Raw genomic sequence first — 113010 nt, forward strand, 5'->3', positions numbered from 1 at the left:
CATCGTTTCAGGGAGGCGGGGAGGCGCGCAGGTCAGACCCCCGAAACACCCTTCAACACAGCACCCCGAAAGGGGTGCCGTCACCTCCCCAACCGAGCACCGGAAGGGATTCCGCATGTACCCCGACCACCCGCACGGCGTGCCCGTACAGCGGGCCGTGGAAGTCCACCAGCCCACCCCCATCACCCCCACCGCCGTGACGCCGGCGCCGCTCGTCCCCGTTCAGCCCGGCACCGTTCCGGCCGTGGCGAGCGTGGTCCTGCCCGACGGCCGCGTGGTCACCGGCTACGCCATCGAACCGGCCCGCCCGGAGCCGGTTGCGGTGAAGCCGACCGTCTCCCGCGCGGCGGTGAACGTCGCCCTCGGGGGCGTCGGGTTCCTCGCCGTGTGCGGCGGCCTGCTGTTGCTCACGTCGTTCATCGCGGCCCTGACCGCGTTCGTCACTCAGCTCATCACCCTGGCCGCTGTCGTCTTCGGCGGATGGATCGCCGTGCAGGTGTTCAGCGCGAGCGGCCACCAGGGCGGGGCCACGGTCAACATCCGCAAGGCCGTGATCAAGCGGAACAAGTTCTACGGCTGACAAGGAGACCGACACCCGTGATCCGACTCCGCATCAAGGTCACTCACTGCCCCCGCCGGGCTCTGTCCCTGTCCGACACCCCTCGCCCCGACTGTCGCGACTGCCGGGGAGAGGGCGGCATCGCGCACGACTACGGCGACCACACCGGCGAGTACGCCGGTACCTACTGGGAGCCCTGCCCGTGCTGGACGCAGTGGGCCGTGATCCTGCTGCCCCTCCCGCGCCTGCCGCGTTGGATGCGCCGGCGTCGCCGTGACAGCGCCCCGTGGGCGCCCGGCGGCTACAGCGACGAACCGCCCTTCTAGCTACGCCAAGGGCGGCCCCCCGATTCCGCCAAGAACACAGGGCCGCCCTTGTCCACCTGCCAACCACTTGACCTGTGGAGGTCTCCCAGCATGACGCAACCCGCCACCTTCCGGCGAGTGCCCGGCCGTCAGCCGACTCTGCTGGATCTGTTCTGCTGCCAGGGCGGCGGCGGTAAGGGCTACGAGGACGCCGGGTTCGACGTGACCGGCGTCGATAAGGACCCTCAGCCGCGCTACCCGTTCCGGTTCGTGCAGGCGGACGCGATCGCGTTCGTTCGCGAGCACGGCGCGGAGTTCGACTTCATCCACGCCTCGCCGCCGTGCCAGCACGACAGCGAGTGCCAGCGCATCCAGTCCAACGACCACCCCGACCTGATCGCCCCCACCCGCGCGGCGCTGGAAGCGACCGGTCGCCCGTGGGTGATGGAGAACGTGCGGGGCGCGGTGCCCAAGCTGCGCGCACCGGTGATGCTGTGCGGGCAGATGTTCGGCCTGGCCAACTACCGGCACCGGTTCTTCGAGACCGGCGGCGGCTTCACCCTCGCCCAGCCCGACCACCCCTCGCACCTCGTACCGCAGGCCAAGATGGGCCGCCCCGTCCCGCCCGGCCACTACGGGCAGTTCGTCGGCAACTTCTCCGGCGTCGACCTGGCCCGCCGCGTACTCGGGGTGCCGTGGATGAACCGCGACGGCATCCGCGAGTGCATCCCGCCCGCCTACACCCACCACATCGGCACGGCCGCCCTAAGCCTGCTCGCCACGGACCGTCTGGGGGTGGCCGCGTGAACGCGCGTGTGCTGCCCATGCGGCGGCCGAACGGCCTGCGGGTGCTGGACGTGTGCAGCGGAGCCGGCGGGCTCTCGATGGGCTACTACCTGGCCGGGTTCGACGTCGTGGGCGTCGACATCCGCCCGCAGCCCAACTACCCCTTCCCCTTCGTCCAGGCCGACGGCATCGACTACACCGCCGAACACGGCCACACCTTCGACCTGATCCACGGGTCCTGGCCGTGCGAGCGCTACGCCACCGTCACCAGGTGGCGCGGCAACCCCGAGACCCACCCTGACCTGATCGGGCCCGGCCGTCAGGTCATGGAGGCGACGGGACGGCCGTGGGTCATGGAGAACGTCCCCGAGACCGCCGCGGCTGGTGTTCTGCGCCCGGACTACCTCTTGTGCGGGACCCAGTTCGGCCTCAACGTCCGCCGCCACCGCGTCTTCGAGACGTCGTGGGGCGGGGGCGGGGACCTGGTCGCGCCCTGCTGGCACCGCAAGGGACTGCTGGCTTTCGAGCACAAGGGCGAGCGCGCCTACGCCGACGCCATGGGCTGCACCTGGATGACCAACCTCGAAGCCCGCAAGGCCGTGCCCCCGGCCTACGCCCAGTGGATCGCTGCTCAGTTCCTCGCCCTGGAAGGGAGGGCCGCCGCATGAGCGCGACGCTCTACCCCCTGCACACCGCGCTGAGCCTCGCGGCGTCTGGCGTACCCGTGCTGCCCCTGCGCCGGGGCAAGGTGCCGTTCGGCAACTGCACGGCCTGTGCGGGCATCGCGTGCGGTGGCCGACCGAACATGAAAACTCCGGGCCCGTGCCGCTGCCGGAGGGTCTGCCATGCGTGGGCCGCAGCCACCACCGACCCGGCGGTCATCGTCTCGCCCGCGTGGGCGGCGGCGTGGCGGCGGGCCGTCTGCGTCGCTTACCACCCCGGCGCCGCCGGGCTGACCGTGGTCGACCTGGACGACGCGCAAGCCATCGCATGGGCCCGCACCGCCCTGCCCGCTACGCGAACTGTGCCGACGACGCGCGGTGAGCACTGGATCTACCGGGGCGCCATGGCCTCGCCCAACGCGGTCCGCCCCGGGGTCGACATCAAGTCGACCATGTCCTACGCCCGCTACCTCGGTCCCGGCACCGGCACCATGACCGCCCTGCCGGACGCCGTCCGCGCGCTGGCCGTCAAGGAATTCTCCCCGGCCCGCCCGGCACCATATGCGGTCGCCGTGCCCGCAAGGGCCGTGGGCGGGGACTGCCGCCACCGCACGCCCGCCTACCTGGAACGTGGCATCGCCATGGCGGAGCAGCGCATCACCGAAGCCCGCAGCACGGTCCACACCACGGTGTACCGAACGTTCCTTGCCGTGCTGTCCACGCATGGCCGGTGCGGCTGCCTCACTGACGTCCACGTCACGCGGCTGTTCACCGCCGCGCAGACCAAGGGCGAAACCCTGCGGCACTGCACCGACTCGTGGAACAACGCCCGCACCATGTTGGGACTGTGACCATGTCCGACGACGAAAAGAACCCGGCTCGCCAGGTCATCACCGACTACGCGCAATCCCACTTCCGGTACTTCCGCACTGCCGACGGCACCGTGTACGCGCAGCGCAACGGCCACCCCGTGGCCCGCCCGATCCGCTCCCAGGGCACGACGGGCAGCCACCGGCAGGAACTCATGGTCGGACTGTTCAAGGACGGCATCGGCGTGTTCAACGGCACCGCGCTCAAGGAGGCGTTGGACTTGATCGAAGCACTCGCGCTGACCGAGGACGTGCAGTCCGTCCACATCCGTGTCGCCCCCGGATTCGACGGGGCCACGTGGTTGGACCTGGGCCGCAGCGACGGACAGTCCGTGCGTATCCACCCCACCGGATGGGACGTGCTCACCCCGGACCCGCGTGAGGTGTGCTGGCGCCGCACTCAGCTCACTGGCGAACTCCCTCTGCCCGCGAAGGACACCGACGGCAAGGGCATCGATCTGCTGATGCGGCTGTGCAACTTCGCCACCGCGGAGACCGAGTGCCTGGCCATCGCCTGGCTCATCGGCTGCTTCGGGCCGACGGTGCCCGTCCCGGCCCCGTTCCTCACGGGTCCGCAGGGGGCGGGCAAGTCCACCGGTGGGCGGATGCTTGTGCGGATCATCGAGGGCATGACCGGAGACCTGCGCCGGGCGCCCAAGGATGAGGAGAACCTGATCACGGCCGTGGCGGCCGGGTGGGTCACCGCCCTGGACAACCTCTCCCACATGACCCCGGAGCTGTCCGACGCGATGTGCTGCATCGTGACCGGCGCCGAGAACGTCAAGCGCGCCCTGTTCACCGACGGCGACGTCTTCCGTGTCGGCTACCGCCGCCCCCTGCTCCTGACCGGCATCGACGTCGGCGTCATCCGGCCCGACCTCGCCGAACGGCTGTTGCCCCTGCGGCTGGAACTCCCCCGCGTCCGGCGTACCGAGGCGGAACTGTGGTCTGACTTCGCAGAGGTGCTGCCCGTCATCCTCGGCTCGCTCCTGGACCTCACGGTGCAGGTGCGCACGGCTGAGGCGGACATCCCGACGGACCTGCGTATGGCCGACTTCGCGCACCTGTGTGCCCAACTCGACGCGGCCACCGGTCTGGGGGCGCTGGCTGCTTACCGGGCCAGCCTGGACGACCTCAACGACGACGTCATTGAAGGCGACTTGCTGGCGCAGACCGTGCTCAAGCACGCCGCCGGCATCGACCCGGGCACCGATCAGCGGATGACGTCGGCCGAGTGGCTGCACTGCCTCACGGGCCTCTACGGGGGCGAGGACTTCCGTCCCCTGCCTAAAGGGTGGCCTACCACCGGCAAGGTGCTCTCAGACCGTCTCAAGCGGCTGCAACCCACCCTCGCCGCCCGGGGCGTGCTCATCGACTGGGGGCGTACCAAGACGTCCCGTTACATCGAGGTCGCGCGGCCGACCGCCGCACCGCCGCCGGAGCAGGAAGCGGCTTTCTGACCGCGCGGCACCACGGCCGCGCGAACAAGCAAGAGGAGCACCCGGCGCCGCGTGCTCTTCTTGCTGTTCGGCGGCGGCGCCGCCCTGCGATGGTCGCGCCGCGAAGCGGCCCGTTCTTCACTCGCTGAGCCGCACACCACAACAGACACCACCCCCCTCTTGTCCGAAGTAGGAAGACGCTGCGTCACCTGCGTCACCCACACCCCGAAAACGGCCTGTGACCTGCCGAAACAGCGGTGACGCAGACAGCCGATCTCTGCGTCATCCTGCGTCACCTGCGTCACCTGATGACGAAGGTCTACGTCACCGGTGACACACCCCCAGATTCCTGCGTCACCCCGAAACCGCAGGTCAGAGAGGCGAATGACGCAGATGACGCGGGTGACGCAGAAATCCGCACCTCGGACACACACGGCCCTGCCCTCCCCTCTTGGAGTCCCGATGGCAACGCCGACAGGCACCGACCCCCGCACCACTCTCCGAGGCGGCCTCCCGGACCGGTACCTCACTCCCGACGACATCGCCGAGATGTTCGAGGTGCCCCTGGAAACCGTCTACCAGTGGCGCAAGAAGCGCACCGGCCCGTCCGGCTTCCGCATCGGCAAGCACCTTCGCTACGACCCCGCCGACGTACGGGCCTACGTAGACCAGCGCAAGCACGCCGAGACTGCCGCCGCCTAACCAAACACCCACCACACAGCAGGGAGAGTCGCATAAGCGGCTCTCCCTGCTGCATGTCGAGAGGATCACTGCCTGATGGCAGGCCACATCCAAGACCGGTGGTACAAGACCGAACCCGGCGCCGCCGGCAAGCCCCGTCGCGTACGCACGGACCGCTACGGCACCGGGATGCGCTACCGCGCCCGTTACATCGGCCCGGACGGAACCGAGAAGAGCAAGTCATTCCCCGACGGACAGAAGCGACTGGCCGATCAGTGGCTCGCCCACATCGAGGCGGACATGTCTCGGGGGCAGTACGTGGACCCGGCCGCGAGCCGAGTGACGTTCCGGCAGTACGCCGAGAAGTGGCTGAACACGCAGACCACCGACATGACCACGCGAGAGTCAGTGGAGTCCGCGATTCGCGGCCACGCAATCCCCTACCTGGGACCGCGACCGCTCGGCTCCTTCAAGCCGGAACACATCCGGGATTGGCTCAGCGAACTGGAACGGGTTGTCCCTGCGTCGTCGTACCGGCGCGTGATCTACAACAACGTATCGACGGTCCTCAATGCTGCAGTTGACGACGGTCACCTGCCGAAGAACCCGTGTCACGCGCAATCAGTGCGTCCGCCTGCTGCGGGGACTGGTCGCATTGTGCCGTGGAGCGCAGAGCGCGTCTTCGCCGTTCGGGCAGCACTGCCGAAGCGCTTCCGCGCGACAGTCGACCTCGGAGGGGGATGCGGGCTCCGGCAAGGGGAGATCTTCGGGCTTCCCGTCGACGAGATCGCCTTCGACTCCGGATGGCTGCACATCGTGAACCAGGTGAAAGTGACGAAGGAGGGTCTCGTGTTCGCCCCGCCGAAGCGGGGCAAGGTCCGCGACGTCCCCTTGCCGGACCGCGTGGCACACGTCCTCAAGCAGCACATGGAGGCCTTCCCTCCGATAGAGATCACCCTGCCTTGGCTCCGGGTGGACGGTCCGCAAGTCACGAAGCGGCTGCTGTTCACCCGTCTCGATGGCGCGGGTGCGGTTCGGCGTACCGACTTCAACGACCGGGCGTGGAAGCCCGCTCTCGTCGCGGCCGGAGTGATCCCCCAACCGAAGCCGGGCGAGCGTCACCAGGCGGCCCGTGAACACGGCATGCACGCACTCAGGCACTTTTACGCCTCGGTCCTGCTGGACGCCGGCGAGAACATCAAGGCCCTGAGCCACTACCTCGGGCACAACGATCCGGGGTTCACGCTCCGGGTCTACACGCACTTGATGCCCAGCAGTGAGGAGCGCACTCGCAACGCAGTCGACGCCATGTACGAGATCCGTCAACGAGTGGCGCAACGCTAAAAGCCAGCACACTAAGCCTTGCCCCCCATAGGAATGGCCACCGTGAGGGTGACCATTCCCATGGGGGCCCTCTCCAGAGTGTCGCCGCCAAGCTCGGCATGCAGGTCTTCGACCCACGTGAGACCCTGATTGTGAGCGAGGAACAACCCGTAAGGGGCGGGCATCATGGTTGAACTCCCCAATGCGGAAACCGCAGCTTTCGGTGAACTCTTCGAAGCGCTTTCCGAACTGCGGAGGGAGACTGCTCAGTCAATAGCAGACGGCGACTACTCGACCGTCCGCATTACTGCGGACGCAGTAATGCCGTGGATCAAACACTTCCCAGAGCAGGTACCCTTCGAATCCCTGCACCAGATCAATGCAATTCCCACTCTGGGGGCAATAGCTGGGACTCTCACCGATTTTGGAATTGCGCACCTGGCCCTAGGGGATGCAGCCAGTTCAAAGGATTATCTGGAGCTAGCCGAACAGTTCGTAGGCATGACCACGACAACGTTCGGCTACAAGCCAGTGGAAGCCTCGTACTCATGCCCACACGGAAACGAGAGCCTCGACGGCGAAGAGTGCCTCCGAATTCCGCCGTGCCCAAAACCATGATAGACGTCAACATCTCCGGAACTATTTACACCCTCCCCCTCTATCTCCTGATAGCCATTATAGGGAGGGCGGTTTGGATCCTGCATTACCTCAAGCTGTGCACCTTCAACGACCTTGGGGCCCCCCTCAGCCAGCCATCCGCAAACCGACCAAAGCCCTGGGGGCGCCTCAAGAGAGGGCTTACCCAGAGCTCTGCACTGGTATCAGCGACAACCCCAGCAGGAAACATCAGTCAAGCCCATCTCAAGTGGGTCGCCAAAACTCAACGCCAATTCGACGTCTCGGTCCTAGGAGGGGCCATCGCCCTGGCCGCCTGGACGCAACTTTTCACAAGTTCGGACAGCGAGCCAGCGTCTAGCCTTTCTCGGCAGACTATGACTCTGCTCTTCGTGGGGGCCACCCTATTGATTGCAGGTCCCTTCGTCGCAGAGAAGGAAGGGAGGCACTTCACCTATCTCGTCCGCGAGTCTGCCGTTCGCATCGGGTTCACTGCGATCCTCTTGGCTCTTTGCTCTCTGACCATTGACGTGGCGGCACCCCCATGGCCTACCACCGCCCATATAGCTGCGGTCTTGGTGGTGCTTTGCGATCTAACACCTGTGGTCTCAGGTTGCAGAGCTCACACTCTCGCGGCGCGTAGACAGAGCCAGGCGCGTCCGCCATAGGGAGGTGCGGTCCAGTGCTAGGCAAGCCGCATCCAGCACCGGACGGCCCAGAGACGGCCCCGGGGACACTAAGACAGCATGGGGCCGACGATACGCAATCGTCGGCCCCACACATTAATGCGGCAAGAAACCTGCTCTGACCTGCCCTTACAGCGCAGGCAGGTTCTTCCGCAGCTCGAACGCCGTGACCTCGCTGCGGTACTCCTCCCATTCCTGCCGCTTGTTGCGCAGGAAGAAGTCGAAGACGTGCTCGCCGAGGGTCTCGGCGACCAGGTCGCTGCGTTCCATCAGGGTCAGGGCCTCGCCGAGGTTCTGCGGGAGCGGCTCGATGCCCATCGCGCGGCGCTCGGCGTCGGAGAGGGCCCAGACGTCGTCCTCGGCGCCGGGCGGGAGCTCGTAGCCCTCCTCGATGCCCTTGAGGCCGGCGGCCAGGAGGAGCGCGTAGGCCAGGTAGGGGTTCGCGCCCGAGTCCAGGGAGCGGACCTCCACCCTGGCCGAGCCGGTCTTGCCGGGCTTGTACATCGGGACGCGGACCAGCGCCGAGCGGTTGTTGTGGCCCCAGCAGATGTACGACGGGGCCTCTCCGCCCGCGCCCGCCGTGCGCTCCGCGCCGCCCCAGATGCGCTTGTAGGAGTTGACCCACTGGTTGGTGACCGCGGAGATCTCCGCCGCGTGCCGCAGCAGGCCCGCGATGAAGGAGCGGCCCACCTTGGAGAGCTGGTACTCCGAGCCCGACTCGTAGAAGGCGTTGCGGTCGCCCTCGAAGAGGGAGAGGTGCGTGTGCATGCCGCTGCCCGGGTGCTCGGAGAAGGGCTTCGGCATGAAGGTCGCCTGCACGCCCTGCTCCAGCGCCACCTGCTTCATCACGAGGCGGAACGTCATGATGTTGTCGGCCGTGGAGAGCGCGTCGGCGTACCGCAGGTCGATCTCCTGCTGGCCCGGGGCGCCCTCGTGGTGGGAGAACTCGACCGAGATGCCCATCGACTCCAGCATGGTGATCGCCTGGCGGCGGAAGTCCATGCCGACGTTGGTCGGGGTGTGGTCGAAGTAGCCGGAGTTGTCGGCCGGAGTGGGGCGGGAGCCGTCCAGCGGGCGGTCCTTGAGCAGGAAGAACTCGATCTCCGGGTGGGTGTAGAACGTGAAGCCCAGGTCGGAGGTGCGGGCCAGGGCGCGCTTGAGGACGTAGCGCGGGTCGGCGAAGGACGGGGAGCCGTCCGGCATGAGGATGTCGCAGAACATGCGGGCCGTGCCCGGGGCCTCCGCACGCCAGGGCAGGATCTGGAAGGTCGACGGGTCGGGCTTGGCGATCATGTCGGACTCGTAGACCCGGGCGAAGCCCTCGATCGCGGAGCCGTCGAAGCCGATGCCCTCGTCGAAGGCCTGTTCCAGCTCGGCCGGGGCCACGGCGACGGACTTGAGGAAGCCCAGCACGTCCGTGAACCACAGGCGTACGAACCGGATGTCGCGCTCCTCCAAGGTCCGGAGTACGAACTCCTGCTGCTTGTCCATCTTCCGCTTCCCCATCCTTGCTGGTCAGGCCGCCTTCTCTTCCGTACCACGGGAGGCGGTCGGGCACCTGAGCATCCCACCACACCACCATTTCGTACGCGTTGCGCACCATGATCGCCCGGCCGGCCCGGGGCCGAACGCCTCACATACGGCAGGTGAACTGCTCTTCCGCCCATAGTGCCTGCTCGCGGTGACATCCGTAACGGCCGGTCCGCCCGGCTGCTCCACCCGCTTAATTTGCATCTCAGATGCAACTTTAAATATCGTGCGCACAGCCGAGCACCCGAGGAGCCCCGATGCTGTCCGAGCAGTCAGCCGCCACCGTCCGCGCCACACTCCCCGCCGTCGGCGGGGCCCTGGGGGAGATCACCGAGCGCTTCTACGCCGGCCTGTTCGCGGCCCGCCCCGAGTTGCTGCGGGACCTGTTCAACCGGGGCAACCAGGCCGCCGGCACCCAGCGGCAGGCGCTCGCCGGTTCCGTCGCCGCCTTCGCGACGCACCTGCTGGACCGTCCGGAGCAGCGGCCGGACGCGATGCTGCACCGCATCGCCCACAAACACGCCTCGCTCGGCGTCACGCCCGAGCAGTACGGCCTCGTCCACGAGCACCTGTTCGCCGCCATCGCCGAGGTGCTCGGCGACGCCGTGACGCCCGAGGTCGCCGCCGCCTGGGACGAGGTCTACTGGCTGATGGCGAACGCGCTGATCGCCGTCGAGAAGCGGCTGCTGGAGGAGAGCGGCGGGCCCGGCTGGCGGACCTGGGAGGTCGTCGAGCGCGTCACCGAGACCGCGGACGTCGTCACCTTCCGGCTACGGCCCGCCGACGGCTCCGAAGTGCGGGACTTCCTCGCGGGCCAGTACGCCTCCGTCCGCGTCGCCCTCCCGGACGGCGCCCGGCAGATACGCCAGTACAGCCTCTCCGGTGCGCCGGGACCGCTGCTGCGACAGATCAGCGTGAAGCGTGTGCAGGGCGACGGCGCCCCCGACGGCGAGGTCTCGAACCACCTCCACGCGCACGTGAGGGAGGGTGACGTCCTCGAACTGTCGGAGCCCTACGGCGACCTGGTCCTGGACGCCGGCCCCGGCACACCGCTGCTGCTGGCCTCGGCGGGAATCGGCGTCACCCCGATGACCGCGATGCTGGCGCACCTCGCCGGCTCGGGGCACCGCGCCCCGGTCACCGTCGTACACGGCGACCGCTCACCCGCCACCCACGCCCTGCGCACCGACCACGAGGCCTACGCGGCCAAGCTTCCGGAGTCGGCCGTCCACCTCTGGTATGAGCAGGACGCCCCGGCGGGCACCCACTCCGGTCTTGTCGACCTCGCCGGCGTCCCGGTCGCGCCGGGCACGCGCGCGTACCTGTGCGGGCCGCTGCCGTTCATGCGGGCGGTGAGGGCTCAGCTGATCGCGAAGGGCGTGGCCCCGGCCGACATCCACTACGAGGTGTTCGGTCCGGACCTGTGGCTGGCGGGACAGGCCTGAGGTCCTGGGCGGACTAGAGGCTTCCCCGCGAGATTCCCAGCAGCAGCGCCCCGGTCGGCTCCGCCACGATGTCCCGGACCGTCACCGGGTCCAGTGAGGCGAAGAACGCCTCCTGGGCCCGGCGCAGGGCGCCGCGCAGCCGGCAGGCGGAGTTCAGGGGGCAGGGGGTGCTGCCCTCGCAGTCGACCACGTCGCCGTCGCCCTCGAAGGCGCGCACCACGGCGCCCACCGACGCCGTACGGCCCCGCTCCGTCAGGGTGAGTCCGCCACCGCGGCCGCGGCGGGCCTCGAGCAGCCCCATGTGCTGGAGCTCGGCGACGACCTTGGCCAGGTGCGTGTACGGCACGTCCATGCCGTCCGCGACCTCCCGGGTCGTCGGACTCGACTCGCCCGCGACGGCGAGCCGCATGAGGACCCGCAGGGCGAGATCGGTGGAGCGCAGCAGCCGCATACCCGCAGCGTAGGTAATGGGAATCTGCGGTTCAAATTATCCGGGCCCCGAATCTCCGAAGCTGTCGGACCGAAGCTTCCGAAGCTGTCGGACACCTGTCGGTGCCATATCGATTCAGCCCATTCCCTCCGCCGCCCTACGAGGCGCCCCGTTCCCCCCATTACGATCAGCTCAGCCGACCGTCCCACCTTTCCCACGAAGGACACCTCATGGGCTCCGCCAACAAGAGCAGCACGGCACGCAAGGCGCGGATAGAGGAGATGCGGCGCGCCGAGCAGTCCCGTGAGCGCCGCAACCGGATCCTCGTCATCGCGGCCAGCGTGGTGGTCGTGTGCGGTCTCGTCGGCGGCGGTGTCGTGCTCGTGCGGTCCCAGTCCGGCGACGGCGGCAGTGACACCGCCGCCGCGAAGGACACCTCGGGCAAGGGGAAGTTCGTCACCGGCGAGGACGGTGTGAAGACCTGGGAAGGGAAGCTGGCCCGCAACCACGTCACCAAGGCCGTGAAGTACGCCTCCGAGCCGCCGGTCGGCGGTGACCACAACCAGGCCTGGATGAACTGCAACGGGGACGTCTACACCAAGCAGCTCGACAACACCAACGCCGTGCACTCGCTGGAGCACGGCGCGGTGTGGGTGACGTACAACGCCGACGCGAAGAAGGCCGACATCGACGCGCTCGCGGCGAAGGTGAAGAAGACGCCGTACACGCTGATGAGCCCGATGGACGACCAGCAGGACCCGATCATGCTCTCGGCGTGGGGCCACCAGCGCACGGTGACGGGCGCGAGCGACCCGAACGTGGACAAGTTCTTCGAGAAGTTCGTGCAGGGCGAGCAGACGCCCGAGCCGGGGGCCGCCTGCACGAACGGGCTGTCGCAGTGAGGCACGCCGGTCTGGTCGCCGGGGCCGCGGTGACGGCGCTCGTCGCGGCCGGCGGGATCACCTACGCCGTCGCCGGGGACGACGGCAGCAGCCGGACCCCCTCCGCCGAGTCCGCGGACGCCGGGTTCGCGCGGGACATGGCGGTGCATCACCAGCAGGCCGTGGAGATGTCGTACATCGTGCGCGACCGCACCGAGGACGAGGACGTGCGGCGCCTCGCGTACGACATCGCGCAGACCCAGGCCAACCAGCGCGGCATGATGATCGGCTGGCTCGATCTGTGGGGGCTGCCCAAGGTGTCCTCCGAGCCGATGGCCTGGATGGACATGGGTGACATGGCCTCCGGCAAGGACGGCGCGCTGATGCCGGGCATGGCCACCAACACCGAGCTGAAGAAGCTCGGCACGCTGAACGGCAAGCAGGCGGAGATCTTCTACCTCCAGCTGATGACGGACCATCACAAGGGCGGCGTCCACATGGCGGAGGGCTGTGTGGAGCGGTGCACGGTCGGCGTGGAGAAGCGCCTCGCTCAGGGCATGGTGGAGGCGCAGCAGTCGGAGATCGGCCTGATGGCGGACCTGCTGAAGGAGCGGGGCGCCGCGCCGCGCTCGTAGCGTACGAACCCCCTGGGGCGTAAGCCTCAAATCGCCCTGTCTTGCGGCGCCTTGGGCACTTCTTGGCCTGTGTAGAACGCTTCTTGGGTTTCGCATTCCCCTGACATGAACGGTTCGTCGCGAGAGTGGCGACCGTCGAGTGATCACTCGCGACGAACCGCACAGGGGGTTCCATGAGATCCAACCGCGCCAAGGCGCGCACTGGGGTGAGCATCGCGGCGACACTGCCGATGCTCGCCGGTGCGCTGGCGCTCGGCATACCCGCGGCGCACGCCGCCGACCACCCGCTCCGCGACCTGCTGGCCGGGACCCGGCCCGCGTGGGCCACGGCCAAGGCCGACAGGGGCGCCACCTCCGACGGCGCCCGGATGTCGGCCCGGGTGTATCTCCGAGGCCGCGACGCCACCGGTCTCGCCGCCTACGCGAAGGCCGTGTCCGACCCGGCGTCGGCCTCGTACGGCAAGTACCTGACCGCCGAGAAGGCGCGGGCCCGCTTCGGCGCGACCAAGGCCCAGGTGGCGGCGGTGACGTCCTGGCTGAAGGCCGCCGGTCTGACGGTCACCGGTGTGACGCAGCACTACGTCTCCGTCACCGGCGACGTGGCCGCCGCCGAGAAGGCGTTCGGCGCCCAACTGCACGACTTCGCCAAGGGCGCGAAGACCTACCGCGCCCCGGCGAGCACCGCCTCCGTCCCGGCGAGCCTGGCCGAGGCCGTGCTGACCGTCACCGGCCTGGACAACGCGCCGCACATGGTCACGCACGACGACCGGCTGCCGCCGCCGGACACCGTGTTCCGCAACGCCGGGCCGTTCTCCTCGTACTACGGCTCGAAGACCGCGAGCACGCTCCCGGACGCGTACGGCACGAAGATCCCGTACGCCGTCAAGGGCTACACCGGCAAGCAGCTGCGGGCCGCCTACGGCGCGGGCAAGCGCACCGGCAAGGGCGTCCGGGTCGCCATCACGGACGCGTACGCCTCCCCGACCATCGCCTACGACGCCGCCACCTACGCCAAGCGCAACGGCGACGCGGCGTGGAAGACCGGGCAACTGCACCAGGTGCTGCCCGCGACGTACACCAACACCAAGGACTGCTCGGCCTCCGGCTGGTACGGCGAGGAGACCCTGGACGTCGAGGCCGTGCACGCGGTCGCGCCGGCCTCGGACGTCACCTACGTGGGCGCCGCGTCCTGCACCGACGCCGATCTGCTCGACGCGCTCGGCAAGGTCGTCGACAACCACCTGGCCGACATCGTGTCCAACTCCTGGGGCGAGGTGGAGGCCGCGCAGACACCTGACCTCGCGGCGGCCTACGACCAGGTCTTCCAGCTCGGCGCGGTCGAGGGCATCGGCTTCTACTTCTCCTCAGGCGACGACGGCGACGAGGTCGCGAGCTCCGGGACGAAGCAGGTCGACTCCCCGGCCAACTCGGCGTGGGTCACCGCCGTCGGCGGCACGTCGCTGGCCGTCGGCAAGGGCGACAAGTACCTCTGGGAGACCGGCTGGGGCACAGAGAAGGCCGGCTTGTCGGCCGACGGCAAGAGCTGGACGGACTTCCCCGGCGCCTTCACCTCCGGCGCGGGCGGCGGCACCAGCAGGACGGTGGCGGAGCCGGGTTACCAGCAGGGTGTCGTACCGGACGCGCTGGCCAAGGCCAACAGCGCGGACGGCAACCGGGTCGTCCCCGACATCGCGGCGATCGCCGACCCGAACACCGGCTTCCTGGTCGGCCAGACGCAGACCCAGCCGGACGGGAAGACGCAGGCGTACGGCGAGTACCGCATCGGCGGCACCTCGCTCGCCGCGCCGACCGTCGCCGCCGTCCAGGCCCTGGCCCAGGAGGCCCGGGGCGGCAAGCCGATCGGCTTCGCCAACCCGGCGATCTACGCCAAGGCCGGCTCGAAGGTCTACCACGACGTCACCGACGACCCGACGGGCTCCGGCCTCGCCGTGGCCCGCGTGGACTTCGTGAACGGCTACGACGCCACCGGCGGTCTGGCCACGTCCGTGCGCAGCCTGGGCAAGGACAGCTCGCTCGCGGCCGTGAAGGGCTACGACGACGTCACCGGCGTGGGCACGCCCGCGAGCGGCTACGTCGAGTCGTACCGGCGCCGCTGAGCTCCGGGAGCGGACGGGGTGGTGTGGGGTGACTCACACCACCCCATTGTGTCGCACTGACGATTACACTGGACGGCGTGCCTCAACTACGTCTCGCCCTGAACCAGATCGATTCGAGCGTCGGCGACCTCGCCGGGAACGCCGAGTCGATCGTCCGCTGGACCCGGCACTCCGCCGAGCAGGGAGCGCATCTCGTGGCGTTCCCCGAGATGGTGCTGACCGGGTATCCCGTCGAGGACCTGGCCCTCAGGTCGTCCTTCGTGGAGTCCTCCAGGGCGGCGCTGCGGAGTCTCGCCGCCCGTCTGGCCGACGAGGGCTTCGGCGAGCTGCCGGTGATCGTCGGCTATCTCGACCGCAGCGCCACCGCCCAGCCGAAGTACGGCCAGCCGGCCGGCGCGCCGCAGAACGCGGGGGCGGTGCTGTACGGCGGCGAGGTGGTCCTGAACTACGCCAAGCACCACCTGCCGAACTACGGCGTCTTCGACGAGTTCCGCTACTTCGTGCCCGGCGACAGCATGCCGGTCCTGCGCGTCCACGGCGTGGATGTCGCCCTGGCCATCTGCGAGGACCTCTGGCAGGACGGCGGCCGGGTCCCGGCGGCGCGCTCGGCGCGGGCGGGCCTGCTGGTCTCGATCAACGCCTCCCCCTACGAGCGCGACAAGGACGACACGCGCCTGGACCTGGTCCGCAAGCGGGCCCAGGAGGCCGGCTGCACGACCGCGTACCTGGCCATGATCGGCGGCCAGGACGAGCTGGTGTTCGACGGTGACTCGATCGTCGTGGACAAGGACGGCGAGGTCGTGGCGCGGGCGCCGCAGTTCGCCGAGGGCTGTGTGGTCCTGGACCTGGACCTGCCGGAGGCGCTGGCGGAAGCGCCCACAGGTGTCGTGGACGACGGCTTGCGCATCGACCGCGTGATCGTCTCCGAGAAGCCGCTCGCCCCCTACGAGCGGGAGCTCCCCGGTGGCTACGCGGACCGCCTGGACGACGACGAGGAGGTCTACTCGGCGCTGGTCGTGGGCCTGCGGGCGTACGTCGCGAAGAACGGCTTCAAGTCGGTCCTGATCGGCATGTCGGGCGGCATCGACTCGGCGCTGGTCGCGGCGATCGCGTGCGACGCGGTGGGCGCGCAGAACGTGTACGGCGTGTCGATGCCGTCGAAGTACTCCTCGGACCACTCCAAGGACGACGCGGCGGAGATGGCCCACCGCACGGGCCTGAACTACCGGACCGTGGCCATCGAGCCGATGTTCGACGCGTACATGGACTCGCTGGGCCTGACCGGCCTGGCGGAGGAGAACCTCCAGTCGCGCCTGCGCGGCACGCTCCTCATGGCGATCTCCAACCAGGAGGGCCACATCGTCCTGGCCCCCGGCAACAAGTCGGAACTGGCGGTCGGCTACTCGACGCTCTACGGCGACTCCGTCGGCGCGTACGGCCCCATCAAGGACGTGTACAAGACGTCGGTCTTCCGCCTTGCCGAGTGGCGCAACAGGGCCGCCCGGGAACGCGGCCAGACCCCGCCGATCCCCGAGAACTCCATCACCAAGCCCCCGAGCGCGGAACTCCGCCCGGGCCAGGTCGACACGGATTCGCTCCCCGACTACCCGGTGCTGGACGCGATCCTCGACCTGTACGTCGACCACGACAAGGGCGCCGACGAGATCGTGGCGGCCGGCTACGACCGGGAGCTGGTCACGAAGACGCTGCGTATGGTCGACACGGCGGAGTACAAGCGGCGCCAGTACCCGCCGGGCACGAAGATCTCGGCGAAGGGCTTCGGGAAGGACCGCCGGCTGCCGATCACGAACGGGTGGCGGGAGTCGGTCTGAGGGGCGCGGCCTCCAGGGCCTGCCGTCCGGATCGCGCCGCAGACGCGGGGCTGACAAGGTGCCGCCGCTTCCCTGCGACCTGATCCAGACGACAGGCCCTAGCAGCCCGCCTCGGCGCCGCTGTTCACGAACGAGTCGGCGCTGATCGAGTAGCCTGCCCCGGCCGTGAGGTCGGGGCGGCTTCCGTGGCCGTCCTCCGCGAGGCCCTCGGCGGTGAGGAAGGCGATCCGCAGGGACATCCCCTCCTTTGCGAAGCACAGGTCATCGGGCGAGGCCGCACGGGCCGGCGGGGCCCATCCGTCTCGTTCCGCCGCCGTCCGGTAGTGTGCGGCGACTTCGGCCCGTGTGCCGGGGAAGGCGTAGGTCCGGTTGGCGTACACCGAGACATCGCCGCTGTCCGCCCAGCAGCCGGCGTCGACCTTCTCGAAGCCCCGCGCGACGGTGGCCCCGGCGGGCCGGGAGTCGAGGATGCCGAGCGCGGCCATCTCCTTGACCCGGTCGTCGGTCCCTCCGCAGTCCCTGGCGAGTTCCTGTAGCGCGCAGCCGGTGAGCGTGCCGGCGGCGAGCACGATCGACAGGAGCAGGGGTACGGGGCGGGTGGTGCCTGTCCGTAAAGGCATGCGGGCTCCGGGAACAGGGTCAGGGCCAGGGCGGGGTCGTCATCCTCGCATCGCTCCTGGAGTGAGCGTGACACTTTGACGATCCTGCTAGGGCCCCACAGGCCCCACAGCGTCGACAGCCCCCCGTCTCCGCGCCCGATAAGCCGCGGCCTTGACCCGGTTCCCGCACTCCTCCATCCCGCACCAGGCCCGCCGCGCACCCCGTGACCGGTCCAGGTAGACGCGAGTGCAGCCGGGGCGGCCGCACTCCTTGAGGCAGGCGTGGGGGTCGGCCAGCAAGGTGATACCGCTCCGGGCCAGTTGGGACAGTGCCGCGGGGAGGTCCCCCGATGTGCGCAGGCCCGTGTCGCCGAGCTCGATCGCGCACGGCGGCCCGGCAGCCGTGCCGTTGACGAGGTCGAGACTGCCCGGGTCGAAGGGGCGGTCGAGTACGCGGTCGAGGGCCAGTCGGTAGAGCGCCTCTCGCAAGGACAGCGCCGACGCGAAGTTCCGTCTGTCGACGCTCACCCGGTCGGGAAGCCCGTCACACGCGGCCACCCACCGTTCGAGATCCGCGGGCGCGGCCAGGAGGTCGACGGGTTCGTCCCGGCGGCTCAGCACGGTGCCGGTCAGGTCGAGGGCCGGGTCGCCGCTCACGAAGGTGAAATCCACGTCACCATCTTGACCGGTGACGAGACATCCGGGCAACATCGTCACCAGTTGAAGAGGTGACGACAGTCGTGAGCGCAGGAGGTCGTATGAGGGGGATCCGCGATATCGAGGTCGTCGTCTTCGATGTCCTCGGAACGCTCGTCGATGAATCCAGCGGGCTCAGGGCAGCGATGCGCGAAGCGGCCCCCGCAGCCGACGAGGCGGCCGTCGACGCATGGGTCAGCCTGTGGCAGCGGCACTGCGAGCGTGAGCAGCGGCGCATCGAGCAGGGGCACCGCCCGTACGCCAACGCCGAGATCATCGACGCGGAGGCCGCCCGGCTCGTCGCCGAGCGGGCCGGGATCACCGATCCGGCTGCCGTCGCCCGGCTGGCCACGGCGGGGCAGCGCCTGCCCCCGTGGGACGACTCCGTCGCCGGGCTGGAGCGGCTCGCGCGGCGGTTCCCCGTGGTCGGGCTCTCCAACGCCGGCCGCACCGCTCTGCCGCGACTCAACGCGCATGCGGGGCTGCGCTGGCATCAGGCCCTGTCCGCCGAGGCAGTCCACGCCTACAAACCCGCACCGGAGGTCTACCGGCTCGCCCTCGACACCGCCGGATGCCCACCGGAGTGCGTCCTCATGGTGGCCACGCACGCCTGGGACCTGCGCGGAGCTCGGGCGGCGGGCATGCGGACCGCCTACGTCCGCCGGCCGGCCGGGGATCCGCCGACGCGCTCCGACGACTTCGACGGACGGTTCGACGGACTCGATCAACTGGCCGGCGCGCTGACACCGAGCCGATGAAACAGAGCGGCAGCCCGTGGGACCAACCCCACGGACTGCCGCCCGAGTCACCTCACCGGCGCGTACCAACGGTCAGTGACGCACCGTCTCCGCTTCCTGCGGGACGTGGCTCGCCACGATCCGCTCGCGTCCGGCGGCCGGGGCCCGGCGCCGGTCCACCGTGTACGCCACCGCCGCCACGGCCAGGCCGAGGACGGCCAGGGCCGCGCCCGCCAGGGCCGGGGAGGTGACCCCGAAGCCCGCGGCCAGGGCGAGGCCGCCGATCCAGGCGCCGCCCGCGTTGGCCAGGTTGAAGGCGGCCTGGTTGGCGGAGGAGGCCAGGGAGGGGGCCGAGGAGGCCTTCTCCATGACCATCAACTGGAGCGGGGAGCCGGTGGCGAAGGCCGCCATGCCGAGCAGGATCACGGCCACGGCGGCCGTGACCTCCGTGCGCATCAGCAGCGGGAACAGCGCCAGCACCACCACTAGGGACCCCAGGCCGCCGAAGAGCGTGCCCCGCAGGGAGTGGTCGGCCAGCCGGCCGCCGAGCAGGTTGCCCGCGGTCGCGCCGACGCCGAACAGCGCCAGCAGCAGGGTCACGCTGGCCCCGGCGTAGCCGGCGACGTCCGTGAGCATCGGCGTGATGTAGCTGTACGCCGAGAAGAGGGCGCCGAAGCCGGCGACCGTGGTGCCGAGCGACAGCCAGACCGGGAGGGAGCGCAGGGCGGCGAGTTCGCCGCGCAGGCCCTGTGCGGTGGTGTGCTCGTGGTCGTGCGGGATCAGGAACGCGAGCGCGGCGATCGCCGCCAGGCCGATGGCGCTGACGCCGAGGAAGGTCGCCCTCCAGCCGAGGTTCTGGCCCATGAGGGTCGCGACCGGCACGCCCAGGACGTTGGCGACCGTCAGGCCGAGGAACATCAGGGAGACGGAGCGCGCCTTGCGCTCCGGGGCGACCATGTTCGTCGCGACGACGGCGCCCACACCGAAGAAGGCGCCGTGCGGCAGGCCGCTCAGGAAGCGGGCCGCCAGCAGCCAGCCGTTGTCGGGCGCCAGGGCCGACAGGGCGTTGCCCGCGACGAACAGTCCCATCAGGCTGATCAGGACCGTGCGGCGGGACATCCGGGCCGTGACCGCGGCCAGCAGCGGGGCGCCGATGACGACGCCCAGCGCGTACGCCGACACCAGATGGCCGGCGCTGGGTATCGAGATGTGCAGGTCGTCCGCGACATCGGGCAGCAGCCCCATCATCACGAACTCGGTGGTACCGATGCCGAAGGCGCCCACGGCGAGGGCGAGCAGGGCCAGGGGCATGAGGAAGCCTTTCGAGTCTTGCTGGGGGATCCGTACTTTCGTATGTTCAAGTACGGAACAAAGTCTCTCAGGCCTGCTATTCCGCCTACGGCCCTACTCAGCCGTCTGTGGCGACCTTCACACGGGCGGCGATCGGCAGATGGTCACTGCCGGTCTCCGGCAGCGTCCAGGAGCTCTCCGGATCCAGGCCCCTGACCATGATCTGGTCGATGCGCGCCATCGGGAACGACGCCGGCCAGCTGAACCCGAAGCCGTTGCCGGCCGCGCCCTGCGTGGAGCGCATCTGGGAGGTGACGGCGTTGAGCGCGCGGTCGTTCATGGTGCCGTTCAGGTCGCCGAGCAGCACGACGTTCTTCAGCGGCTCGTGGGAGATGGCCTCGCCCAGGGCGTCCGCGCTCCGGTCGCGCTGCCGGGCCGTGAAGCCGGCCTCCATCTTGACGCGCACCGACGGCAGGTGCGCGACGTAGACCGCGACCTGCCCGGACGGGGCGGTCACGGTGGCGCGCATCGCCCGGGTCCAGCCCAGGTCGATGTCGACGGCCCGTACGCCGGTCAGCGGGTACTTGCTCCACACCCCGACCGTGCCCTCCACCGAGTGGTAGCGGTAGGTCGACGCCAGCGCCTTCTCGTACGTCGGGACGGCGGAGGCCGTCAGTTCCTCCAGGGCCAGTACGTCCGCGCCGGAGGCGGCCACGTCACGGGCGGTGCCGGCCGGGTCCGGGTTGTCGGCGTTGACGTTGTGCGTGGCCACGGTGAGGTCGCCGCCGGTGACGGTCTTGTCGCTGAGCTGGCCGCCGAAGAGGTTCAGCCAGACCAGCGACGGCAGCAGCAGCGCGATCAGCGCGGTCGCCGACTTGCGGATGACGGCGAGCAGGAGCAGCACCGGGACGAGGAGCCCCAGCCAGGGCAGAAACGTCTCGATGAGGCTGCCCAGGTTGCCGATGGTGTTGGGAATGTGCGAGTGCACCAGCATGACCACGGCCAGCAGCACCGCGCAGAGGGCCACGACCAGACCGCGCCGCCACATCCTCGGGTCGCCCCGCCGGCCGCCGGACATACGGTCGAACAGGCGGCGAAGCCGGTTTCCCCGGCGCTCGGGCCCCGAGCCGCCGTTGTCCGTCTCCGTCATGTACGCCTGCTGCGCCATACCGTCGCCTCACTGCCTGCCGTGCACACCATCGCCCCCGTGTCATTACGACCCTAGGGGATGATCCGTTCCGTTCCCGCCGTCCGTCGACGGCCGTACGGGGGCGAGGACGAGCGAGTCGGCGCGGCGAGTTCCGGTCACCCCCTGTGAAAGCGCGTGCTGTGACGAAACGCGCACACTAGGACGGCCGCGGAACCGAACTGACGGACGGTGAGCTGCCGGGACGCAGTCCTTCGAGCAGCGTGTCGACGACCTGTTCGGCGAGGCCCTCCGGCAGGTCGGCGTCCGGGTGCAGGACGGCGCGCAGCAGCAGGGGGCCGACGAACAGGTCGTTGAGCAGGTCGAGGTCGACGTCCGCGCGCAGTTCGCCGTTCTCCTGGCCGCGGCGCATGACCTCCATGCCACGCCGGCGGCGCGGCTCGATGACGGTGGCGTGGTACGCCGCCCAGATCTTCGGGCTGCTCTTCATCTGGGCGTGCACGCTGTGCAGGATCGCCGAGGAGCGGTTGGCCAGTCCGCGCAGCCGCACCTGTTCCAGCAGGACCACGAGGTCGTCGCGCATGGAGGTGCCGGGGAGCGGCGGGTCCGGGAGTTCGGCGGCGCGTACGACGTCGACGAAGAGCTCCTCCTTGCCGCTCCAGCGGCGGTAGATGGTGGCCTTGCCGACGCCGGCGGTGCGGGCGACGCGCTCGATGGACAGCTCCCCGAGGGGCACGCCCTCCTCCAGGAGCCTCATCACGCCCTCGATGATGGCGCGTTCGACGGCCTCGCTTCTGGGGCGGCCCCTCGGGGGGCCGTCGTTCGGGGGGTGCCGTTCGGCGAGGCTCACGTCGCTCCGTCCTTTGCCGGCTGGTGGGTTGCTGTCGTGGGTTGCTGTCGTGGGTTGCATTGTCGCGCAGGGTCACGACCGCGCGTCCGACAACTCCTTCTCCTCCTCCCCCTGCTCGGGGGCCGGGGGCTTCCCGGGCAGGAACAGCGCCACGACGACGGTGCCGATCAGGGCGACGCCCGCGCCCCACAGGGCGGTGATGTGCATCGCGTGCAGGAAGGCGTCGTAGGCGGGGGTGACGAGGGTCTTGCCCTCGGGGCCGAGCTTGGCCGCGACGCCGAGCGTGGCCTCGATGGACTCGCCGGCGGTGTGGCGTACGGCGGGCGGCAGGGCGCCGAGCCTGTCCTCGATGCCGGTGCGGTACGCCGTGGACAGCACCGAGCCGAGGACGGCGATGCCGAGGGCGCCGCCGACCTGCCGGAAGGTGTTGCTGAGCGCGGAGGCGGAGCCGGCCTTCTCGCGGGGCAGGGCCTGCATGATGACGACGCTGACCGGGGTCATGATGTGCGCCATGCCGGTGCCCATGAAGAAGAAGATGACCTCCAGGATCCAGATGGGCGTGTCCGCGTCCAGAGTGGCGAAGGCGGCCAGCATCGCGGCGATGAGCAGCATTCCAGCGGTCGTGGTGGCCTTGTTGCCGAAGCGGTCGACCAGCAGCCGGGCCCGTGGCGCGAAGATCATCTGGGCGGCGGCCAGCGGCAGCATCAGCAGGCCGGTCTGCAGCGGCGAGTAGCCGCGCACGCTCTGTGTGTAGAAGACGGAGAAGAAGGTCACGCCCATCAGGGCGAAGAACACCAGCGCGATGGCGGCGATGGCGGACGAGAAGACCTTGTTCTTGAAGTACGTGACGTCGATGGACGGATGGTCGCTGCGCTTCTCGAACACCACGAAGGCGACGAGGACGGCGAGACCGGCGCCGATCGTCGACAGCACGGTGACGTCGGTGAAGTCGGCGAGCTGGCCGCCCTTGATGATGCCGTAGACGAGCAGGACCAGGCCGACGACGGAGAGCACGACGCCGACGGGGTCGACGCGGCCCGGCTTCGGGTCGCGGGAGTCGGGCACCAGCCACAGCATCAGCACGAGGGCGAGCAGCACGATCGGCACGTTGATGAGGAAGACCGAGCCCCACCAGAAGTGGTCGAGGAGCACACCGCCGGTGATGGGCCCGATGGCGATGGCGAGGCCGACGCCGCCCGCCCAGATGCCGATGGCCTTCGGCTGCTCCTCGCGCTCGAAGACGTTCATGAGGACGGCGAGGGTGGCTGGCATGACGAACGCGGCACCCAGGCCCATCACGGCCCGGAAGGTGATCAGCTCCCCCGGCGAGCCGGAGAAGGCGGCGAGCGCGGAGCCGATGCCGAACACGGCGAGGCCGCCGAGCAGCACCTTCTTGCGGCCCAGCCGGTCGCCGAGCAGCCCGGCGGTGAACAGCAGGCCCGCGAAGACGAGGGTGTAGGCGTTGATCGCCCACTCCAGCTCGCTCTGTGTGGCACCCAGGCCGGTCGGGGCCGGGGTGGAGATCGTCTTGATGGCGACGTTCAGGATCGAGTTGTCGAGGACGACGATCAGCAGGCTGAGCATCAGCACACCGAGGATCGCCCAGCGGCGCCGGTGCACCGCTTCCGGTATCCGGGGGCCGGTGGGGGCGGCGCGGTCGGCAGGAGTAGTCATGCCGTCGAGCGTAGAACCATTTCGATACGAGACCGTCTCGTATTGGAATACCTTTACCGAGCTCTTACGCGCCCCGTGCTCGGGACGCCGGGTCGGAACTCACAGGGGCTCCCCTAGCCCTGGTCGGCACGAGGTGCCACCATGGACGTGGTCCGGGGACGCCGTCAGGGCGCCTCGAGATGACGTGTGAGGAGCCGTGCAATGACGCAGCTTTCGGCTGCCCAGAGCGCAAAGACGCTGTACGGGGGCAAGGGCACCCGCCGTATCACCGTGCGCGACATCGCCGCCGCCAAGGAGCGGGGCGAGAAGTGGCCCATGCTCACCGCCTACGACGCGATGACCGCGTCCGTGTTCGACGAGGCCGGCATCCCGGTCATGCTCGTCGGCGACTCGGCGGGCAACTGCCACCTCGGGTACGAGTCGACCGTGCCCGTCACCCTCGACGAGATGACCATGCTGTCGGCGGCGGTCGTACGGGGCACCTCGCGCGCCCTGATCGTCGGCGACCTGCCCTTCGGCTCCTACCAGGAGGGTCCGGTGCAGGCGCTGCGCTCGGCGACCCGGCTGGTGAAGGAGGCGGGCGTGCAGGCCGTGAAGCTGGAAGGGGGCGAGCGGTCGCACGAGCAGATCCGGCTGCTCGTCGAGTCCGGCATCCCGGTCATGGCGCACATCGGCCTGACCCCGCAGTCCGTCAACGCGATGGGCTACCGCGTGCAGGGCCGGGGCGAGGAGGCGGCCCAGCAGCTGCTGCGGGACGCCAAGGCCGTGCAGGACGCGGGCGCGTTCGCGGTGGTGCTTGAGCTGGTCCCGGCGGAGCTGGCGGCCGAGGTGACGCGGGTGCTGCAGATTCCGACGGTGGGGATCGGGGCCGGCCCCGAGACCGACGCGCAGGTGCTGGTGTGGACCGACATGCTGGGTCTGACCGGCGGGCGCGTCCCCAAGTTCGTGAAGCAGTACGCCGACCTGCGTGAGGTCATGAGCGGTGCGGCCAAGGCGTTCGCCGAGGACGTCGTCGGCGGAACGTTCCCGCAGGAGGAGCACTCCGTCCACTAGAGCCACAGCGGTACCACCGACGGCCCGCCGGCCTTCCCCCAGTCGGCGGGCCGTTCCCGTGTCGGGGCCCCGACACCGGTCTGTCGGTCGCTTGTCGGTGGTTTGTCGGTGGGCCCTGAGACCGTCTGTCCCATGACGCGAATCGACACACACGCCGGCGGCGCCGCGGTCACCGTGCGGGGGCTGGTGAAGCACTACGGCGAGACCAAGGCACTGGACGGGGTCGACCTGGACGTGCGGGAGGGCACCGTGATGGGGGTGCTCGGCCCGAACGGGGCCGGGAAGACGACCCTGGTGCGGATCCTGTCCACACTGCTCGCCCCCGACACGGGCCGGGCGACCGTCGTGGGCTACGACGTCGTACGGCAGCCCCGGCAGCTGCGCCGGGTGATCGGACTCACCGGGCAGTACGCCTCCGTGGACGAGAAGCTCTCGGGCTGGGAGAACCTGTACATGATCGGGCGGCTACTCGATCTGCCCCGCAAGAACGCCCGGGGCCGGGCCGACGAACTGCTGGAGCGCTTCTCGCTCACCGAGGCCGCCAAACGGCCCGCCGCCACGTACTCCGGAGGCATGCGGCGGCGGCTGGACCTGGCCGCGTCGATGATCGGCCGGCCGGCCGTGCTCTTCCTGGACGAGCCGACCACCGGGCTCGACCCGCGCACCCGCAACGAGGTGTGGGACGAGGTCAAGCGCATGGTCGGTGACGGCGTCACCGTGCTGCTCACCACCCAGTACATGGAGGAGGCCGAGCAGCTCGCCACCGAGCTGACGGTCGTCGACCGCGGACAGGTCATCGCGGGCGGTGCCATCGAGGAGCTGAAGGCGAAGGTCGGCGGCCGTGCGCTGCGGATACGCCCGGCCGATCCGACGCAGCTGCGGCCTCTCGCCGCCGCGCTGGACGAGCTGGGGATCACCGGGCTCGCCACCACGACCGTGGACACCGACCGGGGCGACGTCCTCGTGCCGATCCTCAGCGACGAGCAGCTGACCGCCGTGGTCGGCGCCGTCACCTCGCGCGGCATCACCCTCTCCTCCATCACCACCGAACTGCCCAGCCTGGACGAGGTGTTCCTGTCCCTCACCGGCCACCGCGCCAGCGCCCCGCAGGACACCGTGCCCGCCGACGACCGTCAGGAGGTCGCCGTATGAGCGCCGCCACCGCAGCCATCCACGAAGGCGAGGCGGACGCCCGTATCTCGCCGCGCGCCCATCTGCGCCACACCGGGGCCCTGGTACGCCGCAATCTGCTGTGGATCCGCAAGGACCCGGAGTCGATGGCCGACGCGCTGCTGATGCCGGTCATCTTCACCCTGCTGTTCGTGTTCGTCTTCGGCGGCTCGATCGGGCAGGCGCTGGGCGGCGGGCAGGACCAGTACGTGCAGTACGTGATCCCCGGCATGATCGCGATGATGAGCATGACGCTGTCCCAGGGCGTCGGCACCGGCTTCAGCCAGGACTTCAACTCCGGTGTCATGGACCGCTTCCGGTCCCTTCCCATCGGCCGCGGCTCGGTGCTCTTCGCGAAGATCTCGGTGGAACTGCTGCGGATGCTGTTCGCGACCGCCGTGCTGATGATCGTCGCCGTCGCGGTCGGGTTCGAGATCGAGAACTGGCTCGGGCTGCTCGCGACCGTGGCCCTGTCGACGGCGTTCGCCTCGTCGATCATGTGGGTGTTCCTCACCCTGGGCGTGATCATGAAGAACGCGCAGTCCGTGCAGGCGATGGGCTTCCTGGTCCTGTTCCCGCTCCAGTTCGGCTCGTCGATCTTCGCGCCGACGACCTCGATGCCGGGCTGGCTGCAGGCCTTCACCGACTACAACCCGCTGTCCACGCTGGCGGACGCCGCGCGCGGTCTGATGGTCGGCGGCCCGGTCGCGCACGATCTGTGGGTGACGCTCGGCTGGTCGGTCGCGATCACGGCGGTGATGGCGCCCATCGCGATCCACAAGTTCCGCACCAAGAGCTGACCGGAGGGGTCGCCTTCACGCCTTTCGCGTCAGACCAGGGCGGTGGCCTCCTCGGGGGAGAGGCCGCCGCCTTCCGCGTACGCGCTCTCGTACGCCCGGTCGCCGAGCACCGCCCGGGCCCGCCGTTCCGCCCGCTCGCGGATCTCGCGCTCCTGCCGCGCCGCGACATGGCCGGGCGGCAGGAGGCCGTCGGCGGCGCCCAGGCAGCGGGCCGCGTCGCGGGCGCGGTGCCCGCCGTCGAGAACGGCCAGGGCTCCGGCCCCGATGGTCAGGTACACCGCCCGCATATGGGGGGCGATGACCAGCGAGCGCGGGTCGGCGGCGCGCTCCAGCGCCTTGCGGATCAGGTCCAGGCACTCCACGTGACGCCCCTCCACGGCGTCCAGCCAGGCCTCGGCGCCGAGGATGAACGCGTCGAAGACGATGAAGTGGGCGATACGGAAGTCCTGCCGCAGCCGCCGCAGTTGCTCACGTGCCTCGGGGACACGGCTCGTCAGGCCCAGCCAGACGGCCAGGAAGAGGCGGGCGGCGGGCATGGCCTCGCTGATCGAGTCCCCGCGCTCGGCGATCACCTCGCGCAGCAGCCGCTCGCCGCGCTCGGCCTCGCCGGCCTCCAGCAGCGCGTTGCCGAGCCGGGCGGTCAGCACGGCCGTCTGACCGTGAGCGCCGAGGTGTTCCGCGTGCGCGATCGCCGCCTCGTAGTCGGCGGCGGCCAGGGCGTAGGCGCCCCTGCGTTCGTGGGTCTCGGCGCGTGCGGAGAGGGCCTCAGCGGTGCCCCAGGCGTCGCCGAGGCTCCGGTAGATCTCCAGCGACTCGTCGGCGTCCCGGGCGGCGTCGCCCGCCCAGTCGGTGCGGTTGGCGAGGAAGTTGGCCCGCATCTGGAGACCGGAGGCCAGCTCCCACTCGAAGCCGGGGGTCTCCCGGCAGGTGCGGATGGACGCCTCCATGACGACGCGCAACCGGTCCATGTCACCGGTCAGCATCACGGCGAAGAACCAGAGCAGGCCGGGGAGCCGGCAGGTCTGCGGGAGGCCGGGCTCGTAGGTCTCGGCGATGATCTGAAGCTTCTGCTGGGCCCGCGGGGTCTGCCAGGCGTCCAGCTCGGTGTCCATACAGGCGAGATGGGCCAGATGGATCCCGCGCCGGGCCTCCTGGAGGACCTCGCCGGTCATCGGGGGCGGCGCGTCGGTGCAGCGCTGCCAGACCGGGGCGGCGCGGCGGACGGGCTCGGTGAAGGGGTCGGGGCCGAGGGCCATGACCTCGGAGCACCAGGTGCGGGCCTCGATGCGCAGGTCGCGCATCTGCCAGTACCAGACCAGGGACAGCGCCAGGCAGAGCGCCTCCTGCTCGTCGCGCAGGGCGACGGCGTGGCGCAGTGCGGTGCGCAGGTTCTCGTACTCCCGCTCCAGCCGGTGGATGGCGGCGAGCTGGCCGGGTCCGTGCAGCAACGGGTCGGTGACGCGGGCGAGTTCGCGGAAGTACGTCAGATGGGCCCGTTCGGCCCCGGCGCGCTGTCCGGCCTCGTCCAGCCGCTCGGCGGCGTACTCGGCGACGGTCTCCAGCAGCCGGTAGCGCATCTCGCCGTCGGCCGACTCCTGGGGTGGGGCGGCCACGACCAGGGAGCGGTCGACGAGCGAGCCGAGCGCCTCCAGGGCGACCGGCCCGCACACCGCCTCGGCGGCCGGGAGGTCGCAGCCGCCCGCGAACACCGACAGCCGCCGCAGGACGTCCCGTTCGTCCTCGTCGAGCAGGTCCCAGGACCAGTCGACGACGGCCCTGAGGGTCTGCTGGCGGGGCAGGACAGTGCGGCTGCCGGAGGTGAGCAGGCGGAAGCGGTCGTCGAGCCGGTCGGCGATCTGGCGGGGCGTGAGCATCCGCAGCCGGGCGGCGGCGAGTTCGATGGCCAGGGGCAGGCCGTCGAGACGCCGGCAGATCTCGGCGCACGCCTCGGGGTCGTCCTGGACGCGGAAGCCGGGCCGGGCCACCGCGCCCCGGTCGGCGAGCAGCCGCAGCGCGACCGGCTCGGGCAGCGGCTCCACGGGCCGCAGCAACTCCCCCGGCACACCCAGGGGTTCACGGCTGGTGGCGAGAACGGTGAGTCCCGGGCAGCGCTCCAGCAGTTCCTCGGCGAGCCGGGCCGCGGCGTCGGCGACGTGCTCGCAGTTGTCGAGGATCAGCAGCATGCCGGGCCGGGAGCAGTGCTCGGCGAGCCGCTCGACGGGGTCGTCGAGCCGGTCGGCGACGGCGGCCCGGATGCCCTCGGCTCCGGCGCCGTACAGCACCGTCTCGCGGGCGCCGACGGCGGTGAGCACGGCTTCCGGTACGGCGGCCGGGTCGTCGACCGGGGCGAGTTCGGCCAGCCAGACGCCTCCGGACAGGGCGGGCCGTACGGTCTCGGCGGCCTCCTGCGACAGCCGTGTCTTGCCGGCCCCGCCGGGCCCGAGCAGGGTGACCAGCCGGGCCGTGGTGAGATCGCTGCGGATGGTCTCGATGTCGCTCTCGCGGCCGATGAAGGAGGTGAGCCGGGCCCGCAGGTTGCCGACGGGCCGGGGCTCGGGGGCGGACGCGGGGCTGTCCCCGAGGCTCAGCAACTCCGCGTGCAGGGACCGCAGTTCCGGCCCCGGGTCGGCGCCCAGCCGGTCGGCGAGCAGCCGCCGGACCTCCTCGTAGGCGTCCAGGGCCTCCGCCGTGCGGCCCGCGTCACGCAGGGCGCGCAGGCGCAGGGTCTGGAGGGGTTCGTCCAGGGGGTGGCCGTCGCACAGGGCGGTGAGCTCCGGCAGGGACTGCTCGGCCTGGCCGAGGGCGAGGGCGGCGGTGTGGCGGGCGCGCAGGACGTCCAGGCGGCGGGTGTCTCTGCGGGCCGCCTCGGCGGTGCGGTCGGGGAGGTCGGCGAGGGCCGGGCCGCGCCACAGGGCGAGGGCGTCGTCGAGGATCACGGCGGCCTTGGCGGGGTCGCCGTCGGCCAGGGCCCGCAGTCCCTCGCCGGCCAGCCGCTCGAACCGGTGCAGATCGATGTCGTCGGGCGCGGCGGCCAGCCGGTACCCGCCCTCGGCGGAGGCGACCGCGTCCGCCCCGAGCGCCCGCCGCAACCGCCCGACCAGCGCCTGCAGCGCCGCCGGCCCGTCGGCGGGCGGGACACCGTCCCACACCTCGTCGACGAGCAGCCCCACGGGCACGGTACGGCCGGCCCGCAGAGCGAGCACGGTCAGCAGCGCACGCAACCGCGCCCCGCCCACCGAAACGACCGTGCCGTCGGTGCGGAGCGCCTGTGTGGTGCCGAGGATGCGGTAGCGCACGGGGTCCATTGTCTCCGGTGGTACGACGAGGGGGCACGAGGTTTCCACGGCGCGGCGGGCGCGCGGGCCGGGGCAGGGGTGGCGGGGCCGGTCACGCAGCCGCGGGCGTGCGTGCCGCCCCAGCTGCGGGCATGCGTGCCGCTAGGGGCGGCACGGGTGGGCGCAGCGGAACCCGCTCCGCCGGGCTGCGAGCCCACCCGGCCTCAGCCCCGACGCCGCCCGGCGCCCTTCGTCCTCGGTGGGGCCGCGCCCGTGCTCAGCGACTCCAGGGCCACCACCACCCCCGACTCCCTCCACCGACGCCCCTGCTCCGCCACCCCGTCGGCGAACCACTTCGGGCACTGCTCGACCGTCCTCAGACTCCGCTCCCCCGGGACCGGCTCCCAGCAGCGCGAGCCGGGCGCGCTCTCGGCGTAGCCCTGGGACAGCACCTGCACGGCCCGCACTCGCCCGGCGACCTGGGGCCAGGACGCGCCGTGCCGCTCGACGGAGAGCAGCCCGACCCACCGGGCAGACCTCCGGCGCTGCCCACCCAGCGCCACCGTCAGGCCCGAATCCTCCCGCACCACCCGGACGCCGCCCACGTGCTCCACCGGCCCGGCGACCTCGGTGAGCTGGTCCTGCCAGCCACCGCCGTGTACGTCGGCCGGTTCCAGGAGCAGGGGCCAGCTCACCTCGTCCCCCACCGAGAACGGCGTGCCGCAGCACTCCATCTGCCAGTCCGCGTAGAACACGTGCCAGAGCCCCATGCCCCCACCCTCTCCGGAACCGGCCGCCCCGCGCGAGACGTTTTCCCCGTGCGCCCGGTACGGTCGGGCAGTCCCATCGCGTGTCCGAAGAGTGCAGGGAGCCCCATGACCACCGCCACCAGCCGCCACAGCGAGCGCCGGATCAGTCCCGTGTTCGTCGGGATCATGGCCGTGACGGCGGTCACGGGCTGGGCGACCTGGACCGGGTTCGCTGAGCAGCCCGGCGTCGCCGTGTTCCTCTTCGTGACGGCGGCCTGGATCGTCTCCCTGTGTCTGCACGAGTACGCGCACGCGCGTACCGCCCTGCACAGCGGCGACATCTCGGTCGGCGCGAAGGGCTACCTCACGCTGAACCCTCTGAAGTACACACACGCGCTGCTGAGCATCGTGCTCCCGGTGATCTTCGTGATCATGGGCGGGATCGGTCTGCCCGGCGGCGCGGTGTTCATCGAGCGGGGGCGGATCCAGGGGCGCTGGAAGCACAGCCTCATCTCGGCCGCGGGTCCGCTCACGAACGTGCTGTTCGCGATCGTGTGCACGGCCCCGTTCTGGCTGGGCGCCCTGGACGGGGTGCCGAGCGACTTCCGGTTCGCCCTGGCCTTCCTCGCCCTGCTCCAGGTGACGGCCGCGCTGCTGAACTTCCTGCCGGTGCCGGGCCTGGACGGCTACGGCGTGATCGAGCCGTGGCTGTCGTACAAGATCCGGCGCCAGGTGGAGCCGTTCGCGCCGTTCGGCCTGCTGTTCGTGTTCGCGCTGCTGTGGCTGCCGGCGGTGAACGGCGTGTTCTTCGACGTGATCGACACGATCCTGAAGTCCCTGGGGATCAGCGACTTCGAGACGTACTGCGGTCAGGAGCTGTACCGCTTCTGGCAGGGCTCGAACGAGTTCTGCCAGGCGGCCTCGTGACGGCAGCGGTCAGCGCGTGACCGACTTCTGGGCCCTGGCTCGCCGCAGGTAGTACCAGGCCATGTTGGACGACAGCCCGGCCAGCAGGACCCAGACGATCCCCAGCCAGCTGCCCTCCACGAAGGACACCACGGCCGCCGCCACGGCGAGGACGCAGACGATCAGGGCGTAAACGGCAAGGCGGGGCATTTCGGTCGACTCCTGTCGGGGGACACTGCTACGACGACCAGTGTCCCCCATGCACCTCACCGGCTCACACGTCGGTGACGCGCAGCCCCGCGTGTGCCTTGTAGCGGCGGTTCACGGAGATCAGGTTCGCCACCAGCGACTCCACCTGGTGGGCGTTGCGCAGCCGCCCCGCGAAGATGCCGCGCATCCCGGGGATACGGCCGGCCAGCGCCTGGACGATCTCGACGTCCGCCCGCACCTCGCCGAGCACCATCACGTCGGTGTCGATCTCGTCGATCTCCGGGTCCTGGAGCAGCACGGCCGACAGATGGTGGAAGGCGGCGGTGACCCGGGAGTCCGGCAGCAGGGCGGCGGCCTGCTCGGCGGCGCTGCCCTCCTCGGGCTTGAGGGCGTAGGCGCCCTTCTTGTCGAAGCCGAGCGGGTTGACGCAGTCGACGACGAGCTTGCCGGCCAGTTCCGCGCTCAGGGACTCGAGGGTCTTGCCATGGCCGTCCCACGGTACGGCGACGATCACGATGTCGCTGCGGCGCGCGGTCTCGGCGTTGTCGGCGCCCTCGACGCCGTGCCCGAGTTCCCCGGCCGCCGCCCGGGCGCGCTCGGCGGCCCGCGAGCCGATGATCACCTTCTGGCCGGCCCGGGCGAGCCGGTAGGCCAGGCCCTTGCCCTGCGGCCCGGTCCCGCCGAGCACCCCGACGACGAGTCCGGAGACGTCAGGCAGGTCCCAGGGGTCCTTGGCGGGGGCCTTCTGGGCGTTGTCGGTGGCAGCACTGTCGGTAGAGGTCATGGCCCCGACCTTACGTCCGCGCCCGCGCCCCGGGCGGTTCAGGTCAGCTCGGTCACGGGCACCCGCCGGAAGGTGATCGTCTCGTAGGCACTGAAGTCGCCGGTCTCGTACAACAACCCCACGGTGCCCGGGTCGACGCGGACCAGATCGGAGTACGCGGCGGGCAGGCCGTCCACCGTGAACGCCGGGCGCCAGGTGGTGCCGCCGTCGGCGGAGGCGCGGATCGTCATCAGGGCGCGGAAGCCCGGGTCGGCGGGACCGGAGTACAGGAGCACGTCGGGGTCGCGGAGTTGCAGGACGCTCGCCTCGCAGACCGGGGCGGCGAGACCGGCCTGCGGGCGGAAGGGCTTCACCAGGGTCTGCCCGCCGTCCGCGGAGTGGGCGTCGGCGCGGGTGCCGGGCGAGGTGGAGTCGTTGCGGGTGTTGAAGTAGACGCGGCCGTCGGGGAGTTCGGCCGCGGTGGTCTCGTTGGCGTTGATGTAGCCGTCGGTGTCGTCGTCGACGTACCCGATGCGCCAGGTCGTGCCGTGGTCGTCGCTGAGCAGGCAGTGGCCGCCGTTGTACCGGCCCTCGGTGCCGTTGTCCGTGCCGGTGGGCGGCAGGGAGTGGTTGGCGGGGACGACGATCCGGCCGGTGCTCAGCTGGATCGCGTGGCCGGGGGCGGTGGCGTACCAGCGCCACTGCGGCTTCTTGGTCTGCTGGGTGATCTCCTTCGGCGCCGACCAGGTGAGGCCCTCGTCGTCGCTGTGCCGCACCCAGACGCGGCGCCCGTCCGCCGCGCTGACCTTGCCGCGCCGGATGGCGTCCTCGGTGGCGAGGGCCGCGTTGCGCACGTGCACGAGCAGGACGCGGCCGGTGTCGAGGACGACGGGGGCCGGGTTGCCTGCGAGGGCGTCGCCGTTCTCCGCGGCGACCTGGAGCGGGCCCCAGGTGCGGCCGCCGTCCGTGGAGCGTTTGAGGACGACGTCGATGTGCCCGAAGTCGTCCCGGGAGCCGACCCGGCCCTCGCAGAAGGCGAGCAGGGTGCCGGTGACGGTGGCGACGACGGCGGGGATCCGGAAGCTGGCGTACCCCTCGCGGCCGGCGTGGAAGGGGACGCTGGTCTCGGTCATCGGCGGGCTCCTCCGGTCGTTCGACTGCGGCACGCGTGACCGGTCCATGTGCCCAAGCCGGGCGAATTCGTGGTGAATTCCACATCACGAGTGACCGGTCGGGGCAGGATGCGGTCGCATGGATGCCGTACGGGTCGCGCTGTTGCGGGAAGTGCTCGCCGGGACCGAGTGGCTGGGCGCCACGCGGCGGTTCGCCGGGGCGCTGCGGGGTTCGGTGGTGTCGCACGGGGGCGGGCTGCTGCTCGTCGGCACGCCGGAGTACGAGCCGTGGCATCTGGCCGCGCACCTGGTGGACGAGGCCGCGTGGTCGGGCACCCCGGAGCTGGCCCCGACGCTGGTACGGCACGACGCGCGCCCCTGCGACCCGGCGCATCTCGCGGTGGGTCTGGGACGGCTGGAGGCGGCCCGGCGGGGCGAGACGCTGCTGGTGGTGTCTCCCGAGGGCCCGGCCGCGCCACTCCTCGAACGGGTGTCAGACGCCCGGCGCGCCGGTGCGACGGTCCTGGCCCTCGGCCCCGGCGCGGGGGAGCTGCCGGCGATGGCCCATGAGACCCTGGCCGTCCCCGCCGGCTCGGAACTGGACCTGGACACGGTCCAGCACCTGGTCAGCGCGGCGGCCGGGGAGAACGCCCTTCCGACCCCGAGGGGCCGCCGCCGCTTCCGGGACAGGGTGTCGAGGCTGGCGGAGCATCTGACGGCCCCGCCGCCGGCGCGCTGGTGAGCCCGGGCCGGGGGGCGTCCCCGGCGCGACGCGGGCGATCAGCCGTGCCGTCGGCTCGGGCCGGCCGCGCCGTACGGCCGAATCCTGCTCACGGCCCGCGGCGAGCAGCCGGAGCCGGTCGGTGGAGGGTGCCCGGCCGGAGCGGCACGGGCGTGCGGGGACGGCACGAGCAGCCGCCCCCGGACGCCGGTGTGCGCGCTCAGGCGGTGTCGTCCCGGCCGCCCGCCGGGGCGTCGTGCCACTTGGGGTCGTTCTCCCACTGGAGGTTGCGCTCGCGTGCGGTCGCCATCGCGTGTTCGGCCTCCGTGCGGGAGGCGTACGGCCCGAAACGGTCCTTGTTGGGGCACTCCGGCCCTTCCTCGACCTTCTTGTGCTCCAGGCAGTAGTACCACTCACCCGGCTTGCCGACCGTGCGCTTCTTGAACAGGGCCATGACCAGCTCCTCTCGCCATCGACATGTTCCCCCGTGGGCGCTGGTTAGACTCGCTGGCATGTCTGGCCAGTCGCTGCTCGTCCCGGGGGAGCTGTCCCCCACCCGTCCCGTGCCCGGAAACATCCGCCGCCCCGAGTACGTCGGCAAGCCCGCGCCGACGCCGTACACCGGACCGGAGGTGCAGACCCCCGAGACGATCGAGGCGATGCGCGTCGCCGGCCGGATCGCCGCCCGGGCGATGGCGGAGGCCGCGAAGCTGATCGCCCCCGGGGTGACCACGGACGAGCTGGACAAGGTGGCGCACGCGTACATGTGCGACCACGGCGCCTACCCCTCGACGCTGGGCTACCGCGGTTTCCCGAAGTCGCTGTGCAGCTCGGTCAACGAGGTCATTTGCCACGGCATCCCGGACTCCACCGTCCTGCGCGACGGCGACATCATCAACCTCGACGTGACGGCGTACATCGGCGGCGTGCACGGCGACAACAACGCGACGTACCTGGTGGGCGAGGTCGACGAGGAGTCGCGGCTGCTGGTGGAGCGGACGCGGGAGTCCCTCGACCGCGCGATCAAGGCGGTCCGGCCCGGCCGGCAGATCAACATCATCGGCCGGGTCATCGAGTCGTACGCCAAGCGCTTCGGCTACGGCGTGGTCCGGGACTTCACCGGCCACGGCATCAACAGCTCGTTCCACTCGGGCCTGATCATCCCGCACTACGACAGCCCGCACGCGACGACGGTCATCCAGCCCGGGATGACGTTCACGATCGAGCCGATGCTGACGATCGGGACGCACGAGTACGACATGTGGGACGACGGCTGGACGGTCGTGACGAAGGACCGCAGGCGGACGGCCCAGTTCGAGCACACGCTGGTGGTGACGGACACGGGCGCGGAGATCCTCACGCTGCCGTAGCACCGCACGCACACCGCTGAACGGCCCGCTCTCCCCGGAGGGCGGGCCGTTCGCTTGCCCTCGGGAGGTTTTTACCGACACCGCGTCGGGAAGTTTACCGACAACAGGTCGGCAAGGCTATTGACTTAGGTTAGCCTAACCATAGAAAGTATCGCCCATGGAATCCTTCTCGACCCTCATTCGGACCGCTTCCCGAGAGCAGCACGAGGAGGTCAGGGGCTCGACCTTCATGAGCGACCTGCTGGGGCACAAACTGGGCGTCGACGCGTTCGCGCGCTACACGGAGCAGCTGTGGTTCGTGTACGGGGCGCTGGAGTCGGGGGCCGCGCGGCTGGCGGCGGACCCGGTGGCCGGCCCGTTCGTCCGCCCGGAGCTGTTCCGCATGGCCTCGCTGGAGCAGGACCTGGAGTATCTGCGCGGCCCCGGCTGGCGGTCGGGCATCAGCGCGCTGCCCGCCACCCTGGAGTACGCGGAGCGGATCACCGAGTGCGCCCGCGCCTGGCCGGCCGGCTATGTCGCCCACCACTACACCCGCTACCTCGGCGACCTCTCCGGCGGGCAGATCATCCGCGACACGGCCGAGAAGGCGTGGGGTTTCCCGAAGAAGGGCGACGGGGTCCGCTTCTACGTCTTCGAGCAGATCCCCAACCCGGCCGCCTTCAAGCGGAGTTACAGCGCGCTGCTGGACGCGGTGCCCGGTGACGAGCTGGAGCGGCAGCGGGCCGTGGCCGAGTGCAAGCGGGCGTACGCGCTGAACAACGCCGTGTTCCAGGCGCTGGGCGAGGAGTTCCCGCTGTCGGCGTAGACCGGTGCGGACGTGGGGCCGTGTCGGCGTGAGTCCGTGAGGCCTCCGCCCGGTTCAGCGTTCGAGGTGCACCCGGCCGCCGACCTCGGTCCAGCCGCCCGGCTGGGGCGCGGTCAGCAGCTGGGAGCCTGCGCCCTGGGTGATGTTGAGGGCCCGGCCCAGCCGGTCGGTGAGCAGCAGGGCGGCCGCCCCGGTGGCCTCGTCCTCGTCGATGCCGTCGCCGCGGCCGGGGAAGGCCCGGGCGCGGACCCGGCCGGCGGGCTCGTCCTCCCAGGCCCAGGCGTAGACCCACTCCCCCGGCGGCGGCACGGCCAGGTCGTCGACCTCGGCGGCACTGCCGTACTGCCGCAGGGTGCGCGGCGGCACCCACTCCGCCCGCGCCTCGATCCAGCAGAACTCCCCGTCCTGCCGGGCACCGACGACCCCGGCGGGGACGACCAGTTCGGGCACGTCGAGCAGCCACGCCGTCCCGACACAGGGATGCCCGGCGAAGGGCAGCCGCAGGGTGGGCGTGTAGATGTCGATCACGCCGCGCTCGGGATCGTCGACGAACACGGTCTCGCTGAAGCCGAGTTTCGCGGCGAACTCCTGCCGCTCGCTCTCCTCGGGCAGCACCGAACCCTCGCGGACGACCCCGAGTTCGTTGCCGTATCCACCGCGCGGCCCGCAGAAGACACGGAGTACGTCGTAGTCAGTCACACGGGCATTCTGCCTTGAACCCTTCACCAGCCACGACGACCGACAGAGAGCGAAGGAAGGCCGGATGACCGTCCTGGAGAGGCCCACCACGAGCGCGCCGCCCGAGACCCCGCCCCGAAGACGCCGTACGACGGCCTGGCTGCTGACCGCCGGACTGGTCGTGGCCCTTCTCGTCCTGGTCCCGGTCGCCGCCGGCACCGGCGCCTATCCCGTCCCGGTGGGTGACGTCCTGGCCTCCGTGCAGCACCGGCTGGGGCTGGGCGGCGGGGAGCTGGACCGGGTGGCCGAGTCGGTGCTGTGGAACGTACGGTTCCCGCGGATCGTGCTGGCCCTGCTGGTCGGCGCCTCGCTGGGCTGCGCGGGCGCGCTGATGCAGGGCGTGTTCGGCAACCCGCTCGCCGAGCCGGGTGTCATCGGCGTCTCCTCCGGCGCCGCGGTCGGCGCGGTCGGGGCGATCGCCCTCGGCGTGAACGTCCTCGGCACCTGGACGGTGTCCGTCTTCGCCTTCGTCTCCGGCCTGGTGACGGTGCTGCTCGTCTACGCGATGTCGCGTTCGGGCGGCCGTACGGAGGTGGTGACGCTGATCCTCACCGGCATCGCGGTGAACGCCTTCGCCGGGGCGCTGATCGGCCTGTTCCTGTTCTTCGCGGACACGGCCGCCGTCAACCAGATCGCCTTCTGGCAGCTCGGCTCGCTCTCCCAGGCGACCTGGCCGAAGGTGCTGGCGGTCCTGCCGTGCGCGGTACTCGGCCTGGCGGTCGCACCCCTGTACTCGCGCCGTCTGGACCTCCTGGCCCTCGGTGAGCGGCCCGCGCGGCATCTCGGCGTGGAGGTGGAGCGGCTGCGGATCGTGCTGGTCCTCGTCATCGCGCTGCTGACCGCGGCGGCGGTGAGCGTCTCCGGGATCATCGGGTTCGTGGGCCTGGTCGTCCCGCACCTCCTGCGCATGCTGGCCGGCCCCGGACACCGGTTCCTGATCCCGGGCAGCGCGCTGCTCGGCGCGCTCGTCCTGCTGGCGGCGGATCTGACGGCCCGTACGGTCGCCGCGCCCGCCGAACTCCCCCTCGGGGTGCTGACCGCTCTGCTCGGCAGCCCGTTCTTCTTCTGGCTGCTGCGCCGCACCCGGCGCCGACAAGGAGGCTGGGCGTGATCCGCCTGCGTACCCGACGTCCCACTCCCCCTGCCCGGCCCACGCCCGGCGACGTCCTGGCCGAGACCCGGAACCTGTATGTCCGGCTGGGCGCCCGCGAGGTGCTGAACGGCATCGACCTCACGGTCCGCGCCGGTGAGGTCCTCGCCCTGGTCGGCCCGAACGGGGCTGGCAAGTCGACGCTGTTGAGCGCCCTGGCCGCCGATGTCCCGGCCGCCCAGGGGCTCGTACGCGTCCACGGCCGCCCGGCGGCGGACTGGCCCGCACCCGACCTCGCCCTGCGCCGGGCGGTTCTGCCGCAGTCCGCGGCGCTCTCCTTCCCCTTCACGGTCGAGGAGGTCGTCCGTATGGGCCGGGCACCGCACGCCGCCTCCCCCACCACCACCCCGGCCGACGACGACCGGGCCGTCGCCGAGGCCATGGCCGCCACCGAGGTCACCGATTTCGCCGCACGCCCGTTCTCCGCGCTCAGCGGTGGCGAGCGGGCCCGGGTCGCGCTGGCCCGGGTCCTCGCCCAGCACGCCCCGCTCCTCCTGCTCGACGAGCCGACCGCGGCGCTCGATCTGCGGCACCAGGAACTGGTGCTGCGGCTGTGCCGGTCAAGGGCGCACGCCGGTGACGCGGTGGTCGTGGTGGTGCACGACCTGGGTCTCGCCGCGGCCTACGCGCACCGGGTCGCGCTGCTGTGCGCCGGTCGCGTCGCGGCGGACGGCCCGCCCGCCGAGGTCTTCTCCGAAGGACTGCTGACCGAGGTCTACGACCAGCCCGTGGAGGTCCTCCCGCACCCCCGGACGGGAGCGCTCCTGGTGACCCCCCGGCGGGAGCCTTGACTCTCCCTTGACTCCTTCATGAGGGCGATTTTGAGCCACTTAGGTAATCCTTATGTGGCCCTTAGGTGAGCCTCACCTTCCCTTCCCTGGAGCCCTCATGCGACCCGCCAGACCCGCTTCCCTCGTGATCGCCGTCGCGGCGGCCCTGACCGCCGTCTCCGGCTGCACCGAGAAGAGCAACGCCGAGGACGGCGACCGCGTCGTCCATGTCACGGCGACGGACGACAAGTGCGCGGTGTCGAAGAAGGAGTTCCCGGCCGGGCACGTCGAACTGGCCGTCGAGAACAAGGGTTCCAAGGTCACCGAGGTCTACGTCCTCTTCCCCGACGACCGCGTGGTCACCGAGCGGGAGAACATAGGACCGGGTACGAAGCAGCGCGTCACCGCCGAGGTGAAAGCCGGCGACTACCAGATCGCCTGCAAGCCCGGCATGAAGGGCAACGGCATCCGCCAGGCCGTCAAGGTCACCGGTGGCAAGGCCGTCAAGCGCGACCCGCGCCTGGACAAGGCCGTGGCGGCCTACCGCGCCTACGCGCAGCAGCAGGCGGACGAGACCCTGCCGAAGGCGAAGACGTTCGCCGACGCCGTCGAGGCCGGCGACCTCGAAGCCGCGAAGAAGGCGTACGCCCCCTCCCGCATCGGCTGGGAGCGCACCGAGCCGGTCGCCGAGTCCTTCGGCGACATCGACCCGAAGGTCGACGTCCGCGAGGACGGCCTGGAGGACGGTCAGGACCCGGCCACCGACTGGACCGGCTGGCACCGCCTGGAGAAGGCCCTCTGGCAGGACAAGAAGATCGGCGACCGCGAGAAGGAACTCGCCGGCACGCTCATCACGGACCTGAAGGACTGGCAGAAGCGGGTCGGCAAGGCCGAGATCACCCCCACCTCCATGGCCAACGGCGCCAAGGAACTCCTCGACGAGGTCGCCACCGGCAAGGTCACCGGCGAGGAGGAGCGCTACTCGCACACCGACCTGGTCGACTTCAAGGCCAACGTCGAGGGCGCGCAGCAGTCCTACGAACTGCTGAAGCCGGTCGCGAAGGAGAACGACGCGGCCCTCGTCACCGAACTGGACAAGCAGTTCACGGCGCTGAACACCCTGCTCGACAAGTACCGCCCGAACACCACCTCCTACGAGTTCACCTCGTACGACAAGGTCGGCAAGGCGGACCGCAAGGAGCTGTCGGACGCGGTGAACGCGCTGGCGGAGCCGCTGTCCAAGCTCGCCGCCGCCGTCGCGAAGTAGGGGGACCCGCCCATGACGGACAACGACACACGCTCCCCCTCCCGGCGTTCCCTGCTCGGCTGGGGCGGCGCGGGCCTGGCACTCGGCGCCGCCGCCGCGGGTGGCGCGGTGGCGATGGCCCGTACCGGCGAGGACCCCCCGCCGGACGCCGGAACCGCGGTCCCCTTCCACGGTGCGCACCAGGCCGGCATCGCCACCCCGGTACAGGACCGCCTGCACTTCGCCGCGTTCGACGTGACGACCGACGACCGCCCGCGGTTCGTCCAACTGCTCAAGGACTGGACGGAGGCTGCCCGGCGGATGACGGCCGGACACCCGGTGGGCGAGGGCGCCTACGGCGGCCTGCCCGAGGCGCCCCCGGACGACACGGGCGAGGCCCTGGGCCTCAAGCCCTCCCGCCTGACGCTCACGATCGGCTTCGGCCCGACCCTGTTCGAGAAGTTCGACCTCGCCGACCACCGCCCCGAAGCCCTGGTGGACCTGCCGAAGTTCGCCGGCGACAACCTGGACAAGACCCGCAGCGGCGGCGACCTGTGCGTCCAGGCGTGCGCAGACGACCCACAGGTCGCGGTCCACGCGATCCGCAACCTGGCCCGCATCGGAATGGGCAAGGTGGTCATCCGCTGGTCGCAGCTCGGCTTCGGCAAGACCTCGTCGACGACGCCCGAGGCGCAGACCCCGCGCAACCTGATGGGCTTCAAGGACGGCACCCGCAACATCGCGGGCACGGAGACGGCCCGCCTGCGCGAGCACGTCTGGGTGTCCGGGAAGGACGGCGGCCCGGCCTGGATGGCGGGCGGCTCCTACCTCGTCGCCCGGCGCATCCGTATGCACGTCGAGCCATGGGACCGCACCTCGCTCCAGGAGCAGGAGGACATCTTCGGCCGCGACAAGGGCGAGGGCGCCCCGGTCGGCAAGGCGAAGGAACGCGACGAGCCGTTCCTGAAGGCGATGAAGCCCGACGCGCACGTCCGGCTCGCGCACCCCGACTCCAACCAGGGGGCGACGATCCTGCGCCGCGGCTACTCCTTCACCGACGGCACGGACGGCCTGGGCCGCCTGGACGCGGGCCTGTTCTTCCTGGCCTACCAGCGGGACGTCCGCGAGGGCTTCATCCCGATCCAGCGCAATCTGGCGACAGACGCGCTCAACGAGTACATCCAGCACGTGGGTTCGGCGCTCTTCGCGATCCCGCCGGGCGTCCGGGACAAGGACGACTGGTGGGGCCGGACGCTGTTCCCCGAGGAGGCCTGAGCCCGTGTTCTCCAACTACCTGATCGGTCTGCGCGAGGGCCTGGAGGCGAGCCTGGTCGTCTGCATCCTCATCGCCTACCTGGTCAAGACGGACCGCAGGGACGCCCTGAAGCCGATCTGGACCGGCATCGGGGTCGCGGTCGCCCTGGCCCTCGGCTTCGGCTGCGCGCTCGAGTTCGGCTCCCAGGAACTGACGTTCCAGGCCCAGGAAGCACTCGGCGGCTCCCTCTCCGTCCTCGCGGTCTGCCTGGTGACGTGGATGGTGTTCTGGATGCGCCGCACCGCCCGCCATCTCAAGGCGGAGCTGCACGGCAGGCTGGACGCGGCGCTGGCGATGGGCACGGGGGCGCTGGTCGCCACGGCGTTCCTGGCCGTGGGCCGGGAGGGCCTGGAGACGGCCCTGTTCGTCTGGGCCTCGGTCCACGCGGCGAGCGACGGCACGCCGCGGCCACTGGTGGGTGTGGGTCTGGGACTTGCCACGGCGGTGCTCCTGGGCTGGCTGTTCTACCGGGGCGCGCTGCGGATCAATCTGGCGAAGTTCTTCACATGGACCGGCGGCATGCTCGTGGTCGTGGCCGCGGGTGTCCTGGCGTACGGCTTCCACGACCTCCAGGAGGCGGACTTCCTGCCGGGCCTCACGAACAAGGCCTTCGACATCTCCTCCACCATCCCGCCGGACAGCTGGTACGGCACTCTCCTCAAGGGCGTCTTCAACTTCCAGCCCGACCCGACGGTCCTCCAGGTGACGGTGTGGCTCCTGTACCTGGTCCCGACCCTGGCGCTGTTCCTGGCACCGACGGGCCTCGTCCGGCGCCGGACGGCAACCGCCCCGGCCCGGGACAGCTGACGCACACCCCACCCCGCCCCGGTCGCCGGAGGCACCCGGTAGGGTTCGCCTCCGGAAAGGGGAAGGTGAAGGCACCCGATGATCAGGGATCGCGACCCTCGAACACTCCGCACGCTTGGCCGGAGGACCCTCATATCGGCCTCGGTGACCGCTTTGTCGTTGACGGCCGGCGGATGCGTCGTCGTGCACGGCGAACGGGAGATCCTCCCGTCGACCACCCGCGCCGAAGCCGCCAAGGCCCTCCAGGAGTTCACGACCGCGTACAACGACGCCGACAAGGCCTACGACGCCTCCCTGGACGCCGAGCACACCACCGGCGCCCTCGCCGACATCGACTCGGCCCGTCTGGAGGCCGGCCAGAAGAACAGCCCGGGCGGCAACCCGAACCACACACCGCTGAAGCTGACGGACGCGAAGTTCACGATCCCGAAGAAGGCCGGCTGGCCCCGCTGGTTCGTCGCCGACGCCGCCGGCAACAAGGGCGGCACCGCCCGCTGGCTGCTCGTGTTCACCCGCAGCAGCCTCGACGACCCGTTCCAGGTCGCGTATCTGACCCTCGTCGCCCCCGGCAAGGTCCCGGAGTTCAAGAAGGACGCGGACGGCTGGGCCGAGTCGGTCCCCGTGAACTCGACGAGCCTGGCGGCCAAGCCCGGCGACCTGAGCCAGACCTACACGACGTATCTCAAGAACGGCGGAGCCGCCTTCACCGACGGCGCGCACACCAGCCAGTGGCGTGCCCTGCGCGAGAAGAACACCAAGAGGCCGGGCCTGGTCACCCAGTACATCGACGAGCCGCTGACGAACGGCGACTACGGGCCCCTGGCGCTGCGCACGACGGACGGCGGCGCGCTGGTGTTCTTCACCACGCGGCACTACGAGAAGCAGACGGCCTACGCGGGCACGACGTTCCCGACCCCGAACAAGGACGTGCTCGCGCTGACGAAGGGCGAGATCAAGCAGTCCCTCACGCTGGAGTTCGTCTCCAACGAGGTGGCGCTGGATCCGAAGGGCCAGGGCAAGGTGACGATCCTGGGCCGGATCCAGGGCATGACCTCGGCGGAGGGCTCGTAGCCGCAGGGCCTCGGCCGGCTCAGGGCCTCAGCGCCGCGAGGGCCATGCCGATCCCGCGGAGTCGGCGTCGACGTACCGGCCGCAGACCTCGGTGAGCACCTCCAGCAGGCTCAACGGGTCCGGCAGCTCGTGCTCGGGCCCGCGCACCCACCGCACCGCCTGGCCGTCACCGGGCAGCCGGGCCGGCGGCACGAGGACGTACGAGCCCCGGCAGTGCCAGCGCAGCCCAGGGTGCTCGTCCGCCGTCTCGGGGTGGCAGTCCAGCTCGCACGGCCACCACTCGTCCTCGTCCTCGGGCGTCCCGCGGGTGAGGGTGAAGAAGAGCATGCGGCCGTCGTCGCTCTCGGCGACCGGCCCGACCTCGACACCCTGCGCGAGCAGCCGCTCCAACGCGTCGCGACCGGCATCCAGGGGCACGTCGAGGACGTCGTGCACCATGCCGGTCGCGGTGATGAAGTTGGCCTCTGGCTGATGGCGGGCCCAGCGCTCGATCTGGGCGCGGTCGGTGGTGGACTGCGTCTGCCAGGCGAAGGACACGGGGTGCCGGGCCGGGGTGGGACAGCCGACGCGGTCGCAGGAGCAGCGGTAGCCGGCCGGGTGGGCGGCGGGCGCCAGGGGCAGTCCCGCGCCGGCGGCGGCGAGCAGCAGGGCCTCACGGCCGCCGTCACCGGCGGTCTCCTTCGGCCGGCGCCCGGCGCGCAGCCACTGGGTGAGTTTGCCCTGCAGACCGGTCCGGCCGCCGAACTCCGCGCTCATCTATCCCCTCGCCTCGCCGTCGTGCGGAACAGCATGCCCTATGGTCCCATCTTCCCGCGCACCGGGGGGCCAGTGCCCACATCCGGGGCAGGAGCTATGAGACGGGTACCGGTGGGGCGAGCGAGGCATATGCCGCACCGAGATCGGTGTCATTGCGCACTTTGAACCGATATGGCGACCTACCGTATCGCCATGGTCACAACGATCGCGCTGACGGGCCTGGCCACCGCGGCTTCCGTGGCCGCGCTGACCCTCGCGGGGCACGGCACCGCCCCGATGCCGCTGGAGTGGGGCACCGGCCCGCTGACGGTGGCGGCACTCCCCCGGATCACGTACGTCGCGCACCGCGGCGGCGCCCACGAGGTCCCCGAGAACAGCATGGCGGGGCTGATGACCGCCTACCGGCGCGGTACGGCGCAGGTGCTGGACTTCGACACCCGGCTGCTGCGCGACGGCACGCCGGTGGTGTTCCACGACGAGACCCTGAACCGCACCACCTACCTGGGCGGCGCGGTGCGCGGCCTGGACACCCGGGAGTGGCAGGGCGTACGGCTGCGCCCGAGGGACGTGCTGCCCGGGAGCTGGCGGTCGGAGCGGCCGCCGACGGTGGCGGAGGTCCTGGACCGTTTCGGCGGGCGGATCGTGCTGATGCTGGAGGCGAAGGATCCGCGGGGCCTGGACCGGCTGGCCGGCCTGATCCGGGCCCGCGGCCTGACCCGCTCGGTCTTCGTGAACTCCAACGACCCCGGGGTGGCCCGGCGCGCCCACCGCCTCGGCCTGCTCACACAGGTGTGGCGCTCGGCGCGGCAACTGCGCACGGACCGCCCGGAGCGCTGGCGGTCGTACGTCGATCTGCTGGACGTGGACCACCGGGCGCGCGACGCGGACCTGGTGCGGGCGGTGAACTCGGGGATCGCGCGGGTGTGGGCGCACACGGTGGTGACGGACGCGCAGCGGGACCGGGTGCTGGCGCTGGGGTGCACCGGGGTGATCACGGACGCGCCGGGGCGGCTGGCACGCATCGCCGAGCGGGAGGCCTGGCAGGTCCGGGAGGCCCGGGACGACGCCCAGCGGGACGCCCGGAGGGCCCTTCAGCGGGGCGCGAGGCCGTGAAGGGCGTAGTCGACGAGGGTGTCGGTGTACTCGTAGGAGATCGGGCCGGTGTACTGGAGCCAGCGCTGGGCGAGGGGGGAGACCCAGAGTTCGAGGGCGATGCGCGGGTCGACGTCCGGGCGGACCTGGCCGCCCTCCTGCGCGGAGCGCACCCGGTCGGCGTACATCTGGAGCGACGGTTCGAGGAGCTTGCCCACCATGACGCGACCCAATTGCTCATCGACCACTCCCTCGGCGGCCAGGGCGCGCGACGGGCCCTCGAAGCGGGGGTCCCGGAGCTGGTCGACGGTGAGGCGCAGGACGGCCTTGAGGTCGGCGGCGAGGTCGCCGGTGTCCGGGATGGCGAACTCGTACTCCGGGCCGGCGTCCCGGGCCGCCTGTTCGCTCAGGTCGAGGAAGGCCTCCAGCAGGACGTCGGCCTTGGAGGACCACCAGCGGTAGATCGTCTGCTTGCCGACACCGGCCCGGGCGGCGATGCCCTCGATGGTGGTCTTGGGGTAGCCGACCTCGGCGACCAGTGTGAGGGCGGCGTCGTAGATGGCGCGACGGGACTTCTCGCTGCGCCGGGTGGAGTCGGGGGCGGGCTGCGCGGGCTTCTTCGGGCTCATGGCTCGAATTTATCAGGTTGACAAGACGGTGCGTCTCGCCGGACAGTGTTGAGGTAAGCGCGAGACGAAACGTCTCGTCACATCATCGCACTCAGGGGAGGAGCCCCGACATGACCCGAGGCGGAGCCGGAAACATGCTGGGTGTCGGCGGATCGCGCAAGAACCTCGGCCGCAAGGCGCTGCGCGGCGGCGGCCGGGACGGCCGGATCGGCGGCGGTCTCGACCCGCAGACCCAGAAACGCGAGCTGCTGCGCAAGCTCCAGGAGAAGCGGCAGCAACAGCGGGAAGGCCAGGAGGGCGGTACGACCGACCGGTCGTCGTGAGCCTCCCCCGCCCGGGGGAGAGAGTCCCCTCGCGCGCGGGATCCTCCCGGGACGTCCGGCGGATGCACTGAAGCGGTCGTGAACACCGCGACCGAACCGCCACCGACGGACACCCGGGAGGAAACACGATGCGCGTGTGGACGAGACGACGGCTGCTCACCTCTGCGGCCTCGACGGTCAGCGCGGTCTCGGCCGCGGGCCTCGCCGTCACGGCGGCCGGACCGGCTCGGGCAGCGGACGGACGACCCCGACCCGGGGACGCCGACATCGCGGACACCCTGCGGGCGCTGCCCGGACTGCGGCTGATCGAGGAGCGGCAGGACGCCGAACCGGGGTACCGGCACTTCGTCCTGAGCCTGCGCCAGCCGGTGGACCACACCGACCCCGCGGCCGGCACCTTCGAGCAGCGCCTCACCCTGCTCCACACCGGCGCCGACCGGCCCACGGTGCTGTTCAGCACCGGCTACCACGCGGTCCTCACCCCCCGGCGGAGCGAACCGGCGGCGCTGCTGGGCGCCAACCAACTCCAGGTGGAGCACCGGTACTTCGGCGACTCACGCCCGGCGGATCCCGGCTACACCCACCTCACCGTCCGCCAGGCCGCCGACGACCATCACCGCGTCGTCCGTCTCCTCCGCCGGGTCTACCCCGGCGCATGGCTCTCCACCGGCAGCAGCAAGGGCGGCATGACGAGCGTCTACCACCGCCGCTTCCACCCCGGTGACGTGGACGGCACGGTGGTCTACTCGGCCCCGAACAACGTCGACGACCGCGAGGACTCCGCCTGTCTGCGCTTCCTCGAGACGGTGGGCTCCGCCTCCGGCCGCGAGGCCGTCAAGGCCGCCCAGCGCAGGATGCTGGAGCACCGGGGCGAGCTGGTCGCCCGCTACGAGGCCTGGGCCTCCAGCACCGGCGACACCTTCCGGATCATCGGCAGCGCCGACAAGGCGTTCGAAATCGCCGTGCTGCGGGTGCTGTTCATGTTCTGGCAGCGCGCGTCGCCGCCCGATGTCGCCACGATCCCCGGCCCGGAGGCGACGACCGACGAGCTGTACGCGTGGCTGGACAACTGGGCGGGGCTTTCCCTGTACGCCGACACCGCGGCCCGGCGGTACATCCCGTACTGGTACCAGATCGGCACGCAGTTGGGGTACGGCGACGTCCCCACCGCCCACGTGGCGGACCTGCTGCGTCACCCGGGCGGCATCGCGGCGCGCAACTTCGTCCCCCGGGACATCCCCATGGTCTTCGACACGGCCGCCATGCCGGACATCGACCGCTGGGTCCGCCGCCGCGGCAGCCGGCTGCTGTTCGTCAACGGCGCCCAGGACCCGGCCGTGGCCGAGCACTTCCGGCCCGGGGGTGCCGACTCGCGGCTCCTGTGGGTGCCGGGCGGCAATCACGGCGTCGACATCGCGAACCTGTCCCCCGCCGACCGGGCGTCGGCGGAGGAGGCGTTGTTCCGCTGGGTCGGTCAGGAGTACTTCACGCAGACGTTGGGCACGTAGCCCACGGTGCCGCGGTAGTTGACCTTGCGCCAGTAGTGGTAGCTCTTGATCCCGCAGGCGTTCTTGTACGAGCCGCCGTCGACGCCCTTGATGTCACAGCCCTTGGTGCCCTTGTACCAGAGGCGCAGGATGGTCGACTTGGTGGTGGCCGACTTGCGGACGTTGACGTTCGACAGCGCAGTCAGGCTCTTGCACTTCGCCGAGGCCGCGACGGTGGTCATGTCGTCGCTCTGTACGGTCGCCGTGCCGGAGGCGCTCGGCACGAGCCCGGCCAGGGCCAGGGCCGCGACCGCCACCGGGGCGATCAGAAGCTTCTTCAAAGGTTCCTCCCGTTGTGTGGTACGTCATGCTCACGCCCAGAGGCGCGAGTTGATCTTAGGCGTACCCGGAAGGAGGCCGGTGATCAGGGTGCGGGCGGCCAGGCGTCGCCCCAGTCCGCGTCGCGTGCGGCCTTGTACAGGTCGCCGTGGCGCTTGGTGACGGTGGTGCGGTTCAGGGACGGTTCGGTCTCGCAGAGGTCGAGGAGGACCTGGCCCTTGCGGATCTGGGGCTTGCGTACGACGCGTGCGGGGGCCGGTTCGACGGGGAAGCGGGCCGCGGCAACGTAGCTGAACTTCTCGTCCTCGTAGGGGAGGGAGCCGCCCTTGACCTGGCGGTGCAGGGAGGAACGGCTGACCCGCGCGGAGAAGTGGCACCAGTCCGTGCCTGGGGCGATGGGGCAGGCCGCGCTGTGCGGGCAGGGGGCGGCGATGCGGAAGCCGGCGGCGATCAGCCGGTCACGGGCCTCGATGACACGGGCGTAGCCGTCGGGGGTGCCGGGTTCGACGATCACGACGGCCTGTGCGGCGGCCGCGGCGGCGTCGACGAGGGCGGTGCGGTCGGGGGCGGTCAGCTCGTTGAGGACGTAGGAGACCGTGACGAGATCAGTGCTCTCCAGGGTGAGCGCCGCTCCGATCCGGGAGCGCTGCCACCGTACGTCGCGCAGGGCCGGGTTGGCCGCGGCGATCTCCCGGCCCAGGGCCAGCGCGGGCTCGGCCCAGTCGAGCACGGTGACGGGCCGCTCCCCGTCCCAGGTCGCGGTCACGGCCCAGGCCGCGGCGCCGGTACCTCCGCCGACGTCCAGATGGCCCTCGGGCGCCCACTCGGGCACGGCGTCCGCGAACGCGTCCAGCGCCGACCGCACCGCCTCGAAGGTCGCGGGCATCCGGTAGGCCGCGTAGGCGGCCACATCGGCCCGGTCCCGGAGGATGGGAGCGTCGGTGGGCGTGGCCCCGCGATAACTGGCGATCAGCCGCTCGACCGCACGGGAGGCCTGCCGGGGCGGCAGCCCGTCGAGCAGACCGGCGAGAGCGGTACGGAGGATTTCGGCGGCCGGGGCTGCGGGGGCGTTCACCCGGCGATTCTACGAGGGGCCCGAGCGGTGGGGAGAGAGCGGTGCTCTCAGATTCCCCGCACCGCTCGTGCCACCCGGGTCCCCGCCGCCGCCCTGGGTGCGCTGTCCGGACGGCGGCGGCGCGGATGGACCGCGTTCGTCAGGAGGATCAGGAACGTGTCCGTCGCCGGGTCGAGGACCAGGGACGTGCCGGTGAAGCCCGTGTGGCCCGCCGCGCCCCGGCCTGCCAGGTCGCCCATGAACCACGGCTGGTCCAGGGAGAAGCCGAGGCCGGGCGGGGTGAAGAGGAGCTCGACGAAGTCGGGGCCGAGGATCCGGGCGGGGCCGTGGGAGCCGCCGGCCAGCAGGGTGCGGCAGAACACCGCGAGGTCCCGGCCCGTGGAGAACAGGCCCGCGTGGCCCGCCACGCCGCCCAGCGCCCAGGCGTTCTCGTCGTGGACCTCGCCCCGCAGCATCCCCCGGTCCGCCTTGGCCCACGGCCGCCGCTGGTCCTCCGTCGCCGCCGCCCCGGGGCACGGCCCGAACTCCGTCGCCGTCATGCCCAGCGGCCGGGTGACGCCGTCGCGGACGAGGACGTCGAGGGTACGGCCGGTGACGCGTTCCAGGACGTACTGGAGGAGGAGCATGTTCAGGTCGGAGTAGCAGTACGTGCCGGGCACGCCGACCGGCTGCTCCGCCTGGAGCATCGCCAGCCGGTGCGCGGCGTCGGCGCAGTCGTACAGCGGGAGTTCGGGCCGCAGCCCGGACGTGTGGGTGAGCAGCTGCCGTACGGTGACGCCGCGCCGGGCCGCCCCCGTGAAGTCGGGCAGATACGCACCCACCTTCGCGTCGATGCCCAGCGTCCCGCGCTCGATCTGCTGGACGGCGGCCACGGACGTGAACAGTTTCGTGAGGGACGCCAGGTCGAAGGGTGTGCCGACGGTCATCGGGACCCGGTCCTCGGCGGGCAGCTCCACACCGGCGTCGGCGTCCTCGTCGTAGCCCGAGTAGCGCACTGCCCAGCCCGCCGCCTCCTCCACCGCGATCACTGGGCCGCGCCCGACGACCAGGACCGCGCCCGGTGCCCAGGGGCGCTGCCCGGTGGTGAGGACGTGGACCTCCCGGACGAGCCGGCGCAGTTCCGCGGGGTCGAGTCCGGCCCGTTCCGGCGTGCCGTCGCGCAGTCTCGGTGCGCTCAGCTGTCCGCTCCCTCCGCGCTCGCGGTCCTGCTCTCCGTCTCCGAGGTCTCGGAAGTCTTCGGGGTCTCCGAAGTCTTCGAGGTCCTCCAGGGTCGGCACATTCCCACGAAGCAGGCCACTGCCACCAGTGCGGCGGCCAGTTGGACGACGGCCATCGGGACGGCGGTGTCCTCGCCGGCGACGCCGACGAGCGGGGAGGCGATCGCGCCGATGAGGAACGACGAGGTGCCGAGCAGGGCGCTCGCGGAGCCCGCGTTGTGCTTGGTGCGCATCAGCGCGAGGGCCTGGGTGTTGGGCAGCGTGATGCCCATCGCGGACATCAGCACGAAGAGCGCGGCGGCGACGGGCGCGAGACCGACCTCGCCGAACACGCCCGTGGACATCAGCAGCAGCGCGGTCGCGGCGGTGATGACGATGGTCAGGCCGATCCCCAGCACCCGGTCCAGGCTGACCCGGCCGACCAGGATCTTGCCGTTGATCTGGCCGACGAGGACAAGACCGACGGAGTTGACGCCGAACAGCAGGCTGAACGTCTGCGGGGAGGCGCCGTAGATCTCCTGGATGACGAACGGGGACGCCGAGATGTAGGCGAAGAGCGAGGCGAAGGCGAAGCCGCCGGTGAGGGTGTAGCCGGCGAAGGACCGGTCGGCGAGCAGGCCCCGCATCGCGCGCAGGGCCTCGCCCACACCGCCGCTGTGACGCTCGGCGGGCGCCAGGGTCTCGGGCAGCTTCGTCCAGACCAGGACGCCGATCGCGATGCCGATGACGGTGAGGACGACGAAGACGCCCCGCCAGTCCGTGACGCGCAGGACCTGTCCGCCGATCAGCGGCGCCACGATCGGGGCGACTCCGGAGATCAGCATGAGGGTGGAGAAGAAGCGGGCCATGGCCATGCCGTCGTAGAGGTCGCGGACGACGGCCCGGGCGATGACGATCGCGGCGGCGCCCGCGAGGCCCTGGGCCAGCCGGAAGGCGACCAGGAGCTCGACGGTGGGGGCGAGCGCGCACAGGACGGTGGCGACGACGAAGACGGCGAGCCCGGCGAGCAGCGGGCGGCGGCGGCCCCAGCGGTCGCTCATCGGCCCGACGACGAGCTGGCCGAGCGCCATGCCGGCCAGGCAGGCGGTGAGCGTGAGCTGGACCGTCGCGGCGGGCGCGTGCAGGGAGCGGGTGACCTCCGGCAGCGACGGGAGGTACATGTCCATCGCCAGCGGCGGTACGGCCGTCAGGCTGCCGAGGAGGAAGGTGACCAGGAGCCCGGTGCGGCGGTGCGATGTGAGGTCGGGCGGCTCCGTCCCTGCTGCGGCCCCCTGTGCGGTGTTCGATATGGACGCCCCACCCTCGGGCATGAGTCCCTCCCTGTTCGATTCGATCGCCCCCTATGCTCTCAGCTCGTACGGACTGCTCGGGGTCACAAGGCGAAGGCGGCGCGGTATGACGGCGGACACGGTGCGGTGGGGCGTCCTGGCGACCGGTGGGATCGCGGCCGCTTTCACGGCGGATCTGATCGACCTGCCGGACGCGGAGGTCGTGGCGGTGGCGTCGCGGTCCGAGGAGTCGGCGAAGGCGTTCGCGGAGCGGTTCGGGATACCCCGGGCGTACGGCGACTGGAACGCGCTCGCGCGGGACGAGGACATCGATGTCGTCTACGTGGCCACGCCGCACACGGCGCACCGGGCCGCCGCCGGTCTGTGTCTGGCGGCCGGGCGGAACGTGCTGTGCGAGAAGCCGTTCACGCTGAACGTGCGCGAGGCGGCGGAACTCGTCGCGCTGGCGCGGGAGCACGGGCGCTTCCTGATGGAGGCGATGTGGATGTACTGCAATCCGCTGGTGCGGCGGCTGAAGTCACTGGTGGACGACGGTGCGATCGGCGAAGTGCGCAGTGTGCAGGCCGATTTCGGGCTGGCCGGTCCCTTTCCGCCCTCGCACCGGCTGCGGAACCCGGAGCTGGGCGGGGGCGCGCTGCTCGATCTCGGCGTGTACCCGGTGTCGTTCGCGCAGCTGCTGCTCGGGGAGCCGTCGGACATCGCCGCGCGGGCGGTGCTCTCGGAGGAGGGCGTCGATCTCCAGACGGGAGCCCTGCTGTCCTGGGAGAGCGGCGCTCTCGGCTCGGTGCACTGTTCCATCGTGGGCGGTACGGCCACCTCCGCCTCGGTCACGGGCTCGGCGGGCCGTATCGACATCCCGGACGGGTTCTTCTTCCCGGACCGTTTCGTGCTGCACCGGGACGGCCGTGACGCCGAGGAGTTCACGGCCGATCCGGCGGACGGGCCGCGCAACAGCCTGCGTCACGAGGCCGCCGAGGTGATGCGCGCCGTGCGCGCCGGCGAGACCGAGTCGCCGCTCGTCCCGCTCGACGGCACGCTCGCCGTGATGCGGACGCTCGACACGATCCGGGACCGCGTCGGCGTCCGCTACCCAGGGGAGACGGGCGAGTCCCCCGACGAGACGGGCGAGCCGCGCCTCACACCGGCTTGAGCCCCTGCTCCCCCACCTCCGTGACGAAGGACGCGGCCGTCGTGACCGGCGCCCCCTGCGTGGTCACGTACGGCACGGTCTTGAAGTCGGCCCGCGCGGACTCCTGCCCCAGCGCGACCGTCACATAGCCGCGCCGTCCGTTGAAGAACTTCAGGTGCGGGTTGGCGCCCATGTAGGTGTCCCAGGTCGGGGGCTTGTCGGCGCCGTCCCCGCCGCTGGAGATCGACGTCGCCACGATCTCCGTACCGAGGGTCGCGGAGGACGGGGCGTCGAAGTCGTCCTTGATGTCGAAGGCGTACGCGGAGTGCACGTCGCCGCTGAGCACCATCAGGTTGTCGACCCCGGCGGCCTTCGCGCCGTCGAGGACGCGCCGGCGGGAGGCGCTGTAACCGTCCCAGGCGTCCATCGAGACCCGTGACGGGGTGGTGGCGTCCATGTGCCGCCGGGCGAACATGACCTGCTGCGGTACGACATTCCACAGCGCCCGTGAGGAGCGCCAGCCGTCGAGCAGCCAGCGCTCCTGTGTCGCCCCGGTCATGGTGCGCGCCGGGTCGTCGGACTCGGGTCCTGGCACGTGCGCCTTGTCTCCGTAGGCCTGGTCGGAGCGGTACTGGCGGGTGTCGAGGACGTCGAACTGGGCGAGCCGGCCCCAGCGCAGGCGGCGGTAGAGCTGCATATCGGATCCGGCCGGGCGCTGCGGGCGCCGCAGCGGCTGGTTCTCCCAGTAGGCGCGGTAGGCGGAGGCGCGGCGCAGCAGGAACTCCTCCGGCGGGACGTTGTTCTCGGGGATCTCGTCGGCGTAGTTGTTCTCGGTCTCGTGGTCGTCCCAGGTGACGATGAAGGGGTGCGCGGCGTGCGCGGCGCTCAGGTCCGGGTCGGACTTGAAGAGGGCGTACCGCAGCCGGTAGTCGTCCAGGGTCAGCGTCTCGCGGTTGAACAGGTCGGGCAGCGCCCGGTCGGTGTACTTGCGCTGTCCGCCGACGGAGTTGACGGCGTACTCGTAGAGGTAGTCGCCGAGGTGGAAGACGAGATCGACGTCGTCGGCGGCGAGATGCGCGTACGGCGTGTAGTAGCCGTCGGTGTAGGCCTGGCAGGAGACGGCGGCGAGGGTGAGCTCCTGGACCCGGCTGCCGGGGTCCGGGGCGGTGCGGGTGCGGCCGGCCGGACTGACCCAACGGCCGACGCGGAAGCGGTAGTAGTAGCCGCGGCCGGCCTCCAGGCCGCTCGCCTCCACGTGGACGGTGTGGTGGAACTCGGGGTGCGCGGTGACGGTGCCGCGCCGGGCGATACGGCGGAACCGCTCGTCGTGGGCCAGTTCCCACTGGACGGTGACGCGTTCTGCGGGCAGTCCGCTGTCGGCCTGGAACGGGGCGGGTGCGAGGCGGGTCCAGAGGATCACGGAGCCGGGCAGCGGGTCGCCGGAGCCGACGCCCAGCGTGAACGGGTTCTCGGTGATGCGCGCGGCGTCGAGTTCGGCGGCGGCCGCGACTCCGGCCGAGGGCAGATTGGTCGCGAAGGCCAGCGCGGCGGCGGCCCCGGTGGTGGTGAGGAAGCCGCGTCGGCCGATGTGCCGGGCGGCCGCGCGGAGTTCGGGGGCGTGCTGGGACGGGCGTGCTGCGGGTGTCATCCGGTCCTCCCCTGGCGAATGGCTGCAAGGGGCATTGGAGTGGCCGGGGTAGACACCTGGTCGACGTGAACACCGCACGCACGTGACGGACGGATGAGTTCCGGATGGCGGGGCCTCCCGTACGCTGCGGGCCCATGAATGCCAAGGAAAATGCAGTCGCGGTGGTGACCGGGGCGGGTTCCGGAATCGGCCGGGCGGTCGCCGTGGAACTGCTCCGCGCGGGCTGGTCGGTGGCGCTGGCGGGCAGGCGCGTGGAGACGCTGGAGGAGACGGCGGCACTCGCGCCGGAGGGCGCGGCTCTCACCGTACGGACGGACGTCTCACGCCCCGAGGAGGTGGTTGCCCTCTTCGAGGCCACCGCCGGGCGCTTCGGGCGGGTCGACCTGCTGTTCAACAACGCGGGCACGTTCGGACCCGGCGGCGTGCCGGTCGAGGAGCTGCCCTACGACGCGTGGCGGCACGTGGTGGACACCAACCTCAACGGGGCGTTCCTGTGCGCGCAGGCGGCGTACCGGCAGATGAAGGAGCAGGACCCGCGGGGCGGGCGGATCATCAACAACGGGTCCATCTCGGCGCACGCGCCCCGGCCGCACTCGGTGGCCTACACGGCGACGAAGCACGCGCTGACGGGCCTCACCAAGGCGCTGTCGCTGGACGGGCGGCCGTACGGGATCGCGGTGGGGCAGATCGACATCGGCAACGCGGCGACCGACATGACGTCCCGTATGCAGACGGGAGCGCTGCAGGCGAACGGTGAGGTCGCGCCGGAGCCGGTGATGGACGTCGCCGACGTGGCCCGCACGGTGCGGCACATGGCGGAGCTGCCGCTGGAGGCGAACGTGCAGTTCGCGACCGTACTCGCTACGGCGATGCCGTACGTCGGGCGCGGCTGAGCGCCGGTCCTGCGGTCGTCAACTCGTCAACCTGCACAACCGGAATCGCAACGTCCGCACTATTGCGGCCGGTCGGCCGCTTATGCTCAACTCTCCTACACCAAAGCTTCACACTTGGAGCAGAGAGCTTCCGTAGACCACCCGTAGACCACATCCAGGGGGGGCGGCAGTCGTTCCACGGCACCGGGTGGGGGTGGACCCCGCGTGGGACCGCGGGGTACGCACCGGTACGTGGAACGACTGCCGCACAGTTCAACGGTGATCACCGCCCGAGCAACCGGTCGATCTCGGCCAGTTGCCCGCCGGTCAGTGCTCCCTTCGCCAGCGCGCCCGCGTTCTCCTCCGCCTGCGCGACCGAGCGGAAGCCGGGGATGGGGACGGTGGCGGGGCTGCGGGCCCACAGCCAGGCCAGGGCGCCCTGGGCGAGGGTCCGGCCCTCGCTGGTGAGGACGGAGCGGACGGCCTCGACACGGGCGAGCCACTCGGGGTCGGCGCCCGATCCGTCACCGAAGCCCTGGAGCCAGGCCGGGGGCCTGCTGCGGATGTCCCCGCTCTTCAGCGGCTGGTGGGCCCGGCGCTTCCCGGTGAGCAGCCCCATGGCGAGCGGACTGCGGTTGATGCTCGCCAGGCCCGCCTCCTCGCACAGCCGGAGCATGCCGGGCGCGTCCTGGAGGACGTTGAGGGCGTGCTGGACGGCGGCGCAGTGCGGGCCCTCGGCGAACACGGCGGCGCGGGCCGGATCGTCGGTGCTCCAGGCGTAGGCGCGGATCAGCCCTTCGCGCACCAGTTCCTCGCAGGTGTCGCGGAGCCGGGCGGCCTGCTCGGGTTCGGCGTCCCCGATGTGGAACTGGTACAGGTCCACATGGTCCGTGTCGAGGCGGCGCAGGGACGCGGTCAGCGCGCGGCGCATATGGGCCGGGGAGTCGTCCTGGCCGTCGGCGGTGCGCGTCCGCTCGTCGAAGAGGTAGCCCCACTTGGTGGCGACGACCACGTCGGCCCTGCGCTTGCCCAGGGCCCGGCCCAGCACCCGTTCGCTGTGCCCGGTGCCGTAGTTGTCGGCGGTGTCGAAGAAGGTGACGCCCAGGTCGAGGGCGCGCCGCACCGCCCGTACCGACTCCTCGTCGTCGACCTTGCCCCAGCCGAGCGGCTCCCCTTCGGGCCTCTGCCACTCCCCGCCGATCGCCCAGCAGCCGAAGCCCAGAGCGCTCACGTCGATGCCGCTGCGTCCCAGTGTGCGTGTGGTGTCCATGCCCGGGGACGCTATGAGTTGGAGCCCACGCGAAGGCAAGGCCCCGGGACAGGGTCTTTCAGGCCTGTCCGGTCTCGAAGCGGGAGATCCTGCCGTCGTCGTCGACCGTGAAGCTCCACCGGGTGCGCATCTCGCCCCAGGTGTCGTTGTTGTAGTGGGCGACCAGGGAACGGCCGTCGTTGGACTCGCTGTCGACCTGCATATGGCCGTGCGAGAAGAAGATCTCCCGGTCCACCCAGTCGGCGAGGTCGCGGTCGGAGCCGTCGTCCGCCATGGTCGCGCCCGGCGCGAGGAGCTCCATGAAGCCCTCGCGGTCGTGGTTGTTCACGGCGGTCACGAAGGCACGGACGGCCGGGTCACTGAGGCGCGTGGTCTGAATCGTCATGCCAGTCAGCCTCGTACCGGCCGGCGGACCACGCCACCCGTGCCACCCGAACGGCGTCCCGGGCGGCTCCGCCGGGTGTCGCGGCGGGCCGGCGGTGCGACGGTGGAAACGGAGGAGTGCTCCGCTGTTCCTGCTGTCTGCTCCGGGAGACGACGTGAGGCGTTACCACCGACGTGATCTGGGCCTGCTGCTGCTCCGGCTGGGGACGGGCGGTGTGCTGGCCGCCCACGGCACGCAGAAGCTGTTCGGCTGGTTCGGCGGGGGCGGCATCGAGGGCACCGGGCAGTTCATGGAGTCCGTCGGCTACGTCCCGGGCAAGGTGAGCGCGACGGCGGCCGGACTCGCGGAGACCGGCGGCGGCACCCTGCTGGCCCTGGGCCTGGCCACTCCTGCGGCCGGTGCGGCGGCGGCCGGCGCGATGGCGGGAGCGGCAGCGGTGCACACGCCGAACGGGTTCTTCAACCAGGGCGGCGGCTACGAGTACGCGGCGACGCTGGGCCTGACGGCCGCCGGCCTGGCCGTCACCGGCCCGGGGCGGCTCTCCCTGGACCAGCTGCTCGGGCACGCGGTGAACCGCGGCTGGATGATTCCGGCGGCGTTCGCCGCGACGGCGGCCGGGACCGTGCTGGTCGTGGGGGCTCGCACCAGTCGGCTGCGGAAGGCGAGGGAGGGCGAGCAGGAGGCTCTGTTCGAGGAGGAGTACCTGGAGTAGCGGCGGCTGCCGGGGGAGTACCTGGAGTAGCGGCGGCTGCCGGGGGCGTTGTCAGACCCTCGTGCCAGGCTGCGCCCATGAGCGACCAGAATCCGCCCGGGCCCGACCTGTGGACCACCGTCGACACCCTGACACAGTGGCTCGACTCCACTCGCCCGGTCGAGGGCCGCGAGGGCTTGCTCCTGCGCGTCCTGAAGCTGTCCGAGGAGGTCGGCGAGGTCGCCGAGGCGGTCATCGGCGCGACCGGCCAGAACCCGCGCAAGGGCATGACCCACGACTGGGACGACGTCCAGTCGGAACTGTGCGACGTGGTGATCACGGCGCTGGTGGCCCTGCGGACCCTGACGCCGGACGCGCGCGAGGTGTTCGCGGGACATCTCGAGCGGGTGCGGGATCGGTCCCTGGCCTCGCCGGGCTGACGTCCTCGGCCGCAATCGGCACCGCGCTGATCAGCGGATATTCGACAACGCCCCGCCCCCGCCCCTTCGTCGGGCTACGCTGCGGATGAATATGCCGAGCGGCCGGATCCTGGCCCTGCCGGGTTGAGGAGTCTGGTGACGGGGGTGGACTTAAGGTTCCGGTCCCTGGTGGTCGCGCACGCCGTGTCGGCCTACGGGACCTACCTGAACCTGATCGCGCTGAGCCTGTTCTCGTACGAGGTCACCGGTAGTGCCCTGGGCGTGGGCGCGGTGATGGCGGTGCGGCTGCTGGCCGGTGTCACGGCAGGTCTCACCGCCGGGGCCGTGACCGCGAGGGTCACGCGCCGGACCGTCATGGTGGCGACGGACCTCGCCCAGACCCTCGCCATGGTGCTGCTCGCCCTCTGGGCGTCGCGCACGCCGCTGTGGGTGCTGCTCGGGGCGGTGGTCGTGCTGGGCGCGGGGAACACGTTCTTCAACGTCGCCCTGCGCAGCGCGGTTCCGGTCATGGTCGGGCAGGACGACCGCGCCCGGGCGAACGGGGTGCTGGTCACGGCCCGGTCCATCGCCACGGTGCTGGGCTTCGCGTCGGCCGCGCCGGTCATCTCCCTCGGCGGTTTCGGCGTCGCGTTCGGGGTCAACGCCGCGAGCTTCGCGGTGTCCGCCGCCGCGGTGCTGATGCTCAGGCCGCGCACCGACGGCGAGGACGATCCGCGTACCGGCTCCGGCGGCGAGGACGAGAGGGATCCTCGTACCGACACCGGCGGCGAGGGCGGGGGCGATCCTCGCACCGGCACCAGCGGCGAGGGCGGGGGCGATCCTCGCACCGGCACCAGCGGCGAGGGCGGGGGCGATCCTCGCACCGGCACCGGCGGCGGCGACACGGTAAGCGACCCGGCGGCCGCGGAGGGCGGCGGGGAGAGGGCCGCGTCAGGGCGTGGCGGGCGGCTGCGACGCCGACTGGCGGGCCTCGCGGGCCCGTTGCTCGGCCTGATCGCGCTGCGGGGACTCGACGCGCTGGCGTCCGCGTCGCACAACGTCGCCCTGCCCCTGGCCGCGCACGCCGCCGAGCCGTCCGATCCGGCGGTGTTCATGGCCCGGTTCTGGGCGGCGTGGGCGGTGGGCACCCTCCTCGCCCACCAGGTCCTCAAACGCCGGTCGCACGGGACGTCCTGGGGCGAGCGGGCGTTCGCCGTCGGCACCTGTGCGATGTCGCTGTGCTTCGTGGCCGCGTTCACCGGACCGCCCGTCCCGGCCATGATCGCGGCGGCCGTGGCGGCCGGGTTCGCGGACGGCTGGACCGAGATCGTCTACACCTCGCGCCTCCAGGCGGCCCCCGACCGGCAGCGCGGTCGGCTGTTCGGGCTGTCCGCCACCGCCGAGCAGTCCGGGTTCGCCCTGGGCACGATCGCCGCCGCGGCCGCGCTCGAGGCCCTGCCCGCGCTCGCCGTCGTGGGCGTCTTCCACGGGGCGGCGGCGTGCGGGGCGCTGATGCTGCTCATGCTCACCGTCCGGCGGCGCGACGCGCGTAGAGACCAGGACCACTCAGACCGATCGTCCACCAGCGGGGAACCGGACCGATCGTCCACCAGCGGGGAAAAGGGAGAGGACACGCATGGAACGTCTACGGGGGCACGCCCTCTGCCGAGGCCCTGAGTCCGAGCGCACCGAGGCCGACCCGGTCGATGCCGTGCGGGCGCTGCTGAGCGCCGCCCGGTCCGCTTCCGGCGGAGCCGTCGTCACCGTCGCCGCCGACGGCACGACGGCCTCCCGGTCGTATCCCGAACTGCTGGACGCGGCCCGCCGTATGCTCGCCGGCCTGCGGGACCACGGGCTGCGGCGCGGCGACGCGGTGGTGCTGTGCGGGCTGCCGCTCGCCGAGTTCTTCCCCGCCTTCTGGGCCTGTGTGCTGGGCGGTGCCCTGCCGGTGGCCATCGCCGAGCATCCCGCGCCGGGCTCCCCGGCCGTCGAACGCCTGGGGCAGGCCTGCGCGTTACTCGACGGGCCGCTGGTCCTGACCGACGCGCCCGGCGCCGCGGCCCTCGCCCACACCCTGCCCGCGGCGCGCGTCGCCCTCGCCGGGGACTGCCTGAACACGCCGGCCAGGGACACCGACGACGACCACGTCATGCCGGACCCGTCCGACACCGCCCTGCTGATGCTGTCCTCGGGCAGCACCGGCGTCCCCAAGGCGGCGCGGCTGACGCACGCCGGGCTCGCCGACTTCGCGGCGAGCAGCCGGCGGATCCTCGACGTCCGCCCGGACGACACCATGGTGAACTGGCTGCCGGTCGACCACAGCGGCGCCTTCCTGCTCTACCACCTGCTCGCCGTCTTCACCGGCTGCACCAACGTCCACGCGCCCACCGAGCATGTGCTCACCGACCCGCTGCGCTGGCTCGACCTCCTCCACGAACACCGGGCGCGGCACAGCTGGGCACCGACCTTCGCCTACCGGCTGGTAGCGGACGCGCTCGCCGAAGCGGACGCGCTCGCCGAGCGGCCCGACGGCCACTGGGACCTGGGCGGCCTCAAGTCCCTGCTGTGCGGGGGCGAGCGGGTCGTGCTGCCGGTGCTGCGCCGCTTCCTCGACGCGACGGCCCCGTACGGGGTGCGCGAGGAGCACATCGCCCCGGTGTGGGGCATGGCCGAGACGGTCACGGCCGTCACCTACGGCCGGCTCGACCGGCCCGGGACCGTGCACCGCCTGCTCAAGAGCAGCCTGGGCGGGGACCTGGTCCCGGCCGGTGCGGACGCCCCGGACGCCGACTGCGTCACCTTCGTCGCGTCCGGTTCGCCCGCCCACGGCGTCACCCTGCGCGTCGTCGACGACCACGGCGACCTCGCCCCGCCCGGCCGCATCGGCCGGCTCCAGGTCCACTCCCCCGCGCGGCTCACCCCAGGCTACGTCGACAACCCCGAGGCGGACGCCGCGGCCTACCCGGCCGGGCGGGACTGGCTGGACACGGGCGATCTGGCCTTCCTCGACTCCGGCCAGGTCGTCATCACGGGCCGGCGCAAGGACCTGATCATCCTCAACGGCCACAACGTGTACTGCCACGAGGTGGAGGAGACCGCGACCGCCGTCGACGGCGTCCGGCAGGGCGAGATCGCCGCCTGCGGCATCCCGCACCCGGAGCGGGGCACGGAGGAACTCGCCGTGTTCTTCGTCAGCCGCGGCGCCGCCGAGGACACCCGGATCACCGCGGAGCTGAAGGCGGCGCTGTTCACCCGCCTCAGGCTCACCGCCGCGTACGTCCTGCCCGTACCGGCCGACGAGTTCCCGCGCACCCCGGCGGGCAAGGTGCGCCGCGCGGAACTCCAGAGCAGGCTGATCGACGGTGGCTTCGGCGCCACGGCCCCGGCTGCCCTGCCAGACGCGGACACCGTGACCCGAGCCGTCCGAGAGGAACTGGCCGCCGTGCTGGGCGGCCCCGTCGACGCGGACGTGCCGTTCTACGAACTCGGCCTGACCTCCGTACTGCTGGTGCGCCTGCGGAGCCGGCTGGCGGAACGTCTCGGCATGCCGGTCGCGCAGACCGCGTTCTTCGAGCATCCGACGGTCACGGCACTCGCCGCGCATCTCGCGAGCGGGCCGGGGGCGGCAGTCGTGCCGGAAACGGAGCCTTACGACGGCACGCCCGCGTCCGGCTCCCCCGAGCGACGGGTCGCCGTCATCGGACTGGCGCTGCGCTTCCCCGGCGCGCACTCGGCGGAGGGGTTCTGGGCCAATCTGCGGGACGGCGTGGACAGCGTCCGGGTGTTCGGCGTGCCGGGGCCCATGACCTCCGGCCACGCTCCCACGGCCTCCGGCCACGTGCCCGTCGCCGGAGTCCTCGACGGCGTCGAGGAGTTCGACCCGGACTTCTTCGGGCTGAGCCCCAAGGAGGCCGGGCTCACACATCCCGCGCACCGGCTGTTCCTGGAGTGCTGCCACCAGGCGCTGGAGGAGGGCGGCCACGCGGCGACCGCGCCGGGCGTCAGGGTCGGGGTGTTCGCCGGCTCGGGCATGCACCTCTACGGCCACCAGCAGACGTCCGTCACCGGCTCGCCGTACGACCCGTCCGACCCGGCCGCCGGAATGCAGACGGCCATCGGGCAGGAGACCGACTTCCTCGCCACCCGGGTCGCCTACCGCCTCGGTCTCACCGGCCCGGCGATCGGTGTGCAGACGGCCTGTTCCACATCGCTGGTCGCGGTGCACCTCGCGGTCCAGGCGCTGCTGACCGGCGAGACGGACCTGGCGCTGGCGGGCGCGGCGGCCGTGCATCTGCCCCAGGAGAGCGGCTATCACAGCCACCCCGGGTCGATCCTGTCCCCCACCGGACGATGTCGTGCCTTCGACGCGGAGGCCGACGGCACGGTCGGCGGCAACGGCGTGGCCGCCGTCCTGCTCAAGCGCCTCGACCGGGCGCTGGCCGACGGCGACACCGTGCACGCGGTGATCCTGGGCTCCGCGGTCAACAACGACGGCGCCGCCAAGGTCGGCTTCAGCGCCCCCGGCGTCGAGGGACAGGCCGATGTCGTGCGGCAGGCCCTGCGCAGGGCCGATGTACCCGCCGGGACGATCTCGTACGTGGAGGCGCACGGCACGGGAACGCGGCTCGGTGACCCGGTGGAACTCACGGCGCTGGCCCGGGTGCTGGGCGAGGGCGCGGGGCGCTCGGGCCGTTCCGGCGGTTGTGTCGTCGGCTCGGTGAAGCCCAACATCGGGCACCTCGACAGCTGTGCCGGAATGGCAGGGCTCATCAAGACGGTCCTGATGCTGCGCCACCGCACCCTGGTGCCGACACCGCATCTGAACCGGCCCAACCCGGAACTCCCGCTGACCGACGGCCTGTTGACTCTGGCCAGGGAACTGCGTCCCTGGTCGGTGCCGGACGGTGTGCCTCGCCGGGCCGGGGTCAGCGCGCTCGGCGTCGGCGGCACCAACGCCCATGTGGTGCTGGAGGAGGCCCCGCCCGCCCGCCCGCGTTCCGCTGAGGAACGGCCCGTCCTGGTCCCCGTGTCGGCTCGCGACCCCGAGGCCCTCGCCGAGCTGACGGCCGCGCTCCGCGAGCGGCTGCTGGCCCGGCCCGGCCTCCCGGCCGCCGACGTGGCCGCCACCCTGGCGCTCGGCCGGCCGCATCGCGCGGCACGCACCGCGGTGGTCGGGCGCACGGCCGGGGAACTCGCCCGCGCGCTGGAGGAGGACGCCCGCGCCGAGATCCCCGAGGTCTCCCCTCCCGGTCCGGTCGCCTTCGCCTTCGCGGGCCAGGGCAGCGCCCGCCGCGGCATGGCGAGCGGCCTGTACGCCACGCACCCGGCCGCGCGGGACACGCTCGACCGGTGCGAGAAGCTCTACGCCGGGGAGTTCGGCGGGAGCCTGCTGGAACGGCTCCTGGCCGCCCCCGGCCCCGCCGGTCCCTCCGGCTCCGCTGGTCCCGCCGGTCCCGCTGGTCCCGCTGGTCCCGCTGGTCTCAGTGGTCTCGCCGGGCCCTCCGCAGAGGACGACATCTGGCCCACCGAGACCGCGCAGGCCGCCCTCTTCGCCCATCAGGCGGCGCTGGCGGACGCCTGGCGGGCTGCCGGTATTCGCCCCGGGCTCCTGCTCGGCCACAGCGTCGGCGAGTACGCCGCCCTGTACGCGGCGGGCGCCCTGACCCTGGAGGACGGGCTGCGGCTCACCGCCTGGCGCGGGCGCCTCATGCAGGCCCGCTGCCCGGCCGGGGGCATGCTCGCCGTCCGGGCCGATCAGGACACCGCCCGACGGGTCGCGGACACCGCCGGTGCGGAACTCGCCGCGGTCAACGGCCCGCGCGCCCAGGTGCTCTCGGGCCCGCCGGGGGCCCTGAAGGAGGCGGCACGACTGCTCGACCTGGACGGCCTGCGGTGGCGTGCGCTGCCGGTCGACCGGGCGTTCCACTCCGCGGACGTCGACAGCGCCCTGGACGAGTTCCGGACCCGTGCGCGCGACGTGCCGTACCGGCCGCTGCACACGCCCTTGGTGACCACGGCCGACGGCGAGCCGCGCCCGGCGGGCTGGACGGTCGACGTGGACTACCTCTGCCGGCAGGCCCGGCAGCCGGTCCGCTTCGACCTCGCCATGGACACGGCCGTCGAGCAGGGGTTCCGGGACTTCGTGGAGATCGGCGCCGGGCGGACCCTCACCGGGCTCGGCCGGCACTGCGTTCCCGACAGCCGCTGGCTGAGCGGGCAGGGCGAAGGGGACGGGGCCGCCGAGCAGGCACACGGTTTCCTGACGGCGCTCGGCTCGCTGTACCGCGGGGGTGCCGACCTGGACTGGCGGGCGCTCCTCGGCGACGACGCCCGCCGGGTGCCGCTCCCCGGGCATCCCCTGCGGCGGAGCAGGGTGCCGTACCGGTCCGAGACACCGGTGGCGGCACCCGAGACACCGGTGGCGGCACCCGAGACGCCCGCACCGCCCGCCGATGAAGTAGTGGACACCATCCGGCAGTTGACGGCGGACAAGCTGGGCCGCCCGACCTCCGACGTCACCCCCGACAGTTCCTTCTTCGAACTCGGCGCGGACTCGCTCTCCCTGATGAGCATGACGACCGAGCTGGAAACGCGGTACGGCGTCCGCGTCCCGGTCCGGGAGGTGTTCGACTCGGCCGACACACCGCGCCGGCTGGCCGAACGGGTCGCGGGACTGCAACGGGTCGTGGGGCTGCAACGGGTCGTGGGGCTGCGGGACGACGACGCGCCGTCGGTCGCGCCGGTGGTGCGGGAGCCCGTGGCCGAGGACCCACCGGCGGCGCCCGCCGCTCCCCAGGAGGCGTCCCCGGACCTCCACGCCCTGTTCGGTCAGCAGCTACGGCTGGCGGAGCAACTGGTAGGCCAGGTCGGCGACATGATCTCCCGCCAACTGGACGTACTCGCGACAGCGCCCCGCACCACGACGGCACCTGCCCAGCCGCCGGCCCCCGTTGCCGAGCCCACCCTCGCCCCCTCCCCCTCACACTCGGATACGTTCGACTTCAGCCTCTACTTCTTCGGCGACTACCCCGAGCACACCGACAACGACAAATACGGCCTGATCATGGCCGCCGCCGACTTCGCCGACGAGCACGGCTTCCACGCCCTGTGGTTCCCCGAACGGCACTTCAACTCCTTCGGCGCGCTCTTCCCCAACCCCTCCGTGCTGGCCTCGGCCCTCGCCGCCCGGACCAGCCGGGTCCGGCTGCACGCCGGTTCCGTGGTGCTGCCGCTGCACCATCCCGCCCGGGTCGCCGAGGAGTGGTCGGTCGTCGACAACATCTCCGGCGGCCGGACGGGTCTGTGCTTCGCGAGCGGCTGGCACGCCACCGACTTCGCGCTCGCCCCGCAGCACTTCGGCCGGCACCGCGAGGTGATGTACGAGCACCTGGCGGCCGTACGGGACCTGTGGTCGGGGCAGGCGCTGAAGACGACGGCGGGCGACGGCACCCCGGTGGAGATCCGCCTGCATCCCCGCCCCGTACAGGAACGGCCGCCGATGTACGTGGCCGTCGTCGGGAACCCGGACAGCTACCGCCGGGCGGCCGCCGAGGACCTGGGCGTGGTCACCAATCTGATGACGCAGACGGTGGAGCAACTGGCCGAGAACATCGCCCTGTACCGGCGCTGCCGTGCCGAGCACGGTCTGGACCCGGCGGCCGGGCGGGTCGTGGTGCTCGTGCACACGTACCTGGAGGACGACGCGGAACGGGCGCGGGCCGAGGCGTACCGGCCGTTCCTGTCGTATCTGCGGTCCTCCCTCTCCCTCTTCGACCAGGTCACCAACAGTCTCGGCTTCCAGGTGGACCTGGAGAACACCCCGGAGGAGGACGTGGAGTTCCTCCTGGGGCGCGCCTACGAGCGCTACTGCGACTCCCGCGCGCTGATCGGCGACGAGCGGACGGCGGCGGAATCCGTGGGGCGGCTGCTGGCGGCCGGAGCGGACGAGATCGCCTGCTTCGTGGACTTCGGCGTACCGAGGGAGAAGGTGCTGGCGGCGCTGCCGGTGCTGGACCGGGTGAGGCGGAGCACGCCCAGGACGGCGGCGCGGGCCCTGCCCGAGCCCCGCCGTACGCCGCCCCGCACCGCCCTCACCCCGGCCCAGCGCCGTATCTGGTTCCTGGAGCAACTGCACCCGGGCACCGCCATGTACCACGAGCCCAAGGCGATCCGTCTCGACGGCCCGCTGGACGTACCCGCGCTGCGCTGGGCGCTGGACCGCGTCGCCGACCGGCACCCGGCGCTGCGCACGGTCTTCGGGGACACGGCCGGTGTCCCGTACCAGGAGATACGCGACCGTATGCCGCTCGACTGCCCGGTGGAGGACCACACGGGGTCGACACAGGAGGAGGCCCTGCGGGCGATGCTCGCGACGGACCACGGACTCGACCTCGCCTCGGGCCCTCTGGTCACGGCCCGCCTGCTACGGCTGTCCCCTGACCACCACCTGCTCTTCCTGATGGCGCACCACATCGTCTTCGACTCGTCGTCCACGGCCGTACTGGCCCGCGACCTGGCCGCGTACTACCGCGCCCGGCGGGGCGGAGGTTCCGCGCCGGGGCCGCTGTCCGAACCGCCGGCGGCCGCCGGACCGGATCCCTCCTCGCTCGGCTTCTGGCGGCAGCGCCTCGGCGGCGCACCGGAGCTGGCCCTGCCCACCGACCGGCCCCGTCCGCCGGTCAGGTCGGGAGCGGGCGCGAGCCTCACCCACTCCCTCGACGGGGAGCTCGTGGGCGGTCTGCGGACATTCGCCGCCCGCCACCGCGCCACTCTCTTCATGACGCTGACCGGCGCGATCGGCGCGGTCCTCGGCCGGTTCAGCGGGCAGCGGGACGTGGTGATCGGCACCGCGGTCGCCGCGCGTCCCGCCGGCGCCGAGGACCATGTGGGCCTGTTCCTCGACACCGTTCCGCTGCGCCTGGACCTCACCGGGGACCCGGACTTCCCGGCCCTGCTGCACCGGGTCCGCGAGAGCAGCACCTCCGCGTACGAACACAGCGGCGTCCCCTTCGACGAGTTGGTGGGCGCGCTCAACCCCCGTCGCGACCCGGGCCGCAATCCGCTGTTCCAGGTGATGGTGGAGTACGAGAACGAGGGCGAGGCCCCCTTCGACCCGCCGAGGCTGACGGCCACCCTGCTCGACGTGCCGAGCGCCCGCGCCCCGTTCGACCTCAGCGTCTACCTCACCCATCACGCGGGCGGCGTCCGGTTCATGGTCGAGTACGACACGGCCCTCTTCGACGAGACCACGGTGCGCCGATTCGTGGACTACGTCGAGCAGGTGCTGCGCCGCGCCCTCGCCACCCCCGACGCGCCCCTGCCCGAACTGACCGCCCTCACCGCCGCCGACGGCGAGACCCTGGCCCGCTGGGAGCACCCGGCGGGCGTGGAGGACCCGGCCGGCGTGGAAGACCCGGCCGGCGTGGAAGACCCGTCGTCCCCCGGCACCCTGCACGGCCTGTTCGAGCGGCAGGCCCGCCACACCCCGGGCGCCATGGCGCTGATCAGCGGGGAACAGCGGCTCTCCTACGCGGAGCTGGACGCGGCGGCCGACCGCCTCGCCCGGCAGCTCCGCACCCGGGGAGCGGCACGCGGGGAACGGGTGGCGGTGCTCCTGCCGCGCGGCCCGCACCTGATCACGGCCCTGCTCGCGGTCCTCAAGAGCGGCGCGGCCTACCTCCCCCTCGACCCGTCCCTCCCCACCCCACGCCTCTCCCTGCTGCTCGCCGACGCCACCCCCGTCCTCCTGCTCACCTCCGATGCCGCCCTCACCGCACACCCGGAGCTGGCGACCGGACTGCCCGTCCAGCGGGTGGACCAGGTGGACGACACCCTGGTGGACGACACTCTCCCCACCGGGCCCGTACCGGAGGGAGCCCGCCCGGAGGATCCGGCGTACTGCATCCACACCTCGGGCTCGACCGGCCGTCCGAAGGGCGTCATAGTCCCCCATCGGGGCCCGGCGAACCTGGTCCGCGGCCACCTGAGCCGCCACCCGGCCCTCCGTACCCTGCAGTGGACGTCACCGGCGTTCGACGTCAGCGTGCAGGAGATCTTCACGACGCTGGCCTCGGGAGCCGCGCTGGTCCTCGTCGACGACGCCGTACGGCACGACCCGGCGGCGGTGGCCGAGGCGGTGCGCTGCCACGAGGTGCAGCGGATGTTCATGCCCTGCACGCCGCTGAAGTACCTGATGGAGACCGCCCCCGAACTACCGTCCCTGCGCGAGCTGTTCTCGGCCGGTGAGGCACTCCAGCTCACGGCCGCGTTCCGCCGCTTCCTCGCCGCGCACCCGCACTGCGCGCTGTACAACCAGTACGGCCCCACGGAGACCTCGGTCATCGTCACCTCGCACCGTGTCGACCCGGACGGCGAGGAATGGCCGCCGATCGGCACCCCGGTGCCGGGAGCACGCGTGCTGCTGCTGGACGGCACGGGCCGGCAGGTCCCGGTCGGGGCGGTCGGCGAGATCCACGTGGGCGGGATCCCGGTGTCGTACGGCTACCACGACCGCCCCGCCGAGACCGCCGCGGCCTTCCTCGACGACGGCACGGGCGGGGTGCTGTACCGCACGGGCGACCTGGGCCGACTGCGTACGGACGGCACCCTGGACTACCTGGGCCGGGCGGACGACCAGGTCAAGATCCGCGGCTACCGGGTCGAACCCGGCGAGATCCAGGCGGCGTTGACGGCGCTGCCGACCGTCCGGGACGCGGCGGTCCTCACCCGCCGCGACCGCCACGGCGACATGGAACTGGTCGCGTACGTGGTCCTGGTTCCAGCGGCCTCCTGCCACTCCGTACGCACGGCACTGGCAGCCGGACTCCCCGACCACCTGGTGCCCCGCCACTGGGTGCCCCTGGACCGGCTGCCGGTGAACGCCTCGGGCAAGCTGGACCGCACGGCCCTGCCCGAGCCGGGCGACGGCTCCGACGAAGCGACTGTGGCCGCCGTGCCGACCACGGCCCTGGAGAAGACGCTGCACGACCTGTGGTGCGAGGAGCTGGACACGGACCCGGTCCCGGTCACCACGTCGTTCTTCGAACTCGGCGGCCACTCCCTGAGCGCGATCAGGCTGCTGAACCGCATGCGGGACGAGGCGGGCGTCGACCTCACGATGGCCGGCTTCTTCCTGGATCCGACCATCCGCGGCATCGCGACACGGGGCCGTGTGGTGGACACCGCGCCGATGCCGTCCACCCTGCGCCGACTATGGCGCCGCCACCACGCGCTCACGGACCCGAGCGTCTACAACATCGCCCACCGCATGGACCTGCGCGGCGAGGTGGACCCCGGCGCCCTGCACCGGGCCCTCACCGACCTGGTGGCCCGTCATCACGCCCTGCGCAGCCGCTCCGTACGTCGGCAGGACGGGGAGTACGCGGTGGAAGTCCTGGCGGAGGTCCCGGTCCCACTGCCGGTCACCGACCTCACGGGGGCGTCGGCGGACGCGGTGGACCGCTGGTGCGACGAGCAGGTGTCCACTCCCTTCGCGATGGACCGAGCCCCGCTGCACCGCTTCCGCCTGGCGAGGCTCGCCCCGGACCACTGGATCCTGGTGACGGTCTTCCACCACGCGGTCTGCGACGGCTGGTCCCTGGGCGTCATCCGGCGCGACCTGGCGGAGCTGTACAACGCCCACCGGACGGGCAGAGCACCTCAACTGCCCAGCGAGTTGCGGCAGTTCACGGACTTCGCCCGATCGGAACACGCACTGCCGGACGACCGCAGGACAGTCCTGGAACGCTTCTGGCGCACGGAACTCGAAGGCATCCCCCTGCGCCCGCCCCTCCCCTACGACCAACCGCACCCCGGCACGCTGTCCGGCCGGGGCGCCCTGCACACCTGGGTGATCGACGACGACACCCCAGCTCTCCTGGCCGACACGGCGACCCGCCTGGGCACCACCACGTACACGGTCCTCGCGGCCCTGTTCGCCAGGTGGCTGGGCGAGCTGTGCGGCGAGGGGAACGACATCGTCCTTGCGGCGTCGAGCGCGAACCGTGTCCAGCGTGACCGCTCGGAGATCGTGGGCATCCTGGGCGATGCCGTGTTGCTGCGGGCCCGACTCGGCGAGGCCGAGACCTTCGGCGACCTGGTCGCACAACTCGGTGCTTCCCTCTTCACGGCCCTCGACCACCAGGAACTCCCCCTGACGGAGGTGGTGTCCCTGGTGTCACCCGACCTGAAGGGCGCCCTGTTCCCCACGGTCCTCTTCACGGTGATCACCACGGACCCACCGGCCTTGGACCTCCAGGGCGTGTCGACTTCCGTACACGCCCTCCCCGTCCGGGGCGTGGCCCGCAACGAGCTGTACGTCGTGATCGCCCCGGAGGCCGACCGCATCACGGTCACCTTCGAGTACTCGACGGACTTGTTCACGAGGGAGACCGTCGAGGGGTGGGCCGGGTCCTTCACCCGGTTCCTGCGGGGGTAGGCCGGGCGGCACCGCCGGGCGGCGTCCCTGCTGGGCGGTATCACTGCCGGGCGGCGTCACTGCTCGGCGGTGTCACCGCTGGGCGGAGCCAGCGGACTCCACGGACTCCACGGGCTCCACGGACTCCTCGGCCCGGCCGGCTTCCGCCGTCGGCTCGTCGTCGCCGGGCTTGCCCGTGGCCTTGCGGCCGGGCAGCACGGCGATGACGATCATGGTTCCGGCGGCCATGATGACCGCGCCGACGAGGCTGGTCTGCGCGATGGCGTGGGCGAAGGACTCGTGCACCGCGTCGATGAGTGCCTGGGCCTGCCGGGCCCCGCCGTCGGGGGTCTTCGCGACCTGCTCGGCGACGGCGAGGCCGCCGCCCACCGAGTCCTGGGCGGTGTCCATCGCGGTGGCCGGGAGGTGTCCGCCGACCAGGTCGGTCAGCTTGTCCTTGTAGGACGTGGCGAGGAGCGAGCCGAGGACGGCGATGCCGAGGGCGCCGCCGAGTTCCAGGGCGGTGTCGTTCGCGCCGCCGCCCACGCCCAGCTCCGACTCGGGGAAGGAGCCCATGATGGTGTCGGTGGCCGGGGACAGGCTCAGGCCGATCGCGAAGCCGAGCAGCAGCAGCGGCGCCAGGAAGTCGGTGTACGTGGAGCCCGACTCGATCCGAGTGAGCAGCAGGACGCCCACGGTGCCGAGCGCCATACCGGTCCCCACCACCAGCTTCACACCCAGCTTCGGGGCCAGCCGGCCAGTCACCGCGGCACCGGCGAAGACGGCTCCGGCCAGCGGCAGCAGCCGTACGCCGGTCTCCAGCGCGCTGTAGTCGAGGACGAACTGCAGGAACTGGGTGGAGTAGTAGATCGAGCCGAAGGTGCCGAAGAAGAAGAACAGCACCGCGAGCATCGAGCCGCTGAAGGGGCGCTCCCTGAACTTGCGCACGTCCAGCATGGGGTTGGGGTGGCGCAGCTCCCAGGCGACGAAGGCGAGCAGGCCGACGCCGGCGACCACGGCCGCGGCGATCGGGCCGGCGCCCCAGCCGAAGTGCGGGCCCTCGATGGCCGCGTAGACCAGGGAGCCGATGGAGACGATGGAGAGCAGGCCGCCGACGTAGTCGATCGCGCCCATCCGCTCCGCCTTGGACGGCGGTACGAGAAGCAGGGCGCCGACGACGCCGAGCACCGCGATGGGGACGTTGATCAGGAAGGTGGAGCCCCAGGCGTGGTCCTCCAGCAGCCAGCCGGCGGCGAGCGGCCCGGCGGCGATGGCGAGGCCCGAGGTGGCGCTCCAGGCCGTGATGGCCTTGGCCCGCTCGGCCCTCGGGAAGATCGCGACCAGCAGGGACAGGGTGGCCGGCATGACGACGGCGGCACCTATGCCCATGATCGCTCGGGCGGTGATGACCAGGGTGGTCTCGTCGACCATGCCGCCCATCACCGAGCCGCCCGCGAAGATCAGCAGACCGAGGATCAGCGCCCCGCGGCGGCTGTACTTGTCGCCGATCGCGCCCAGGACGAGCATCAGCGCGGCGTACGGGACGGTGTAGCCGTCGACGACCCACTGCAGATCGCTACTGGTCAGCCCCAGGTCCTTGGTCATGTCCGGCGCCGCCACGATCAGCGACGTGTTCGCCATGACGACGATCAGCAGGCTCAGGCAGAGCACCAGCAGGGCCCACCAGCGCCGTGGATAGGGGGCTGTCATCTTCTCGGCCGGTGTGTCGGCAAGCAGCGGCATCGGAGGCTCCTCGGGGCGAAGCGGCGGGCAAAGCGACGGGGCAGTTATTTGCCCAACGATGTGCAGACTAGTTTATTGCCCATCAGTGTGCAAATATCGAACCGCCCTCCCCCGGCGACCGTCGACCCTCGACCGGAGATCCGATCCGCCATGACCCGCCCATGCCGACCGGCCCACCCCACAAGGGCCCGCATCCTGGAAGCGGCGAGACGGGAACTGGGCCGCGACCCCGACAGCAGCCTCACGGACATCGCCGAGGCCGCCGGGGTGGTGCGCCGCACCGTCTACGGCCACTTCGCCGGCCGGGCCGCGCTGGTGGAGGGCCTCGCCACGGAGGCCGCTGAGGCACTGCGCGGCGCCCTGGCGGCGGTGGCACCCGACCCCGACGCGGTCACCGCCCTGACGCGCTTCGTCCAGGCGCTGTGGCCCGTCGGCGACCGCTACCGCATGCTGCTGAGACTCGGGCCGCAGAACCTGGAGACGGCACGCGTCGACGAAATCCTCGCCCCCGCCCGTGACATGGCGACGGCGATCATCGAGCAGGGGCAGCGGCAGGGCGCCTTCCGCACCGGCATCCCGCCGGTCCCGCTCGGCAGAGCGCTCGAGAGGTTCCTCCTGGCCCTCCTGGAGTGCGTGAACGCCGGCACCTGGAGCGACGACGGCACACGCAGCGCGGGGGCGGCGCTGATCGCGGTAGGGGCGGACGCCTCGACCGAGCCCACCGGATGAGCTCACACGCAGGTCAGCGGCTCATCACCGCCGCCGCGATCAACTGTCGGACGCGCCGCCGTCCCGCAGCTCCGAGGCCACGTCCCGGACGATCGACGTGGCCGCCTCGTCCGACACCCCCGCGGCGACCAGCGTGGCCACCGCCGTCCGGGTTCCGTCGTCCTCCCACGCGCCCGTGTTGACGCTCTCCAGCAGGGAGAGGGTGACGGCCTCCAGCGCCGCGCTCAGCACCGCCGCCGGCAGATGGTCGTGGAACACGCCCGCGCGCTGACCGCGCTCCAGGATCGCGGTGGCCTCGTCGCGGGCCGGGGCGAGGGTCTCGGACACCCGTTGCGTGCCCAGGTCCTGGCGGGCGAGGGAGAGGAGCAGCCGATAGCGGTCGCCGACAGGCCAGATCGACAGGACGAACCGGGCCAGGGCCCGCTCCGGCGCCTCCTCGGCGTCCGGGACTCCGGCCGCGATGCCGCGCAGGGTCTCGGACGCCTCCTCGGCGAGCGCCTCCAGCAGGGCCGCGCGCCCCGGGAAATGCCCGAAGAGCGTACGGCGGACCACCCCGGCGGCCCGTGCGATCTCCTCCAGGGTCACATCGGGGTTCCGGCCGAGTTCCTGCCGGGCGGTGGCGAGGATCCGGGCCCGGTTGGAACGGGAGTTGCGGCGCAGCGGTTCGCGGACGACGGGTTTGTTCATGGCGCTCAAGCCCCTGTCAGTCGAGGTCGGGCAAGGGGCGGCGGGCGACGTCACGGGCGTCCTCGGGCGGCACTCCCAGCATGCGCAGCAGCATCTCGGCCAGGTTGGACGCGGCCTCGTCGCCGTCGAGCTCCGGCCGGGCGAACCGCAGCTCCACCAGCGCCAGCAGCGAGCCACCCAGGGCGGTCACGGCGACGGTGGGATCGGCGATGGTGAACCGGCCGGAGGCGATACCGGCCTCCAGATCACGCACCGCGCGCGGCGCCAGGCCCGATTCCGAGTGGATGTGCCCGAGCCCGCGGTGGCGCAGCACCTGCATCAGCTCGGACCGGGACTCGGCCAGGCGCACACTGAGGCGGAAGCCGGCCGCGACGAGCTCCGCCGGGTCGTCGACGTCCCGCAGATGCTCGTCGAAGGCCTGGCCGAACTCTTCGAGGGCGTCCCGCACCGCCGCGTCGAACAGCTCCGTCTTCGACTCGAAGTGGTTGTAGAAGGAGCCGAAGCCGACGTCCGCGCGCTCCGCGATCAGCTGGATGCTCGCGCTGGTGTCCCCGGTCTCCGCGAGGATCTGCCGCGCGGCGCGGACGAGTGCCTGACGGGTCTCGGCACGGCGCCGTTCGAAGCGGTTGCGGGGCGGGGCTGACGACGGCATGCGCGCGAGTCTAGCAACGCCCCTCCAGTCCTGATGAAATCTTCAGTTTACTTGAGGCCGACTATTGACGATCGAAGAGTCAAAGCTGATGATTCCATCACTAAGGCAAATGTTGCTTGGAGGACGTCATGTCCAAGACGGCTCATCAGGACCTCCACAGCGAGCGGGGCGCCCAGCGCGGCGAGCACCCCGGCCGCTCCCGGAACCCGGTGATCAAGGTGGCCGACCTGGCCTGGCTGGAGTTCGAGAAGCCCGATCTGGACCGTGCCGAGATCTTCGCCCGGGACTTCGGCTTCGCCATCGCCGCCCGCACCGACCGGGAACTGTGGCTGCGCGGCACCTTCCCTGGCTCACCGTGCATGGTGATCCGGCGCGGCCGTACGTCCCGCTTCATCGGCCCGGCCTTCCGCGCGGCGGAGCGGGCCGACCTGGACCGGCTGGCCCGGGCGACGGGCACGGCCGTACGGGACTCCGACGTGCCCGGCGGCGGCAGGGCGGTCGATCTGCTCGACCCCTCGGGCCTCCCCGTACGCGTGACGCACGGCATCGAGGACCTGCCACCCCTGCCCGAACAACGACCGCTCCTCCTCAACTCAGGCACCGAGCACCGCCGTACGAACGCCACACAGCGGCCCCCGCGCGAGCCGTCCCGGATCCAGCGACTGGGCCATGTCGTCCTGGAGACCCGCGTGTTCACCCGGGCCCTGGACTGGTATCTGGACACGCTCGGCATGATCGTGTCCGACTTCCTCTTCCTGGACGGGCAGCGCGACCGCGGCCCGACGATGGCGTTCATCCGCTGCGACCAGGGCGGCCTGGCCGTGGACCACCACACCCTGGCGATGCATCTGGGGCCGGGCACGGGATACGTCCACTCCGCCTACCAGGTGACCGACCTGGACTCCATCGCCGCCGGCGGCGAGTACCTGGCCGAGCGCGGCTACCGGCGCAGCTGGGGCATCGGCCGGCACATCCAGGGCAGCCAGCTCTTCGACTACTGGCGCGACCCCGACCGCTTCATGCTGGAGCACTTCGCCGACGGCGACCTGTTCTCCCGCGACGTCGAGCCCGGCTGGGCGCCCATGTCGACGAGCGGCCTGGCCCAGTGGGGCCCGCCGGCCACCCGCGACTTCCTCGGCGCGAGCCCCTCCCCACGACGGGTCCGCGAAGTCGTCCAGGCCCTGCGGGGCGACAACGAACTGGACCCGGCACGCCTGCTTGGCCTGCTGAGGGCCGCGAACTCCTGACCCCAGCCCACGCCCCCCAGCCCCACGCCCCCAGCCCACGACCCCTGCCCACGAGACGAAGGCACAGACATGAGCACGAACATCCTGCGCACCACCGACGGCTGGTGGGTGGCCCTCGGCGACCGCGCCGTCCCCATCGACACCAAGGCCACCACGACCACCGAGCTGCTGGCCGACCGCCCCGCCGTACGGGAAGCGGCCCTTTCCGGTGCGGCGGGCACACCGGTCGCCGCCCTGACGCCGCTCTCCCCGGTCACCACGCCCTGCCGGGTGGTCGCCCAGATGGTCAACTACCGCAGCCACGCCCGCGATTCAGGCTTCACCGGCGACATCCCGCCCGCCTTCTTCCGCAAGGCGTCCGGTTCGGTCAGCGGCCCGCACGAGACCATCGTCCGCCCACCGCACGTACGACTCCTCGACTACGAGATCGAGCTGGGCCTGGTCATGGGCGCGCCCCTGCCCATCGGCACCGTCGTCGACGAACGCGACCTGCCGTCGTACGTCGCCGGACTCGTGATCACCAACGACGTCAGCGCCCGGGACGTACAGCTGACCAGGACGCAGTTCTACGAGAGCAAGTCGTACCCCACCTTCACACCGACCGGCCCCTTCCTCTCCCTCCTGGAACCGGAGGACTTCGCCCATCTCCCCGACCTGCGACTGAGGCTGTCGGTGAACGGCGAGCCACGCCAGGACCACACCCTCGCCGACATGATCGTCCACCCGGCCCGGGCACTCACCCTGCTCTCCCGCTTCCAGCCCCTCGCCCCCGGCGACCTCCTCCTCACCGGCACCCCCGGCGGCACGGCACTGAAGGCCCCACCAAAGCCGGTCGAGAAGCTCGCCGCACTGCTACCACCGGCGATGAAGTGGAAGGTGTTCTTCAACGCCCAGGCGAAGAACCCCCGCTACCTACGCCACGGCGACGTGGTGACAGCGACCATCGCGACGCCGGACGGACGCATCGAACTCGGGGAGCAGCGGACGCCCGTGACGCACGCGAGTTGACCGAGGCGAACCGACACCTGAGCCGGTCCGGTCCGCGTGACCTACCGCGACGACGCGTGCGAGCACCCGCTGCGGCGGATGCCGTCCTCGGCTGCGACGGCGCCAACAGCCTCACGCGCGAGGCCATCGGCGCCGGATGGCAGGACCTGCGCTTCGAGGGACGCTGAACCGCCATCGATCGGAAAGGGCCTCCGCCGCCGATCAGAGGCGGCTTACCGAGGCAAAGCCTCAGGAAGCGGCAGACGAGTCGGGCTGTACGCCGGGTTCTGTTCCCGGGGTTCCTCGCGGAGCCCCGGGCGACGGCCATCCATCTAGGGTCGGCGTTGCCGCCGGCCTCGTGCGGTCTACCCGCGGACTCGGGCGGGCAGCCCTCGGTCGTCCGCGCAGAGCCGCTTTTTACGGCGGCTCCTCTTGACCTTGCTCCGGGTGGGGTTTACCTAGCTGCCTGAGTCACCTCAAGCACTGGTGGTCTCTTACACCACCGTTTCACCCTTACCGAGGACCGAGGTCCCCGGCGGTCTGTTTTCTGTGGCACTGTCCCGCGGGTCACCCCGGGTGGCCGTTAGCCACCACCCTGCCTTGTGGAGCCCGGACGTTCCTCGGGAAGCTCCCCGTCAGGGGGACTCCACGCGGCCGTCCGCCCGGCTCGTCTGCCGTGTCGACCATGGTACCCGGCGGACAACACGCTTCGGCGCCGCCGCCGTGGCCAGTACCGAGCCCGCCAGGATCAGGGTGAACGCGACGCCGATGCCCAGCGTCAGCTCCTCGTCCAGGAAGAGCGCGCCCGCGGCGACCGCCACCGCCGGGTTGACGTACGTGATCACGCCGGCCCGCGTCGGGCCGACCTCCTTGATCAGCTCCAGGAAGGCCACGAACGCGATCGCGGTGCAGACGACGCCCAGGCCGGCGAGGGCTGCCAGGACCTCGCCCGACGGCATGGTGGCGGGCCTGGTCAGGAAGGCCGCGGGGGCGTAGACGGCGGCGGCCAGCGTGAGGCACGGGGTGATCAGCTGGAGCGTCGGGACGTCCTTGAGGTACCGGGCCGCTATCAGCGGGGCCGTGGCATAGCCGACGACCGTCACCAGCACCTCGGCCATCGACAGGGCGTCGCCGCCGGTGAGGTGCGGCAGGGTGAGGACTGTGACACCCGCGAGGCCGAGGGACAGGCCCGCGACGCGGCGGGCGCCCACGTGCTCCTCGGCGCCGAAGAAGCGGGCCAGCAGCAGGGCGACGATCGGCACGCCCGCGATGAGAAGCCCGGCGGTGGAGCTGGACAGGTGACGTTCGGCGTCGGTCAGGGTCCACCAGGGGCCGACGATCTCGATGACGGCGAAGGCCAGCATCGGCTTCCAGTGCGCCCGCACGGTACGGCCGAAGCCGCCCTGGCGCAGGGCGAAGGGGAGCAGGAGCGCGGCGCCGAGGGCGCAGCGTGCGAACACGACCATGGACGGGGACAGCTCGTCCACCGCCACCTTGATCATCAGGTAGGGGACACCCCAGACGACTCCCATCAGGGAGAACAGGAACCACCCGCGTGCAGTCATACGGCGAGTCTCGGCCGTCTCACCCCGCCGTGTCTTGAACGCTGTTGCGGTACGCCGCCGGGGTCACCCCCAGAACCCGGCGGAACCAGCGGGTGAGGTGCGCCTGGTCGGCGAAGCCGACGAGTCCGGCGACCTCGGCGGGGCGCAGGCCGGACTCCAGGAGGCCACGGGCCCTGGCGACCCGGTGCTGGGCGAGCCAGGCGTACGGCGGTACGCCCATGGTCGTGCGGAAGACGCGCAGCAACTGGTAGCGGGAGAGGCCGAGGTCGGTGGCGAGGGCGGCCAGGGAGGGAGGGTCCAGCAGTTCGTCGGCGAGGCGGTCGCGTACGGACCTGGCGATGTGGCCGGCGCCGGGCACCGTGTCCTCGCTCGCGCGGGCCGTGGAGTGGCGGCGGGCCAGGGCCGTGAGCAGCCAGGGCAGCCGGGACTCGGCCTCCAGGGGGTCGGGGCAGATGCTGATGTCCGTATGGGCGCGGCGGAGGGCGGTGGCCAGGTCCGGGTCGTGGAGGACGGCGTCACGGAAGTGCGGGAGCCCGCCGCCGAGGGTGCCGTCGGTGAGGAGGGACGGTTCGGCGTAGAGGGCCTGGTAGGCGTATCCGTCGGCGGCGGCCGGGCCGCCGGTGTGCATCTCGCCCGGCTCCAGGACGACGATCGAGCCGGGGTAGGAGTGGATACGGCCCCCTCGGTACGCGATGACCTCCGAGCCGCCGACCGTGACGCCGATGGTGAACTCGGTGTGCGCGTGGGGCGCGTAGACGTGCTGGTCGAAGTGAGCGGTGAGCAGGTCGAGGGGCGGGCCGGAGCGGCCCAACCTTGCCCTGGTCCAGCGGGCCTGTTCTCGCATGCGCTGCTGTGTGCTCACGTCGCCCCCCAGCGCATAGAGCATCAGAGGAAGCCGGTGGTGTCCAGGGCTTGTGCGCTTGACCTTGCCGCAACGTCAACGTCTTCACTGGTGCCATGCGGATCGGAGAACTCGCTGCCGCCGTCGGCGTCACCACGCGGGCTGTGCGGCACTATCACCAGCTGGGCCTGCTGCCGGAACCGGAGCGGCGGGCGAACGGGTATCGGGAGTACGGGCTGCGGCACGCCGTCGTGCTGGCGCGGATCCGGCGGCTGACCGAGCTGGGGCTCGGGCTCGCCGAGGTGCGGGACGTGCTGGCGGACGAGGCCGGGAAGGACCTGGTCGAGGTGCTGACCGAGCTGGACGAGGATCTGGCGCGGCAGGAGGAGGCCATCCGGGAGCGGCGGGGGCGGTTGCGGACCCTGCTGGAGGCGGAGGGCGGGTTGCCGGTCGAAGGGCCGGTGTCGCCGGAGCTGGCCGCGTTGTTCGCCGGGTCGGCGCAGTTCTCGGACTCGCCCATGGCCGCCAAGGACCGCGAGATCATGGCCTTCCTGGAGACGGCCATGCCGGACGAGGCACAGGAGCAGCTCGTGTCGTCGTTGGGTGAGGCCCTGGGGAGTCCCGAGGCCGTGGCGCGGGCCCATGAGGCGTACGCGCTGCTCGACGCGCTCGCCGGGGCGGAGCCGGATGATCCGCGTGTCGAGGAGGCGGCCCGGGCGCTGGTCGACTGCATTCCGCCCGGGCTGTTCCCGGAGGTCGGGGATCTCGACCACGACGACAGCGTGATGCGCGCCTTCTATGACGATCTGGCCCCGGCCCAGGCGGAGGCGATCCGCCGGACGCTGCACCTTCTCACCGAGGAGCGACGATGAGGACCGCGCGGCTGCTCATCCGGCACGAGATGCGGGTGCTCGTGAGTCTCGTGCTGTGGGTGGCGCGGCGGACGCAGGGGGCCGGGGGTGGGGGTCAGGCGTTCGGGTACGCGCGTGGGCAGGGCGCGATGATGTTCGGGTTCGGCTTCGTGTGTGTCGTCGAGACCGTGGCGATGTCCGTGCTGCTGAAGGACTGGCCGACCGTGCACGCCGCCTTCCTCTTCGTGGACGTGTACAGCGTCGTCTTCGTCGTCGGGCTGCACGCCTCGTCCGTCGTACGTCCGCACGTACTGGATGTGGAAGGCAGGGCTCTGCGGATCCGGCGGTACGTCCATGTCGATCTGCGGGTGCCGCTTGAGCTGATCGCCTCGGTGCGGCGCGAGCTGAGGATGACGCACGAGCGCGTCGACGGCGAGCTCAATGTCGAGGTGGGCGCACAGACGACCGTCACGATCGAGCTGACGGAACCCGTCACCCATGTCACCTTCTTCGGGCGCCGGCGCCCGGTCCGTGTCGTCCGGTTCCACGCCGACGACGCCGACGGGCTCGTCCGCGCCCTCGGCCAGGCGCGCGTCTGAGCTCCCCCTGAGCTCCCCGTACGCTGTCGGGCGGAGTTCGATCGAAGGAGTACGCGTGCTTGTCCTGCTGCCGCCGTCCGAAGGCAAGGCGTCGTCCGGTCGCGGTGCGCCGCTGAAACCGGAGTCGCTGTCGCTGCCGGGGCTGACCGACGCACGGGAGGCCGTCCTCACCGAGCTGGTCGAGCTGTGCGCCGGCGACGAGGACAAGGCGCGCGAGGTACTCGGGCTCAGCGAGGGGCTGCGGGGCGAGGTCGCCAAGAACGCGGAGTTGAGGACGGCCGGGGCGCGGCCTGCCGGGGAGATCTACACCGGTGTCCTCTACGACGCCCTCGGCCTGGCGACCCTGGACGCCGCCGCCAAGCGGCGGGCGGCGCGGTCGCTGCTCGTGTTCTCCGGGTTGTGGGGTGCCGTGCGGGTGACGGACCGGATTCCGTCCTACCGGTGCTCGATGGGGGTGAAGCTGCCGGGGCTCGGGGCGCTGGGCGCGCACTGGCGTACGCCGATGGCGTCGGTGCTTCCCGAGGCGGCCGGGGACGGGCTGGTGCTGGATCTGCGGTCCGCCGCGTACGCCGCCGCCTGGAAGCCGAAGGGTGAGGTCGCCGGGCGGACCGCGTCGGTACGGGTGCTGCACGCGCCGACGCGGAAGGTGGTCAGCCACTTCAACAAGGCGACCAAGGGGCGGATCGTGCGCGGCCTGCTCACCGCCGGGGTCGATCCGAAGGGCCCGGCCGAGCTGGTCACGGCGTTGCGGGAGCTCGGGTACGTCGTGGAGGCCGAGGCTCCGGCCAAGGCGGGGCAGGCGTGGGCGCTGGACGTGCTGGTGGACGAGGTTCACTGACCCGTCCAGCACCGCTGTTGCAGCATGCGCAATGAGCTTTGCGCATGCTGCTGGGTCGGCGGCAGGATACCGCCATGGACTCCCCCCTGCCCGCCTCCGTGCTGGACCTCGCGCCCGTCATCCCCGTCGTCGTCATCGAGGACGCGAGCGACGCCGTACCGCTGGCGCGGGCGCTGGTGGCCGGTGGGCTGCCCGCGATCGAGGTGACGCTGCGGACGCCGGCGGCGCCGGCGGCGATCCGGGAGATCGCCGGGCAGGTGCCGGGGGCGGTGGTGGGTGCCGGGACGGTGATCAGTCCCGGGCAGGTCGAGGAGTCGGTGGCCGCGGGCGCCCGGTTCCTGGTCAGTCCCGGCTGGACGGAACTGCTGCTGGACGCGATGCGGGCGTCCGGGGTGCCGTTCCTGCCGGGGGTGTCGACCACGTCGGAGGTTGTGGCGTTGCTGGAGCGCGAGGTGCGGGAGATGAAGTTCTTCCCGGCCGAGGCCGCGGGCGGTACGGCGTATCTGAAGTCGCTCGCCGGGCCGCTGCCGCAGGCCCGCTTCTGCCCGACGGGCGGGATCGGTCCGGCCTCCGCGCCGGACTACCTCGCTCTGCCCAACGTGGGCTGCGTGGGCGGGAGTTGGATGCTCCCGCAGGACGCGATCGCCGCCCGCGACTGGGGGCGTGTCGAGGAGCTGGCCCGTGCGGCGGCGGGGCTCAGCGCAGGTGGGACGTGTCGTTGAGGAGGCGGACGCTGGCGTTGCCGTCGGCGTAGTACGCCACGACCGACAGGGACGCGGCCGAGAGTTCCATGCGGAACAGGGACTCCGGCGGAGCGCCGAGGGCGAGCCGGACGAGCGTCTTGATCGGGGTCACGTGGGTGACGAGCAGGACCGTGCGGCCCGCGTACGCCGCGACCAGCTTGTCGCGGGTGGCGGCGAGCCGGGTGCCCGTCGCCGCGAAGCTCTCGCCGCCGCCGGTGGGTTCCGCGTCCGGGGAGGCCAGCCAGGCGTTCAGGTCGCCGGGGTGGCGTTCGCGCACCTCGGCGAAGGTCAGTCCCTCCCAGGCGCCGAAGTCGGTCTCGCGCAGCCCGTCGTCGACGCGCACCTCGAGCCCGAGCCGGTCGGCGACGATCCCGGCGGTCTCCCGGGTGCGGGCGAGGGGCGATGACACGATCGCCTGGATCGTGCCGCGCCGGGCCAGCATCGCGGCGGCCCGCTCGGCCTGATCCCGGCCGGCGTCGGACAGGGAGGGGTCGGTGCCGCCGCTGCCGGAGAACCGCTTCTGAGGTGTCAGCGGGGTCTCGCCGTGGCGCAGGAGGACGAAGGTGGCGGGGGCGCCCATGTCGGCTGGGGCCCAGCCGGGGGTGGCGACGGCCTTGGCGGCGCGGGTGTCGGCGTCCCCGTGAGCGGACCCGGTGGCGTCCCCGCGGCCGGACCCGGTGGCGTCCCCGTGAGCGGACCCGGTGGCGTCCCCGCGGCCGGACCCGGTGGCGTCCCCGCGGGCGGACCCGGTGGCATCCCCGTGGCCGGACCCGGTGGCGTCCCCGTGTGCGGACCCGGTGGCGTCCCCGTAGCCGGACCCGGTGGCTTCAGGAGTTCCGGAAGGGGCCGCGTCCAGCTCCGCCGTCGACGTCGACTCCGACCACTGCTCTCCCCTGGCCCCGGCGTCCATCGCCTCGTTGGCCAGCCGGTCCGCGTGCTTGTTCTGCTCCCGCGGCATCCACTCGTACGTGACCCGCCCCGGCGGGAACACCCGGGCCGACTCCGCCGCCAGGGGCTTCATGTCGGGGTGTTTGATCTTCCAGCGGCCCGACATCTGCTCGATGACGAGCTTGGAGTCCATCCGGACGTGGACCGTCGCGGCCGGGTCCAGTTCATGGGCGGCGCGCAGGCCGGCGAGGAGGCCGCGGTACTCGGCGACGTTGTTCGTGGCGACGCCGATGTACTCGGCCGCCTCCCGCAGGGTCTCCCCCGTCGCCGCGTCGCTCACCACGGCCCCGTAGCCCGCGGGCCCCGGATTGCCCCGCGACCCGCCGTCGGCCTCGACGATGAACTCCCGCACGGCCACCGCCCCTGTCACCTCTTACAACCCGACTACAGCCCGGACTCGGACGTGCGCACCAGGATGCGCCCGCAGTTCTCGCAGCGAATCACCGTGTCGGGCGCCGCCTTGCGGATATCGGCCAGCTCCGTGAGGGCCAGCTCCTGCCGGCAGCCCTGGCAGCTGCGTGCGTACAGCTTCGCCGCGCCGACCCCGCCCTGCTGCTCGCGCAGCCGGTCGTAGAGCTTGAGCAGATCGGCGGGCACCGACCCGGCGACGACCTCGCGCTCCTTGACCGCCGTGGAGGCATCGCCGTCGAGCTTCTCGAAGGCCGCGTCCCGGCGCGCGGTCGCGTCGTCGATCTTCGACTGGACGGAGGCGACCCGGTCGGTCAGCTCGGCCGCCCGCTCCTGCGCGGACTCCCGGCGCTCCATGACCTCCAGCACGACGTCCTCCAGATCGCCCTGCCGCTTGGCGAGGGAGGCGATCTCGCGCTGGAGGTTCTCCAGGTCCTTGGGGGAGGTCACGGCACCGGAGTCCAGGCGCTGCTGGTCGCGGGTGGCGCGCTGGCGCACCTGGTCCACGTCCTGCTCGGCCTTGGTCTGCTCGCGGGCGGTGTCGCTCTCCTCGGTCTGCGCGGCCACGAGCAGGTCGCGCAGCTGGACGAGGTCCTTGGTCAGCGACTCGATCTCGGCGTGCTCGGGCAGCGACTTCCGCTTGTGCGCGAGCTGCTGGAGGCGGACGTCGAGGTCCTGGACGTCGAGGAGTCGGATCTGGTCGGCGGGCGCGGCGTTCAGTTCGGGGCTCCCAGGGGGTCAGAAGTGGTTGAGGCCGCGTGCGCGGTCCAGGGGTCGGTGACCGTCTTCGAGACGTGGACCCGCAGGTCCCATCCGTGCCGGTCGGAGATCTCGTCGAGCTGGCTCGCGGCCAGCTCGCACCAGGGCCACTCGGTGGCCCAGTGCGCCGCGTCGAGCAGCGCGAGGGGGCTGTGGGCCACGGCTTCGGACACCGGGTGGTGGCGCAGGTCCGCCGTGAGGAAGGCGTCGACGCCCGCCGCGCGTACGTGGTCGAAGAGGCTGTCGCCGGAGCCGCCGCTGACGGCGACCGTACGGACGACCGCCTCGGGATCGCCGGCGACGCGGATGCCCTGCGCGGTGGCGGGCAGCCGCCCGGCGGCGCGGGCGGCGAACTCGCGGACGGTCAGCGGGGGGTCCAGCGCGCAGACGCGGCCCAGGCCCCGGCGGCCCTCGGGGTCGGTGGGGTCCGGGACGAGCGGTCCGGTGACGCGCAGGTCCAGGGCGCCCGCGAGGGCGTCGGAGACACCCGGGTCGGCGGTGTCGGCGTTGGTGTGGGCGACGTGCAGCGCGATGTCGTTCTTGATGAGGGTGTGGACGACACGGCCCTTGAAGTGGGTCGCCGCGACAGTCGTCGTGCCGCGCAGATAGAGCGGGTGGTGGGTGACGAGCAGGTCGGCGCCCAGCTTCACCGCCTCGTCGACGATCTCCTGGACCGGGTCGACGGCGAACAGGACCCGGGTGACCTGCTGGTCCGGGTCGCCCACGACCGTGCCGACCGCGTCCCAGGACTCGGCCCGCTGGGCGGGCCACAGGTTCTCGAGCGCGGCGATGACTTCAGACAGACGGGGCACGGGAGCAAGGCTACCCGTCTGATCTGTGGCGTTGAACCGCCACCGCCGACGCCACCACCGGCACCACCACCCGCGCCACCACCCGCGCCACCACCCGCGCCACCACCGGCGCCACGACCACCGCCATCGGCCCCGTCGGCCGCCGGTCGCCCCGCCGAGCACAAATGCCCCCTTTCCCTCAGGCGAATCGTTCCTGGAACACCCTTATGTGTGAAGCCGGAGCGCCCGGATTCCCCGTCTGTGGGACGAAAACTACGTTCGTCACTGGAGGTGACCGAACGATGACTGCCTGTGCGATCGAGCCTTCGGCGGGACATGAGGACGGGGACGGGGCGGAGCCGACGGGCTGCGCCCTCTCCGCGGACGGTGCCTACGCCGCACGTCTGGCGTCGGCCGGCGACTCCTGGTTCCCGGAGCGCTGGACCCTGGACGGCCCCGAGCCGTACGCGGTGCCGCTGCCCCGCAACCAGCCGGAGGAGCCGGGCACCGAGGTGCAGCCGATGGCCGACGGACGGGTCCTCATCCACCGTCTGGTGGCCGGACGGCACGCCTTCTCCCTGCTCTACCCGACCGGGCCCGGCACCGGCGAGGTGCCCCTGGGCGCGGTCGAGTGCACGGACCCGGCCGCCCGGCTGCGGCTGCTGCCGCCCGCCCCCGGCGGCGAGCGGGCGTACGCCCTGGCGGTCGGCCGGCGTTCGACGGCGGTGTGGCTGGTGGCGGGCGGCTCCTTCGGACCCGAGCAGCTGGCCGAGCTTCCCGGCCGCTGCTCGGGCGGGGTCTGGCTGGACCCGGCGGGGCGGCTGCTGGCGCTTGACCGGGAGGCCGGCGGCCGCACCAAGGCCGTGGTGGTGGATCTGGAGCGCGGCGGCCAGGTGTCCCCGCTGCTGCAGATCGCCGCCGACAGCGACGACCGGCTGCTGCTCGCCGACCACGACAGCGGGCTGCTGATCGTCCGCTCGGACGCGCCGTCGCCGGGCCAGGACCGGCTGGGCTGGGGTGTCCTGGGCAGCACCCTGCCGGTGCGCTTCCCGGAGTGCCTGCGGCTGCGGGACTGCGCGGTCACGCCGTTCGCGATCCAGCCGGGGCAGGTGCTGACGCCGGAGAGCTGCGCGGTGGCGCTGCGCGTGGACGGGCCGGCGGGCAGCTGGGTCGCCGTGTGGCGGCCGGCCGAGCGGCGGGTGCACCATCTCCCGGCGCCCGAGGGGTGGTTGGCGGGCACCGGCCTGTGGACGCCGGAGGGAGTGCTGCGGCTGCCGTACGCGACAGAGGTCGTACCGTGCGGCGTGGCGCAGGTGAGCCCGCCCGCGGCGGCGGCACCGGAGCCCGACGCCGCGCCGCCGCCCTGCCCGGAGCCGGGCATGGGGCCGGAGCCGGGCATGGGGCCGGGGCCGCGGCCGGGGCAGGAGGCGGACGCGCGTTCCGCCGGCAGGACCGCCGCGCCGGGCCATCCCCCGGAACCGGCACCGAGTCCAGGACCGGGACCGAGACCAGGACCGGGACCGAGACCAGGACCAGGACCAGAAGTAGGACCGGCACCGGGTCCAGGAGCAGAACCGGCACCGGCACCCGGACCAGAACCAGCCCTCTCCACCCCCCGTCCGGTGCCGTTGCAGCAGGCGCCGTTGGGACGGCTTGTAACGAACTAGTGCCGGTTGGCGTGGCCGCCTGGATCCCGGGTGCGGGGTGCCGGTTACACTCGCCCGGCTGTAAGAAAGATCATGTTGACGGGGTGAATTCCATCCGATGAGCGACGCCAGCACGAACCAGTTGCACGCTGACGACGTCCAGGAGACCTCCGCCGGCCAAGGCCGGCACCGTGGTGAGGTCTCCACGCACGACGGCGAGACGGCTCCGCGCGGTCGCCACCGCAAGCCGGTGGCGGAGACCGAGCAGACCGAGACGGCGGCCTGACGGAACGTCAGTGCCCGAACAGCGAACGGCCCCACCCCTTGTATGACGGGCGGGGCCGTTCAGCGTTCCTCAGCCGCGTTTCAGTCCCAGCACCTCCGCCGCCGCGAAGGTCTCCCCCGTCGGCCGGTCCGCGTAGTACGGCCCGAGGACGGCCTCCAGCTCGTCGTACGTGAAGGTGTCCTGCTTGCTGTCGAACTTGGCGGCGACCCGCGGCCGTTCGACGACGGCGACCATCCCGCCGTGCACCACGAGGAGCTGCCCGTTCACATGGGCGGCCGCGGGCGAGGCCAGATAGCCGACGAGCGGAGCGACATGCTCGGGGGCGAGCGGGTCGAGGCCGTCGCCGTCGCCGGAGGCGCGCTCGATGCCCGCGAAGACGTCCTCGGTCATGCGGGTGCGGGCGCGGGGGCAGATCGCGTTGGCCGTCACGCCGTACTTGCCGAGGGCGAGGGCCGTGGAGGTGGTGAGGCCTACGATGCCGCCCTTGGCCGCCGCGTAGTTGGGCTGCCCGGCGGACCCGGCGAGGAACGCCTCCGAGGAGGTGTTCACGATCCGCCCGAACACCGGCTCCCCGGCCCGCTTGGACCGCTCCCGCCAGTGGGCGGCGGCGAACCGGGTGGTGTTGAAGTGGCCCTTGAGGTGCACGCGGAGTACGGCGTCCCACTCCTCCTCGGCCATCGAGAACACCATGCGGTCGCGCAGGATGCCCGCGTTGTTGACGAGGATGTCGAGCCTGCCGTACTCGGCGACGGCCGACTCGACCAGCTCGCCCGCCTGCCGGAAGTCGGAGACGTCACCGGTGTGCGCGAGGGCGGCCCCGCCCGCCGCCCGGATCTCGGCGGCGACCTCCTCGGCGGGCCCGGCGGAGGCCTCGCCGCTGCCGTCGCGGCCCGCCTGCCCGTAGTCGTTGACGACCACGGCGGCGCCGAGCCGGGCGAGTTCCAGCGCTTCGGCCCGGCCGAGCCCGCGGCCCGCGCCCGTGACGATCGCGGACAATCCCCGGAGAGGCAGCGACTGCGGCTGCGACATGGTGTACGCCCTCACATCTCGATGCACGTACGCAGGGCGGTCCCGGTCCGCATCTGGTCCAGGGCCTCGTTGACGTCGGCGAACGGGACCCGGTGGGTGATCAGGCCCGCCAGGTCGACCCGGCCCGCGCGCCACAGGGCGATGGTGCGTTCGTAGGAGCGCAGGACGTCTCCGCCGCCGTACATGGACGGCAGGATCCGCTTCTCGTCGAAGAACAGCTCGAACATGTTGAGCTGGAGGAAGTCGTCCATGGCGCCGGCGCCGACCACGACGAGGGTGCCGCCGCGCCGGGTGGTGTCGTACGCCGTGCGTGCCGTGGCGGACTTGCCGACGACCTCGAAGACGTAGTCGAAGCCCTCGCCGGCGGTGATCTGCTGTTTGGCGTCGGGCAGTTCGTCCGGGGAGACGGCCCTGGTGGCGCCGAACTTGAGCGCGCTCTCGCGGCGTGCGGCGATGGGGTCGACGGCGACGATCTCGGCGGCGCCCCGCAGCCGGGCTCCCTGGATCACGGAGATGCCGACTCCCCCGCACCCGATGACCGCCACCGACGAACCGGCCTCCACGTCCGCCGTGTTGAGCGCGGCGCCCAGTCCGGTCGTCACACCGCAGCCGATGAGGGCGGCGATGTCGAAGGGCACGTCGTCGGGTATCGGCACCGCGCAGCCGGCGTCGACGACGACCTCCTCGGTGAAGGTGCCGGTGCCGGCGAAACCGAAGACGTCCCCGCCGGGGCGCTTGAAGTTGGGCGTGCCGGCGTTCATGAACCCGGCGAGGCACAGTTCGGTCTGGCCGCGCTTGCAGGCGGGGCACGCGCCGCAGGCGGGCAGCCAGCACACGACGACGCGGTCACCGGCCTTCAGGTGGCCGACGCCCTCGCCGACTTCGAGGATCTCCCCCGCCCCCTCGTGCCCGGGCACGAACGGCGCGGGCTGCGGCAGCACCCCGCTCATCGCGGACAGGTCCGAGTGGCACAGCCCCGTGGCGCGCACCCTGATCCGCACCTTGCCGGGTCCGAACCCCACCGCCTCGACGTCGTCGAGGACCTCCAGTTTGTCCTGGCCGATCTCGTGCAGTACGGCTGCGCGCATGGTGCGGCTCCCCTCGTACGGCGTTCTGGACTCGGTTCTGTACTCAGGTGTGTTCGACGATGGTGTCGGCGAGGACGGGCGCGTCGTCCCGGTCCGCGGCGCTGACGGCGACCCTGGTGGACCCGTGCGTGTGCCACATGCGGATCCGCAGCGTCTCCCCCGGGTACACGACCCCGGCGAACCGGGTGGTGTAGGTGCGCACCCGGGTCACGTCCCCGCCGAGCAGTGTGTCGACGACCGCCTTGAGCGTCATGCCGTAGGTGCACAGCCCGTGCAGGATGGGCCGCTCGAATCCGGCGACCTTGGCGAACTCGGGGTCGGCGTGCAGGGGGTTCCAGTCGCCGGAGAGGCGGTAGAGGAGGGCCTGGTCCTCACGGACGTGCCGCTCGACGACCCGGTCCGGCTCACCGGCGGGCGGGTCGAGCCGGGCGGACGGACCGCGGTCGCCGCCCCAGCCGCCCTCGCCGCGGATGAAGATCTGGGCGTCGTTGGTCCACAACGGGCCGTCGGGGTCGCCGACTTCGGTACGCAGCACCAGGACGGCCGCCTTGCCCTTGTCGTACACGGCGGCGATCCGGTTGGTCGCGGTGGCGGTGCCCGCCGCGGGGATGGGCCGGTGGATGACGAGGCTCTGGCCGCCGTGCAGGACACGGGCGAGGTCGACCTCGACGCCGGGCATGGACAGCCCGCCGGTCACCCCGGGCTTTCCGCCGCCCGCGACGGTGGCGAAGCTCGGCAGGACGTGCAGCCGGGACTCCAGGGTGTAGCGCAGCTCGTCGGGGCCGGTGGCGGGGGTGCCCGCGCCGATGCCGAGGTGGTAGAGCTGGACGTCCTTGTGGTCCCAGGTGATCTCGCCGGTCCGGGGTTCGGCGGCGAGCGCCTTGGCTGCGTCGATGGGCATGGGGCTCCTGATCGCCGTAGGAAGGCCTCGGCAGTGCCGTGGGAAAGACCTCGGCACGGCCGTCCGCACCGTCGGCCGCACCGAGGCCGTCTGGGACCGGACCGGAACGGACCGAACTGGAACGGACCGAACCGGAACGGACCGAATCCAACTGGAACGCGTTCCACTCCCGCGCCCTCTGTATAGCCCAGGCCCCCACACTTGTGAAGTCTCCTGACGCTGTGTCAGATGTTGGGACTCCGGGACTCCCGGAGGACGGGCACCGGTGACTTTTGTCCTGCCGTACTCCGTACAACCGCCTCTGCCGCCGGGCCTCGGCGGATCCGTAGCGTCGTTGCCATGACCACGCAGACCCAGCGGGCCGTGTCCTTCACGCACACGGTCAAGACCTACGGCGAGGTGCGCGCCGTGGACGGTATCGATCTCGGCATAGCACCGGGCGAGACGGTTGCCCTGCTCGGCCGCAACGGCGCGGGCAAGTCCACCACGATCTCCCTGCTCCTCGGCCTCACCGAGCCGGACACGGGCACCGTCGACCTGTTCGGGGCGCCGCCGGAGGAGTCCGTGCGCGCCGGGCGGGTCGGCGCGATGCTCCAGGAGGCGCGGGCGGTCCCCCGGGTCACGGTCGGCGAACTGGTCGCCTTCGTGGCCGGCCGCTACCCCGCCCCGCTGCCGGTCGCCCAGGCCCTCGATCTGGCCGGGATCGCCGGACTCACGGGACGTCGTGTGGACCGTCTCTCCGGTGGCCAGATCCAGCGCGTACGGTTCGCGGTCGCGCTCGCGGGCAACCCAGGGCTGCTGGTCCTGGACGAGCCGACCGCCGCCCTGGACGTCGAGGCGCGGCACGCCTTCTGGGACTCCATGCGCGGCTACGCCCGCCGTGGCCACACCGTCCTGTTCTCCACCCACTACCTGGAGGAGGCCGACGCGCACGCCGACCGGATCCTCGTCATCGACCGGGGCCGGATCGTCGCGGACGGCACGGGGGACGTCCTGCGGCGCTCGGCGGGCGGCAGCCTGGTCGCGTTCGACCTGGCGGGCGAGGACCCCGAAGGGCTCTCCCTGTTGCCCGGCGTGCGGTCGGTGGAGGTGCGCGAGGGCCGCGCCCGGTTGCGCACCGACGACTCCGACGCGACGGTGACCGCGCTGGCCCGCCTGGGCGCGATCCGCAGGCTGGAAGTGGCCCCGCCGTCGCTGGACGACGCGTTCCTGGCCCTGACCTCCCTGGAGCCGGTGCGATGAGGGGCTACCTGGGGCTGGAGGTCCGCCGCACGCTCCGCGACCCCGGCTTCGTGATCGGCGGGATCGCGATGCCGGTGCTGATGTACCTGCTGTTCACCAACCTCGGTCAGGACGAGAGCGGCTGGCGGACCGAGGCGATGGTCGGCATGGCCGCGTACGGTGCGCTCGGCTCGGCGCTCAACACCGGGGGCGGGGTCGCCGAGGACCGGGCGATCGGCTGGCTGCGGCAACTGAGGGTGACCCCGATGACGCCTCGCCAGGTGGTGGTGGGCCGGGCCCTCACCGGCACGGTCACGGTCCTGCCGGCGATCATCGCCGTGCTGCTGGCCGGCGGTCTGCTGAACGGCGTACGGCTGGCGGTCTGGCAGTGGGCGGCGATCGCGGCGCTGCTGTGGCTCGGGTCGATCCCGTTCACTCTGCTCGGCCTGGGCAACGGCTACCGGCTGTCCGGTCAGACCACCGGCGTGGCGAACATGATGTGCAGCATGGGCCTCGCGGTACTGGGCGGACTGTGGTTCCCGGTGGCGCTGTTCCCGGACTGGCTGCGCGTCCTGTCCCGGTACACGCCGACCAACCGCTTCGCCCAGCTCGGCGGCTCGGTCGCGACCGGCCACGCACCGACGCCCGGCACGGTCCTCGTGCTGTCCGGCTGGCTGCTGGCCTTCGGCTCGTACGCTGTGCTGTCGTACCGCCGCCGCGCGGCGGACGTCTGATCGAAGGCGGAGACATGTCCTGGACACGCGTAGTCAGGTGCCGCTTCGAGGCGACACGGTCGGCCGTCCGGCAGGCCAGGGAGCATCAGCGGTACTACAAGGCGAACAGGGCGCGACTCAAGGCCGAGTGGCGGGACGCCCGGAAGTCGGGCGAGCCCCCCGAGAACCCCGGCCCGCCGCCCAGCGGTTTCACGCTGCTGCCGTGGCTGCTGCTGGGGATGGGCGCGTTCTCCAACCTCTTCCAGGACCGGACGACGGACCCGTGGATCGGCGGTCTTGGCCTGTGCACCTTCAACTCGCTGTACATCTATGTGGCGTTCCGCGCGTTCGACCGGGAGAAGCGCGAGGCGCTGTCCACCCGGGTGGCGCTCGCCGTGCTGGCGGCCGTGACCTGCGCGCTCGGCGCCGGCTACGGCGGCAGCTGGCTGCTGTTCTTCCCCCTGCTCGGGCTCGCGACGGGCGCGGCACTGCGGCTGTCGCAGCTGCGGCCCGCCGGTACGGCCGTGGCGGTGCTGGCGGGGGCGGTGTCCTGCTTCCACGACGGCTGGGGCGGCCTCGACATCGCGTACGCCACGTGGATCTCGGCGATGGTGACGGCCGCGATCATCCGCCTCTCCGAGGCAGTACGGGAGCTGCGCGCCGCCCGCGAGGAGCTGGCCCGCCGGGCGGTCGAGAAGGAACGGCTCCGCTTCTCCCGTGACCTGCACGATCTGCTCGGGCACACGATGTCGGTGATCGTCGTGAAGTCGGAGGCGGCCCGCCGCCTGGCCGCCCGTGACCTGGACGCGGCGCTGGCCCAGATCACGGACATCGAGGCCGTGGGCCGCCAGGCCCTGACGGAGATCCGCGAGGCCGTGACCGGCTACCGGCAGGGCAGCCTCGACACGGAACTCACCCGCGCGCACTCGGCCCTGACGGCGGCAGGCATCACCCTCGCCGTGACCCGCACCGGCCCCCCGCTCGGACCGCAGACCGAGGCCCTGCTGGGCTGGGTGATACGGGAGGCGGTCACGAACGTCGTACGGCACAGCGGCGCGAACCACTGCGAGATCACACTGGCGGGGGCCGGAGCCGGGGAGCGGGTGCGGCTGACTGTGGCGGATGACGGGGTGGCCGACGCCGGCGGGGGCGGGGCGGTCGCCACGGGCGAGGCCAGGGCGGGCGCTCCGGGCGGGGCAGGTGCGGTCGGTGACGGCGCGGGTGGGGTGGTCGGCACGGGTGAGGTCCGTATCGCCGGCGAGCTCGGAGCCATGAGCGGGCCCTGGGGCTTCGGTGGGCTCGGTGGCACGGGGCTGACCGGGCTGACGGAGCGGCTCGCGGTGGCGGGTGGATCGCTGACCGCGGGGCCGCGGGCGAGGGGCGGATTCGCGGTGACGGCGGAGCTGCCGCTCGATGTCGACACGGCGGATGCGCACCCGACGGTGGCCGAACCGGCGTGACGCCTCACCGTCGGCGGGCAGCCGGCCGCTGGGGCCGGGCCCCTGCCCAGCGGCGTTGCCGTGTACGTTGGCCGAGGGGTCGCGCCGTACCTCGACGGCGTTGGCAACGGCTGGGGGAATGGAGCACATGGGACGCGTCGCCGTCATCACCGCGCCGAACATCGGGTACCGCAACACGGGCATGCTGACCGTCGACTTGGCGTTCGAGTCCCTGCGGAGGCGGATGACCGCCGGGGGCGATCAGATCGACGCCACCTGGTTCACCCTGCACACACCTGAGACCGTGCCGCTGCGCGAGTGCGCGCGAGGCACCGGCTTCCCGTTCCGCTTCCTTCCGCTGGCCGAGCACCTGGACACGCTCCGCGACCACGACGCGGTCGTCTTCTGGGGCGACTTCCTGCACACCCGGCACTATCTGGCGCAGGACGCGACGAACCGTCTGCTCGACTTCGGCATCGCCGCGGACCGGGACGCCGCCCGAAACCTGCTGAACCGGACCCTGCTGTTCGCGGACCAGCCCGACGAACTCCTCACCCGGACCCTCAGCTACGGCGGGACCATCCTGCACAACACGCAGTCCGACTACGAGGACAAGGAATACGGCCCCCTGTTCGCACGCCTGGTGACGCGCAACCACCGCACCTGGGTGCGCGACCCGCTCTCGGCCGCGAAGATCGCGCACCTGCGCGGGGACCGTACGACCGACTACTTCGGTTCGGACGCGGCGCTGCTGTCCCGCCCGGGCGACCTCGACCACCTCCCGGCCACGGACTGGTCCCGTTCCCTCCCGAAGGGCGGCGCGATCGGTGTGTTCCTCGGCGCCAGGACGCCCGTCCCGGCGTGGCTGCCCGCCGTCTGCCAGGACCTGTCCGACCGCCTGGGCGCGCCCCTGGAGTGGCTGCCCTGGTTCGACCGGGACGTCCCCGCTCCGGTCGGCCACATCGCGGCCCGCCCGGGCGACCACACCATCGGCGACCTGGTGGGGGTCCTGCCCCGCTACCGGCTGGTCATCACGGACACCTATCACCTGGCGGTCAACGCCTGGGGCGCCGGCACCCCGGCGGTCTGTGTCGGCGCGCCCGAGCCGACCCCGAAGACCCACGACGACTACCTGACGCTGAGCGATGTGAAGAAGCACGTCTTCCACATGGCGTACGACGCGACGGACTTCTACCTGTCCACGCAGGAACCCCACGGACAGAGCGTCGACCGGATCGTGCAACTCGTGGAGGGCGGCGGAGCCGACGCCGTCGCGACCCGCATACGCGCACACGCCGACCACTCGGCGAAGGCCTTCACCGAAACGCTGGCCTCGCTGCTCGACTCGCCCCGGCCTACCCTGGGCGCGTGACCGACAGAACCATCCGTGTGCTGCTCGCGGAGGACCAGGGCATGATGCGCGGCGCGCTCGCGCTGCTGCTCGGCATGGAGGACGACATCGAGGTCGTCGCCCAGGTGGCGGCCGGTGACGCGATCCTGGACGCGGCGCTCGCCCACCGCCCCGACGTCGCCCTCCTCGACATCGAACTCCCGGGCAGGAGCGGTCTGGACGCCGCCGGCGACCTGCGGGCCCGGGTCCCGGACTGCCGGGTGCTGATCCTCACCACGTTCGGCCGCCCCGGCTATCTGCGCCGGGCGATGGAGGCGGGAGCCACCGGCTTCCTGGTGAAGGACGGCCCGGTGGAGGAGCTGGCCGCCGCCATCCGCCGTGTCCTGGCCGGCGAGACCGTGGTGGACCCGGCCCTCGCCACCGCCGCGCTCAGCGCCGGCCCCAACCCCCTGACCGGCCGCGAGTGCGACACCCTCAAGGCCTCGGCGGACGGCGCGACCGTCGCCGACATCGCCGCGCGGCTCCATCTCTCGGAGTCCACCGTCCGCAACTACCTCTCCTCCGCCATCGGCAAGACAGGCACCCGCAACCGCACGGAGGCCCTACGCGAGGCCCGCAGCCAGGGCTGGCTCTGAGCCCCGCGCCCCCGCCCCGCCGAACAGGGCCGTCCACAGGAACCCCTTCCCGAAGCACCCCGACTCCTCCGGCTCGTCCCGCATCCGCCGCAGTTCGACCTCGGTGAGCCCGGAGAAGATCCCCCGCAACGACTCGGGCGTGTACGCGAGCCCGCCCCGCAGTCCGGCCGCGTCCCGGTAGAAGTCGGCGTCGGACAGCTCCGACCCCATCCCCCCGGCACCGGCGGCGAAGCATGTGAGGCCGAACAGGCCCCCGGGGGCCAGGACGTCCTCCAGCAGTGCCAGATAGCTGATCCGCCGGTGCGGAGGCAGATGGTGGAAGCAACCGGAGTCGTAGACGAGGTCGTACGGCCCGGTGAGTTCCGTACCGGCGAGGGCGAACGCGTCACCGCGGTGGAACCGCACGCCCTCCACCCCGGCCTCCCGGGCTCGCTCCCGGGCCCAGTCGACGGCCGCCGGAGCCAGGTCGACCGCGTCCACCTCGAACCCCTGGGCCGCCAGATACAGCGCGTTGCGCCCCGGACCGCACCCGAGCTCCAGCGCGCGGCCGCCGCTGATCAACCCCCGTTCCGCCCAACTCACCAGATTCTCGTCCGGCTTCGCCACGAAGAACGGCACCGGCCGGGAACGGTCGGCGTAGAACCCGTCCCACCAGTCGGCACCCCGGCCCGTCCACCGATCGGTCTCGGGTGCGAACAGCCCGTCGAGCAGGGCGAGTACGTCGTCGACGGTGCGCATGCTCCGGTCCATCCGGCCCCCTTCCGCATCCGCCAACCCTACGCAGGGATCCGGCGAAGCCCCAGGTCAGAGCGGGTTGTTGGGCATCGGTGAACCGCCCTCCGCGGCCCACCGTGCCACCGGGACGCCCCTCGCCGACACACCGCATCACCCCCGGCCCGAAACACCGGCGGCACGCCGTCCCAGGGCCATGACGCCCCCTCCCCGGCCGGTGCGACGCACGCTGATTTCCGCACGCGACGCACACTGATTTCCCCACGCGACGCGCGCTGATTTCCGCATCGGCAGGGGCCGGCGGCCCTACCGCTCCCGCGGCATCCGCGGCAGCCAGACCCACATCAGCAGGACGCCCGCGATCAGCACCCCGGTCCCCACCCGGAAGGCCAGCGCGTAGCCCTCCGTCAGCGCCGCCGGTGTCCCGCTGCCCGCTGTCCGGGCCGCCGCGAGGGTGGACAGGACGGCCAGGCCGAGTGAACCGCCCATCGTGCGGGAGGTGTTGACGAGGCCGGAGACCAGGCCGGCCTCGCCGGGGGCGGCGCCGGAGGTGGCCAGGGAGGCGAGCGGTGTCGACGCGAGGCCCGCGCCGAGCATCATGAGGACGCCGGGGACGAGGATCGCCGTCACGTAGGAGCCCTCGGCGGTCATCCTGGACTGCCAGGCGAAGCCGGCCACGGCGACCAGGGTGCCCAGCACCGCCACGGTGCGCGGGCCGGCCGCCCGCATCAGCCGGGGCGCGAGCTTGGAGCCGAGGACGACGGCCAGGGAGCTGGGGGCCAGGGCCAGTCCGGCCTCCAGGGGTGTGTAGCCCAGGACGTTCTGCGCGTACAGGGTCATGAAGAACCACATGCAGAACATCGCGAAGCCGCACAGGAACATCGAGACGTTCGCCGACGCCACCGACCGCAGGCGCAGCAGCCCGAGCGGCATCAGCGGGCTCGCGGTGCGGGCCTCGACCGCGAGGAACAGGGCGAGCAGCACGAGCCCGGCGAGCAGCGGCAGCAGCGTGGCCGCCGCCGTCCAGCCCTCCGCCTCCGTCTGGGAGATGCCGTAGGCGAGCGTGCCGAGGCCGGTCGTCACGAGCAGCGCGCCCGGCAGGTCGAGCCGCCGCCGGTCCCCGGCCCGGCCCTCGACGAGGAACCAGGCGGCGGCGCAGAGCACCACGACACCCACGGGCACGTTGATCAGCAGCACCCACCGCCAGGACAGCGCCTCCACCAGGAGCCCGCCGGCCAGACCGCCCGCCGCGCCGCCGGCGCCCCCGACCGCCGTCCAGGTCCCTATCGCCCGGGCCCGGGCCGGACCCTCCGGCACCGACGAGGTGAGGATGGTCAGCGTCGAGGGCGCCAGCACCGCCGCGCCCAGCCCTTGTACGGCCCGTGCGACCAGCAACTGCCAGTCGTCCTGCGCCAGTCCGCCCGCCACCGAGGCCAGGGTGAACACACCGAGCCCGACGAGGAACATCCGCTTGCGTCCGTAGAGGTCTCCGGCCCGCCCGCCGAGCAGCATGAACCCGGCGAAGGCGATGGTGTAGGCGTTCACCACCCATTGCAGGCCCTGCTCGCTCAGCCCGAGCCCGGTCCGCATCGAGGGCAGCGCCACATTGACGACGGACACGTCCAGCACGACGAGGAACTGCCCGGCACAGGTGAGCGCCACCACGAGCCAGGTGGGGGGCGACGCGGTACGGCGGGGTGTTCGGGTCCTTTCGGCGGCTTCAAGCATGGGTGTCATGCTCTCAACCACTCCATGCTCCTGGCATCGGGATTTCGGCCTAGGCCCGGCGGGGCCGGACCTAGGCCCCCTCCCCAAGAGAAGGTCAAGAATTCGTTAGAGTGCCAAAGCAACGGAATAGTTGCCTGCACATACGAGTTCAGTCACCACGTAACCCCATGATCCGTAGCTCCCGCACACCTTCCCGGCCTGGAGGCCCCTCTCAATGACGCAGACGACGACAGACCGTCCCGCCGGCAGAGCGAGCGGGCCCGTGGTCCCGGTGCTCGCCTTCGCGGGCATCGTTGTCGCGGTGATGCAGACCCTGCTCGTCCCGGTCATCAAGGATCTGCCGCAACTGCTGGACACCGACCCCGGCAACGCGACCTGGGTCCTGACCTCGACCCTTCTCTCGGGTGCGGTGGCCACCCCGATCATGGGCCGCCTCGGCGACCTCTACGGCAAGCGGCGCATGCTGATCCTCAGCCTCGCCGTCATGGTCGTCGGCGCGCTGCTCAGCGCGCTCACCAGCGATCTGCTGCTCATGATCACGGGCCGTACCCTCCAGGGCTTCGCGATGGGCGCGATCCCGCTCGGCATCGGCCTGATGCGCGACATGCTGCCCCGGGAACGGCTCGGCTCGGCGATGGCCCTGATGAGCTCCTCCATAGGCGTGGGCGGCGGCCTCGCCCTGCCCGCCGCCGCCCTGGTCGCCCAGCACGCCGACTGGCACGCCCTCTTCTACGGCGCCGCCGGCCTCGGTGTGCTCTCCATCGTCCTGACCCTCCTCGTCGTACCGGAGTCCCCGATGCGTGCCGAGGGCTCATTCGACCTGCTGGGCGCGCTCGGTCTGTCCGCCGGTCTCGTGCTGTTCCTGCTGCCGATCACCAAGGGCAGCGACTGGGGCTGGACCTCCGGCACCACGCTCGGTCTGTTCGGCGCCGCCGCGGTCGTCCTGCTCCTGTGGGGCGTGATGGAACTGCGCCTCAAGGCCCCGCTGGTGGACCTGCGCACCACGGCCCGCCCGGCCGTCCTCTTCACCAACCTCGCCTCGATCATGGTCGGCGTCTCCTTCTACGTCGTCTCCCTGGTCCTGCCGCAGCTGCTCCAGCTGCCCAAGTCCACCGGCTACGGGCTCGGCCAGTCGATGGTCGTGGCGGGGCTGCTCGTCGCGCCGCTGGGCCTGACGATGATGTTCACGGCGCCCGTCTACGCCCGGCTGTCCGCGAAGTACGGCCCCAAGGTCACCCTGATCCTCGGCCTGCTGATCATCGCGATCGGCTACGGCGCCGGCCTCGGTCTGATGAGCGCCGCCTGGCAGAGCCTGGTCATCGCGGTCCTGCTGGGCGCGGGCATCGGCCTCGCCTACTCCTCGCTGCCCGCGCTGATCGTCGGCGCGGTCCCGGCCTCGGAGACGGGTGCGGCCAACGGCCTCAACACCCTGATGCGGTCCATCGGCACGTCGGTGTCGAGCGCCGTGATCGGCATGGTGCTGGCCAACACCGCGAACGACGTCGGCGGGGTCGCGATCCCGACGATGCAAGGCTTCCGGGTCTCCTTCCTGATCGCGACCGCCGCGGTCGCCGTGGGCCTGCTCTTCGCCCTCTTCCTGCCCGGCCGCCGCCCGGCCGCCCACCCGCAGCTGCGGGCCAGCAGCGAGGAGGACGCCAACCTGGAGCACGCCGAAGCGGTCCTGCGCGGCTTCCGCGGCCGGGTCCTGGGCGCGGACGGCGCCCCGGTCGCCCGGGCCAAGGTCACGCTGATCGACCGGCGGGGCCGCCAGGCCGGCGCGACCCTCTCCGCCGAGGACGGCAGCTACGCGCTCGCCGTCCCCGACCGGGGCTCCTACGTCGTCGCCGCCCGGGCCCCGGGCCATGCCCCGCTCGCCTCGGCGGCGACCCACACGGGCGACGACCGCCCGGTCGACCTGGACCTGCCCCTGCCGGGCGCGGCGGTCCCCGCCTGATTCCGTTACTGCTCGGTACCCCCTGTCGCCCGCCGGCAGGGGGTACGGCAGCATGGGGCGCCCACACAGTCGTACGACCGGAAGGAACCCCATGCCGCCCGCGGCCCCGAAGCCCGAGATCCTGGCCGCGTTCGAGGCGGCGAAGGGGTTCATGCCCGTGGACGAGGGGCTGGCCCTGTACGCGGCGGCGGTGGAGGCCGGGCGGCTGGGGCTGCCGCTGCTGGAGGTCGGGACCTACTGCGGCCGGTCCACGATCCTGCTCGCCGACGCGGCCCGTGAGGCGGGGGCCGTCGCGCTGACCGTCGACCACCACCGCGGCAGCGAGGAGCAGCAGCCGGGCTGGGAGTACCACGACCCCGAGACGGTCGACCCCGAGATCGGCCTGATGGACACGCTGCCCACGTTCCGCCGCACCCTGCGCAGGGCGGGCCTGGAGGACCACGTGGTGGCCCTGGTCGGCCGCTCCCCGCAGATCGCCGGGTTCTGGCGCACTCCCCTGGCCCTGGTCTTCATCGACGGCGGCCACACCGACGAGCACGCCACCGCCGACTACGAGGGCTGGGCACCGCACATCGCGGAGGGCGGCCTGCTCGTCATCCACGACGTCTTCCCGAACCCCCAGGACGAGTTCACCGGCCAGGCCCCGTACCGCGTCTACCTGCGCGCCCTCGCCTCCGGCGCGTTCACCGAGACCTCGGCGACGAACTCCCTGCGCGTGCTGCGGCGCACGGGACCGGGCATCTGAAGGCGAGCGCGGCTCGGCAGCCGCGCGGCTGGCCGGGTGAACCGCGCCCCCTGCTCCCTCTCCCGGTCGGCCCACGGGCGGCGTGGCGTGTCGGTGGGGAGCGGTCGCTGTCCGAGGATCCGGCCGCGTGGCACACACCATCGCATTCGCAGAGCTCGTGGAGAAGCAGCGCGCGGCGGACGAGGCGCACGCCCGTATGCGGAAACTGCGGGACGCCTACGGTCCGCCCACCCAGACCAAGTGGAGCGGCCAGCAGACCACGACCTGGGAGACCGCCTGGCGGGCCTGGCGCGACCTCGCCCGTGACGTCCAGGCGGCGGTGACCGCGTACGCGAAGCAGGAGGACACCCCGCGCCAGGAGATCGAGGCGGAGGTGAAGGAGGCGGTACGGCGCGAGGACCCGGACGGGAACGAGGGGTAGCCGCCACCCGCCCGGCCCTCCTCGGCCCGCGTCCGCCCCGGGACGGCCGCTAGGGTGAGGGACGTGTCGTACGTAGGCCCGGACTTCGAACCACCCCAGCCCCGCCGCCCCCGCCGCGGCCCTCTGACCGTCGCGCTCGCCGCGCTGGTGCCGGGGGCACTGCTCGGCTGGCTGCTGTACGAGACCGTGGGCGGCTCGGGCGACGACGGCGGCTCGGGACAGGCGACCGTACGGTCCTCCCCGCCCGCCGCGTCGAGCCCGCCCGCCGACGACGCCACCGACGACGGCAAGAAGCCGGGCGCCGACCCCACGCCCGCCGCGCCCTCGGCCTCCGCACCGGCCGGCGCCTCCGGTCCCCTCAAGGGCAAGGTCGTCGTCATCGACCCCGGCCACAACCCGGACAACTTCCAGCACCCGTCCGAGATCAACCGCAAGGTGAACATCGGGACGAACTGGAAGGAGTGCGACACCACGGGTACGTCCACCAACGACGGTTACACCGAGGCCAAGTTCACCCTGGACGTCGCACACCGGATGCGGGCGCTCCTCGAGGAGCAGGGCGCCACGGTGAAGCTGACGCAGGACGGCGACCGGCCGTACGGCCCGTGCGTGGACGAGCGGGCGCGGATCGGCAACGAGGCGAAGGCCGACGCCGTGGTCTCGATCCACGCGGACGGCTCGGGCACCGGCAATCGCGGCTTCCACGTCATCCTGCCCGGCGCGGTCAACTCGGGCGCCGCCGACACCCGCGCGATCGTCGCCCCCTCCCGCGACCTCGGCGAGCGCGTCGCGGGCCGCTTCGTGGCCGTCACCGGCAGCGCGCCGTCCAACTACATCGGCGACGGCTCCGGTCTCGTCACGCGTAAGGACCTGGGCGGTCTCAATCTGTCAACGGTTCCGAAGGTGTTCATCGAGTGCGGCAACATGCGCGATAGCAAGGACGCGGCATCACTGACCAGCGGCGCATGGCGGCAGAAAGCGGCGCAAGGGATCTCTGAGGGAATCGTGAGTTTCCTGCACGGGTAGCTCTCGACGGGCGGATCCGGGCGGACACCCTGACAGGGCGGACGATAGTGTCATCCCTACGATGAGGGGCCACCCCCGCGCTTCACACAGGGGCCTGACGGCGACATGGTGACAGCGACGCCTCTACCGACGATGAGACGACCTACGAAGGACCTGAAGTGAATATCCGCTCCCTCACTCGAGGCGATGGCGTGGTGCTCGGAGCAGCGGTGTTGCTCTTCATCGCGTCGTTCCTCGACCTGTACTCCTTCGAGAATGCCCCCGACGAACTCGCCCTCCCCATGCTGTGGGGCAGCGGCCCGGTCGTGTTCAGTGTCGTGCTGGCCGGGATCATCGGCGCCGCGCTCGTCGTCGTGGCCCGGGGCCTGCCGCAGGTCCCGAAGGTCGCCGGTCTCGACCTCGGCCAGTTCGGCGCCGCTTTCACGGTGTTCGCCGCGTGGAGCGCGCTCGGCAACATCGTCGACGTGCCGGGCGGCTTCGACAACATCGGTGACAACCCGGGCGACAACCTCCCGACTCCCGGCATCGGACTGATCCTCGCCCTCGTCGCGACACTGCTCATGGCCGGCGCCGCGATCGCCACCCCCCTCGTCCCGGCCCTCAAGGGCGCCCTCCTCCCGGCACCCCGCCCGGCGGCCCCGCAGCCCTACGGCGCCCAGCCCCCCGGTGGCTACGGCTACCCGGGCGCCCAGCAGCCCGGCGGCTACGGTCACCCGCAGCCCGGTCAGCCGGGCCAGCCCGGTCAGCCCGGTCAGCCGGGGCAGCCGTTCGGTGGTCAGCCGCAGCCGCAGCAGGCGCAGGCGCCGCAGGCCCCGGCCGGGGACTTCTCGCCGTTCTGGTTCGCGGTGCCGGTGCCGCGTCCGCTGTTCGCCGAGGACGGTTCGCCGACGCCGATCGCCGAACTCGCCCCGGGTACCTGGTACCTGGCCGTCGAGCAGCGCGGCCCGGCCCTGGTCGCGCAGACGCAGGACGGCCGCCGCGGCGTCCTCCAGGACACCTCGGGCATCCAGCGCGGCTGAGCCCACGCCCCCTTCACGGCCCCTCGCCCTTCCGGGCGGGGGGCCGTTGCCGTACAGTCGTCGCCCCAGTCGGCTGACACACCGTCAGGAGGCAGGTATGCGGCTCGGTCTCGCACTCGGCTACTGGGGCCGCGGCCCCTCCCCCGACCACATACCGCTGGCCCAGGAGGCCGAACGGCTGGGCTACCACTCCGTGTGGACGGCGGAGTCCTGGGGCTCGGACGCGTTCACGCCGCTCGCCTGGATCGCCGCCCACACCTCCACCGTCAAGCTGGGTACGGCGGTTGCCCAGATGGCGGCCCGTCCGCCGACCACCACCGCCATGCAGGCGCTCACCCTCGACCATCTCTCCGGCGGCCGCATGATGCTGGGCCTCGGGCTTTCCGGGCCGCAGGTGGTCGAGGGCTGGTACGGCCGACCGTTCCCGAAGTCCCCGCTCACCGCCACCCGCGAGTACGTCGACGTCGTACGGCAGGTGCTCCGCCGCGAGGCCCCCGTCGAACTGGCGGGCCGCTTCCACTCCCACCCGTTCCGGGGCCCGGACGCCACGGGCCTGGGCAAGCCCCTCAAGCCGATCACCCATCCGCTCCGCGCCGACCTGCCGGTCCTGCTCGGGGCGGAAGGTCCGAAGAACGTCGCCCAGACGACCCGGATCGCCGACGGCTGGCTGCCGCTGTACTGGTCGCCGACCCGGCCGGAGGTGTACGGCCCGGCCCTGGCCGAGCTGCCCGAGGGTTTCCTGGTCGCGCCGATGGCCCAGGTCCGGGTCTGCGACGACGTCGCCGAGGGCCTGCTGCCCGTCAAGATGATGCTCGGCTTCTACATCGGCGGCATGGGACACGCGGCCCGCAACTTCCACGCCGACCTGATGGCCCGCATGGGCTACGAGGACGACGCCCGCCGCATCCAGGACCTGTTCCTCTCCGGCCGTCGCGAGGAGGCCGTCCGCGCCGTCCCCGACGCCTTCGCCGACGAGATCTCCCTGGTCGGCCCGCGCGAACGGATCGCGGAGCGACTGGAGTCGTGGCGCAAGGGCCCGGTGACGGACCTGCTGGTGCTCAGCCCCGACCGCCACACGCTGCGCGTACTCGCCGAGTTGAACGCCTGAGCGAATCCCTGGGTTTCATCCAGAGTTCAAGGGCAACACGGAGGACATGTCCCCTCGATATCGCAACGGTGCGAATCAGGCCGGCACGATCGTCGCGGTCGTGGCCGACATCATGGCTCTCATCCTGGGTCTGTGGATCCTGATGTACCTGCTGGACGCCAACCAGGCGAACAGCTTCGTCCAGTTCATCCACGACGCGGCCCGCTGGCTCGCAGGCTGGTCCCACGACCTCTTCACCTTCGACGAGGCCTGGGCCCGAGTGGTCTGCGGCTACGGCCTGGCAGCGGTGGTCTACCTGTTCGTGGGCCACGCGATCGCCAACAGGGCCCACCGCCACTGAAAAACGCCATAAGGGGCTCGCCCTCAGGGGCGCGGGGAACTGCGCGATCAACCACACACAACCCGCGCCCCGCCACAAAGCAACAACCAGTCGAGCTCTCAGGCGCAGCAGTCCGAGTCCAGCCCACTGGGCAACTCATCCCCAGCGAACACCTGGCACGTGGCCTCATGCCCACCCAACGCGGCCACGGCCAGCAACAACGACCCCGCGGTCCACGTGGTCAACTCCCGCGGCCAGATCGCGTCGTCGTCAAACACATACCCGGTCCAGTACAGCCCGCTCTCGGCGTCACGCAGATGCTGGATCGACTGCAGCACCTCCAGCGCCCGGTCGGACTCGCCCATCGCCCACAGCGCGAGGGCGAGTTCGGCCGACTCCCCACCCGTCACCCACGGGTTGGGCACGACGCACCGCACCCCGAGCCCCGGGACGACGAACCGTTCCCAGTCCTCCTCGATACGAGCCTTGGCCTCGGCCCCGGTCAGCGCACCGCCCAGCACCGGGTAGTACCAGTCCATCGAGTACCGGTTCTTGTCGAGGAACCGCTCCGGATGCCGCCGTATCGCGTGCCGCAGGGCACCCGCCGCCAACTCCCAGTCCGGTTGCGCCTCTTCCCGCTGCTCGGCGATCGCCAGCGCGCACCGCAGCGCGTGGTGGATCGAGGAGCTGCCCGTCAGCAGGGCGTCCGCCGTGTCCGTGCCGTCGTCGTCGCGGCGCCAGCCGATCTGCCCGCCCGGCTGCTGAAGGCGCAGCACGAACTCCACCGCCGCGCACACCGCCGGCCACATCCGCTCCAGGAACGTGTCGTCGCCGGTGGAGAGGTAGTGGTGCCAGACGCCCACGGCGATATAGGCGACGAAGTTGGTCTCCCGGCCCCGGTCGGTGACGTCGCCGGCCTCTCCGTCGGCGTAGGCCGCGTACCAGGAGCCGTCCTCGTTCTGGTGCCGGGCCAGCCACACGTAGGCCCGCTCGGCGGCCTCGTGTTCGCCGGCCGTGTCGAGGGCCATGGCCGCCTCGACGTGGTCCCACGGGTCGAGGTGGTGCCCCCGGAACCACGGGATCGCACCGTCCCCGCGCTGTACGGCGAGGATGCCGGCGACGGTCGCGGCGGCCTGCCCGGCGGTGAGGACCCCGGGCAGGACGAGGTGTTCTGTCCGGGGGGTCGTCACTTGGCGTCCACCCGGGGGAGATGCGGCTTGGTCGCGTACGCCACGAAGCTCTTGCCGATCAGCGGGTTCAGCGCCTGCTCGGCGACCCGGGTGGCCAGCGGCTTCTTCATGATGTCCCAGACGAGGAGCTTGTGGTACGCCCGCACCGGCAGCGCCTTGTCGTTGTCGACGCCGAAGGCGCACTTCAGCCACCAGTAGGGCGAGTGCAGCGCGTGCGCGTGGTGGGTGCCGTAGGGCTTGAGGCCGGCCTCGCGGATGCGCGCCAGGAGTTCGTCGGCCTTGTAGATGCGGATGTGGCCGCCCTCGACCTCGTGGTAGGCGTCGGACAGGGTCCAGCAGACCTTCTCGGGGCCGTAGCGCGGGACCGTGATGGCTATGCGGCCGCCGGGCTTGAGCACCCGCACCATCTCCGCGAGGACGCCCTTGTCGTCCGGGATGTGCTCCATGACCTCGGAGATGATGACGACGTCGAAGGACTCGTCGGGGAAGGGCAGCGCCAGGGCGTCGCCCTCCATGGCCGTGGCGGTGGCGCCCTCGGGGGCCTCGCCGGCCTCCTTCATCGCCGCGAACCACTTGGCGACCTCGCGGATCTCCTCGGCGTTCTGGTCCAGCGCCACGACCTGCGCGCCGCGCCGGTAGCACTCGAACGCGTGCCGGCCGGCACCACAGCCGAGGTCCAGGACGCGGTCGCCCGGGGCGAGCGGGAACCGGGAGAAGTCGACGGTCAGCACGTGGCCCTGCTTTCGGAGTTGACGCCTTGTACATCTGTGGGGGCCGCGGAGCCGGCACCCTCGGGAGCCGCGGAGCCGGCACCAGCCGAACCGGTCGGCCCTGCTGCCGCCGAGACGGCGGAGCGGGCGGGAGCCAGGGGCGTGCTCGTCGTGGAGCCGCCGGAAGCCACCGGCCCGGAGCGTCCTGTCGCGCGACCGGCCCGGTCGATCGCCTCGCGGTACCGGGTCACCGTCCCTTCCGCCGCCCGGGCCCAGGTGAAGTGCCGCAGCACCCGTTCACGCCCGGCCGCGCCGAGCCGTGCCCGCAGCTCGGCGTCGCCCAGCAGCCGGCCCAGACCGGCGGCCAGGGCCCCCGCGTCCCCGGGCGGTACCGCCAGGCACGTCTCCCCGTCACGGCCCGCGACCTCGGGTATGGCGCCGCCGGTCGTGGCGAGCAGGGGCGTGCCCGTCGCCATGGCCTCCGCGGCCGGGAGCGAGAAGCCCTCGTACAGCGAGGGCACGCAGGCGACCTGCGCCGAGCGCACCAGGTCGACGAGTTCGGCGTCGGAGATGCCCTTGACGAACTCGACGGCGTCGGCGAGGCCGTACCGTTCCATCGCCTGGGCGACGGACCCCTCCGTGGGCCGCTTGCCGACGACGACGAGGTGCGCGCCGGGGTGCTCCGTGCGCACCTTGGCGAGCGCCTCGACCAGATGGACCAGGCCCTTCAGCGGCACGTCCGCGCTGGACGTCGTGACGATCCGGCCCGGTACGACGGGCACCGAGGGATCCGGCGAGAACAGGTCGGTGTCGGCGCCGATGTGGACCACGTGGATCCGGTCCTGGCGTACACCGAGGTGGTCGACGATCTCCTGCCGCGACGTGCCGGAGACGGTGAGCACGGAGGGGAGCCGGCGGGCGACGCGCTTCTGCATACGGGTGAAGGCGTACCAGCGGCGCACCGACAGGCGCCGCTTCCAGCCGTCCGCCGCGTCCAGCTCCAGCTGCCGGTCTACGGTGATGGGGTGGTGGATCGTGGTCACCAGGGGCGCGCCCACGTCTCCCAACAGCCCGTACCCGAGCGTCTGGTTGTCGTGGACGACGTCGAACTCGCCCCGGCGGGCCCGCAGATGGCGGCGGGCGCGCAGCGAGAAGGTCAGGGGCTCGGGGAAGCCGCCGGTCCACATGGTCGCCACTTCGAGCGCGTCGATCCAGTCGCGGTACTCGTCGCGCCCCGGGGTGCGGAAAGGATCCGGCTGGCGGTAGAGGTCGAGGCTGGGCAGCTCGGTGAGGCTCTGGCCGTCGGGGCCCTCGTCCAGGACGGGGTAGGGCTGGGCACCGATGACCTCGATGCGGTGGCCGAGGCGGGACAGTTCGCGCGAGAGGTGCCGGACGTAGACACCCTGGCCGCCGCAGAACGGGTTCCCTTTATAGGTGAGGAGCGCGATGCGGAGCGGTCGCAAGCCGTCGGCGGCGGGGTCCTCCGAGGGCCCGGCCTCCCTGGCCTCAGCGGTCACTCTGGCCCCCTTCTCCCTGCACTGTCCCGCGAGATTACGCCGGGACGCTAATCTAGAACAAGTTACAGACTTGATCGTTCGGAGGCTCTGAATCTACCGGCAGGTAGCGGCGCTGTGAGCAGTGGATCAGGTGATTCACGCCACGGCCGACCCCGTGCCATGCTGTCTGATCACTTGCCCTCACGGACCGTCACGGAACGGGACCCCAGCCCCGCGGAAGCCAAGGTGAACACAGTGGCCAAGGTGGAAGCCAGAGCCGCAGCCCCCGCCTCCCCTCCCCTCACGGAGCGACAGGAGGCCCGCCGTCGCCGCATCCTGCACGCCAGCGCGCAACTGGCCAGCCGGGGCGGTTTCGACGCCGTGCAGATGCGCGAGGTCGCGGAGTCCTCACAGGTGGCGCTCGGCACCCTCTACCGCTACTTCCCCTCCAAGATCCATCTGCTGGTCGCCACGATGCAGGACCAGTTGGAGCACATGCACGGCACGCTGCGGAAGAAGCCGCCGCAGGGCGAGTCGGCGGCCGAGCGGGTCGCGGAGACGCTGATGCGGGCCTTCCGCGCCCTGCAGCGCGAGCCCCACCTGGCCGACGCGATGGTCCGGGCCCTCACCTTCGCCGACCGCAGCGTGAGCCCGGAGGTCGACCAGGTGTCGCGGCAGACGACGGCGATCATCCTGGACGCGATGGGCCTCGAGGACCCGACGCCGGAGCAGCTCTCGGCGGTCCGGGTCATCGAGCACACCTGGCACTCGGCGCTGATCACCTGGCTGTCGGGCCGCGCCTCGATCGCCCAGGTACGGATCGACATCGAGACGGTGTGCCGGCTGATCACCCTGACGAAACCGGAGGGGCAGGGGCCGGAAGGGCAGAACTAGGACCTACGAGACGGGTTCCCTTCGCCGGCATGGTCCGGATCAGGTACTGGGGGTCGCCTTCCGGTCGCCCGGCCTCTCGGCCTTGCTTCCATCCGGCCTCTCAGCCCTACCGTCGCAGTCGGCAACGGCGGAAACCCAATCGTCCTGGCTTCCTGCCACTGTCGGCTACTCCGGTCGGACTCCCTCACTCGCCTCGTAGGCCGACTTCCAGAATAGAACACCCAACCAGGAATGAACCCCCTGGAAGCATGATTTTTCGGGCGTTGTTCGATCGCTCTTCGCGGCGCTCTTCGGGCGCTATTCCTCCGGCGGGAACACCGCTTCGCCACCACCTCCCAGCGTGATCACGATCGCCTCCACCGGGCAGCTCTCCGCCGCCTCCAGGACCCGTTCGTTCGCGTCCGTGTCCGGGGCGACCGGATGGGACTGGCGGGCCGGGTCCAGGCGGAAGCCGTCCGGGGCGTGGTGCACGCACTGGGCACTGCCGATGCACAGGGAGCGGTCGACCTCGACGTGCCAGCGGTCGCCCATCTCTACGCTTCCGCCGGGAGATGGATCATCTTGTGCTCCAGGTACTCCCCGTACCCCTCGGGCCCGAACTCCCGCCCCAGGCCCGAGTTCTTGTAGCCGCCGAAGGGGCCCAGCATGTCCAGGCTGAAGGTGTTGACCGAGTACGTGCCCGTGCGGACCCGCCGGGCGATGTCGATGCCGTGCTCGACGTCCCCGGTCCAGACGCTGCCGCTCAGCCCGTAGTCGGAGTCGTTGGCGATCTTCACGGCGTCGGACTCGTCGTCGTAGGGCAGCAGGCAGATGACCGGGCCGAAGATCTCCTCGCGGGCGATGCGCATGGAGTTGTCGACGTCGCCGAAGAGGGTCGGCTCGACGTACCAGCCGCGGTCCAGGCCGGCCGGGCGCCCGCCGCCGGTGAGGATCTTCGCGCCCTCCTCCTGCCCGATGCGGATGTAGTCGAGGTTGCGCTGCTGCTGCCGCCTGGCGACGAGCGGGCCCACCTGGGTGGCGGGGTCCAGCGGGTCGCCGACCACGAGCGCGCCGGCCGCCGCGGCGAGGGCGTCGGCGAACTCGTCGTAGCGGGAGCGCGGGAGCAGGATGCGGGTCTGGGCGACGCAGGCCTGGCCGTTGTTCATCCAGGCGGCGGGGGCGATGCCCGCGACGGCCGTCTCGACGTCCGCGTCGGGCAGGACGACGGCGGCCGACTTGCCGCCCAGTTCGAGCGTCACACGGGTGAGGTTGCGGGCCGCCACCTCCATCACACGCTTCCCTGCTGCGACCGACCCGGTGAAGGACACCTTGTCGATGCCGGGGTGCCCGACCAGGTACTCGCTCACCTCGCGGTCGGCGGGCAGGATCGACAGCACACCCTCGGGCAGCCCGGCCTCGCGGGCGATCTCGCCGAGCAGATACGCGTCGAGCGGCGACTCGGGGGAGGGCTTGAGGACGGCCGTGCAGCCGGTGAGCAGCGCGGGGGCGAGCTTGGCGGCGGCGACGAACTGCGGGACGTTCCAGGGCACGACGGCGGCCACGACCCCGACGGGTTCGCGCCGCACGAGAATGCGGCCGAGCACGCCGTCCCGGGACTCCTCGTAGGTGAAGTTCCGCGCGACGGTGATCGCCGAGTCCCAGACCATCACCGCGCCGAAGGCCTGGGCGAGGACGCTCCAGGAGTACGGCGAGCCGTTCTGGCCGGAGATCACGCGGGCGATCTCCTCGTGCCGGGCGACGATCCCGTCCTTGATCCGGCTCACGACCTCGATCCGCTCGTCGAGGCTCATACGCGGCCAGGGCCCCTCGTCGAACGCCCGCCGCGCCACCCCCACGGCCCGGTCCACATCCGCGGTCGAGGCGTGCGGGACGCGCCCGATGACCTCTTCCGTGTGCGGCGAGATCACCTCGATGACGTCCTGGCCCAGGGGGTCGGTCAACTCCCCGCCGATGAACAGCTGTCCGTGTTCCACGAGCTCGGTCATGGCACATGCCTCCCGGGGACGGCGCCCGTTCCTGACGGTGCTTCAGAACTGATACCAGTTCTAGTTGAAGTAGTCCACGGACAGGACGAGAATGCCTCTGACCTGCGGTTTCCCGGTGACCTTCTTCCGTGCGCCCCAGATCGCGACCGGCCGTTGCGGCCCGTTCTAGAGCTCCGCGTCCCAGCGCGCCTGCAATGACGCGCCGCCGGCGAGGATGTCGTCGAGAAACCCGGACAGTTCCTGGAGAGCGTCCAAGGCACGCTGGAGGTTCTGGCGCCGCTCACCGTTGGCGACAGCGAGGTGGAACCAGATGAGGGGGTCTGCCCATACACGCCGATCCGGCTGCGAAAGGAGTTCGCAGAATTCCCTGTAGCTCCTGAGTCGCCCTTCGGGTTCAAGGATGACGTCGACGCCGATGCTGGACTGTGTCGCGTAGTAGACATCACAGGCGGCGAAAGCCACATGGACCTTCAACATCAGGGCGGACAGCCTTGTGTCGTCCTTCCCCGGCAAGCGCAGGAACGGTATGTCGTGACGGGTGCGAGTCATCTGGGCGAACAAGCAGGAGGTCATCCAGACGCTGGAGATCAGCGGAACTCCGGTTCCGGCGAACCAACTGGCGCTCTTGTCGTCGATCTCCCGCGGTTCGTTGAGAACCTGAGCCGGCCGGTAACAGCCATGTCGATCGACAGAGGTGGCGTAGAGGGAGAGCCGGTGGTGTGCTTCAGCAGCGTGCCATCTGAGGGGGTTGAGGTGGGAGACGTTCTGAGTCTCGCGTTGAGCGCGTTTGTTGTCGCGCCGTTGCTGATGGCTGGTCAGCCACACGAGCCCCAGAGAGATGGCGCCTGTGGTCAACGCCGAAACCAGCGCTACCGAGAGGGTGTTCACGCGACTGTCTCCTTCACGCGTGTCCATACAGCGGCCCGAACAGGTCTGTCCTGAAGGGGCGCTGCGACGGACTGTCTGTCGAGGTCGTGGCCTGATGGCTGAAGCCGGCAAGCCTATGGGAGCGGTTGTGCTCCTTCTCCCTCACCGCACCTCGACTCCCTCACGGTGCAGTCCAAGACGACTCCGACGCCCTGATCACTGCGGTCACAGCGAGATCGTCCCACCGCCTCGGAGATCCGCACCTGCGTAGACCGTCACCTGCCGATTTCGTTGAACCGTCTCGTCGTCGGCCGGTACCGTGCGATGCGGAACGGAGAGGGGTGGACTGGTGCGCCCATTGCTGTTGGTGGATGTGGACGGACCGCTGAACCCGTATGCCGCGAAGGCGCATCGACGGCCCGAGGGCTATCAGACACACCGGCTTCTGACACCTCGCTGGGAGGCCGCCGAGCGGCGCCGACTGGCTGAGTTCGGGCTGCCGAACAAACCCGTAAAGCCGCTGCGGGTGTGGCTCAACCCGACTCACGGCCCGACACTGGAGGCACTCCCCTTCGACCTGGTGTGGGCGACAACGTGGGAGGACGAAGCCAACGCTTTCGTCGCACCAGTCCTGGGACTGCCCGAGCTGCCCTTCATCGCCTGGCCCGCACCGCGCGCCGAGCCCGGGAACGGTGTGTTCTGGAAGACGCCAGAGATTGTCACGTGGGCGAATGGTCGTGCGTTCGCCTGGATCGATGACGAGATCACCGAGGCGGATCGCGCTTGGGTCAACGGGCATCACAACGGCCCCGCCCTACTCCACCGGGTCGACCCCCGATACGGCCTTACCAGCAGCGACTTCGCCGCACTCACGGCATGGGCGACAGGCCTGCACTGACCCACGACCAGTCGACAGCCGAATGTCCTCAGACTGCATTGAAGCCTGCAAGCGTGGGTATAGACCCCCCTCAAAGGGGGGCCAATGACAGCGAATTCAACCTCAGGGGTATCCCAGAGTTCCCGGCAGTCCGGGAGAGGTACTCCTTCATCTGCGGGCGATAACGAAACAGAGGTCCGCCATTCGGGATTATCCGCTTGGGGGACTTTCTTCGCCGGTCTGGCGGCGTTGATGACCTTCTTCACCGCGGTGGCCACGTCGTACGTGGCAGTAGCCACCTACAACGACCAGCAAGAGAAGGATGCCAGGAAGGAGGAATCTGCCGCGTCCGACTTTGCGCAGAGGGTGGAATTCATACCAGCTGCG

At 71.7% G+C, this 113010-nt stretch carries 101 protein-coding genes, 1 other RNA gene and 3 pseudogenes (1 of these 105 cut by a window edge); 61 read left to right on the forward strand and 44 right to left on the reverse strand.

Translation table 11 applies throughout. From position 1 onward, the window contains the following. Window positions 1–115 precede the first annotated feature (115 nt). The 9 genes from ACIBK5_RS14260 (at window position 116) to ACIBK5_RS14300 (ending at window position 7242) form a co-directional block, all read left to right on the forward strand. Window positions 116–580 carry a hypothetical protein gene (locus ACIBK5_RS14260; protein WP_399019380.1) on the forward strand — a complete coding sequence of 155 codons (465 nt, stop codon included), beginning with the start codon at window positions 116–118 and terminating at the stop codon, window positions 578–580. Window positions 581–597: 17 nt separating this feature from the next. Further along, complete coding sequence (locus ACIBK5_RS14265) at window positions 598–885, forward strand: hypothetical protein (protein WP_399019382.1); 288 nt, start codon at window positions 598–600, stop codon at window positions 883–885. 90 nt (window positions 886–975) lie between these two features. Beyond that, complete coding sequence (locus ACIBK5_RS14270) at window positions 976–1671, forward strand: SAM-dependent methyltransferase (protein ID WP_399019384.1); 696 nt, start codon at window positions 976–978, stop codon at window positions 1669–1671. After that, window positions 1668–2318, forward strand: coding sequence for a DNA cytosine methyltransferase (locus tag ACIBK5_RS14275; protein ID WP_399019386.1), 651 nt, complete (start codon window positions 1668–1670; stop codon window positions 2316–2318). Before ACIBK5_RS14270 ends, ACIBK5_RS14275 begins: the two co-directional genes overlap by 4 nt. Further along, window positions 2315–3163, forward strand: a complete 849-nt coding sequence (locus ACIBK5_RS14280; protein ID WP_399019388.1) for a bifunctional DNA primase/polymerase — start codon at window positions 2315–2317, stop codon at window positions 3161–3163. The genes ACIBK5_RS14275 and ACIBK5_RS14280 overlap by 4 nt, the downstream gene beginning before the upstream one ends. Before the next feature lie 2 nt (window positions 3164–3165). After that, window positions 3166–4641: an ATP-binding protein gene (locus ACIBK5_RS14285; RefSeq protein ID WP_399019390.1), complete on the forward strand. Its 1476-nt coding sequence runs from the start codon at window positions 3166–3168 to the stop codon at window positions 4639–4641. Between the two features lie 441 nt (window positions 4642–5082). Next, complete coding sequence (locus ACIBK5_RS14290) at window positions 5083–5322, forward strand: helix-turn-helix transcriptional regulator (protein WP_399019392.1); 240 nt, start codon at window positions 5083–5085, stop codon at window positions 5320–5322. Window positions 5323–5397: 75 nt separating this feature from the next. Beyond that, window positions 5398–6645: a tyrosine-type recombinase/integrase gene (locus ACIBK5_RS14295; protein ID WP_399019394.1), complete on the forward strand. Its 1248-nt coding sequence runs from the start codon at window positions 5398–5400 to the stop codon at window positions 6643–6645. A 165-nt stretch (window positions 6646–6810) separates the two neighbouring features. Next, window positions 6811–7242 (forward strand): hypothetical protein, encoded by a 432-nt coding sequence (locus ACIBK5_RS14300; RefSeq protein WP_399019396.1) that lies wholly within the window; start codon window positions 6811–6813, stop codon window positions 7240–7242. 812 nt (window positions 7243–8054) lie between these two features. Here the strand turns inward: ACIBK5_RS14300 and glnA are convergent. Beyond that, window positions 8055–9416 (reverse strand): type I glutamate--ammonia ligase, encoded by a 1362-nt coding sequence (gene glnA, locus ACIBK5_RS14305; protein WP_184596240.1) that lies wholly within the window; start codon window positions 9414–9416, stop codon window positions 8055–8057. Window positions 9417–9712: 296 nt separating this feature from the next. Here glnA and ACIBK5_RS14310 point away from each other — a divergent pair, with 296 nt between their 5' ends. Beyond that, window positions 9713–10900, forward strand: coding sequence for a globin domain-containing protein (locus tag ACIBK5_RS14310; RefSeq protein WP_399019398.1), 1188 nt, complete (start codon window positions 9713–9715; stop codon window positions 10898–10900). A 13-nt stretch (window positions 10901–10913) separates the two neighbouring features. Here the strand turns inward: ACIBK5_RS14310 and ACIBK5_RS14315 are convergent, their stop codons facing one another. Next, entirely contained in the window at window positions 10914–11351 is a 438-nt protein-coding gene (locus ACIBK5_RS14315; RefSeq protein ID WP_399019400.1) for an RrF2 family transcriptional regulator, read from the reverse strand. A gap of 209 nt (window positions 11352–11560) precedes the next feature. Here ACIBK5_RS14315 and ACIBK5_RS14320 point away from each other — a divergent pair, with 209 nt between their 5' ends. The 4 genes from ACIBK5_RS14320 to ACIBK5_RS14335 all read left to right on the forward strand — a co-directional run bounded on the left by ACIBK5_RS14320 (window position 11561) and on the right by ACIBK5_RS14335 (window position 16795). After that, entirely contained in the window at window positions 11561–12232 is a 672-nt protein-coding gene (locus ACIBK5_RS14320; protein WP_399019402.1) for a DUF3105 domain-containing protein, read from the forward strand. Continuing rightward, entirely contained in the window at window positions 12229–12846 is a 618-nt protein-coding gene (locus tag ACIBK5_RS14325; protein ID WP_399019404.1) for a DUF305 domain-containing protein, read from the forward strand. The genes ACIBK5_RS14320 and ACIBK5_RS14325 overlap by 4 nt, the downstream gene beginning before the upstream one ends. Before the next feature lie 173 nt (window positions 12847–13019). Further along, on the forward strand, window positions 13020–14963 hold the full coding sequence (locus ACIBK5_RS14330) for a protease pro-enzyme activation domain-containing protein (protein WP_399019406.1): 1944 nt from the start codon (window positions 13020–13022) through the stop codon (window positions 14961–14963). A gap of 77 nt (window positions 14964–15040) precedes the next feature. Next, on the forward strand, window positions 15041–16795 hold the full coding sequence (locus ACIBK5_RS14335; protein WP_399019408.1) for an NAD+ synthase: 1755 nt from the start codon (window positions 15041–15043) through the stop codon (window positions 16793–16795). A gap of 98 nt (window positions 16796–16893) precedes the next feature. Here the strand turns inward: ACIBK5_RS14335 and ACIBK5_RS14340 are convergent, their stop codons facing one another. Then, window positions 16894–17415: a hypothetical protein gene (locus ACIBK5_RS14340; RefSeq protein ID WP_399019409.1), complete on the reverse strand. Its 522-nt coding sequence runs from the start codon at window positions 17413–17415 to the stop codon at window positions 16894–16896. 87 nt (window positions 17416–17502) lie between these two features. Continuing rightward, complete coding sequence (locus tag ACIBK5_RS14345) at window positions 17503–18066, reverse strand: CGNR zinc finger domain-containing protein (RefSeq protein ID WP_399019410.1); 564 nt, start codon at window positions 18064–18066, stop codon at window positions 17503–17505. An 86-nt stretch (window positions 18067–18152) separates the two neighbouring features. Here ACIBK5_RS14345 and ACIBK5_RS14350 point away from each other — a divergent pair, with 86 nt between their 5' ends. Continuing rightward, window positions 18153–18848, forward strand: coding sequence for a haloacid dehalogenase type II (locus tag ACIBK5_RS14350; protein ID WP_399019412.1), 696 nt, complete (start codon window positions 18153–18155; stop codon window positions 18846–18848). Window positions 18849–18920: 72 nt separating this feature from the next. Here ACIBK5_RS14350 and ACIBK5_RS14355 read toward each other — a convergent pair whose 3' ends face one another. From ACIBK5_RS14355 to ACIBK5_RS14370, 4 genes and pseudogenes are all read right to left on the reverse strand, one after another. After that, the gene (locus tag ACIBK5_RS14355) at window positions 18921–20138 is read right to left on the reverse strand and encodes an MFS transporter (RefSeq protein ID WP_399019414.1); all 1218 of its coding nucleotides are present in this window, start codon (window positions 20136–20138) and stop codon (window positions 18921–18923) included. A 97-nt stretch (window positions 20139–20235) separates the two neighbouring features. Next, window positions 20236–21196, reverse strand: a pseudogene (locus tag ACIBK5_RS14360) (endonuclease/exonuclease/phosphatase family protein); the annotation flags it as partial. Between the two features lie 267 nt (window positions 21197–21463). Then, window positions 21464–22114 (reverse strand): TetR/AcrR family transcriptional regulator, encoded by a 651-nt coding sequence (locus ACIBK5_RS14365; RefSeq protein ID WP_399019415.1) that lies wholly within the window; start codon window positions 22112–22114, stop codon window positions 21464–21466. Window positions 22115–22186: 72 nt separating this feature from the next. Further along, complete coding sequence (locus tag ACIBK5_RS14370) at window positions 22187–23788, reverse strand: MFS transporter (RefSeq protein ID WP_399019417.1); 1602 nt, start codon at window positions 23786–23788, stop codon at window positions 22187–22189. A 201-nt stretch (window positions 23789–23989) separates the two neighbouring features. Here ACIBK5_RS14370 and panB point away from each other — a divergent pair, with 201 nt between their 5' ends. From panB to ACIBK5_RS14385, 3 genes are all read left to right on the forward strand, one after another. Beyond that, a complete protein-coding gene (panB, locus tag ACIBK5_RS14375; RefSeq protein ID WP_399019419.1) occupies window positions 23990–24841 on the forward strand; it encodes a 3-methyl-2-oxobutanoate hydroxymethyltransferase in 852 nt (283 codons plus the stop codon). 132 nt (window positions 24842–24973) lie between these two features. Beyond that, entirely contained in the window at window positions 24974–25993 is a 1020-nt protein-coding gene (locus ACIBK5_RS14380) for an ATP-binding cassette domain-containing protein (protein ID WP_399019421.1), read from the forward strand. Then, the gene (locus ACIBK5_RS14385) at window positions 25990–26811 is read left to right on the forward strand and encodes an ABC transporter permease (protein ID WP_399019423.1); all 822 of its coding nucleotides are present in this window, start codon (window positions 25990–25992) and stop codon (window positions 26809–26811) included. Before ACIBK5_RS14380 ends, ACIBK5_RS14385 begins: the two co-directional genes overlap by 4 nt. 29 nt (window positions 26812–26840) lie before the next feature. On the opposite strand, the gene ACIBK5_RS14390 is transcribed toward ACIBK5_RS14385, so the two are convergent. Both ACIBK5_RS14390 and ACIBK5_RS14395 read right to left on the reverse strand, forming a co-directional pair. Beyond that, window positions 26841–30116 (reverse strand): BTAD domain-containing putative transcriptional regulator, encoded by a 3276-nt coding sequence (locus ACIBK5_RS14390; RefSeq protein WP_399019425.1) that lies wholly within the window; start codon window positions 30114–30116, stop codon window positions 26841–26843. 194 nt (window positions 30117–30310) lie between these two features. Next, a complete protein-coding gene (locus tag ACIBK5_RS14395) occupies window positions 30311–30856 on the reverse strand; it encodes a DUF6578 domain-containing protein (RefSeq protein ID WP_399019427.1) in 546 nt (181 codons plus the stop codon). A 105-nt stretch (window positions 30857–30961) separates the two neighbouring features. Between ACIBK5_RS14395 and ACIBK5_RS14400 the strand changes: the two genes are divergently transcribed. After that, window positions 30962–31762, forward strand: a complete 801-nt coding sequence (locus ACIBK5_RS14400) for a site-2 protease family protein (protein WP_399019428.1) — start codon at window positions 30962–30964, stop codon at window positions 31760–31762. A 9-nt stretch (window positions 31763–31771) separates the two neighbouring features. On the opposite strand, the gene ACIBK5_RS14405 is transcribed toward ACIBK5_RS14400, so the two are convergent. From ACIBK5_RS14405 to ACIBK5_RS14415, 3 genes are read right to left on the reverse strand one after another with little or no spacing between them, the layout of a single operon-like run. Continuing rightward, window positions 31772–32002: a hypothetical protein gene (locus tag ACIBK5_RS14405; protein WP_399019430.1), complete on the reverse strand. Its 231-nt coding sequence runs from the start codon at window positions 32000–32002 to the stop codon at window positions 31772–31774. A 13-nt stretch (window positions 32003–32015) separates the two neighbouring features. After that, window positions 32016–32735: an NADPH-dependent F420 reductase gene (npdG, locus tag ACIBK5_RS14410; protein ID WP_399019431.1), complete on the reverse strand. Its 720-nt coding sequence runs from the start codon at window positions 32733–32735 to the stop codon at window positions 32016–32018. Between the two features lie 38 nt (window positions 32736–32773). Beyond that, the gene (locus ACIBK5_RS14415; protein WP_399019433.1) at window positions 32774–33847 is read right to left on the reverse strand and encodes an exo-alpha-sialidase; all 1074 of its coding nucleotides are present in this window, start codon (window positions 33845–33847) and stop codon (window positions 32774–32776) included. Between the two features lie 118 nt (window positions 33848–33965). Here ACIBK5_RS14415 and ACIBK5_RS14420 point away from each other — a divergent pair, with 118 nt between their 5' ends. Continuing rightward, window positions 33966–34568, forward strand: coding sequence for a hypothetical protein (locus tag ACIBK5_RS14420; RefSeq protein WP_399019435.1), 603 nt, complete (start codon window positions 33966–33968; stop codon window positions 34566–34568). 199 nt (window positions 34569–34767) lie between these two features. Here the strand turns inward: ACIBK5_RS14420 and ACIBK5_RS14425 are convergent, their stop codons facing one another. Then, window positions 34768–35001 (reverse strand): hypothetical protein, encoded by a 234-nt coding sequence (locus ACIBK5_RS14425; protein WP_184596201.1) that lies wholly within the window; start codon window positions 34999–35001, stop codon window positions 34768–34770. 58 nt (window positions 35002–35059) lie between these two features. Here ACIBK5_RS14425 and map point away from each other — a divergent pair, with 58 nt between their 5' ends. Together map and ACIBK5_RS14435 are read left to right on the forward strand one after the other, a co-directional pair. Next, window positions 35060–35917: a type I methionyl aminopeptidase gene (gene map / locus ACIBK5_RS14430; protein WP_399019438.1), complete on the forward strand. Its 858-nt coding sequence runs from the start codon at window positions 35060–35062 to the stop codon at window positions 35915–35917. 157 nt (window positions 35918–36074) lie between these two features. Further along, window positions 36075–36722, forward strand: coding sequence for a heme oxygenase (biliverdin-producing) (locus tag ACIBK5_RS14435; protein WP_399019439.1), 648 nt, complete (start codon window positions 36075–36077; stop codon window positions 36720–36722). Window positions 36723–36776: 54 nt separating this feature from the next. Here the strand turns inward: ACIBK5_RS14435 and ACIBK5_RS14440 are convergent, their stop codons facing one another. Further along, window positions 36777–37421 (reverse strand): PhzF family phenazine biosynthesis protein, encoded by a 645-nt coding sequence (locus tag ACIBK5_RS14440; protein ID WP_399019440.1) that lies wholly within the window; start codon window positions 37419–37421, stop codon window positions 36777–36779. 64 nt (window positions 37422–37485) lie between these two features. Between ACIBK5_RS14440 and ACIBK5_RS14445 the strand changes: the two genes are divergently transcribed. The 6 genes and pseudogenes from ACIBK5_RS14445 (at window position 37486) to ACIBK5_RS14470 (ending at window position 43819) form a co-directional block, all read left to right on the forward strand. Continuing rightward, a complete protein-coding gene (locus tag ACIBK5_RS14445; RefSeq protein ID WP_399019442.1) occupies window positions 37486–38571 on the forward strand; it encodes a FecCD family ABC transporter permease in 1086 nt (361 codons plus the stop codon). Beyond that, on the forward strand, window positions 38571–39401 hold the full coding sequence (locus tag ACIBK5_RS14450; RefSeq protein WP_399020001.1) for a heme ABC transporter ATP-binding protein: 831 nt from the start codon (window positions 38571–38573) through the stop codon (window positions 39399–39401). The genes ACIBK5_RS14445 and ACIBK5_RS14450 overlap by 1 nt, the downstream gene beginning before the upstream one ends. 97 nt (window positions 39402–39498) lie before the next feature. After that, window positions 39499–40647 (forward strand): iron uptake system protein EfeO, encoded by a 1149-nt coding sequence (efeO, locus tag ACIBK5_RS14455; RefSeq protein WP_399019443.1) that lies wholly within the window; start codon window positions 39499–39501, stop codon window positions 40645–40647. Between the two features lie 12 nt (window positions 40648–40659). Beyond that, a complete protein-coding gene (efeB, locus tag ACIBK5_RS14460) occupies window positions 40660–41901 on the forward strand; it encodes an iron uptake transporter deferrochelatase/peroxidase subunit (protein WP_399019445.1) in 1242 nt (413 codons plus the stop codon). A gap of 4 nt (window positions 41902–41905) precedes the next feature. Continuing rightward, window positions 41906–42864: pseudogene (gene efeU, locus ACIBK5_RS14465) on the forward strand (iron uptake transporter permease EfeU); the annotation flags it as partial. Continuing rightward, on the forward strand, window positions 42827–43819 hold the full coding sequence (locus ACIBK5_RS14470) for a hypothetical protein (protein ID WP_399019446.1): 993 nt from the start codon (window positions 42827–42829) through the stop codon (window positions 43817–43819). The pseudogene efeU and the gene ACIBK5_RS14470, both read left to right, overlap by 38 nt. Before the next feature lie 27 nt (window positions 43820–43846). On the opposite strand, the gene ACIBK5_RS14475 is transcribed toward ACIBK5_RS14470, so the two are convergent. Next, the gene (locus tag ACIBK5_RS14475; protein WP_399019449.1) at window positions 43847–44575 is read right to left on the reverse strand and encodes a bifunctional DNA primase/polymerase; all 729 of its coding nucleotides are present in this window, start codon (window positions 44573–44575) and stop codon (window positions 43847–43849) included. 192 nt (window positions 44576–44767) lie between these two features. Between ACIBK5_RS14475 and ACIBK5_RS14480 the strand changes: the two genes are divergently transcribed. Further along, on the forward strand, window positions 44768–45688 hold the full coding sequence (locus ACIBK5_RS14480; RefSeq protein WP_399019451.1) for a glycerophosphodiester phosphodiesterase: 921 nt from the start codon (window positions 44768–44770) through the stop codon (window positions 45686–45688). Here ACIBK5_RS14480 and ACIBK5_RS14485 read toward each other — a convergent pair. Then, complete coding sequence (locus tag ACIBK5_RS14485; RefSeq protein WP_399019453.1) at window positions 45667–46296, reverse strand: TetR/AcrR family transcriptional regulator; 630 nt, start codon at window positions 46294–46296, stop codon at window positions 45667–45669. The genes ACIBK5_RS14480 and ACIBK5_RS14485 overlap by 22 nt on opposite strands. A gap of 110 nt (window positions 46297–46406) precedes the next feature. Here ACIBK5_RS14485 and ACIBK5_RS14490 point away from each other — a divergent pair, with 110 nt between their 5' ends. Together ACIBK5_RS14490 and ACIBK5_RS14495 are read left to right on the forward strand one after the other, a co-directional pair. After that, window positions 46407–46619 carry a DUF6243 family protein gene (locus ACIBK5_RS14490; protein WP_399019455.1) on the forward strand — a complete coding sequence of 71 codons (213 nt, stop codon included), beginning with the start codon at window positions 46407–46409 and terminating at the stop codon, window positions 46617–46619. Window positions 46620–46747: 128 nt separating this feature from the next. Continuing rightward, window positions 46748–48127, forward strand: coding sequence for a S28 family serine protease (locus ACIBK5_RS14495; RefSeq protein WP_399019457.1), 1380 nt, complete (start codon window positions 46748–46750; stop codon window positions 48125–48127). Here ACIBK5_RS14495 and ACIBK5_RS14500 read toward each other — a convergent pair. The 4 genes from ACIBK5_RS14500 to ACIBK5_RS14515 form a co-directional block, all read right to left on the reverse strand. Next, a complete protein-coding gene (locus ACIBK5_RS14500; RefSeq protein ID WP_399019458.1) occupies window positions 48094–48447 on the reverse strand; it encodes a hypothetical protein in 354 nt (117 codons plus the stop codon). The genes ACIBK5_RS14495 and ACIBK5_RS14500 overlap by 34 nt on opposite strands. 83 nt (window positions 48448–48530) lie before the next feature. Continuing rightward, the gene (locus ACIBK5_RS14505; protein WP_399019459.1) at window positions 48531–49520 is read right to left on the reverse strand and encodes a small ribosomal subunit Rsm22 family protein; all 990 of its coding nucleotides are present in this window, start codon (window positions 49518–49520) and stop codon (window positions 48531–48533) included. 47 nt (window positions 49521–49567) lie between these two features. Next, window positions 49568–50683 carry a serine hydrolase domain-containing protein gene (locus tag ACIBK5_RS14510; RefSeq protein WP_399020004.1) on the reverse strand — a complete coding sequence of 372 codons (1116 nt, stop codon included), beginning with the start codon at window positions 50681–50683 and terminating at the stop codon, window positions 49568–49570. Window positions 50684–50694: 11 nt separating this feature from the next. Further along, window positions 50695–52047: a multidrug effflux MFS transporter gene (locus tag ACIBK5_RS14515; protein ID WP_399019461.1), complete on the reverse strand. Its 1353-nt coding sequence runs from the start codon at window positions 52045–52047 to the stop codon at window positions 50695–50697. 85 nt (window positions 52048–52132) lie between these two features. On the opposite strand from ACIBK5_RS14515, the gene ACIBK5_RS14520 reads away from it, so the two are divergent. After that, window positions 52133–53176, forward strand: a complete 1044-nt coding sequence (locus ACIBK5_RS14520; RefSeq protein ID WP_399019463.1) for a Gfo/Idh/MocA family protein — start codon at window positions 52133–52135, stop codon at window positions 53174–53176. Here ACIBK5_RS14520 and ACIBK5_RS14525 read toward each other — a convergent pair. Then, complete coding sequence (locus ACIBK5_RS14525) at window positions 53163–54803, reverse strand: alkaline phosphatase D family protein (RefSeq protein ID WP_399019465.1); 1641 nt, start codon at window positions 54801–54803, stop codon at window positions 53163–53165. The genes ACIBK5_RS14520 and ACIBK5_RS14525 overlap by 14 nt on opposite strands. A 134-nt stretch (window positions 54804–54937) precedes the next feature. Here ACIBK5_RS14525 and ACIBK5_RS14530 point away from each other — a divergent pair, with 134 nt between their 5' ends. Next, window positions 54938–55696, forward strand: a complete 759-nt coding sequence (locus ACIBK5_RS14530; RefSeq protein ID WP_399019466.1) for an SDR family oxidoreductase — start codon at window positions 54938–54940, stop codon at window positions 55694–55696. Between the two features lie 262 nt (window positions 55697–55958). Here the strand turns inward: ACIBK5_RS14530 and ACIBK5_RS14535 are convergent, their stop codons facing one another. Together ACIBK5_RS14535 and ACIBK5_RS14540 are read right to left on the reverse strand one after the other, a co-directional pair. Beyond that, on the reverse strand, window positions 55959–56945 hold the full coding sequence (locus ACIBK5_RS14535; RefSeq protein ID WP_399019468.1) for an aldo/keto reductase: 987 nt from the start codon (window positions 56943–56945) through the stop codon (window positions 55959–55961). 58 nt (window positions 56946–57003) lie between these two features. Beyond that, a complete protein-coding gene (locus ACIBK5_RS14540) occupies window positions 57004–57330 on the reverse strand; it encodes a nuclear transport factor 2 family protein (RefSeq protein WP_399019469.1) in 327 nt (108 codons plus the stop codon). A 154-nt stretch (window positions 57331–57484) separates the two neighbouring features. On the opposite strand from ACIBK5_RS14540, the gene ACIBK5_RS14545 reads away from it, so the two are divergent. The 4 genes from ACIBK5_RS14545 to ACIBK5_RS14560 all read left to right on the forward strand — a co-directional run bounded on the left by ACIBK5_RS14545 (window position 57485) and on the right by ACIBK5_RS14560 (window position 70876). Then, complete coding sequence (locus ACIBK5_RS14545; protein ID WP_399019471.1) at window positions 57485–58042, forward strand: DoxX family protein; 558 nt, start codon at window positions 57485–57487, stop codon at window positions 58040–58042. Window positions 58043–58119: 77 nt separating this feature from the next. Further along, entirely contained in the window at window positions 58120–58461 is a 342-nt protein-coding gene (locus ACIBK5_RS14550; RefSeq protein ID WP_399019473.1) for a MazG-like family protein, read from the forward strand. 135 nt (window positions 58462–58596) lie between these two features. Then, entirely contained in the window at window positions 58597–60117 is a 1521-nt protein-coding gene (locus tag ACIBK5_RS14555; RefSeq protein ID WP_399019475.1) for an MFS transporter, read from the forward strand. Next, window positions 60077–70876: an amino acid adenylation domain-containing protein gene (locus tag ACIBK5_RS14560; protein WP_399019476.1), complete on the forward strand. Its 10800-nt coding sequence runs from the start codon at window positions 60077–60079 to the stop codon at window positions 70874–70876. The genes ACIBK5_RS14555 and ACIBK5_RS14560 overlap by 41 nt, the downstream gene beginning before the upstream one ends. A 72-nt stretch (window positions 70877–70948) precedes the next feature. Here the strand turns inward: ACIBK5_RS14560 and ACIBK5_RS14565 are convergent, their stop codons facing one another. Then, window positions 70949–72598: an MFS transporter gene (locus ACIBK5_RS14565; protein ID WP_399019478.1), complete on the reverse strand. Its 1650-nt coding sequence runs from the start codon at window positions 72596–72598 to the stop codon at window positions 70949–70951. A gap of 150 nt (window positions 72599–72748) precedes the next feature. Between ACIBK5_RS14565 and ACIBK5_RS14570 the strand changes: the two genes are divergently transcribed. Further along, on the forward strand, window positions 72749–73327 hold the full coding sequence (locus ACIBK5_RS14570) for a TetR/AcrR family transcriptional regulator (RefSeq protein WP_399019480.1): 579 nt from the start codon (window positions 72749–72751) through the stop codon (window positions 73325–73327). A gap of 39 nt (window positions 73328–73366) precedes the next feature. Here ACIBK5_RS14570 and ACIBK5_RS14575 read toward each other — a convergent pair whose 3' ends face one another. After that, window positions 73367–74014, reverse strand: coding sequence for a TetR/AcrR family transcriptional regulator (locus ACIBK5_RS14575; protein ID WP_399019482.1), 648 nt, complete (start codon window positions 74012–74014; stop codon window positions 73367–73369). A 16-nt stretch (window positions 74015–74030) separates the two neighbouring features. Further along, window positions 74031–74666: a TetR/AcrR family transcriptional regulator gene (locus ACIBK5_RS14580; RefSeq protein WP_399019484.1), complete on the reverse strand. Its 636-nt coding sequence runs from the start codon at window positions 74664–74666 to the stop codon at window positions 74031–74033. Window positions 74667–74794: 128 nt separating this feature from the next. On the opposite strand from ACIBK5_RS14580, the gene ACIBK5_RS14585 reads away from it, so the two are divergent. Both ACIBK5_RS14585 and ACIBK5_RS14590 read left to right on the forward strand, forming a co-directional pair. Continuing rightward, entirely contained in the window at window positions 74795–75913 is a 1119-nt protein-coding gene (locus tag ACIBK5_RS14585) for a VOC family protein (protein ID WP_399019487.1), read from the forward strand. Window positions 75914–75982: 69 nt separating this feature from the next. Next, window positions 75983–76921 (forward strand): fumarylacetoacetate hydrolase family protein, encoded by a 939-nt coding sequence (locus ACIBK5_RS14590; RefSeq protein ID WP_399019489.1) that lies wholly within the window; start codon window positions 75983–75985, stop codon window positions 76919–76921. Window positions 76922–77160: 239 nt separating this feature from the next. On the opposite strand, the gene rnpB is transcribed toward ACIBK5_RS14590, so the two are convergent. The 3 genes and pseudogenes from rnpB to ACIBK5_RS14605 form a co-directional block, all read right to left on the reverse strand. After that, window positions 77161–77570, reverse strand: an RNA gene (gene rnpB / locus ACIBK5_RS14595) — RNase P RNA component class A. Window positions 77571–77685: 115 nt separating this feature from the next. Further along, window positions 77686–78465 (reverse strand): annotated as a pseudogene (locus ACIBK5_RS14600) (DMT family transporter); the annotation flags it as partial. Between the two features lie 19 nt (window positions 78466–78484). Next, complete coding sequence (locus ACIBK5_RS14605) at window positions 78485–79309, reverse strand: AraC family ligand binding domain-containing protein (protein WP_399020006.1); 825 nt, start codon at window positions 79307–79309, stop codon at window positions 78485–78487. A gap of 113 nt (window positions 79310–79422) precedes the next feature. On the opposite strand from ACIBK5_RS14605, the gene ACIBK5_RS14610 reads away from it, so the two are divergent. From ACIBK5_RS14610 to eda, 4 genes are all read left to right on the forward strand, one after another. Continuing rightward, complete coding sequence (locus tag ACIBK5_RS14610) at window positions 79423–80178, forward strand: MerR family transcriptional regulator (RefSeq protein ID WP_399019491.1); 756 nt, start codon at window positions 79423–79425, stop codon at window positions 80176–80178. Next, window positions 80175–80756 (forward strand): hypothetical protein, encoded by a 582-nt coding sequence (locus ACIBK5_RS14615; RefSeq protein ID WP_399019492.1) that lies wholly within the window; start codon window positions 80175–80177, stop codon window positions 80754–80756. Before ACIBK5_RS14610 ends, ACIBK5_RS14615 begins: the two co-directional genes overlap by 4 nt. A 55-nt stretch (window positions 80757–80811) precedes the next feature. Next, window positions 80812–81594, forward strand: coding sequence for a peroxide stress protein YaaA (yaaA, locus tag ACIBK5_RS14620; protein ID WP_399019494.1), 783 nt, complete (start codon window positions 80812–80814; stop codon window positions 81592–81594). 74 nt (window positions 81595–81668) lie between these two features. Continuing rightward, window positions 81669–82316: a bifunctional 4-hydroxy-2-oxoglutarate aldolase/2-dehydro-3-deoxy-phosphogluconate aldolase gene (gene eda / locus ACIBK5_RS14625; protein WP_399019496.1), complete on the forward strand. Its 648-nt coding sequence runs from the start codon at window positions 81669–81671 to the stop codon at window positions 82314–82316. On the opposite strand, the gene ACIBK5_RS14630 is transcribed toward eda, so the two are convergent. From ACIBK5_RS14630 to ACIBK5_RS14640, 3 genes are read right to left on the reverse strand one after another with little or no spacing between them, the layout of a single operon-like run. Continuing rightward, window positions 82291–83637 (reverse strand): bifunctional RNase H/acid phosphatase, encoded by a 1347-nt coding sequence (locus ACIBK5_RS14630; RefSeq protein WP_399020008.1) that lies wholly within the window; start codon window positions 83635–83637, stop codon window positions 82291–82293. The two genes, eda and ACIBK5_RS14630, sit on opposite strands and share 26 nt — an antisense overlap. Window positions 83638–83669: 32 nt before the next feature. Next, window positions 83670–84413 (reverse strand): zinc ribbon domain-containing protein, encoded by a 744-nt coding sequence (locus ACIBK5_RS14635; RefSeq protein ID WP_399020010.1) that lies wholly within the window; start codon window positions 84411–84413, stop codon window positions 83670–83672. Then, complete coding sequence (locus ACIBK5_RS14640) at window positions 84410–85264, reverse strand: Nif3-like dinuclear metal center hexameric protein (protein WP_399019498.1); 855 nt, start codon at window positions 85262–85264, stop codon at window positions 84410–84412. The genes ACIBK5_RS14635 and ACIBK5_RS14640 overlap by 4 nt, the downstream gene beginning before the upstream one ends. Before the next feature lie 281 nt (window positions 85265–85545). Between ACIBK5_RS14640 and ACIBK5_RS14645 the strand changes: the two genes are divergently transcribed. Together ACIBK5_RS14645 and ACIBK5_RS14650 are read left to right on the forward strand one after the other, a co-directional pair. Continuing rightward, window positions 85546–86910 carry a hypothetical protein gene (locus ACIBK5_RS14645; protein WP_399019500.1) on the forward strand — a complete coding sequence of 455 codons (1365 nt, stop codon included), beginning with the start codon at window positions 85546–85548 and terminating at the stop codon, window positions 86908–86910. Window positions 86911–87007: 97 nt separating this feature from the next. Beyond that, window positions 87008–87175 (forward strand): hypothetical protein, encoded by a 168-nt coding sequence (locus ACIBK5_RS14650; protein ID WP_399019502.1) that lies wholly within the window; start codon window positions 87008–87010, stop codon window positions 87173–87175. A gap of 69 nt (window positions 87176–87244) precedes the next feature. Here the strand turns inward: ACIBK5_RS14650 and ACIBK5_RS14655 are convergent, their stop codons facing one another. The 3 genes from ACIBK5_RS14655 to ACIBK5_RS14665 are packed head-to-tail and all read right to left on the reverse strand — an operon-like array spanning window position 87245 to window position 90193. Next, on the reverse strand, window positions 87245–88204 hold the full coding sequence (locus ACIBK5_RS14655; protein ID WP_399019504.1) for a 3-oxoacyl-ACP reductase: 960 nt from the start codon (window positions 88202–88204) through the stop codon (window positions 87245–87247). A gap of 11 nt (window positions 88205–88215) precedes the next feature. Beyond that, window positions 88216–89292 carry a Zn-dependent alcohol dehydrogenase gene (locus ACIBK5_RS14660; RefSeq protein WP_399019506.1) on the reverse strand — a complete coding sequence of 359 codons (1077 nt, stop codon included), beginning with the start codon at window positions 89290–89292 and terminating at the stop codon, window positions 88216–88218. A gap of 43 nt (window positions 89293–89335) precedes the next feature. Next, window positions 89336–90193 (reverse strand): MaoC/PaaZ C-terminal domain-containing protein, encoded by an 858-nt coding sequence (locus ACIBK5_RS14665; RefSeq protein ID WP_399019508.1) that lies wholly within the window; start codon window positions 90191–90193, stop codon window positions 89336–89338. Between the two features lie 339 nt (window positions 90194–90532). Between ACIBK5_RS14665 and ACIBK5_RS14670 the strand changes: the two genes are divergently transcribed. From ACIBK5_RS14670 to ACIBK5_RS14690, 5 genes are all read left to right on the forward strand, one after another. After that, window positions 90533–91435, forward strand: a complete 903-nt coding sequence (locus tag ACIBK5_RS14670) for an ATP-binding cassette domain-containing protein (RefSeq protein WP_399019510.1) — start codon at window positions 90533–90535, stop codon at window positions 91433–91435. After that, window positions 91432–92148, forward strand: a complete 717-nt coding sequence (locus ACIBK5_RS14675; protein ID WP_399019512.1) for an ABC transporter permease — start codon at window positions 91432–91434, stop codon at window positions 92146–92148. The genes ACIBK5_RS14670 and ACIBK5_RS14675 overlap by 4 nt, the downstream gene beginning before the upstream one ends. 14 nt (window positions 92149–92162) lie before the next feature. Beyond that, window positions 92163–93587: a histidine kinase gene (locus ACIBK5_RS14680; protein WP_399019513.1), complete on the forward strand. Its 1425-nt coding sequence runs from the start codon at window positions 92163–92165 to the stop codon at window positions 93585–93587. Window positions 93588–93714: 127 nt separating this feature from the next. After that, the gene (locus tag ACIBK5_RS14685; RefSeq protein WP_399019514.1) at window positions 93715–94938 is read left to right on the forward strand and encodes a hypothetical protein; all 1224 of its coding nucleotides are present in this window, start codon (window positions 93715–93717) and stop codon (window positions 94936–94938) included. After that, window positions 94935–95552 (forward strand): response regulator, encoded by a 618-nt coding sequence (locus ACIBK5_RS14690; protein ID WP_399019515.1) that lies wholly within the window; start codon window positions 94935–94937, stop codon window positions 95550–95552. Before ACIBK5_RS14685 ends, ACIBK5_RS14690 begins: the two co-directional genes overlap by 4 nt. Here the strand turns inward: ACIBK5_RS14690 and ACIBK5_RS14695 are convergent. Together ACIBK5_RS14695 and ACIBK5_RS14700 are read right to left on the reverse strand one after the other, a co-directional pair. Then, a complete protein-coding gene (locus ACIBK5_RS14695) occupies window positions 95520–96302 on the reverse strand; it encodes a class I SAM-dependent methyltransferase (protein WP_399019517.1) in 783 nt (260 codons plus the stop codon). The genes ACIBK5_RS14690 and ACIBK5_RS14695 overlap by 33 nt on opposite strands. A 288-nt stretch (window positions 96303–96590) precedes the next feature. Continuing rightward, window positions 96591–98021 carry an MFS transporter gene (locus tag ACIBK5_RS14700; protein ID WP_399019519.1) on the reverse strand — a complete coding sequence of 477 codons (1431 nt, stop codon included), beginning with the start codon at window positions 98019–98021 and terminating at the stop codon, window positions 96591–96593. A 205-nt stretch (window positions 98022–98226) separates the two neighbouring features. Here ACIBK5_RS14700 and ACIBK5_RS14705 point away from each other — a divergent pair, with 205 nt between their 5' ends. The 7 genes from ACIBK5_RS14705 to ACIBK5_RS14735 all read left to right on the forward strand — a co-directional run bounded on the left by ACIBK5_RS14705 (window position 98227) and on the right by ACIBK5_RS14735 (window position 104625). After that, on the forward strand, window positions 98227–99966 hold the full coding sequence (locus ACIBK5_RS14705; protein WP_399019521.1) for an MFS transporter: 1740 nt from the start codon (window positions 98227–98229) through the stop codon (window positions 99964–99966). A gap of 91 nt (window positions 99967–100057) precedes the next feature. Further along, the gene (locus ACIBK5_RS14710) at window positions 100058–100711 is read left to right on the forward strand and encodes a class I SAM-dependent methyltransferase (protein ID WP_399019523.1); all 654 of its coding nucleotides are present in this window, start codon (window positions 100058–100060) and stop codon (window positions 100709–100711) included. Window positions 100712–100838: 127 nt separating this feature from the next. Next, a complete protein-coding gene (locus ACIBK5_RS14715; protein WP_399019525.1) occupies window positions 100839–101132 on the forward strand; it encodes a hypothetical protein in 294 nt (97 codons plus the stop codon). A 63-nt stretch (window positions 101133–101195) separates the two neighbouring features. Continuing rightward, window positions 101196–102158 carry an N-acetylmuramoyl-L-alanine amidase gene (locus ACIBK5_RS14720; protein WP_399019527.1) on the forward strand — a complete coding sequence of 321 codons (963 nt, stop codon included), beginning with the start codon at window positions 101196–101198 and terminating at the stop codon, window positions 102156–102158. Between the two features lie 158 nt (window positions 102159–102316). Further along, a complete protein-coding gene (locus ACIBK5_RS14725; protein ID WP_399019529.1) occupies window positions 102317–103177 on the forward strand; it encodes a hypothetical protein in 861 nt (286 codons plus the stop codon). A 97-nt stretch (window positions 103178–103274) separates the two neighbouring features. After that, window positions 103275–104285 (forward strand): LLM class F420-dependent oxidoreductase, encoded by a 1011-nt coding sequence (locus tag ACIBK5_RS14730; RefSeq protein WP_399019531.1) that lies wholly within the window; start codon window positions 103275–103277, stop codon window positions 104283–104285. Between the two features lie 46 nt (window positions 104286–104331). Continuing rightward, on the forward strand, window positions 104332–104625 hold the full coding sequence (locus ACIBK5_RS14735) for a hypothetical protein (protein WP_003989869.1): 294 nt from the start codon (window positions 104332–104334) through the stop codon (window positions 104623–104625). A gap of 98 nt (window positions 104626–104723) precedes the next feature. On the opposite strand, the gene ACIBK5_RS14740 is transcribed toward ACIBK5_RS14735, so the two are convergent. Genes ACIBK5_RS14740 through ACIBK5_RS14750 form a run of 3 tightly spaced genes read right to left on the reverse strand, consistent with a single transcriptional unit; the run spans window position 104724 to window position 108021 of the window. Further along, window positions 104724–105794 (reverse strand): prenyltransferase, encoded by a 1071-nt coding sequence (locus ACIBK5_RS14740; RefSeq protein ID WP_399019533.1) that lies wholly within the window; start codon window positions 105792–105794, stop codon window positions 104724–104726. Beyond that, a complete protein-coding gene (locus tag ACIBK5_RS14745) occupies window positions 105791–106525 on the reverse strand; it encodes a class I SAM-dependent methyltransferase (RefSeq protein WP_399019535.1) in 735 nt (244 codons plus the stop codon). The genes ACIBK5_RS14740 and ACIBK5_RS14745 overlap by 4 nt, the downstream gene beginning before the upstream one ends. Then, window positions 106519–108021: a glycosyltransferase family 4 protein gene (locus ACIBK5_RS14750; protein WP_399019537.1), complete on the reverse strand. Its 1503-nt coding sequence runs from the start codon at window positions 108019–108021 to the stop codon at window positions 106519–106521. Before ACIBK5_RS14750 ends, ACIBK5_RS14745 begins: the two co-directional genes overlap by 7 nt. 159 nt (window positions 108022–108180) lie before the next feature. Between ACIBK5_RS14750 and ACIBK5_RS14755 the strand changes: the two genes are divergently transcribed. Further along, complete coding sequence (locus tag ACIBK5_RS14755) at window positions 108181–108894, forward strand: TetR family transcriptional regulator (RefSeq protein ID WP_399019538.1); 714 nt, start codon at window positions 108181–108183, stop codon at window positions 108892–108894. 297 nt (window positions 108895–109191) lie between these two features. Here the strand turns inward: ACIBK5_RS14755 and ACIBK5_RS14760 are convergent, their stop codons facing one another. From ACIBK5_RS14760 to ACIBK5_RS14770, 3 genes are all read right to left on the reverse strand, one after another. Next, complete coding sequence (locus ACIBK5_RS14760; protein ID WP_184592076.1) at window positions 109192–109425, reverse strand: ferredoxin; 234 nt, start codon at window positions 109423–109425, stop codon at window positions 109192–109194. 2 nt (window positions 109426–109427) lie between these two features. Beyond that, entirely contained in the window at window positions 109428–110879 is a 1452-nt protein-coding gene (locus tag ACIBK5_RS14765) for an aldehyde dehydrogenase (protein WP_399019540.1), read from the reverse strand. A gap of 165 nt (window positions 110880–111044) precedes the next feature. After that, complete coding sequence (locus ACIBK5_RS14770) at window positions 111045–111767, reverse strand: hypothetical protein (RefSeq protein ID WP_399019541.1); 723 nt, start codon at window positions 111765–111767, stop codon at window positions 111045–111047. Between the two features lie 325 nt (window positions 111768–112092). Here ACIBK5_RS14770 and ACIBK5_RS14775 point away from each other — a divergent pair, with 325 nt between their 5' ends. Together ACIBK5_RS14775 and ACIBK5_RS14780 are read left to right on the forward strand one after the other, a co-directional pair. Next, entirely contained in the window at window positions 112093–112644 is a 552-nt protein-coding gene (locus ACIBK5_RS14775) for a hypothetical protein (RefSeq protein WP_399020012.1), read from the forward strand. Window positions 112645–112875: 231 nt separating this feature from the next. Next, a protein-coding gene (locus tag ACIBK5_RS14780; protein ID WP_399019543.1) for a hypothetical protein crosses the window boundary here: on the forward strand, window positions 112876–113010 show its start. 438 nt of this gene lie beyond the right edge of the window; only the first 135 of its 573 coding nucleotides appear in the window; it begins with the start codon at window positions 112876–112878; its stop codon lies beyond the right edge, outside the window.

Origin of the sequence: Streptomyces sp. NPDC050546 (assembly GCF_044457425.1) — a bacterium.
Taxonomy (GTDB): Bacteria; Actinomycetota; Actinomycetes; order Streptomycetales; family Streptomycetaceae; genus Streptomyces.

What these genes read in the sequence shown, in the direction of transcription:
- ACIBK5_RS14260 (WP_399019380.1), top strand. Translation starts at nt 116, where the DNA reads ATGTACCCCGACCACCCGCACGGCGTGCCCGTACAGCGGGCCGTGGAA.
- ACIBK5_RS14270 (WP_399019384.1), top strand. Translation starts at nt 976, where the DNA reads ATGACGCAACCCGCCACCTTCCGGCGAGTGCCCGGCCGTCAGCCGACT.
- ACIBK5_RS14280 (WP_399019388.1), top strand. Translation starts at nt 2,315, where the DNA reads ATGAGCGCGACGCTCTACCCCCTGCACACCGCGCTGAGCCTCGCGGCG.
- ACIBK5_RS14285 (WP_399019390.1), top strand. Translation starts at nt 3,166, where the DNA reads ATGTCCGACGACGAAAAGAACCCGGCTCGCCAGGTCATCACCGACTAC.
- ACIBK5_RS14290 (WP_399019392.1), top strand. Translation starts at nt 5,083, where the DNA reads ATGGCAACGCCGACAGGCACCGACCCCCGCACCACTCTCCGAGGCGGC.
- ACIBK5_RS14295 (WP_399019394.1), top strand. Translation starts at nt 5,398, where the DNA reads ATGGCAGGCCACATCCAAGACCGGTGGTACAAGACCGAACCCGGCGCC.
- ACIBK5_RS14300 (WP_399019396.1), top strand. Translation starts at nt 6,811, where the DNA reads ATGGTTGAACTCCCCAATGCGGAAACCGCAGCTTTCGGTGAACTCTTC.
- glnA (WP_184596240.1), bottom strand. Translation starts at nt 9,416, where the DNA reads ATGGACAAGCAGCAGGAGTTCGTACTCCGGACCTTGGAGGAGCGCGAC.
- ACIBK5_RS14310 (WP_399019398.1), top strand. Translation starts at nt 9,713, where the DNA reads ATGCTGTCCGAGCAGTCAGCCGCCACCGTCCGCGCCACACTCCCCGCC.
- ACIBK5_RS14315 (WP_399019400.1), bottom strand. Translation starts at nt 11,351, where the DNA reads ATGCGGCTGCTGCGCTCCACCGATCTCGCCCTGCGGGTCCTCATGCGG.
- ACIBK5_RS14320 (WP_399019402.1), top strand. Translation starts at nt 11,561, where the DNA reads ATGGGCTCCGCCAACAAGAGCAGCACGGCACGCAAGGCGCGGATAGAG.
- ACIBK5_RS14330 (WP_399019406.1), top strand. Translation starts at nt 13,020, where the DNA reads ATGAGATCCAACCGCGCCAAGGCGCGCACTGGGGTGAGCATCGCGGCG.
- ACIBK5_RS14340 (WP_399019409.1), bottom strand. Translation starts at nt 17,415, where the DNA reads ATGCCTTTACGGACAGGCACCACCCGCCCCGTACCCCTGCTCCTGTCG.
- ACIBK5_RS14350 (WP_399019412.1), top strand. Translation starts at nt 18,153, where the DNA reads ATGAGGGGGATCCGCGATATCGAGGTCGTCGTCTTCGATGTCCTCGGA.
- ACIBK5_RS14355 (WP_399019414.1), bottom strand. Translation starts at nt 20,138, where the DNA reads ATGCCCCTGGCCCTGCTCGCCCTCGCCGTGGGCGCCTTCGGCATCGGT.
- ACIBK5_RS14370 (WP_399019417.1), bottom strand. Translation starts at nt 23,788, where the DNA reads ATGACTACTCCTGCCGACCGCGCCGCCCCCACCGGCCCCCGGATACCG.
- panB (WP_399019419.1), top strand. Translation starts at nt 23,990, where the DNA reads ATGACGCAGCTTTCGGCTGCCCAGAGCGCAAAGACGCTGTACGGGGGC.
- ACIBK5_RS14380 (WP_399019421.1), top strand. Translation starts at nt 24,974, where the DNA reads ATGACGCGAATCGACACACACGCCGGCGGCGCCGCGGTCACCGTGCGG.
- ACIBK5_RS14385 (WP_399019423.1), top strand. Translation starts at nt 25,990, where the DNA reads ATGAGCGCCGCCACCGCAGCCATCCACGAAGGCGAGGCGGACGCCCGT.
- ACIBK5_RS14390 (WP_399019425.1), bottom strand. Translation starts at nt 30,116, where the DNA reads ATGGACCCCGTGCGCTACCGCATCCTCGGCACCACACAGGCGCTCCGC.
- ACIBK5_RS14395 (WP_399019427.1), bottom strand. Translation starts at nt 30,856, where the DNA reads ATGGGGCTCTGGCACGTGTTCTACGCGGACTGGCAGATGGAGTGCTGC.
- ACIBK5_RS14400 (WP_399019428.1), top strand. Translation starts at nt 30,962, where the DNA reads ATGACCACCGCCACCAGCCGCCACAGCGAGCGCCGGATCAGTCCCGTG.
- ACIBK5_RS14405 (WP_399019430.1), bottom strand. Translation starts at nt 32,002, where the DNA reads ATGGGGGACACTGGTCGTCGTAGCAGTGTCCCCCGACAGGAGTCGACC.
- npdG (WP_399019431.1), bottom strand. Translation starts at nt 32,735, where the DNA reads ATGACCTCTACCGACAGTGCTGCCACCGACAACGCCCAGAAGGCCCCC.
- ACIBK5_RS14415 (WP_399019433.1), bottom strand. Translation starts at nt 33,847, where the DNA reads ATGACCGAGACCAGCGTCCCCTTCCACGCCGGCCGCGAGGGGTACGCC.
- ACIBK5_RS14420 (WP_399019435.1), top strand. Translation starts at nt 33,966, where the DNA reads ATGGATGCCGTACGGGTCGCGCTGTTGCGGGAAGTGCTCGCCGGGACC.
- ACIBK5_RS14425 (WP_184596201.1), bottom strand. Translation starts at nt 35,001, where the DNA reads ATGGCCCTGTTCAAGAAGCGCACGGTCGGCAAGCCGGGTGAGTGGTAC.
- map (WP_399019438.1), top strand. Translation starts at nt 35,060, where the DNA reads ATGTCTGGCCAGTCGCTGCTCGTCCCGGGGGAGCTGTCCCCCACCCGT.
- ACIBK5_RS14435 (WP_399019439.1), top strand. Translation starts at nt 36,075, where the DNA reads ATGGAATCCTTCTCGACCCTCATTCGGACCGCTTCCCGAGAGCAGCAC.
- ACIBK5_RS14445 (WP_399019442.1), top strand. Translation starts at nt 37,486, where the DNA reads ATGACCGTCCTGGAGAGGCCCACCACGAGCGCGCCGCCCGAGACCCCG.
- efeO (WP_399019443.1), top strand. Translation starts at nt 39,499, where the DNA reads ATGCGACCCGCCAGACCCGCTTCCCTCGTGATCGCCGTCGCGGCGGCC.
- efeB (WP_399019445.1), top strand. Translation starts at nt 40,660, where the DNA reads ATGACGGACAACGACACACGCTCCCCCTCCCGGCGTTCCCTGCTCGGC.
- ACIBK5_RS14470 (WP_399019446.1), top strand. Translation starts at nt 42,827, where the DNA reads ATGATCAGGGATCGCGACCCTCGAACACTCCGCACGCTTGGCCGGAGG.
- ACIBK5_RS14475 (WP_399019449.1), bottom strand. Translation starts at nt 44,575, where the DNA reads ATGAGCGCGGAGTTCGGCGGCCGGACCGGTCTGCAGGGCAAACTCACC.
- ACIBK5_RS14480 (WP_399019451.1), top strand. Translation starts at nt 44,768, where the DNA reads ATGGTCACAACGATCGCGCTGACGGGCCTGGCCACCGCGGCTTCCGTG.
- ACIBK5_RS14485 (WP_399019453.1), bottom strand. Translation starts at nt 46,296, where the DNA reads ATGAGCCCGAAGAAGCCCGCGCAGCCCGCCCCCGACTCCACCCGGCGC.
- ACIBK5_RS14490 (WP_399019455.1), top strand. Translation starts at nt 46,407, where the DNA reads ATGACCCGAGGCGGAGCCGGAAACATGCTGGGTGTCGGCGGATCGCGC.
- ACIBK5_RS14495 (WP_399019457.1), top strand. Translation starts at nt 46,748, where the DNA reads ATGCGCGTGTGGACGAGACGACGGCTGCTCACCTCTGCGGCCTCGACG.
- ACIBK5_RS14515 (WP_399019461.1), bottom strand. Translation starts at nt 52,047, where the DNA reads ATGCCCGAGGGTGGGGCGTCCATATCGAACACCGCACAGGGGGCCGCA.
- ACIBK5_RS14520 (WP_399019463.1), top strand. Translation starts at nt 52,133, where the DNA reads ATGACGGCGGACACGGTGCGGTGGGGCGTCCTGGCGACCGGTGGGATC.
- ACIBK5_RS14525 (WP_399019465.1), bottom strand. Translation starts at nt 54,803, where the DNA reads ATGACACCCGCAGCACGCCCGTCCCAGCACGCCCCCGAACTCCGCGCG.
- ACIBK5_RS14530 (WP_399019466.1), top strand. Translation starts at nt 54,938, where the DNA reads ATGAATGCCAAGGAAAATGCAGTCGCGGTGGTGACCGGGGCGGGTTCC.
- ACIBK5_RS14535 (WP_399019468.1), bottom strand. Translation starts at nt 56,945, where the DNA reads ATGGACACCACACGCACACTGGGACGCAGCGGCATCGACGTGAGCGCT.
- ACIBK5_RS14540 (WP_399019469.1), bottom strand. Translation starts at nt 57,330, where the DNA reads ATGACGATTCAGACCACGCGCCTCAGTGACCCGGCCGTCCGTGCCTTC.
- ACIBK5_RS14550 (WP_399019473.1), top strand. Translation starts at nt 58,120, where the DNA reads ATGAGCGACCAGAATCCGCCCGGGCCCGACCTGTGGACCACCGTCGAC.
- ACIBK5_RS14560 (WP_399019476.1), top strand. Translation starts at nt 60,077, where the DNA reads ATGGAACGTCTACGGGGGCACGCCCTCTGCCGAGGCCCTGAGTCCGAG.
- ACIBK5_RS14565 (WP_399019478.1), bottom strand. Translation starts at nt 72,598, where the DNA reads ATGCCGCTGCTTGCCGACACACCGGCCGAGAAGATGACAGCCCCCTAT.
- ACIBK5_RS14570 (WP_399019480.1), top strand. Translation starts at nt 72,749, where the DNA reads ATGACCCGCCCATGCCGACCGGCCCACCCCACAAGGGCCCGCATCCTG.
- ACIBK5_RS14575 (WP_399019482.1), bottom strand. Translation starts at nt 74,014, where the DNA reads ATGAACAAACCCGTCGTCCGCGAACCGCTGCGCCGCAACTCCCGTTCC.
- ACIBK5_RS14580 (WP_399019484.1), bottom strand. Translation starts at nt 74,666, where the DNA reads ATGCCGTCGTCAGCCCCGCCCCGCAACCGCTTCGAACGGCGCCGTGCC.
- ACIBK5_RS14585 (WP_399019487.1), top strand. Translation starts at nt 74,795, where the DNA reads ATGTCCAAGACGGCTCATCAGGACCTCCACAGCGAGCGGGGCGCCCAG.
- ACIBK5_RS14590 (WP_399019489.1), top strand. Translation starts at nt 75,983, where the DNA reads ATGAGCACGAACATCCTGCGCACCACCGACGGCTGGTGGGTGGCCCTC.
- ACIBK5_RS14605 (WP_399020006.1), bottom strand. Translation starts at nt 79,309, where the DNA reads ATGCGAGAACAGGCCCGCTGGACCAGGGCAAGGTTGGGCCGCTCCGGC.
- ACIBK5_RS14610 (WP_399019491.1), top strand. Translation starts at nt 79,423, where the DNA reads ATGCGGATCGGAGAACTCGCTGCCGCCGTCGGCGTCACCACGCGGGCT.
- ACIBK5_RS14615 (WP_399019492.1), top strand. Translation starts at nt 80,175, where the DNA reads ATGAGGACCGCGCGGCTGCTCATCCGGCACGAGATGCGGGTGCTCGTG.
- eda (WP_399019496.1), top strand. Translation starts at nt 81,669, where the DNA reads ATGGACTCCCCCCTGCCCGCCTCCGTGCTGGACCTCGCGCCCGTCATC.
- ACIBK5_RS14645 (WP_399019500.1), top strand. Translation starts at nt 85,546, where the DNA reads ATGACTGCCTGTGCGATCGAGCCTTCGGCGGGACATGAGGACGGGGAC.
- ACIBK5_RS14650 (WP_399019502.1), top strand. Translation starts at nt 87,008, where the DNA reads ATGAGCGACGCCAGCACGAACCAGTTGCACGCTGACGACGTCCAGGAG.
- ACIBK5_RS14655 (WP_399019504.1), bottom strand. Translation starts at nt 88,204, where the DNA reads ATGTCGCAGCCGCAGTCGCTGCCTCTCCGGGGATTGTCCGCGATCGTC.
- ACIBK5_RS14660 (WP_399019506.1), bottom strand. Translation starts at nt 89,292, where the DNA reads ATGCGCGCAGCCGTACTGCACGAGATCGGCCAGGACAAACTGGAGGTC.
- ACIBK5_RS14665 (WP_399019508.1), bottom strand. Translation starts at nt 90,193, where the DNA reads ATGCCCATCGACGCAGCCAAGGCGCTCGCCGCCGAACCCCGGACCGGC.
- ACIBK5_RS14670 (WP_399019510.1), top strand. Translation starts at nt 90,533, where the DNA reads ATGACCACGCAGACCCAGCGGGCCGTGTCCTTCACGCACACGGTCAAG.
- ACIBK5_RS14675 (WP_399019512.1), top strand. Translation starts at nt 91,432, where the DNA reads ATGAGGGGCTACCTGGGGCTGGAGGTCCGCCGCACGCTCCGCGACCCC.
- ACIBK5_RS14680 (WP_399019513.1), top strand. Translation starts at nt 92,163, where the DNA reads ATGTCCTGGACACGCGTAGTCAGGTGCCGCTTCGAGGCGACACGGTCG.
- ACIBK5_RS14685 (WP_399019514.1), top strand. Translation starts at nt 93,715, where the DNA reads ATGGGACGCGTCGCCGTCATCACCGCGCCGAACATCGGGTACCGCAAC.
- ACIBK5_RS14695 (WP_399019517.1), bottom strand. Translation starts at nt 96,302, where the DNA reads ATGGACCGGAGCATGCGCACCGTCGACGACGTACTCGCCCTGCTCGAC.
- ACIBK5_RS14700 (WP_399019519.1), bottom strand. Translation starts at nt 98,021, where the DNA reads ATGACACCCATGCTTGAAGCCGCCGAAAGGACCCGAACACCCCGCCGT.
- ACIBK5_RS14705 (WP_399019521.1), top strand. Translation starts at nt 98,227, where the DNA reads ATGACGCAGACGACGACAGACCGTCCCGCCGGCAGAGCGAGCGGGCCC.
- ACIBK5_RS14710 (WP_399019523.1), top strand. Translation starts at nt 100,058, where the DNA reads ATGCCGCCCGCGGCCCCGAAGCCCGAGATCCTGGCCGCGTTCGAGGCG.
- ACIBK5_RS14730 (WP_399019531.1), top strand. Translation starts at nt 103,275, where the DNA reads ATGCGGCTCGGTCTCGCACTCGGCTACTGGGGCCGCGGCCCCTCCCCC.
- ACIBK5_RS14735 (WP_003989869.1), top strand. Translation starts at nt 104,332, where the DNA reads ATGTCCCCTCGATATCGCAACGGTGCGAATCAGGCCGGCACGATCGTC.
- ACIBK5_RS14755 (WP_399019538.1), top strand. Translation starts at nt 108,181, where the DNA reads ATGCTGTCTGATCACTTGCCCTCACGGACCGTCACGGAACGGGACCCC.
- ACIBK5_RS14760 (WP_184592076.1), bottom strand. Translation starts at nt 109,425, where the DNA reads ATGGGCGACCGCTGGCACGTCGAGGTCGACCGCTCCCTGTGCATCGGC.
- ACIBK5_RS14765 (WP_399019540.1), bottom strand. Translation starts at nt 110,879, where the DNA reads ATGACCGAGCTCGTGGAACACGGACAGCTGTTCATCGGCGGGGAGTTG.